This is a genomic window from Spirillospora sp. NPDC052242 (genome assembly GCF_040679555.1).
Lineage (GTDB): Bacteria > Actinomycetota > Actinomycetes > Streptosporangiales > Streptosporangiaceae > Spirillospora.
This window is the reverse complement of sequence record NZ_JBFAUZ010000036.1, coordinates 1-100,843: the sequence shown is the minus strand read 5'-3', so window position 1 is coordinate 100,843 and position 100,843 is coordinate 1. Positions and strand designations below refer to the sequence as shown.

At 74.2% G+C, this 100,843-nt stretch carries 109 protein-coding genes; 51 read left to right on the top strand and 58 right to left on the bottom strand.

The genetic code is table 11. The annotated features are described in order from the left end of the window. Positions 1-145: 145 nt before the first annotated feature. Both AB0L25_RS27450 and purD read right to left on the bottom strand, forming a co-directional pair. Positions 146-1,279 (bottom strand): low temperature requirement protein A, encoded by a 1,134-nt coding sequence (locus AB0L25_RS27450; protein ID WP_500175583.1) that lies wholly within the window; start codon positions 1,277-1,279, stop codon positions 146-148. A gap of 42 nt (positions 1,280-1,321) precedes the next feature. Next, positions 1,322-2,575, bottom strand: a complete 1,254-nt coding sequence (purD, locus tag AB0L25_RS27445; protein WP_500175582.1) for a phosphoribosylamine--glycine ligase — start codon at positions 2,573-2,575, stop codon at positions 1,322-1,324. Positions 2,576-2,902: 327 nt separating this feature from the next. Here purD and corA point away from each other — a divergent pair, with 327 nt between their 5' ends. Further along, positions 2,903-3,988: a magnesium/cobalt transporter CorA gene (gene corA / locus AB0L25_RS27440; protein ID WP_500175581.1), complete on the top strand. Its 1,086-nt coding sequence runs from the start codon at positions 2,903-2,905 to the stop codon at positions 3,986-3,988. A 5-nt stretch (positions 3,989-3,993) separates the two neighbouring features. Here corA and AB0L25_RS27435 read toward each other — a convergent pair whose 3' ends face one another. The 3 genes from AB0L25_RS27435 to AB0L25_RS27425 are packed head-to-tail and all read right to left on the bottom strand — an operon-like array spanning position 3,994 to position 6,563. Beyond that, the gene (locus AB0L25_RS27435; RefSeq protein WP_500175580.1) at positions 3,994-4,383 is read right to left on the bottom strand and encodes a PPOX class F420-dependent oxidoreductase; all 390 of its coding nucleotides are present in this window, start codon (positions 4,381-4,383) and stop codon (positions 3,994-3,996) included. A 33-nt stretch (positions 4,384-4,416) separates the two neighbouring features. Beyond that, the gene (locus tag AB0L25_RS27430; protein WP_500175579.1) at positions 4,417-5,208 is read right to left on the bottom strand and encodes an alpha/beta fold hydrolase; all 792 of its coding nucleotides are present in this window, start codon (positions 5,206-5,208) and stop codon (positions 4,417-4,419) included. Beyond that, positions 5,205-6,563, bottom strand: a complete 1,359-nt coding sequence (locus AB0L25_RS27425; RefSeq protein WP_500175578.1) for an MFS transporter — start codon at positions 6,561-6,563, stop codon at positions 5,205-5,207. Before AB0L25_RS27425 ends, AB0L25_RS27430 begins: the two co-directional genes overlap by 4 nt. Before the next feature lie 89 nt (positions 6,564-6,652). On the opposite strand from AB0L25_RS27425, the gene AB0L25_RS27420 reads away from it, so the two are divergent. The 3 genes from AB0L25_RS27420 to AB0L25_RS27410 all read left to right on the top strand — a co-directional run bounded on the left by AB0L25_RS27420 (position 6,653) and on the right by AB0L25_RS27410 (position 8,604). Next, a complete protein-coding gene (locus tag AB0L25_RS27420) occupies positions 6,653-7,252 on the top strand; it encodes a TetR/AcrR family transcriptional regulator (RefSeq protein WP_500175577.1) in 600 nt (199 codons plus the stop codon). Positions 7,253-7,363: 111 nt separating this feature from the next. Further along, the gene (locus tag AB0L25_RS27415; RefSeq protein WP_500175576.1) at positions 7,364-7,969 is read left to right on the top strand and encodes a GVDTG sorting domain-containing protein; all 606 of its coding nucleotides are present in this window, start codon (positions 7,364-7,366) and stop codon (positions 7,967-7,969) included. 41 nt (positions 7,970-8,010) lie between these two features. Continuing rightward, positions 8,011-8,604 (top strand): class F sortase, encoded by a 594-nt coding sequence (locus AB0L25_RS27410; RefSeq protein WP_500175575.1) that lies wholly within the window; start codon positions 8,011-8,013, stop codon positions 8,602-8,604. Positions 8,605-8,628: 24 nt separating this feature from the next. On the opposite strand, the gene AB0L25_RS27405 is transcribed toward AB0L25_RS27410, so the two are convergent. Further along, positions 8,629-9,210, bottom strand: a complete 582-nt coding sequence (locus AB0L25_RS27405) for a putative glycolipid-binding domain-containing protein (protein ID WP_500175574.1) — start codon at positions 9,208-9,210, stop codon at positions 8,629-8,631. Between the two features lie 127 nt (positions 9,211-9,337). On the opposite strand from AB0L25_RS27405, the gene AB0L25_RS27400 reads away from it, so the two are divergent. The 3 genes from AB0L25_RS27400 to AB0L25_RS27390 all read left to right on the top strand — a co-directional run bounded on the left by AB0L25_RS27400 (position 9,338) and on the right by AB0L25_RS27390 (position 12,506). Further along, entirely contained in the window at positions 9,338-9,913 is a 576-nt protein-coding gene (locus tag AB0L25_RS27400; protein WP_500175573.1) for an RNA polymerase sigma factor, read from the top strand. Beyond that, on the top strand, positions 9,906-11,093 hold the full coding sequence (locus AB0L25_RS27395) for a CU044_5270 family protein (protein WP_500175572.1): 1,188 nt from the start codon (positions 9,906-9,908) through the stop codon (positions 11,091-11,093). Before AB0L25_RS27400 ends, AB0L25_RS27395 begins: the two co-directional genes overlap by 8 nt. Before the next feature lie 198 nt (positions 11,094-11,291). After that, complete coding sequence (locus AB0L25_RS27390) at positions 11,292-12,506, top strand: serine hydrolase domain-containing protein (RefSeq protein WP_500175571.1); 1,215 nt, start codon at positions 11,292-11,294, stop codon at positions 12,504-12,506. A gap of 30 nt (positions 12,507-12,536) precedes the next feature. Here the strand turns inward: AB0L25_RS27390 and AB0L25_RS27385 are convergent, their stop codons facing one another. The 3 genes from AB0L25_RS27385 to AB0L25_RS27375 all read right to left on the bottom strand — a co-directional run bounded on the left by AB0L25_RS27385 (position 12,537) and on the right by AB0L25_RS27375 (position 15,000). Then, positions 12,537-13,394 (bottom strand): glycerophosphodiester phosphodiesterase family protein, encoded by an 858-nt coding sequence (locus tag AB0L25_RS27385; RefSeq protein ID WP_500175570.1) that lies wholly within the window; start codon positions 13,392-13,394, stop codon positions 12,537-12,539. A 45-nt stretch (positions 13,395-13,439) separates the two neighbouring features. Further along, positions 13,440-14,723, bottom strand: coding sequence for an adenylosuccinate synthase (locus tag AB0L25_RS27380; RefSeq protein WP_500175569.1), 1,284 nt, complete (start codon positions 14,721-14,723; stop codon positions 13,440-13,442). 121 nt (positions 14,724-14,844) lie between these two features. Then, positions 14,845-15,000: a hypothetical protein gene (locus AB0L25_RS27375; protein ID WP_500175568.1), complete on the bottom strand. Its 156-nt coding sequence runs from the start codon at positions 14,998-15,000 to the stop codon at positions 14,845-14,847. Between the two features lie 412 nt (positions 15,001-15,412). Between AB0L25_RS27375 and AB0L25_RS27370 the strand changes: the two genes are divergently transcribed. Beyond that, entirely contained in the window at positions 15,413-15,685 is a 273-nt protein-coding gene (locus AB0L25_RS27370) for a hypothetical protein (protein ID WP_500175567.1), read from the top strand. Here AB0L25_RS27370 and AB0L25_RS27365 read toward each other — a convergent pair. The 6 genes from AB0L25_RS27365 to AB0L25_RS27340 all read right to left on the bottom strand — a co-directional run bounded on the left by AB0L25_RS27365 (position 15,672) and on the right by AB0L25_RS27340 (position 18,869). Next, a complete protein-coding gene (locus AB0L25_RS27365; protein ID WP_500175566.1) occupies positions 15,672-16,094 on the bottom strand; it encodes a DUF3151 domain-containing protein in 423 nt (140 codons plus the stop codon). The two genes, AB0L25_RS27370 and AB0L25_RS27365, sit on opposite strands and share 14 nt — an antisense overlap. 25 nt (positions 16,095-16,119) lie before the next feature. After that, positions 16,120-16,644, bottom strand: a complete 525-nt coding sequence (locus AB0L25_RS27360; protein ID WP_500175565.1) for a GNAT family N-acetyltransferase — start codon at positions 16,642-16,644, stop codon at positions 16,120-16,122. Positions 16,645-16,737: 93 nt separating this feature from the next. Continuing rightward, positions 16,738-17,520: an SDR family oxidoreductase gene (locus AB0L25_RS27355; protein WP_500175564.1), complete on the bottom strand. Its 783-nt coding sequence runs from the start codon at positions 17,518-17,520 to the stop codon at positions 16,738-16,740. Between the two features lie 121 nt (positions 17,521-17,641). Continuing rightward, the gene (locus AB0L25_RS27350) at positions 17,642-17,902 is read right to left on the bottom strand and encodes a GlsB/YeaQ/YmgE family stress response membrane protein (protein WP_500175563.1); all 261 of its coding nucleotides are present in this window, start codon (positions 17,900-17,902) and stop codon (positions 17,642-17,644) included. Positions 17,903-18,010: 108 nt separating this feature from the next. After that, positions 18,011-18,346: a YnfA family protein gene (locus AB0L25_RS27345; protein ID WP_500175562.1), complete on the bottom strand. Its 336-nt coding sequence runs from the start codon at positions 18,344-18,346 to the stop codon at positions 18,011-18,013. Positions 18,347-18,404: 58 nt separating this feature from the next. Continuing rightward, positions 18,405-18,869 (bottom strand): GNAT family N-acetyltransferase, encoded by a 465-nt coding sequence (locus AB0L25_RS27340; RefSeq protein ID WP_500175561.1) that lies wholly within the window; start codon positions 18,867-18,869, stop codon positions 18,405-18,407. Between the two features lie 111 nt (positions 18,870-18,980). On the opposite strand from AB0L25_RS27340, the gene AB0L25_RS27335 reads away from it, so the two are divergent. The 7 genes from AB0L25_RS27335 to AB0L25_RS27305 all read left to right on the top strand — a co-directional run bounded on the left by AB0L25_RS27335 (position 18,981) and on the right by AB0L25_RS27305 (position 24,162). Further along, positions 18,981-19,685, top strand: a complete 705-nt coding sequence (locus tag AB0L25_RS27335) for a cellulose binding domain-containing protein (RefSeq protein ID WP_500175560.1) — start codon at positions 18,981-18,983, stop codon at positions 19,683-19,685. Positions 19,686-19,897: 212 nt separating this feature from the next. Beyond that, entirely contained in the window at positions 19,898-20,548 is a 651-nt protein-coding gene (locus AB0L25_RS27330; RefSeq protein WP_500175559.1) for a TetR/AcrR family transcriptional regulator, read from the top strand. A gap of 14 nt (positions 20,549-20,562) precedes the next feature. After that, entirely contained in the window at positions 20,563-22,083 is a 1,521-nt protein-coding gene (locus AB0L25_RS27325) for an FAD-dependent monooxygenase (RefSeq protein WP_500175558.1), read from the top strand. A gap of 214 nt (positions 22,084-22,297) precedes the next feature. Next, positions 22,298-22,675, top strand: coding sequence for a roadblock/LC7 domain-containing protein (locus AB0L25_RS27320; protein WP_500175557.1), 378 nt, complete (start codon positions 22,298-22,300; stop codon positions 22,673-22,675). Continuing rightward, positions 22,672-23,349: a hypothetical protein gene (locus tag AB0L25_RS27315; protein WP_500175556.1), complete on the top strand. Its 678-nt coding sequence runs from the start codon at positions 22,672-22,674 to the stop codon at positions 23,347-23,349. The genes AB0L25_RS27320 and AB0L25_RS27315 overlap by 4 nt, the downstream gene beginning before the upstream one ends. Next, positions 23,346-23,732 (top strand): roadblock/LC7 domain-containing protein, encoded by a 387-nt coding sequence (locus AB0L25_RS27310; RefSeq protein WP_500175555.1) that lies wholly within the window; start codon positions 23,346-23,348, stop codon positions 23,730-23,732. Before AB0L25_RS27315 ends, AB0L25_RS27310 begins: the two co-directional genes overlap by 4 nt. 58 nt (positions 23,733-23,790) lie before the next feature. After that, the gene (locus AB0L25_RS27305) at positions 23,791-24,162 is read left to right on the top strand and encodes a hypothetical protein (protein ID WP_500175554.1); all 372 of its coding nucleotides are present in this window, start codon (positions 23,791-23,793) and stop codon (positions 24,160-24,162) included. A 29-nt stretch (positions 24,163-24,191) separates the two neighbouring features. On the opposite strand, the gene clpB is transcribed toward AB0L25_RS27305, so the two are convergent. The 5 genes from clpB to dnaK all read right to left on the bottom strand — a co-directional run bounded on the left by clpB (position 24,192) and on the right by dnaK (position 31,120). After that, the gene (gene clpB, locus AB0L25_RS27300) at positions 24,192-26,789 is read right to left on the bottom strand and encodes an ATP-dependent chaperone ClpB (protein WP_500175553.1); all 2,598 of its coding nucleotides are present in this window, start codon (positions 26,787-26,789) and stop codon (positions 24,192-24,194) included. 41 nt (positions 26,790-26,830) lie between these two features. After that, positions 26,831-27,277 carry a heat shock protein transcriptional repressor HspR gene (locus AB0L25_RS27295; RefSeq protein WP_500175552.1) on the bottom strand — a complete coding sequence of 149 codons (447 nt, stop codon included), beginning with the start codon at positions 27,275-27,277 and terminating at the stop codon, positions 26,831-26,833. 2 nt (positions 27,278-27,279) lie between these two features. Beyond that, the gene (gene dnaJ, locus AB0L25_RS27290) at positions 27,280-28,458 is read right to left on the bottom strand and encodes a molecular chaperone DnaJ (RefSeq protein ID WP_500175551.1); all 1,179 of its coding nucleotides are present in this window, start codon (positions 28,456-28,458) and stop codon (positions 27,280-27,282) included. 101 nt (positions 28,459-28,559) lie between these two features. Next, positions 28,560-29,270, bottom strand: a complete 711-nt coding sequence (gene grpE, locus AB0L25_RS27285) for a nucleotide exchange factor GrpE (RefSeq protein ID WP_500175584.1) — start codon at positions 29,268-29,270, stop codon at positions 28,560-28,562. Next, positions 29,264-31,120 (bottom strand): molecular chaperone DnaK, encoded by a 1,857-nt coding sequence (gene dnaK / locus AB0L25_RS27280; protein ID WP_500175550.1) that lies wholly within the window; start codon positions 31,118-31,120, stop codon positions 29,264-29,266. The genes grpE and dnaK overlap by 7 nt, the downstream gene beginning before the upstream one ends. Positions 31,121-31,418: 298 nt before the next feature. Between dnaK and AB0L25_RS27275 the strand changes: the two genes are divergently transcribed. Further along, entirely contained in the window at positions 31,419-34,805 is a 3,387-nt protein-coding gene (locus AB0L25_RS27275) for a S8 family serine peptidase (protein ID WP_500175549.1), read from the top strand. A gap of 58 nt (positions 34,806-34,863) precedes the next feature. Here the strand turns inward: AB0L25_RS27275 and AB0L25_RS27270 are convergent, their stop codons facing one another. Then, positions 34,864-35,754: a LysR family transcriptional regulator gene (locus tag AB0L25_RS27270; RefSeq protein WP_500175548.1), complete on the bottom strand. Its 891-nt coding sequence runs from the start codon at positions 35,752-35,754 to the stop codon at positions 34,864-34,866. 91 nt (positions 35,755-35,845) lie between these two features. Between AB0L25_RS27270 and AB0L25_RS27265 the strand changes: the two genes are divergently transcribed. From AB0L25_RS27265 to AB0L25_RS27255, 3 genes are read left to right on the top strand one after another with little or no spacing between them, the layout of a single operon-like run. Continuing rightward, complete coding sequence (locus AB0L25_RS27265; RefSeq protein ID WP_500175547.1) at positions 35,846-37,087, top strand: MFS transporter; 1,242 nt, start codon at positions 35,846-35,848, stop codon at positions 37,085-37,087. A gap of 2 nt (positions 37,088-37,089) precedes the next feature. Then, positions 37,090-37,977, top strand: a complete 888-nt coding sequence (locus AB0L25_RS27260) for an NAD(P)H-binding protein (protein ID WP_500175546.1) — start codon at positions 37,090-37,092, stop codon at positions 37,975-37,977. A gap of 2 nt (positions 37,978-37,979) precedes the next feature. Then, a complete protein-coding gene (locus tag AB0L25_RS27255) occupies positions 37,980-38,903 on the top strand; it encodes an NHL repeat-containing protein (RefSeq protein ID WP_500175545.1) in 924 nt (307 codons plus the stop codon). 55 nt (positions 38,904-38,958) lie between these two features. Here the strand turns inward: AB0L25_RS27255 and AB0L25_RS27250 are convergent, their stop codons facing one another. Continuing rightward, the gene (locus tag AB0L25_RS27250) at positions 38,959-39,582 is read right to left on the bottom strand and encodes a TetR/AcrR family transcriptional regulator (RefSeq protein WP_500175544.1); all 624 of its coding nucleotides are present in this window, start codon (positions 39,580-39,582) and stop codon (positions 38,959-38,961) included. An 82-nt stretch (positions 39,583-39,664) separates the two neighbouring features. Here AB0L25_RS27250 and AB0L25_RS27245 point away from each other — a divergent pair, with 82 nt between their 5' ends. The 5 genes from AB0L25_RS27245 to AB0L25_RS27225 are packed head-to-tail and all read left to right on the top strand — an operon-like array spanning position 39,665 to position 42,469. Further along, on the top strand, positions 39,665-41,014 hold the full coding sequence (locus AB0L25_RS27245) for an MFS transporter (RefSeq protein ID WP_500175543.1): 1,350 nt from the start codon (positions 39,665-39,667) through the stop codon (positions 41,012-41,014). 14 nt (positions 41,015-41,028) lie between these two features. Continuing rightward, the gene (locus AB0L25_RS27240) at positions 41,029-41,484 is read left to right on the top strand and encodes a hypothetical protein (RefSeq protein ID WP_500175542.1); all 456 of its coding nucleotides are present in this window, start codon (positions 41,029-41,031) and stop codon (positions 41,482-41,484) included. Further along, positions 41,484-41,801: a winged helix-turn-helix domain-containing protein gene (locus tag AB0L25_RS27235; RefSeq protein ID WP_500175541.1), complete on the top strand. Its 318-nt coding sequence runs from the start codon at positions 41,484-41,486 to the stop codon at positions 41,799-41,801. Before AB0L25_RS27240 ends, AB0L25_RS27235 begins: the two co-directional genes overlap by 1 nt. Positions 41,802-41,843: 42 nt before the next feature. Further along, on the top strand, positions 41,844-42,083 hold the full coding sequence (locus tag AB0L25_RS27230; protein WP_500175540.1) for a ribbon-helix-helix domain-containing protein: 240 nt from the start codon (positions 41,844-41,846) through the stop codon (positions 42,081-42,083). Next, positions 42,080-42,469 (top strand): hypothetical protein, encoded by a 390-nt coding sequence (locus AB0L25_RS27225; protein ID WP_500175539.1) that lies wholly within the window; start codon positions 42,080-42,082, stop codon positions 42,467-42,469. The genes AB0L25_RS27230 and AB0L25_RS27225 overlap by 4 nt, the downstream gene beginning before the upstream one ends. Before the next feature lie 3 nt (positions 42,470-42,472). Here AB0L25_RS27225 and AB0L25_RS27220 read toward each other — a convergent pair whose 3' ends face one another. The 4 genes from AB0L25_RS27220 to AB0L25_RS27205 form a co-directional block, all read right to left on the bottom strand. Beyond that, positions 42,473-43,057, bottom strand: coding sequence for a TetR/AcrR family transcriptional regulator (locus AB0L25_RS27220; RefSeq protein WP_500175538.1), 585 nt, complete (start codon positions 43,055-43,057; stop codon positions 42,473-42,475). A 34-nt stretch (positions 43,058-43,091) separates the two neighbouring features. Continuing rightward, positions 43,092-45,170: an MMPL family transporter gene (locus tag AB0L25_RS27215; protein WP_500175537.1), complete on the bottom strand. Its 2,079-nt coding sequence runs from the start codon at positions 45,168-45,170 to the stop codon at positions 43,092-43,094. A gap of 55 nt (positions 45,171-45,225) precedes the next feature. Then, positions 45,226-45,732 (bottom strand): DoxX family protein, encoded by a 507-nt coding sequence (locus tag AB0L25_RS27210; protein ID WP_500175536.1) that lies wholly within the window; start codon positions 45,730-45,732, stop codon positions 45,226-45,228. 85 nt (positions 45,733-45,817) lie between these two features. After that, complete coding sequence (locus AB0L25_RS27205; RefSeq protein ID WP_500175535.1) at positions 45,818-46,687, bottom strand: VOC family protein; 870 nt, start codon at positions 46,685-46,687, stop codon at positions 45,818-45,820. Positions 46,688-46,772: 85 nt separating this feature from the next. Here AB0L25_RS27205 and AB0L25_RS27200 point away from each other — a divergent pair, with 85 nt between their 5' ends. After that, entirely contained in the window at positions 46,773-47,717 is a 945-nt protein-coding gene (locus AB0L25_RS27200; RefSeq protein ID WP_500175534.1) for an Lrp/AsnC family transcriptional regulator, read from the top strand. A gap of 127 nt (positions 47,718-47,844) precedes the next feature. On the opposite strand, the gene AB0L25_RS27195 is transcribed toward AB0L25_RS27200, so the two are convergent. The 5 genes from AB0L25_RS27195 to AB0L25_RS27175 all read right to left on the bottom strand — a co-directional run bounded on the left by AB0L25_RS27195 (position 47,845) and on the right by AB0L25_RS27175 (position 51,042). Next, the gene (locus AB0L25_RS27195) at positions 47,845-48,336 is read right to left on the bottom strand and encodes a GNAT family N-acetyltransferase (RefSeq protein ID WP_500175533.1); all 492 of its coding nucleotides are present in this window, start codon (positions 48,334-48,336) and stop codon (positions 47,845-47,847) included. A gap of 163 nt (positions 48,337-48,499) precedes the next feature. Continuing rightward, positions 48,500-48,907 carry a putative quinol monooxygenase gene (locus AB0L25_RS27190; protein ID WP_500175532.1) on the bottom strand — a complete coding sequence of 136 codons (408 nt, stop codon included), beginning with the start codon at positions 48,905-48,907 and terminating at the stop codon, positions 48,500-48,502. Positions 48,908-49,003: 96 nt separating this feature from the next. Continuing rightward, entirely contained in the window at positions 49,004-49,576 is a 573-nt protein-coding gene (locus tag AB0L25_RS27185; RefSeq protein ID WP_500175531.1) for a copper resistance CopC family protein, read from the bottom strand. Further along, positions 49,573-50,295, bottom strand: coding sequence for a YcnI family copper-binding membrane protein (locus AB0L25_RS27180; RefSeq protein WP_500175530.1), 723 nt, complete (start codon positions 50,293-50,295; stop codon positions 49,573-49,575). The genes AB0L25_RS27185 and AB0L25_RS27180 overlap by 4 nt, the downstream gene beginning before the upstream one ends. Positions 50,296-50,379: 84 nt before the next feature. Continuing rightward, positions 50,380-51,042: a hypothetical protein gene (locus AB0L25_RS27175; RefSeq protein WP_500175529.1), complete on the bottom strand. Its 663-nt coding sequence runs from the start codon at positions 51,040-51,042 to the stop codon at positions 50,380-50,382. A 251-nt stretch (positions 51,043-51,293) separates the two neighbouring features. Between AB0L25_RS27175 and AB0L25_RS27170 the strand changes: the two genes are divergently transcribed. The 5 genes from AB0L25_RS27170 (at position 51,294) to AB0L25_RS27150 (ending at position 54,996) form a co-directional block, all read left to right on the top strand. Then, positions 51,294-52,118, top strand: coding sequence for an SMI1/KNR4 family protein (locus AB0L25_RS27170; protein WP_500175528.1), 825 nt, complete (start codon positions 51,294-51,296; stop codon positions 52,116-52,118). Between the two features lie 96 nt (positions 52,119-52,214). After that, on the top strand, positions 52,215-52,409 hold the full coding sequence (locus AB0L25_RS27165) for a hypothetical protein (RefSeq protein ID WP_500175527.1): 195 nt from the start codon (positions 52,215-52,217) through the stop codon (positions 52,407-52,409). A 153-nt stretch (positions 52,410-52,562) separates the two neighbouring features. Further along, on the top strand, positions 52,563-53,168 hold the full coding sequence (locus tag AB0L25_RS27160) for a superoxide dismutase (protein ID WP_500175526.1): 606 nt from the start codon (positions 52,563-52,565) through the stop codon (positions 53,166-53,168). Between the two features lie 249 nt (positions 53,169-53,417). Beyond that, positions 53,418-53,831 carry an acyl-CoA thioesterase gene (locus tag AB0L25_RS27155; protein ID WP_500175525.1) on the top strand — a complete coding sequence of 138 codons (414 nt, stop codon included), beginning with the start codon at positions 53,418-53,420 and terminating at the stop codon, positions 53,829-53,831. A gap of 37 nt (positions 53,832-53,868) precedes the next feature. Next, the gene (locus AB0L25_RS27150; protein ID WP_500175524.1) at positions 53,869-54,996 is read left to right on the top strand and encodes a zinc-binding dehydrogenase; all 1,128 of its coding nucleotides are present in this window, start codon (positions 53,869-53,871) and stop codon (positions 54,994-54,996) included. Here AB0L25_RS27150 and AB0L25_RS27145 read toward each other — a convergent pair. Both AB0L25_RS27145 and AB0L25_RS27140 read right to left on the bottom strand, forming a co-directional pair. Beyond that, a complete protein-coding gene (locus AB0L25_RS27145) occupies positions 54,983-56,401 on the bottom strand; it encodes an amino acid permease (RefSeq protein WP_500175523.1) in 1,419 nt (472 codons plus the stop codon). The two genes, AB0L25_RS27150 and AB0L25_RS27145, sit on opposite strands and share 14 nt — an antisense overlap. 126 nt (positions 56,402-56,527) lie before the next feature. Next, complete coding sequence (locus AB0L25_RS27140) at positions 56,528-56,959, bottom strand: SgcJ/EcaC family oxidoreductase (RefSeq protein WP_500175522.1); 432 nt, start codon at positions 56,957-56,959, stop codon at positions 56,528-56,530. 266 nt (positions 56,960-57,225) lie between these two features. Here AB0L25_RS27140 and AB0L25_RS27135 point away from each other — a divergent pair, with 266 nt between their 5' ends. Both AB0L25_RS27135 and AB0L25_RS27130 read left to right on the top strand, forming a co-directional pair. Continuing rightward, a complete protein-coding gene (locus AB0L25_RS27135; protein ID WP_500175521.1) occupies positions 57,226-58,110 on the top strand; it encodes a hypothetical protein in 885 nt (294 codons plus the stop codon). 93 nt (positions 58,111-58,203) lie between these two features. Beyond that, positions 58,204-58,395 (top strand): hypothetical protein, encoded by a 192-nt coding sequence (locus AB0L25_RS27130; RefSeq protein WP_500175520.1) that lies wholly within the window; start codon positions 58,204-58,206, stop codon positions 58,393-58,395. 17 nt (positions 58,396-58,412) lie between these two features. Here AB0L25_RS27130 and AB0L25_RS27125 read toward each other — a convergent pair whose 3' ends face one another. The 6 genes from AB0L25_RS27125 to AB0L25_RS27100 all read right to left on the bottom strand — a co-directional run bounded on the left by AB0L25_RS27125 (position 58,413) and on the right by AB0L25_RS27100 (position 65,095). Next, on the bottom strand, positions 58,413-59,033 hold the full coding sequence (locus AB0L25_RS27125; protein WP_500175519.1) for a GyrI-like domain-containing protein: 621 nt from the start codon (positions 59,031-59,033) through the stop codon (positions 58,413-58,415). Then, the gene (locus tag AB0L25_RS27120; RefSeq protein ID WP_500175518.1) at positions 59,030-59,593 is read right to left on the bottom strand and encodes a PadR family transcriptional regulator; all 564 of its coding nucleotides are present in this window, start codon (positions 59,591-59,593) and stop codon (positions 59,030-59,032) included. The genes AB0L25_RS27125 and AB0L25_RS27120 overlap by 4 nt, the downstream gene beginning before the upstream one ends. Before the next feature lie 210 nt (positions 59,594-59,803). After that, positions 59,804-63,463, bottom strand: a complete 3,660-nt coding sequence (locus tag AB0L25_RS27115) for an NACHT domain-containing protein (protein ID WP_500175517.1) — start codon at positions 63,461-63,463, stop codon at positions 59,804-59,806. Between the two features lie 122 nt (positions 63,464-63,585). Continuing rightward, complete coding sequence (locus tag AB0L25_RS27110; protein WP_500175516.1) at positions 63,586-64,023, bottom strand: iron chaperone; 438 nt, start codon at positions 64,021-64,023, stop codon at positions 63,586-63,588. A gap of 41 nt (positions 64,024-64,064) precedes the next feature. Then, positions 64,065-64,688, bottom strand: a complete 624-nt coding sequence (locus AB0L25_RS27105; protein WP_500175515.1) for a glyoxalase — start codon at positions 64,686-64,688, stop codon at positions 64,065-64,067. Positions 64,689-64,738: 50 nt separating this feature from the next. Beyond that, the gene (locus tag AB0L25_RS27100; RefSeq protein ID WP_500175513.1) at positions 64,739-65,095 is read right to left on the bottom strand and encodes a VOC family protein; all 357 of its coding nucleotides are present in this window, start codon (positions 65,093-65,095) and stop codon (positions 64,739-64,741) included. 169 nt (positions 65,096-65,264) lie between these two features. On the opposite strand from AB0L25_RS27100, the gene AB0L25_RS27095 reads away from it, so the two are divergent. Both AB0L25_RS27095 and AB0L25_RS27090 read left to right on the top strand, forming a co-directional pair. Further along, entirely contained in the window at positions 65,265-68,054 is a 2,790-nt protein-coding gene (locus AB0L25_RS27095) for an ATP-binding protein (RefSeq protein ID WP_500175512.1), read from the top strand. 151 nt (positions 68,055-68,205) lie between these two features. Then, positions 68,206-69,618 carry an extracellular catalytic domain type 1 short-chain-length polyhydroxyalkanoate depolymerase gene (locus tag AB0L25_RS27090; protein ID WP_500175511.1) on the top strand — a complete coding sequence of 471 codons (1,413 nt, stop codon included), beginning with the start codon at positions 68,206-68,208 and terminating at the stop codon, positions 69,616-69,618. On the opposite strand, the gene AB0L25_RS27085 is transcribed toward AB0L25_RS27090, so the two are convergent. The 3 genes from AB0L25_RS27085 to AB0L25_RS27075 all read right to left on the bottom strand — a co-directional run bounded on the left by AB0L25_RS27085 (position 69,615) and on the right by AB0L25_RS27075 (position 72,970). After that, positions 69,615-69,806, bottom strand: a complete 192-nt coding sequence (locus tag AB0L25_RS27085) for a DUF1059 domain-containing protein (protein ID WP_500175510.1) — start codon at positions 69,804-69,806, stop codon at positions 69,615-69,617. The genes AB0L25_RS27090 and AB0L25_RS27085 overlap by 4 nt on opposite strands. A 348-nt stretch (positions 69,807-70,154) precedes the next feature. Further along, positions 70,155-71,153: an alpha/beta hydrolase gene (locus AB0L25_RS27080; RefSeq protein ID WP_500175509.1), complete on the bottom strand. Its 999-nt coding sequence runs from the start codon at positions 71,151-71,153 to the stop codon at positions 70,155-70,157. Next, positions 71,150-72,970, bottom strand: coding sequence for a class I SAM-dependent methyltransferase (locus tag AB0L25_RS27075; protein ID WP_500175508.1), 1,821 nt, complete (start codon positions 72,968-72,970; stop codon positions 71,150-71,152). The genes AB0L25_RS27080 and AB0L25_RS27075 overlap by 4 nt, the downstream gene beginning before the upstream one ends. Before the next feature lie 126 nt (positions 72,971-73,096). Here AB0L25_RS27075 and AB0L25_RS27070 point away from each other — a divergent pair, with 126 nt between their 5' ends. Continuing rightward, the gene (locus AB0L25_RS27070) at positions 73,097-73,963 is read left to right on the top strand and encodes an alpha/beta hydrolase (RefSeq protein ID WP_500175507.1); all 867 of its coding nucleotides are present in this window, start codon (positions 73,097-73,099) and stop codon (positions 73,961-73,963) included. 138 nt (positions 73,964-74,101) lie between these two features. Here AB0L25_RS27070 and AB0L25_RS27065 read toward each other — a convergent pair whose 3' ends face one another. From AB0L25_RS27065 to AB0L25_RS27055, 3 genes are all read right to left on the bottom strand, one after another. Next, positions 74,102-74,845: a winged helix-turn-helix domain-containing protein gene (locus AB0L25_RS27065; RefSeq protein ID WP_500175506.1), complete on the bottom strand. Its 744-nt coding sequence runs from the start codon at positions 74,843-74,845 to the stop codon at positions 74,102-74,104. A 70-nt stretch (positions 74,846-74,915) separates the two neighbouring features. After that, positions 74,916-75,563: a nitroreductase family protein gene (locus tag AB0L25_RS27060; RefSeq protein WP_500175505.1), complete on the bottom strand. Its 648-nt coding sequence runs from the start codon at positions 75,561-75,563 to the stop codon at positions 74,916-74,918. Between the two features lie 43 nt (positions 75,564-75,606). Beyond that, the gene (locus AB0L25_RS27055) at positions 75,607-76,770 is read right to left on the bottom strand and encodes an MFS transporter (protein ID WP_500175504.1); all 1,164 of its coding nucleotides are present in this window, start codon (positions 76,768-76,770) and stop codon (positions 75,607-75,609) included. Positions 76,771-76,824: 54 nt separating this feature from the next. Here AB0L25_RS27055 and AB0L25_RS27050 point away from each other — a divergent pair, with 54 nt between their 5' ends. Then, positions 76,825-77,550, top strand: a complete 726-nt coding sequence (locus AB0L25_RS27050) for an AraC family transcriptional regulator (RefSeq protein ID WP_500175503.1) — start codon at positions 76,825-76,827, stop codon at positions 77,548-77,550. A 27-nt stretch (positions 77,551-77,577) separates the two neighbouring features. On the opposite strand, the gene AB0L25_RS27045 is transcribed toward AB0L25_RS27050, so the two are convergent. After that, positions 77,578-78,300: a PaaX family transcriptional regulator C-terminal domain-containing protein gene (locus tag AB0L25_RS27045; RefSeq protein ID WP_500175502.1), complete on the bottom strand. Its 723-nt coding sequence runs from the start codon at positions 78,298-78,300 to the stop codon at positions 77,578-77,580. A 78-nt stretch (positions 78,301-78,378) separates the two neighbouring features. Here AB0L25_RS27045 and AB0L25_RS27040 point away from each other — a divergent pair, with 78 nt between their 5' ends. The 4 genes from AB0L25_RS27040 to AB0L25_RS27025 all read left to right on the top strand — a co-directional run bounded on the left by AB0L25_RS27040 (position 78,379) and on the right by AB0L25_RS27025 (position 83,392). Then, complete coding sequence (locus AB0L25_RS27040) at positions 78,379-80,133, top strand: acyl-CoA dehydrogenase family protein (protein WP_500175501.1); 1,755 nt, start codon at positions 78,379-78,381, stop codon at positions 80,131-80,133. Between the two features lie 3 nt (positions 80,134-80,136). Further along, complete coding sequence (locus AB0L25_RS27035; protein ID WP_500175500.1) at positions 80,137-80,904, top strand: crotonase/enoyl-CoA hydratase family protein; 768 nt, start codon at positions 80,137-80,139, stop codon at positions 80,902-80,904. Between the two features lie 107 nt (positions 80,905-81,011). After that, positions 81,012-82,259: a cytochrome P450 gene (locus AB0L25_RS27030; RefSeq protein WP_500175499.1), complete on the top strand. Its 1,248-nt coding sequence runs from the start codon at positions 81,012-81,014 to the stop codon at positions 82,257-82,259. A gap of 29 nt (positions 82,260-82,288) precedes the next feature. Next, on the top strand, positions 82,289-83,392 hold the full coding sequence (locus AB0L25_RS27025) for an NAD(P)-dependent alcohol dehydrogenase (RefSeq protein WP_500175498.1): 1,104 nt from the start codon (positions 82,289-82,291) through the stop codon (positions 83,390-83,392). Positions 83,393-83,419: 27 nt separating this feature from the next. On the opposite strand, the gene AB0L25_RS27020 is transcribed toward AB0L25_RS27025, so the two are convergent. After that, complete coding sequence (locus AB0L25_RS27020; protein WP_500175497.1) at positions 83,420-83,986, bottom strand: TetR/AcrR family transcriptional regulator; 567 nt, start codon at positions 83,984-83,986, stop codon at positions 83,420-83,422. 71 nt (positions 83,987-84,057) lie between these two features. Between AB0L25_RS27020 and AB0L25_RS27015 the strand changes: the two genes are divergently transcribed. Continuing rightward, positions 84,058-84,657 carry a dihydrofolate reductase family protein gene (locus AB0L25_RS27015; protein ID WP_500175496.1) on the top strand — a complete coding sequence of 200 codons (600 nt, stop codon included), beginning with the start codon at positions 84,058-84,060 and terminating at the stop codon, positions 84,655-84,657. Here AB0L25_RS27015 and AB0L25_RS27010 read toward each other — a convergent pair. Beyond that, positions 84,654-85,580, bottom strand: a complete 927-nt coding sequence (locus AB0L25_RS27010; protein WP_500175495.1) for a 2-hydroxyacid dehydrogenase — start codon at positions 85,578-85,580, stop codon at positions 84,654-84,656. The two genes, AB0L25_RS27015 and AB0L25_RS27010, sit on opposite strands and share 4 nt — an antisense overlap. 60 nt (positions 85,581-85,640) lie before the next feature. On the opposite strand from AB0L25_RS27010, the gene AB0L25_RS27005 reads away from it, so the two are divergent. Next, positions 85,641-86,651, top strand: a complete 1,011-nt coding sequence (locus AB0L25_RS27005) for an NAD(P)H-dependent flavin oxidoreductase (RefSeq protein ID WP_500175494.1) — start codon at positions 85,641-85,643, stop codon at positions 86,649-86,651. A 7-nt stretch (positions 86,652-86,658) separates the two neighbouring features. Here the strand turns inward: AB0L25_RS27005 and AB0L25_RS27000 are convergent, their stop codons facing one another. From AB0L25_RS27000 to AB0L25_RS26990, 3 genes are all read right to left on the bottom strand, one after another. Next, on the bottom strand, positions 86,659-87,573 hold the full coding sequence (locus tag AB0L25_RS27000; protein ID WP_500175493.1) for an LLM class flavin-dependent oxidoreductase: 915 nt from the start codon (positions 87,571-87,573) through the stop codon (positions 86,659-86,661). A gap of 138 nt (positions 87,574-87,711) precedes the next feature. Further along, positions 87,712-88,185: a MarR family winged helix-turn-helix transcriptional regulator gene (locus AB0L25_RS26995; RefSeq protein ID WP_500175492.1), complete on the bottom strand. Its 474-nt coding sequence runs from the start codon at positions 88,183-88,185 to the stop codon at positions 87,712-87,714. A 43-nt stretch (positions 88,186-88,228) separates the two neighbouring features. Beyond that, the gene (locus AB0L25_RS26990) at positions 88,229-88,414 is read right to left on the bottom strand and encodes a hypothetical protein (RefSeq protein WP_500175491.1); all 186 of its coding nucleotides are present in this window, start codon (positions 88,412-88,414) and stop codon (positions 88,229-88,231) included. A 52-nt stretch (positions 88,415-88,466) separates the two neighbouring features. On the opposite strand from AB0L25_RS26990, the gene AB0L25_RS26985 reads away from it, so the two are divergent. Together AB0L25_RS26985 and AB0L25_RS26980 are read left to right on the top strand one after the other, a co-directional pair. Further along, positions 88,467-88,853, top strand: coding sequence for a YybH family protein (locus AB0L25_RS26985; RefSeq protein WP_500175490.1), 387 nt, complete (start codon positions 88,467-88,469; stop codon positions 88,851-88,853). A 279-nt stretch (positions 88,854-89,132) separates the two neighbouring features. After that, positions 89,133-89,981 (top strand): DUF1266 domain-containing protein, encoded by an 849-nt coding sequence (locus AB0L25_RS26980; protein ID WP_500175489.1) that lies wholly within the window; start codon positions 89,133-89,135, stop codon positions 89,979-89,981. Between the two features lie 3 nt (positions 89,982-89,984). Here the strand turns inward: AB0L25_RS26980 and AB0L25_RS26975 are convergent, their stop codons facing one another. Next, positions 89,985-90,866 (bottom strand): hypothetical protein, encoded by an 882-nt coding sequence (locus AB0L25_RS26975; RefSeq protein WP_500175488.1) that lies wholly within the window; start codon positions 90,864-90,866, stop codon positions 89,985-89,987. A gap of 230 nt (positions 90,867-91,096) precedes the next feature. Between AB0L25_RS26975 and AB0L25_RS26970 the strand changes: the two genes are divergently transcribed. Beyond that, positions 91,097-92,314, top strand: coding sequence for an MFS transporter (locus AB0L25_RS26970; protein WP_500175487.1), 1,218 nt, complete (start codon positions 91,097-91,099; stop codon positions 92,312-92,314). Next, positions 92,301-92,666, top strand: coding sequence for a MerR family transcriptional regulator (locus AB0L25_RS26965; protein WP_500175486.1), 366 nt, complete (start codon positions 92,301-92,303; stop codon positions 92,664-92,666). The genes AB0L25_RS26970 and AB0L25_RS26965 overlap by 14 nt, the downstream gene beginning before the upstream one ends. A 12-nt stretch (positions 92,667-92,678) precedes the next feature. On the opposite strand, the gene AB0L25_RS26960 is transcribed toward AB0L25_RS26965, so the two are convergent. Continuing rightward, positions 92,679-93,638, bottom strand: coding sequence for a helix-turn-helix transcriptional regulator (locus AB0L25_RS26960; protein ID WP_500175485.1), 960 nt, complete (start codon positions 93,636-93,638; stop codon positions 92,679-92,681). An 82-nt stretch (positions 93,639-93,720) separates the two neighbouring features. Here AB0L25_RS26960 and AB0L25_RS26955 point away from each other — a divergent pair, with 82 nt between their 5' ends. After that, complete coding sequence (locus AB0L25_RS26955) at positions 93,721-94,815, top strand: epoxide hydrolase family protein (RefSeq protein ID WP_500175484.1); 1,095 nt, start codon at positions 93,721-93,723, stop codon at positions 94,813-94,815. 47 nt (positions 94,816-94,862) lie between these two features. Here the strand turns inward: AB0L25_RS26955 and AB0L25_RS26950 are convergent, their stop codons facing one another. Continuing rightward, complete coding sequence (locus tag AB0L25_RS26950) at positions 94,863-95,114, bottom strand: hypothetical protein (RefSeq protein WP_500175483.1); 252 nt, start codon at positions 95,112-95,114, stop codon at positions 94,863-94,865. A 193-nt stretch (positions 95,115-95,307) separates the two neighbouring features. Here AB0L25_RS26950 and AB0L25_RS26945 point away from each other — a divergent pair, with 193 nt between their 5' ends. Next, positions 95,308-96,141, top strand: coding sequence for a hypothetical protein (locus AB0L25_RS26945; RefSeq protein WP_500175482.1), 834 nt, complete (start codon positions 95,308-95,310; stop codon positions 96,139-96,141). On the opposite strand, the gene AB0L25_RS26940 is transcribed toward AB0L25_RS26945, so the two are convergent. Continuing rightward, complete coding sequence (locus AB0L25_RS26940; RefSeq protein WP_500175481.1) at positions 96,138-96,974, bottom strand: phosphoribosylaminoimidazolesuccinocarboxamide synthase; 837 nt, start codon at positions 96,972-96,974, stop codon at positions 96,138-96,140. The two genes, AB0L25_RS26945 and AB0L25_RS26940, sit on opposite strands and share 4 nt — an antisense overlap. A gap of 154 nt (positions 96,975-97,128) precedes the next feature. Further along, a complete protein-coding gene (locus AB0L25_RS26935; protein ID WP_500175480.1) occupies positions 97,129-97,761 on the bottom strand; it encodes an FMN-dependent NADH-azoreductase in 633 nt (210 codons plus the stop codon). A gap of 100 nt (positions 97,762-97,861) precedes the next feature. On the opposite strand from AB0L25_RS26935, the gene AB0L25_RS26930 reads away from it, so the two are divergent. The 3 genes from AB0L25_RS26930 (at position 97,862) to AB0L25_RS26920 (ending at position 100,033) form a co-directional block, all read left to right on the top strand. Continuing rightward, positions 97,862-98,470 carry a TetR/AcrR family transcriptional regulator gene (locus AB0L25_RS26930; RefSeq protein WP_500175479.1) on the top strand — a complete coding sequence of 203 codons (609 nt, stop codon included), beginning with the start codon at positions 97,862-97,864 and terminating at the stop codon, positions 98,468-98,470. A gap of 106 nt (positions 98,471-98,576) precedes the next feature. Further along, entirely contained in the window at positions 98,577-99,143 is a 567-nt protein-coding gene (locus tag AB0L25_RS26925; protein ID WP_500175478.1) for an RNA polymerase sigma factor, read from the top strand. Continuing rightward, entirely contained in the window at positions 99,140-100,033 is an 894-nt protein-coding gene (locus AB0L25_RS26920) for a hypothetical protein (protein ID WP_500175477.1), read from the top strand. Before AB0L25_RS26925 ends, AB0L25_RS26920 begins: the two co-directional genes overlap by 4 nt. A 27-nt stretch (positions 100,034-100,060) precedes the next feature. Here AB0L25_RS26920 and AB0L25_RS26915 read toward each other — a convergent pair whose 3' ends face one another. Together AB0L25_RS26915 and AB0L25_RS26910 are read right to left on the bottom strand one after the other, a co-directional pair. Beyond that, positions 100,061-100,453 (bottom strand): cytidine deaminase family protein, encoded by a 393-nt coding sequence (locus AB0L25_RS26915; RefSeq protein ID WP_500175476.1) that lies wholly within the window; start codon positions 100,451-100,453, stop codon positions 100,061-100,063. Further along, a complete protein-coding gene (locus AB0L25_RS26910) occupies positions 100,450-100,713 on the bottom strand; it encodes a hypothetical protein (protein ID WP_500175475.1) in 264 nt (87 codons plus the stop codon). Before AB0L25_RS26910 ends, AB0L25_RS26915 begins: the two co-directional genes overlap by 4 nt. Between the last annotated feature and the right edge of the window lie 130 nt (positions 100,714-100,843).

Below are 100,843 nucleotides of genomic sequence, written 5' to 3'. Positions count from 1 at the left end.
GGCCCTGGCGGGCCCGCCGCCCGAGGCCGCCGCGGAAACCCCGCTCCCCGCCCGGGGGGCGTCCCTCGCTCTCGTGGGGGCCGTCGCCGCGTGCGCGGGGGCTCCGCGATGGACCCGGCCCCGGGGCCGGGCGTGGGTCGGCGGGTTATGCGGGGGCGGGGGTGGGGGTGGGTGGGGTTCGGCGGCGTTCGAGGATGACCGTCGTGGAGAGGATGAGGATCAGGGCGGTGATCTCGGCGGCGGCGAGCCAGAGGCCGAGGGGGACGGTGGCGAGGGCGGCGACGGCGGCGGTGAGGCGGATGCCGGACGGGCCGATGCGCAGGACGCGGCGGAACAGGACGTCGCCCGCGAGGTAGAGGGCGACGCCGCCCGCGATGGCGAGGGCCGTGCCGGGCTTGAGGTGCTCCCAGGCGTGCTCGACGGCCTTCTTCATCCCGGCGGCCGCCACGAGGACGCCGATGATCAGCGGGATGTGCGCGTAGAAGTAGCCGAACATCGTCATCTGGGCACGGTGGACGTCGTCGGCGGCGGCCAGCGACTCCTCCGCACGCTCGTCGTCGCCGGTGAAGTACGTCCACCAGATGGCGGCGGCGAGGGCGAGGCCGAGGAGCGCGGCGACGACGAGGCCCGCGTCCAGTTCGGCGTGCGCGGCGCCCGTCCCCACGGAGATGATCGACTCGCCGAGGGTGATCATGACGAGCAGGCCGTGCCGTTCGACGATGTGCTCGGGGCGGATGCTGAACAGGCCGCCCGCCGGGACGATGTACGGCTGGACGATCGGCACGATCAGCGCGAGCGTCCACAGCGCGTACACGAGGGGGCCGCCGTCGAGCAGGCCGGCGACGATGATCAGCGCGGCGGCCAGCAGGTTCGCGGGGAGGACGCGCAGGATGTTCGGGTTGCCGCGGGCGTACAGGACGACGTGCGCGAGGACGAGCAGCAGGTAGCCGAGGCCCCAGACCAGTCCGCCGCCGCCGGTGAACGCGGTCGGGGTGCCGATGGCGACCATGAAGAAGCCGCCCATGCCCGCGAGGATCAGCAGCCGGTGGGAAGTGGCCTTCGGCGCGGTCATGTTCGTCAGCCAGGCGTACCCGCCGTACATCCACCAGAGGACGCCGAACATCAGGATGATTTGGAAGAGCCCGAGCGGGGTGAACTCGCCGATCAGGACGTCGGTCAGCCGGATCAGCGTGAAGACGAACACGAGGTCGAAGAAGAGCTCCAGCGTGGTGACGCCGTAGACCTCCTCCTCGTCCGCGGGGGTGGGGGAGGAGGTCATGAGCCTGCCTTCGGGGATTATGTCCGTGTAATCATGTAATCCTTACACGCCCTCGGCGGCCGCGGCGGCGATATCGGTGCGGTGGTGGGAGCCGCGCAGGCCGATCCGGCCGACCGCCTCGTACGCCGCCGCGCGGGCCGCCGCGAGGTCCGCGCCCGTGCCGACGACGCTCAGCACGCGGCCGCCGCTCGCGACGAGCCGTCCGGAGTCGAAGTCGAGGCTCGTGCCCGCGTGCAGGACGTACGCGCCGTCGACGGCGTCCGCCTCGGCGAGACCCGTGATCTCGTCGCCCTTCACCGGCGCCGCCGGGTAGTCCTCGGCCGCGACGACGACCGTGACGGCGGCGCCCGGGTGCCACTCGGGGCGCAGGTCCGGGTCGAGGCCGCCGATCGCGCACGCCTGCAGGAGCGTCGCGATGGGGGTGGCGAGCCGGTCCAGGACGACCTGGGTCTCGGGGTCGCCGAACCGCGCGTTGAACTCGACCACGCGGACGCCCCGCGACGTCAGCGCGAGGCCCGCGTACAGGGTGCCGACGTACGGGGTCTCGCGGCGGCGCAGCTCGTCCAGCGTCGGCTGCACGACCGTGGCCATGACCTCGTCGACCAGGGTTTCCGGCGCCCACGGGAGGGGCGTGTAGGCGCCCATGCCGCCCGTGTTCGGGCCCGCGTCGCCGTCGAGGGCGCGCTTGAAGTCCTGCGCGGGCAGCAGCGGGACGGCGTGCCGGCCGTCGCACAGCGCGAACAGCGACACCTCCGGGCCGTCCAGGAACTCCTCGATCACGACCCGGTCGCACGCCTCCGCGTGGGCCAGCGCCGCGTCGCGGTCCTCGGTCACCACGACGCCCTTGCCCGCCGCGAGCCCGTCGTCCTTCACCACGTACGGCGGGCCGAACGCGTCGAGGGCCTCCTCCGCCTCCGCGCGGGACGAGCAGACGCGCGCGTCCGCCGTCGGCACCCCGGCCGCCGCCATGATCTCCTTGGCGAACGCCTTCGACCCCTCGATGCGGGCCGCCTCCCGGTCCGGGCCGAAGCAGGGGACGCCCGCCGCGCGCAGCGCGTCCCCGACACCCGCGACGAGCGGCGCCTCGGGGCCGATCACCACCAGTTCGGTGCGCAGCCGCGCGGCGAGCTCGGTCACCGCCGCGGGATCGGACGGGTCGAGCTGGTGGTTGTCCGCGATCTCCGCCGTGCCGGGATTGCCCGGGGCGCAATGGAGGGCGGTGACGGCAGGGTCGCGGTGCAGGGCGCGGGCGAGCGCATGCTCGCGGCCACCCGATCCAAGGACGAGTACTCGCACGTCACGCGAGCTTACCGATCCGGCGCCCGCGGGGCGGTTCGTCCGATGAGTCCGCCGTCACACCCGGCGCCGTGAACTTCCGTGAACCTCACGGCGTCCTAACGATCGGCTGGTACGCTGCGATCGGCCTTGACAGACCCGGGTCGCGGTATGTCCGGAAGGAGGTGGTCGGGATGAGTCCTGGTGATACTTGCAGTTCGCCGGAGAACCCTCACAGTCCGAGGACTGTCCGTCCGTCCGCCTCCCTCTGGCGTCCGGCCGCCCCCGCGCGCTCCCTCTAGGGCCGAGCGCGCGATGCGCGCGTGGCCGGCGGGTTAGGAGCACCTCATGGCCATGACGCGAGTCCGTCCCACCCGCGCGCTGTTCAAGACGCGCCGTCCCCAGGACGCGCGGCGGCAGGGCCCGCCCCGGGGCTCCGCCGTCATCGACTGGGCCGCCTACATCGACGGCCACCGCGTCTGCACCGACACCGTCGGGGACGCCGTCCGCCTCATCCGCGACGGGCGCCTCACCCCCGAGGGCGACAGCGCCGGGTTCGTCTGGGTCGGGCTGCACGAGCCGTCCGCGACGGAGCTGTCCGACCTCGCCGAGGTGTTCGGGCTGCACCCGCTCGCCGTCGAGGACGCCATCAACGCGCACCAGCGCCCGAAGCACGAGCGCTACGACGACGTCCACTTCGTCGTGATGAAGACCGTCGGCTACGTCCCGGGCGAGGACGGCTCCGAGGTCGTCGAGACCGGCGAGATCATGATCTTCTGCGGGCCCGACTTCGTGGTGACCGTCCGGCACGGGACGCACGGCGAGCTCGCGCCCGTCCGGACCCGGCTGGAGGGCGACCCGTCCCGGCTGGTGCACGGCCCGGCCGCCGTCCTGCACGCGGTCACCGACCACGTCGTCGACGGGTACGTGAACGTCGCGGACGCCGTCCAGGAGGACATCGACGAGGTCGAGGAGGCCGTCTTCTCCCCCGAGCGGACGGACGAGTCGCGCCGCATCTACCGGCTCAAGCGGGAGGTCATCCAGCTCAAGCGGGCCGTCGGCCCGCTCGCTGGCCCGCTGCGCAGCCTGTCCGGCCGCCGGTTCGTCCCGGCGGAGATCAAGGAGTACCTGCGCGACGTCGAGGACCACCTCACCCGCGTCCGCGAGCAGGTCGAGTCCTACGACGAGCTGCTGAACCCGATCCTGCAGGCGCACATGACGCAGGTGACGGTCGCCGACAACCAGGACATGCGCAAGATCTCCGCCTGGGGCGCGATCTTCATGGTGCCCACCGCCATCGCGGGCATCTACGGCATGAACTTCGACTTCATGCCCGAGACGAGCTGGCGGTACGGCTACTACATGATCCTCGGCGTCATCGGCCTCGCCTGCCTGTCCCTCTACCGGGGCTTCCGCCGCAACGGCTGGCTCTGACCGCGTCACACGGAACGGCTCGCGCGGGGTCCGTCGAGGTTCCACGAGACGATCCGGGTGGGGGTGATCCTGATGATCCCGCGGGACATCCCGGGCCGGGGCGGTTCCTGGTCGGTCAGCGCCACCGCGGTGCCCCGGATCTCGATGCCCCGGGGCGCCCACGGGTCGACCGTCGCCAGGTCGTCCACGACGAACGCGACCGTGCTGCCCGCCTGGATGTTCCGGAACTTCTTCGACGTCTCCAGCGCGCCCCCGCGGATGGAGACGATGCCGGTGTCGGCGTCGACCCGGAAGTTGGTCGGGTTGTTCTGCACCTGCCCGTCGGGCGAGACGGTGGCGAGCCGCCCGATGGGCTGCGCGGCCAGGTAGGCGAGTTCCGCCGGAGTGAAGATCATCTGCCGTATTCTTCCCTGCCGCCGGCCCCCCGGTCACAGCGCGGCCAGGAACTCCCGGACGGCGCCGGCGAAGGCCGCCGGGTCGTCGTCGTGCGCCCAGTGGCCGCAGCCGGGGAGTTCGCGCAGGACGGTCCCGGGGCGGCGCCCGGCCATCTCGCGGGCCATCGCCGTGGGCAGCACGAAGCTCTCCGTGCCGTGGATCAGCAGGGCGGGGCACGACGACCCCAGCCAGTCGGCCCACCAGTCCCCGATCAGGGCCTCCTGCGACGCCACCATGTCGTCGTGGTCGAACAGCAGGCCCCAGCCGTCCGGGCGCTCGACCGCGCTCTCGAGGAAGTACCCGGCGTCCGGGACGCCCCGCGCCTCGATCGCGCGGCGCAGTTCGCCGAGCGTCGCGGCCCGGCGGGGCCAGCCGCGGACGTCCAGGACGGGGTGCGGCACCTCGGGCGGCCGGTTGTACGCGCCGCCCTCCTCGACGACCAGCGCCCGGACGAGCCCGGGGTGCCGCGCGGCCAGCCGGAACGCGACGACCCCGCCCATCGAGTGCCCGAGGACGATCACCGGTCCGAGCCCGAGCCCCCGCAGGAACGCGGCGGCGTCCTCGACGTACTCGTCCGGTTCGAGGGCGCCGCGGTCGCTGTGCCCGTGCCCCCGCTGCTCGAGGGCGATCACCCGGTACCCGGGCGCCAGCCGCGCGGCGAGCGGCGCGAAGCACCGGGCGCGGCCGAAGTGCCCGTGCAGCGCCAGGACCGGCGTGCCCCCGTCCGGACCGCCGTCCAGCCAGGCCAGCCGCAGGCCCCGGACGGACGCGTACTTCTCGATCATCGTGGTCTCCGTTCGTCGCGCAGGAAGAGCGAGGTCAGCGCCGCGGCGCCGAGCGCGGTGCCGGCGGCGACGGCGGCGGCGAGCGCGAAGCCGCCGGTGAGGGCGCCGCCGGCGGGGAGTCCGCCGAGCACGGCGACCCCGAGCGCGCCGCCGAGCTTGAACGCGGTCTCGGTCACGGCCGCGACCGGTCCCGACCGTCCCGGCGGCGCCGCCCGCAGCATCGCGGTGCTCGCGGCGTTGACCGTCGCGGCGTTGCCCGCCGCGAGCACCGCGAGTCCGGCGACGACGAACGCCGGGTCGTCCGTCCGCAGGCCCGCCGCCATCACCGCGGCCCCGGCCGCGAGGACGGCGAGGCCGCCGCCCGCCGTGCACCGCACGCCGTACCGGACGATCGACCGCACCGCCAGGGGCGCCGCGCCCAGCTGCGCCGCGGCGACCGGCAGCAGCGACAGCGCCGCCTCCGCCGGGGAGTGGCCCCGCACCTCCTGCAGGTACCGGGTGAGCAGGAACAGGACGCCCATCAGGGCGAAGAACCCGGTGCCCGCGGCGAGCGCGGCGGGCCAGAACGTGCGGCGTGCCAGCATGCCGGGGTCGATGAGCGGACGGTCCGCGCGTCGCAGGTGCACCGCGAACGCGATCACCGAGGCCGCCGCGGCGGCGGCCCCGCCGACGGTCGCCGGGTCGAGCGGGCCCCGGTGCGGGGCCTGGACGAGCGTGTGGACGACGGCGACGAACGTCCCGCCCGCGAGCACGGCGCCGGGCACGTCCAGCGGCACCGCACGTCCGGGGAACGCGGGGACGACCGCCGCGATCGCCGCCCCGGCGACCAGCAGGACCGCGCCGTTCACCAGGAACACCGAGCGCCAGCCGAAGTGCTCCGTGAGCAGCCCGCCCGCCAGCGGCCCCGCCACCACCCCCGCGCTCGCCGCCGCGCCCCACGCCGCGAGCGCCCTCGGCAGCTCGGGACCCGGGAAGACGCCGCGCAGGACGGCCAGCGCGGACGGCGTGATCATCGCGTTGCCGATCCCCTGCAGCGCGCGGGCGGCGATGAGCTCGCCGGGCGTCCGCGCGGCCGCCGCGAGCAGCGAGGCCGCCGCGAACACGGCGACTCCCGCGAGCAGCATCCGCCGTTCCCCGACGCGCTCGGCGAGCGCCCCGGCGGCGATCAGCGTCGAGGCCAGGGCGAGGACCGTCGCCTCGGTGATCCACTGCAGTTCCGCGCCGTCGGCCCCGAGGTCGGCGGCGATGGACGGCAGCGCGACCGTCACCGCCATCACGCTCGCGCTCATGACCAGCAGCGCGGCGCACAGCGCGCCCAGGACGGGCGGACGGCGGGCATGCCCGGCCGGGTTCATGGGACGACCTCCAGTGCGGAAGCCAGTAAACATAACGATCGTCATGGGAAGTTGGCAAAACGATCGTCATGGGAATAGGGTCGGCGACCGTGGCCCGACCCCGCGACCCGCAGCGCCGTGCCCGGCTCCTCGACGCGATCGTCGACTACCTCGCCGAGCACGGGATCGCCGGGCTCTCGATGCGCCCGCTCGCGAAGGCGCTCGGCCACAGCACGTACGTCCTGACCCACCACTTCGCGACCAAGGACGAGCTGGTCGGCGCGGTGCTGGAGCACCTGGACCGGCGCCAGAAGGACCGGCTCGAAGCGCTCCCCGCCCCACCGGACGGCGCGGGCCTCGGCGCCGTCGTCCGGGCCTCGTGGGCCTGGCACCTCGCCGAGGACCTGCCGATGGTCCGGCTGCTGCACGAGATCGAGGGGCTGTCGGCCGCGGGCCGGCTCACCGGCCCGTACGTCCCGAAGATGCTGGGCGACCGCGCCGGGTACGTCGCGGACGTCCTGCGCGCCCACGGCGTCCCCGACGACGTCGCCCTGCGCAACGCGACCCTGCTCAACGCCGCGTACGCCGGACTCCAGATCGACTACCTCACGACCGGGGACGAGGCCCGCGTCGAGGCCGCCCTGGACGAACTGGCCGCCCTGGCCGATTCGTGGACGGGCGCCGCCCCCGGGGACGTCCGCGCGGAGTGACGCGGCGTTCCGTGAGGCTCTCTCATTCGGGCCTCACGGGTCCCTAATGCACGGCCGCCAACCTGATGGTGAGGCCGCTCGGACGGGTGGTCCCTTCCTCAGGAGGTTGCGATGACGGCAGTGTTCCAGCGGGTGCTGCTGGTGCTGGCTCTGACCCTCGGTGCGGCGACGGCCGTCACCGTGTTCACGACCGCGACCGGCTACGGCGGCCCGGGCTTCGCCGCGGTCGCCCACGCCGACGACCGCGACGACCGGGGTGACGACGACGGCCGCGGCGACGACGACGGCGACGACGGTCGCGGCGACGACGGCCGCGGCGACGACGACCGGGGCGACGACGACGGCCGCGGTGACGATGACGGCGACGACGGTCGCGGGGACGACGACGGTGACGACGGCCGCGGTGACGACGACCGTCGCGGGGACGACCGGGGCGACGACGACGGGAACCGCGGCGCCGGGGCCCCGGCCGGCAACGGCGGCGCGCCGACCGGTGACGACGACGGCGACGACGGCAACCGCGGCGGCGGCGCCGCGCCGGTCGGCGACGACGACGGGCAGCAGCCGCGCGGCGGCGTCGACACCGGGCGCGGCGGCGTCGCGGACGGCTCCGGCGGCCCCTCCGCCCCGCTTCTGGCGGGCTCGCTGATCGGCGCCGCGGCGCTGGCCGGCGGCGGCGGGCTGCTGTGGCTGCGGCGGCGCGGCACGGCGGGCTGACGGTGGCCGTCCGACCGGACGTTCGCGGCGGTCGCGGGGGCGTGCTCCTCGCGGCCGTCGCGGCCGTCCTCCTGCTGAGCGCCTGTGGGGGCGGCGGGTCCGCCCCGGCGGCGCGGACGACCCCGGCGCCCCCCACCGCCCCCGCCCCGTCCACGTCCACGCCCTCCCCGGCGGCGGCGGGGGACGCCTCCGGCGAGGCGGCCGACCCGGTGCGGGTTCGGGTCCCGTCGATCGGGGTGTCGGCGGCGATGGTGCCGCTGGCCATCGACCGCTCCGGCACGCTCGCCGCCCCGAAGGGGTACGACGTCGCGGGCTGGAACGTCGCGGGGCCCGAACCCGGCGAGCGCGGCACCGCGGTCATCGCCGGGCACGTCGACTCGCGCACCGGCCCGGCCGTCTTCTACCGGCTCCGGGACCTGCGGCCCGGCGACGCGGTCGAGGTCGACCGGAAGGACGGCAGCACGGCCCGGTTCGAGGTGACGCGACTCGAACGGCACAGCAAGAGCGGCGTGCCCGACTCGGTCTACGAGCCGGCGCCCGGCCCGGAGGTCCGGCTCATCACCTGCGGCGGCGCGTTCGACCGCGACCGCGGCGGCTACCGGGACAACATCATCGTCTACGCGGCCGCGGCGTGAGCGCGGGCCCGGCCGCCCGCCCGCTCAGGCGTGGCGGGCGGCCAGGCCCGGATACTCCAGCACGAAGCCCGAGGGGTCGTAGACGAGCCGGGCGGTGAAGCCGAACGCCGGGGCCGCGTAGTCGTAGCACCGGTGCCCGCCGGCGTCGGCCGTCCGGGCGTAGGTCTGCTCCAGCCGGTCGACGGCGAGGTCCTCGGCGCGCACGTAGACCGCCGGGGCCTCCGCGGACTCCCCGACGGCCAGGCGCGTCCGGTGCACGGGCAGCGCGTTCGTCACGGCGGACGACTCCAGATCGACGTCGCGGCAGCCGTCCAGCGCGGCCGCGCGCTCGCCGTCGACCAGCCATCGCCCCGGTTCGTCCTGTTCGACGGTCACCGCGGGCGACGCCCCGGGCAGCCGGTTCGAGACGCGGGCGCGGCGCGTGCACCAGCGTTCGTCCACGTCGATCGCGTACTCGACCGCCCACGCCCGTCCCTGCTCCACCGCCGTGGTCGTGCCGCGCAGCCGCCACCCGCCGTCCAGCCGATCGATCCGGACGACCTCGAATCCGGTGCGGGCGTCGAGGTGCCGCCAGGCGGCGGTGGCCGGAGGAGGCGCGAAAGGCATACGGCCCATGCTGGCAGGCCCGGATCGCGCGCGGCAGGTGGGCAACCGGTTCTGGCCGGTCGGGATAGAGGAGGGTGTCAGCACCCCCCAGACGTGGAGGACCCCCCATGAAGGGATACCCCGGCCCATGGCCATGGTGAGCCCCGCGAGGGACGGACGGGACGACGCGCGGATCGTCGCGGCGTCCCTCGACGATCCCGAGGCGTTCGGCGAGCTGTTCCGCCGGTACGGGCCCCGGATCCACGCGTACGTCCGCCGCAGGCTCGGGCCCGTCCTCGCCGACGACCTGCTGTCGGAGACGTTCGCGATCGCGTTCCGGCAGCGGGAGCGGTTCGACGGGCGCGCCGATTTCGGCGCCTGGCTGTGGGGCATCGCGAGCAACCTGATCGCGCGGCACCACCGGCAGGAGACGCGGATGTACCGGGCGTACGCCCGGACCGGCGTCGACCCGGCGGAGGACGGCGTCGCCGAACGGGCGAGCGAGCGCGCGACGGCGGCGGCGCTCGGGCCGTCCATGGCGAAGGCGCTCGCGTCGCTGACCGTGAAGGAACGCGGTCCCCTGCTGCTGCTGGCCTGGGGCCAGATGTCGTACCCGGAGATCGCGGCGGCGCTCGACCTGCCGCTCGGAACGGTCAAGGCCCGCATCCACCGGGCCCGGAAGAAGCTCCGCAAGGCCCTCCCGGAGGAGAAGAACGATGGATGAGATCGACGCCCTGCGCGGGATGAGGACGGCGCTCGCCGAGGAGGAGTCCCCGGAGGCGCTCGCCGCGCGCATCGACTGGCGGAGCGACCGGCGGAGCGCGCCGCCGAAGCGGGAACGGCGCCGGCCGCGCTTCGCGATCCCGCTGGTGGGCGTGGTCGCGGCCGGTGCGGCCGCCGCGGCGGCGGTGGCGCTCGTCCCGGACGGGGGCGGCGGCGAGGTCCGCGCGGAGCCGGGGAACGTGCTGCTGGTGGCCGCCGAGAACGCGGAGAAGGCCCCGACCGGGAAGTACTGGCACACCGAGACGGTCCTCGGGGACGTCTACGCGGTCGGGAAGAGCGCGAAGAACCACTACAAGGTGGACTCGCGGCAGCGGATCGTCTCCTGGGCGGGCCCGGACGGCAAGGGCACGACGACGAACGTGGACGAGCCCGACCGTCCGCTGACGCCCGAGGACGAGCGGAAGTGGCGGGCGGCCGGGTCCCCGGGCCGGGTGTCCGTGCCCGACCCCGAGGGCGGCGGGTCGGACGTGATCCTGTACCTGGAGGGGACGTCCAGCGGGCCGGCGATGCCGCTGGACGGCGACCACTTCGGGCTGTCGGCCGAGGACGTCGAGGCACTGCCCACCGAACCGACGGCGCTGAAGAAGGCCCTGCTGGGCTTGAAGGGCGACTGGCACGCGTACACGTCCGACGAGACGGGGGAGGAGCCGATCGGCGCCCTGGAGGGCGCGGCGCGGACCCGGGCGCTGAGCGAGGTGGCGGGGACGCTGCTGTCGACGGCGCCCGCGCCGCCGAAGGTGCGGGCGGCGGCGTTCCGGATGCTCGCCGACCTGCCGGGCGTGCGGCCCGGCGGCGAGGCGACCGACCGCATGGGCCGCACCGGCACGGTGGTGTCGCTGCCGCTGGAGACGACCATGCCGCTCGGCCTGTACACCGCGCCCAAGCAGCTGGGCACCTACAAGCGGCAGTGGATCATCGATCCGGACGAGGGGGCCCTGCTGGCGATCCGCGACCTGGTGGTCACGCCGCCGAAGGGCACCCGCGAGCTGCCGCCGGACGACGTCCACACCGCGCGCAGCCTGAAGGCGGAGGACATGCCCGACCGGTTCCACGAGCCCGGCGAGCTGGCGGCGTACCAGCTGTTCGCCGTGGCCGAATGGACGGACGAACGCCCGAGCTGACCGGGCGGCGCGTCGGCCGTCGATGGGCGAAGGAACCATGCCCCTCGGCGGCCGTCCGTCTGTCCGCCCGTTCGCCCGTCCGCCGTCCGGAGTCTCGGGGTAGGGCTGCCCATACCTCGAAGAGTCCACCTGGCCATGATGTTCCGCGACTCCCGGTCACTTACCGTTTCCATTAAGTGACCGACTTGGGGAGGACCGGTGAAAGCTGCACACGGGCGATTCGCGCGTACGGCGGTGATGGCGGGAGTGACCGCCGCCGTGGCGCTGGGGGCGCCGCCCGCCGAGGCGGGGACGGCGGGACGCTCCGCCCTCCAGGCCGATCTCGACGCGCTGCGCGGGCACGGGGTGACCGGCGCCTGGGCGGAGGCGACCGAGGGGCGGCGCACGCGGACCGTCCGCTCGGGGGTCGCCGATCTGGCCACCGGGCGTCCGGTCCCCTGGAACGCGCACTACCGGATCGGGAGCACCACCAAGACCTTCGTCGCCGTGGTGGTCCTGCAACTGGCCGCCGAAGGCAGGATCGGGCTGGACGACCCGGTGGAGCGGTGGCTGCCCGGCGTGGTCACCGGCAACGGCAACGACGGGCGCAAGATCACGGTGAGGCAGCTGCTCAGGCACAACAGCGGGCTGCACGACTACATCCTGGACACCCCGATGTACAAGGCCGCCCTCGCCGAGGGCTACCCGGGCTTCGTCCGGGAGCGTTTCCGCAAGCACCGTCCCGAGGAACTGGCGGCGATGGCGATGCGGCACCGCCCGCACTGGGTGCCCGAGGGTCCGGACGAGCGGCGCTGGTCGTACTCCAACACCAACTACATCCTCGCCGGGATGATCGTCGAGCGGGTGACCGGGCGCACCTGGGAGCAGGAGGTGCGCGCCCGGATCACCGGGCCGCTGGGGCTCCGCCGCACCGCGGTGCCCCCCGACCCGCGTACCTTCCCCAGCCCGCACGCAATCGCCTACCAGCGCTTCCTCGGCGACGACCGGCTGTACGACGTGACGTCGAACGCGGACGCCTACGCCGACGGGGGCCTCGTCGCCACCACCGGTGACGTGGGCCGGTTCTTCCGCGCCCTCATGCGCGGGCGCCTCCTGCCGCCGGCGTGGCTGGCCGAGATGAAGGAGACCGTCCCGCAGCGGGAACCGGGCGACGGCGGGGCGGCGGCGGGCCGCTACGGGCTCGGCCTCCAATGGAGCCCGCTGAGCTGCGGCGGCGGCTACTGGACCCACGGCGGCGACTCGCTCGGAGTCTCCAACCGCCTCGGCGTCACACCGGACGGACGGCGCAGCGTCGTCGTCGCGATCTCCACCGAGACCCTCGACGAAGCCACCGAGACCGCGAAGGACGCGACCGCCGAGCGCCTCATCGACCGCGCGCTCTGCGAACCGTCCCCCCGCTCGTCCCCACCGTGACCCGACGGGCGGGGCCGTGCGGCGGCCCGGTCACCCGGGTGCGGGGGCGGCGGCGAGGACGCGGGCGGCGACGTCCGGGTAGTCGGTGACGATCGCGTCGGCGCCGTACTTCGCGAACCGCGCCATGTCCTCGGGGTCGTTCACCGTCCAGACGGCGACGGCGAGGCCCGCGTCGTGGGCGTCGTCCACGAGTCCGGGCGTGGTGATCGCGTGCTCGGGGGACAGGACGGTCGCGCCCGCGGCCGCCGCGGACGCGACGGGGTCGCGGGCGGGGAGCCCCGCGAGCCAGCGGGTGCCGGGGGCGAGCGTCTTGCGTTCGACGAGCGCGACCCGGCCGAACTCGCGGGGCGTCTCGGCGAGGACGCGCCAGTCGAAGGCCAGCAGGCGGCTGCGGGCGGCGAGCCCCGCGGTGCGCAGGACGCCGACGACGGCCGCGACGAACCGGGCCACCTCGGCGTCCGGCCAGGACGGGTCGGTCTTGAGCTCCACGGCCAGCGCGGCGTCCGACGGGGCGACGAGGTCGCAGACCTCGGCGAGCGTCGGGATCGGCGTCCCGGGGACCGCGCGCTGCGTGACGGCGAACGCGTCGGACGTCCGGCGGGTGCCGGCGTCGAGGGTGCGGAGCTGCGCGAGGGTGAGATCGCGGACGGCCTTCCCCACGTAGGGGAAGGCCGGGTCGCCCGGGTGCGCGGGCGCGGTGTCGGCGAGCGTCACCGGCGACAGGACCTGGTCGTGGCCGAGGACGACGACGCCGTCGGCCGACAGGCCCACGTCGAGTTCGACGGCGTCGACGCCCAGGTCCAGCGCGTGCGCGAAGCCGGGAAGGGTGTTCTCCGGCAGGAGGCCGCGGGCGCCGCGGTGGCCGTGCAGCTCGGCGGTGCGGGTCACGGTGCGCAACCGTACCCGCCGAACCGGAATGGCCGGTTACGGGCGTCAGACGAGCGGGCGGAGCTGCAGCGTCTGGTCACGGCCGGGGCCGACGCCGATCGCGGAGATCTGGGCGCCCGACATCTCCTCCAGGGCCCGGACGTACGCCTGCGCGTTCTTCGGGAGGTCCTCGAAGGTCTTGGCACCGGTGATGTCCTCGCGCCAGCCGTCCAGGTACTCGAGGATCGGCTTGGCGTGGTGGAAGTCGGTCTGCGTGGTGGGCAGCTCGTCGACGCGCTCGCCGTCGACGTCGTAGGCGACGCAGACGGGGACGCGGTCGAGCCCGGACAGGACGTCCAGCTTCGTGAGGAAGTAGTCGGTGATGCCGTTGACGCGGGTGGCGTAGCGGGCGATGACGGCGTCGAACCAGCCGCAGCGGCGGTCGCGGCCGGTGGTGACGCCGTACTCGCCGCCGGTCTTGCGGAGGTACTCGCCCTGCTCGTCCAGCAGCTCGGTCGGGAACGGGCCGGAGCCGACGCGCGTCGTGTACGCCTTGAGGATGCCGATCACCCGGTTGATCTTCGTGGGGCCGACGCCGGAGCCCGCGCAGGCGCCGCCCGCGGTCGGGGACGACGACGTCACGAACGGGTACGTGCCGTGGTCGATGTCGAGGAGCGTGCCCTGCGCGCCCTCGAGCAGCACGACCTTGTCGTCGTCCAGGGCCTTGTTCAGGACGAGCGTGGTGTCGGTGACGAACGGGCGGAGCCGCTCCCCGTACGCGACGTACTCCTGGACGATCGGGCCGGTGTCGATGCGGCGCCGGTTGTAGACCTTCGTGAGGACCTGGTTCTTCTCGCGGAGCGCCAGGTCGAGCTTCTGCGTGAGGATGTTCGGGTCGAACAGGTCCTGGACGCGGATGCCCATCCGGTTGATCTTGTCGGCGTAGGCGGGGCCGATGCCGCGCCCGGTGGTGCCGATGCGGGCCTTGCCGAGGTAGCGCTCGGTGACCTTGTCGAGGGCCCGGTGGTGGGGCATGATCAGGTGCGCGTTGCCGGAGATCAGCAGGCGTTCGCAGCTCACGCCGCGGGCGCGCAGGCCGTCGATCTCCTCCAGCAGGACGGCAGGGTCGATCACGACGCCGTTGCCGATCACGGGGACGACGTCGGGGGACAGCACCCCCGAGGGCAGCAGGTGCAGTGCGTAGCTCTTGTCGCCGATGACGACGGTGTGGCCCGCGTTGTTGCCGCCCTGGTAGCGGACGACGTAGTCGACGTCTCCGCCCAGCAGGTCGGTGGCCTTGCCCTTCCCTTCGTCTCCCCACTGAGCCCCGACCAGAACGATCGCCGGCATGCCGATTCACCCTTCCCACGACGAAAGGCCCCTGAATCGCAAGTGCGAAAGGGGCCTCTTGCGGTCAGATCGTACCCGCATGCGGCCGCCGAGAAAACCCCGGGCCCCGCAGCGACCCTGGTCAGCGGCCCTGGACGGTCGCGCGGCGGGGCCAGTGGCGGTCGGCGAACAGCCGCGCGACCAGCTCGCCGCGGCTGGACGCCCCCGTCTTCCCGAAGAGCGCGGCCTCCCGGTCGCGCCCGGACGCGACGGCCCGCGCCTGCGCGGCCGTCCCCACCAGCCAGATCGGCAGCGGCGGCCCGAGCGAGGACGGCGCGGACTCCCCGGCGGACGGACGTCCGGTACCTCACGCCCGACCACCTGCGCACCCTCGACGGGCCGCTCACCCTCGCGCGGCTCGACGCGCTCGTCCGGCGGGAGCTGGCCGCCGCCGGCGACGCCTGGGAGGACGTCAGGGCGCTGATCGCCCGGTCGATGACGCAGTACCCCGCGGCGGACCGGGAGCGGCTGCGGGCGCACGCACGCGCGATCACGATCCAGGCGTCCCCGATGGTGCCCCGCAACGCCGCCGTCCTGCTCGACCTGCTCGGCGGCGGGACGCTGGAGATCCTGCGGGGGCCGGTGAGATCACGGCGGCGGCGGGCCGGTTCCGCGTCGGGCACGCGGGCGGCGTCCGCACCGCCGACGCGGTGGTCAACGCCGTCGACCCGCCCGCGCACGCGGTCCCGGGGGCCGCGGCGCCGCTCGTGTCGTCCCTGCTGGGGCAGGGCGCGGCCCGGCACCCGGACGGCGGCCTCACCGTCGATCCGGGCACCGGGCGGCTCGTCGTCGGCGGCCGCCCCGACCCGCGCGTGCTGGTCGCGGGCGACCTGGCGGGCGACGGCCCGTTCCTGACGACCTCGGTGCCGGGCCTCGCCGCGCCGGCGGCGCGGGCCGCGGCGGCGCTCGTCAGCCCCCGTTGAGGGCGTCGGCGGCCTCGGCGCTGCTGTCGCGCAGGAACTGCTTGCAGCGCTCGGCCTCGGCGTCCTCGCCGATCGCGGCGGCGGCGCGGCCGAGCGCGTGCAGGGCGCGCAGGAACCCGCGGTTCGGCTCGTGCGCCCACGGGATCGGCCCGTGCCCCTTCCAGCCCGCGCGGCGCAGCTGGTCGAGGCCCCGGTGGTAGCCGGTGCGGGCGAACGCGTACGAGTCGATCACGCTGCCCTTGGCGAAGGCGCGGTCGGCCAGTTCGGCCCAGGCGCCCGGGTGGTCCGGGTGGCGCGCGGCGACCTCGAACGGGTCGACGCCGTTCTCCAGGGCAGTGCGGGCCTCGGTGTTGTCCGGAAGTTCGGTCGGAGGCGGGCCGCCGAGCAGGTTCTGGGTCATGCGGGTCATCGTAAATGGCCGCTACCTGTGTGTATCAACCCGGGCGCCCGGGGAGCGGGAGCACGTAGCGGGCGAGCCCGTCCCGGTACGCCGGGACCGCGTCCGGCCACACGCCGTGCAGCGCCAGCAGCGCCTCCCGGTTGTCCGGCAGGACGTCCGCGCCGAACGCGCGGACGCCGCGCCGCCCGGCGAGCTGCGCCAGGAACCGCACGAGGACGGTCGCGACGCCGCGCCGCTGCCACGGGTCGCCCACCAGGACGGCGAGGTCGGCGAGCCCGGGGCGGTCCGCGTCCCGGCAGTACTCGGCGATGCCGATCATCTCGCCGTCCAGCAGGGCGACGAGCGCGTCCCGGTCCCAGTGGTCGAGACCGTCCATGATCGCGACGTAGTGGTCGGGGATGCGGGGGGTGCCGGAGAAGAACCGCGTGTAGAGGCTCGCCTTGGAGAGGCGGGCCGACATCCCGCGGAGCCGCGCGCCGTCGGCCGTCCCGTACGGCCGCACGCGGACGCCGTCCAGGGAACCGGTGCGCGCCGCGTCGCGCACAGCGAGTTGCGTCATGAAACCCATTGGACCGCATGCGGGTTTCATGACGCAACTCTGTGGGGGCGCCGATCCGGTGAACGAACGGCGCCCCCGGAGGGGACGGGCGCCCTACGCCCGCCGGGCGGGGCTCGCGCCGAACTCCTCGGCGAGGAAGTCCTCCCAGGTCCGGGTGCCGAAGTCGGCGCCGTCCAGGGACAGGTTGTCGCCGGCCTTGTACGCGCGCCCGGCCTTGCCCGGCATCCGGATCGGCAGCATCAGCCGCCGCTTGCCGCTCGCCCGCAGGTAGTCGCGCTCGAGCTGCGCCATCTCGTACACCTTCGGGCCCGCGAGGTCCGCGACCATGCCCGCGGGCTCCCCGAGCGCCAGCTCGACGAGGCGCTCGGCGACGTCCCGCGCGTCCACCGGCTGCCACCGCATGTCGCGCGGCGCGGGCATCACCGGCGACTTCGCCATACCCCGCACGGCGTTGAGCGTGAAGTTGTGGAACTGCGCCGCGCGGAGCGTCGTCCACGGAACCCCCGACTCGGCCACGATCCGCTCGGCGGCGTACTTCTGCCGGAAGTACCCCAGCGGCACCGCGTCCGCGCCGGTCACCGAGATGTACACGAGGTGCCGCACCCCGGCGGCCTTCGCGGCCCGCACCAGGTTCCGCGCCGCGTCGTCGTCGCCCTTGCGGCCGCCCGCCAGGTGGACGACGGTCTCGACGCCCGCGACCGCGCGGTCCACGCCCTCGTTCTTGACCAGGTCGCCGGTGACGAACTCGACGCCGTCCCGCCCCTCCCGCGCGCTGCGGCTCAGCACCCGCACCGGCCGTCCGGCGTCGCGCAGCAGCGGCACGACGAGACGGCCCAGGGCGCCCGTGCCTCCGGTGACCAGGATGGGTGACGTCATGGCTCCTCCTCCAGTGTGGATTCGCCCGAACGACGGGAGCCCGCCGGGGAATGTGACATCCCGGCGAAAAACTTCGGGCGGGGCCGCCGGTCCCCCCGGCGGCCCCGCCCGGCGCGGACGCCTAGCGCCTCTCCTTCGCCCGGCCGCTGAGCCCTTCGGCGACGCCGATCAGGAGCACGGACGCGATCACCGCGACGACGAACCCGAGCACGTTGAGCTCCCAGATGCTCCCGGTGCCCAGCATGTTGGCGATGGTGCCCCCGATCACGGACCCCACCAGCCCCAGCAGGAGCGTCGCGATGATCCCCAGCCGCTGTTTCCCGGGCTTGATCAACCGCGCCAGCGCCCCGATGATCAGTCCCGCGACGATGAAGCCGATCATGGACGGTCGTCCCCTTCCTGCCGCTGCGCGTAGAGCGACGTTCGATCGGCGGTCTGCCCCGACGAACAGCGACAAAACCGACAGCGCGGTGCCGGGGCGGGCCGGGGGTCAGCCCCCGCGCGGGGCGTACATGATCACGGCCATGCCGGCGAGGCACACGAGCGCCCCCGCGACGTCGAACCGGTCGGGGCGGTAGCCGTCCGCGACGACGCCCCACACGATCGACCCCGCGACGAAGATCCCCCCGTACGCGGCCAGCACCCGGCCGAAGTGCGCGTCCGGCTGCAGCGTCGCGACGAACCCGTACGCCCCCAGCGCGATCACCCCGGCGCCGATCCAGATCCACCCCCGGTGCTCCCGCACGCCCTGCCACACCAGCCACGCCCCGCCGATCTCCAGCAGCGCGGCGAGGACGAACAGCGCGACGGAACGGGCGATCAACACGGCGAGGGCTCCCCTGGAACGTCGGGCGACCGGAACGCCCCAGCCTACGAACCGGACCTCAGGCCCGCGCGAGGGACTTCGTCATGAAGACGCTGTGCGGATCGGGACGGTAGTTCCCGAATGGCTCGCAGTAGTCGAACCCGAACTTCTCGTAAAGCTTTCTCGCGGGCTCGAAGAACGGAGCCGAACCGGTCTCGAGACTCACCCGGCCGAATCCCATCCGCGCGGCCTCGCCGATGATGTGCGACAGCAGCAACGACGCGACTCCGCTCCGTTTCCGCGCCGCCTCGGTTCGCATCGACTTCAGTTCCGCGTGCTCGTCGTCCAGCCGCGCCAGCGCCCCGCACCCCACGATGACCTGGGCGTCCAGGACCGACCAGAAAGTGACGCCCGGTTTACGGAGAGCGTCGATATCGAGGGCGTGCTTGCTCTCCGGGGGCGTGATCGACCGCATTTCCCGGACGTGCCCCTCCAGGAACTCGGCGATCTCCGGCCCGGTGAGATCGTCCACGACGATGTGCATCTCGTCCCCCAAAGTGATCGGCCGGGCATCACGGTACCCGGGGGGCGCGAGGGGCTCGTGCGCGAAGCGGGTCTTTCTGGTTGGATCGCGAGTCATGCGGGGAAGATCGTGATGGAGCGGCGGGACGGCCCGGGCCGTGCGCCGGGACGGCACCGTTCGCCGGAGAAGCCGCCCCCGGCCGGGCGCGGCCGCCTGCTGACCGCCGCCGTCGTCGCGTTCGTCCTGGTCGGCGGCTCCCTCGTCGGCTGGGCGCTGCTCAACGAGTCCCCGCCCGAGCCCCGCGCCGCCGGATGCGCGCCGAACTGCGCCGTCGCCGCGCCCCCGGAGCCGTCCGGTCCCTCGGAGCGGCCGAGCGACCCGGTCGCCTCGGACGCCGCGCCGTCCCCCACGCCGTCCACGTCCCCCACGCGCACGCCGACCGCACGGGCCTCCGCGACCCCGGACGGGGACGACGACGACCGCTGGCGCTGGCGCTGGCGCGGACGGGACGACCGCGACGACCGGGACGGCGGCCGCTGGGGCTCCCGCCTCCGTGCCGACTACAGCACCCGGGGCGACTGGGAGTCGAACTTCATCGGCGCCGTCACCGTCACCAACCACGGCGGACGTCCCGTGGACGCGGGCGACCTGGTGTTCGGCTACGGCCGCGGGGTGCACATCACGTCCGCGTGGGGCGCGCCGAGCGAGTGGTCCGGCGGGAACGTCGTCGCGCGCCTGGGCGTCCTCCCGCCCGGCGGCAGCGCCACCGTGACCTTCCAGGCCGCCGGCGACGCGTCCTCCCCCGACCACTGCACCCTGGCCGGCGAGCACTGCTGACCCCGGCGCCACCCACGATCTCGACGTCTCCGACGTCGTCGCTACTGGCTGCTGCGCGTCCGCGACCGTCCGGACGCCGGGCCGCGCCGGGCCGCCCGCCTCGCGGCTTTGCTCTGACCTGGCGGTCAGGCGAGTTCCGCTCCTGGAGCCACTGACAAACTTGCCGACTCGGCATATTTACCTGATCGGCAAGTTCGGCTAGGGTGCTCCGCATGGTCACGGACGACGACGGCTCCCCGGCGGCGGGCCTGCGGGAGCGGAAGAAGCGGGAGACGCGGGACGCGCTGAGCGCGGCGGCGATCGGGTTGATCGTCGAGCGCGGGTGGAGCGCGGTGACGATCGAGGACATCGCGGCGGCGGCGAACGTGTCCGTCCGCACGTTCCGCAACTACTTCTCGGGCAAGGCCGAGGCGGTCGCCGCCCGGCACGTCGACCGCATGCGCCGCATCGCGGACGGCCTGCGCGCGCGCCCGGCGGACGAACCCCTGTGGGACGCCGTCGCCGCGGCCGTCCAGGAGCAGTTCGCCCCCCGCGCGGACGTCCCGGACCGCGCGGACGTCCCGGACGGTGCGGACGCGCGGCGGCGGGCGGACGGCGTCAGGCTGATGCTCACCGAACCGGCGCTGGCGGGGGAGCTGGCGAAGGCGCACGCGGCGGCCGAGGCGGAGCTGGCCGCCGCGATCGCCGAGCGCACGGGCACCGATCCCGGCCGCGACCTCTACCCGGGGCTCGCGGCGGCGGTGCTCGGCGCCGCGGTCGGCGCGGCCGTCGCGCACTCCCTGCGCGGCGAGCGGCCGGTCCCCGCGGGCCCGGTCCTGCGGGAGGCCCTCGAACGGCTCGCGGCCGGCCTGCCCACCCCGTGACGGAAGGAACGCACATGGACACGGACGTCGTCATCGTCGGAGCCGGACCCAACGGCCTCATGCTGGCCTGCGAGCTCGGGCTCGCCGGGCTCCGGCCGATCGTCCTCGAACGGGCGCCCGGACCGGACGGCGAGGCCAAGGCGAACGGCCTCGTCGGGCAGGTCGTGCGGATGGTCGACCGGCGCGGCCTCTACGAGCGGCTCGCCGGGAGGGCGCGGCCGGAACCCGCGCCGTTCTACATGTTCGCCGCGCTGCCGTTGAACCTCGGCGTCCTCGACCAGAGCCCCGTGCACACCCTGCCGGTGCCGCAGCCGCGGCTCGTCCGGGTCCTCGCCGAGCGGGCCGCCGAGCTGGGCGCGGACGTCCGGTACGGGCACCGGCTCGCGGGGCTGGAGCAAGACGGCGACGCGGTGTTCGCCGACGTGGAGGCCCCGGACGGGACGTACCGGCTCGCCGCCCGGTACCTGGTGGGGGCGGACGGCGGGCACAGCACCACCCGCAAGCTGTGCGGCATCGGCTTCCCGGGCGTGAGCCACGACCGCATCACCCGCAGGTGGGGCGAGGTGACCGTGCCGGACGGGTGGATCGACGCGGCGACGGGCGGGCTCGACGTCCCCGGATACGGGCTCGTCCGGCCGTTCCTCGGGGAGCGCACCGAGCACGGCGGGTTCTCGTTCGCGCCGCTCCCGGGACGGCCGCCGACGATCGCCACCATGGAGTGGGACCGGCCGGGCGAGGGGCCGATGACGCTGGACGAGCTGCGCGGCAGCGTCCGCCGGGTGCTCGGCGCCGACGTGCCGATCGGCCCGCCGGACGGCCCGGGGCCGCATGCGCTGCGGCGGCTGAGCGGCGGCAGCAACCGGCGGGCGGAGCGGTTCCGGGACGGGCGGGTGTTCCTGCTCGGCGACGCGGCGCACGTGGACCCGGCGGGCGGGCAGGGCCTCAACCTCGGCATGCAGGACGCGCTCAACCTCGGGTGGAAGCTCGCGGCGGACGTCCGCGGCGACGCCCCCGCGGGGCTGCTCGACACCTACGACGCGGAGCGGCGGCCCGCCGCGCGGCGCGTCGACATGTACGCGCGGGCGACCGGGGCGCTGCTGGCGCCGGGCGGCGACGTCACGGGCCTGCGCGAGCTGTTCGGCGAGCTGCTCGCCGATCCGGGCGCGGTCCGGCGGGTGGCCGACCTGATCGCGGGCACGGACGTCCGGTACGACATGGGGCTGCGCGATCCGCACCCGCTCGTCGGGTACTGCGCCCCCGACATGGACCTCGGCGGCACCCGGTTCGCGGAGCTCGCCCGCAGCGGGCGCCCGCTGCTGGTCGACCGCACCGAGGACGGCGCCCCGTCCGCGGCGCTCGCGGGCCTGCGCGACCGGGTCGACGCCGTCCGCGCCGAACCGGACGCGGCCGGGCCCGCGGCGGTGCTCGTCCGTCCCGACTCCTACGTCGCGTGGGCGTCGTCGTCCCCGCGCCCGGACCGGGCGGAACTGGACGAACTCGGCGCGGCCGCCCGCCGCTGGTTCGGCCCCCGCTGAGGGAGGCGCGGCCGCATCCGAAATACGGCCAGGTTTTCGGTCTCTGTCAAAGGGCCCGAATCGGCGGTCAAGGGGCCTGAGCGGTTTCGATACTGGGTGGTATTTATGCCCCGCTTCACGACCTTGATTGCTATTTGAGATTTTGCGCCTGTCATGCGGCGACTTGTGGGTAAGGTGCAGTCTCCTGCAACTCTCATTCGTGGGGGAATGGGCCTTGCGCATCGATGACTGCCTTGCGCGGATGATGGCGATTCCCGGGGCGCAGCGGGTGACTCTGGTGGACTGCGCGAGCGGGCTGGCCGTGGCCTCGGCCGGCCGGGACGACCGCGTCGACCAGCACGAGGACGCCGCCGGGGCCACCGACGTGGTGCGTGCGGTGCTCGGCTCCGCGGCGCTCAGCGCCACCCCGGACGGCGACGACGTCGAGGAGATCATCGTGTGCGGGTCCGCCGGATATCACCTCCTGGCCCTCACCGGTCCCGATCTCGACGGGCACCTGTTCGTCCATTTGGTGGTCGACCGCGAAAAGGGGAATCTGGCCCTGGCGCGTCTCCGGATGCAGGGGCTCGTGCGGGAAATGGCGGTCCGGTGACAGCGCCGAACGGGGCGGGCGAGGTGCTGCGCGCCCTGCACGGACTGGAACGGGACGGGCGCAGCGGCGTCCTGCGCGTCGGCGACGTTGGATCGTTCGAGGTCGCCGACGGCGCGGTCGTCCACGCCGAATGCCGCTACACGGCGGGGGACTGGGCGGAGCCGATCGCACTGTTCGACGCGGCGTGCTTCCTGCTCGGCGTGGAGGGCGCGCCGCGGTTCACCGAGGGGCCGGTTTCGCGGGGCGCGGCCCGCCCGGTGACCGCGGCGACGCTCGCCTGCGAGCTGCGCCGGCGGCGCGACCTGCTGGACGCCGAGTGGCCCTCGGCCGACGTCGACGCGGCACCGGTCGTCCCGGTGCGGCGGGTGCGCCGGCAGCGGGTGTTCCTCACCGGGCTGCAGGCGGAGATCCTGCTCAACGCGGACGGCCGCCGCACCCCCGCCGAACTCGCCCGCGACCTCGGACGGACGGTGTTCGGCTGCCTGCTGTCCGTGCGGGGGCTCGCGGCGGCGTCGCTGGTGCGGGCCGTCCGGCCGGGCGCGCCCGCCGAGCGGCGCGAGCCGTCCCGCGAGCCGTCCCGCGACCTGTTCGACGGCGGGATGCCCCGGGACGGCTGGGCGCCCGCCGACCACCAACTGCTGGAGCGGCTCCGCGCCGCGCTGGTCGAACTGTGACGGGAGCCGGAGTGCTGGAGGCGGAGGTGCAGGCCGAACTGCTCGGCCTGCGGAAAATTCCGGGGCTCACCGGGAGCCTCGTCGCGTCCGTGGACGGCCTGCTGATCGCGCACGACCTGCCGCCGACGATCGAGCCGGCGTCCATGGCGGCGGTCACGGCGTCGCAGCTCGGGCTGGCGAACCGGGTCGTGGACACCGCGCACGGCGGCGGGTTCCGGGAGGTCGTCGTGCGCGGCGCCGGATACGTGGTGACGTACGCGGCCGGGCCGGCCGCGTCGCTCACGGTGCTCGCGGAAGGGGACGTGAATGTCGGCCGGCTCCATCTGGAGGCGCGTCCGGTGGCGCGCGCCGTCGCGGCCCTCCTCGCCGCCACGAAGAGATGACCCGGAACCCGAGCAAGCAGTACGCACACGCAGAGAACCCGAATGGAAGGGGAGGCACATGCCGAATCTGGACACGACCCTCAAAGAGATGATGTCGATCGACGGCGCGCTCGGCGTCGCGGTGGTCGACTACGGCAGCGGGATGGCGCTCGGCCACCTCGGCAGCTCCAACACGTTCGACCTGACGGTCGCCGCGGCGGGCAACACCGAGGTGGTGCGGGCGAAGCTGCGGACGATGGAGCAGCTCGGCATCCAGGAGGAGATCGAGGACATCCTCATCAGCATCTCCACGCAGTACCACATCATCCGGCCGGTGACGGGCCGCAAGGGCAAGGGCCTGTTCATGTACATGGTCCTCGACCGGGGCCGGGCCAACCTGGCGCTGGCCCGGCACCGGCTCAAGGACATCGAGCAGAACCTCGAGATCTGACCCCGGGGGCTGGCCCGGGAGGCGCCGCGCTACTTCGTGAGCGTCAGCCCGCGCGCGGGCTCCACGGTGAGCCGGTCGGCCGCCTCGTCCAGGTCGACCACGACCTCGTCGCCGTCGCGGACGTCCCCGGCCAGCAGCTCGCGGGCCAGCTGGTCGCCGATCGCCGTCTGGACGAGCCGGCGCAGCGGCCGCGCCCCGTACAGCGGGTCGTAGCCGGTCAGCGCGAGCCACTCGCGGGCCGCCTCGGTCACGGTCAGCGTGAGCTGCCGCTCGGCGAGCCGCTCGGCGAGCCTGTCGACCTGCAGGTCCACGATCCGGGTGAGCTCGGCCGTCGAGAGGGCGTCGAACAGGATGACGTCGTCGAGCCGGTTCAGGAACTCGGGCTTGAACGAGTTCCGGACGGCGTTCCAGACGGCCTCGCGCTTCGCGCCGTTCTCGAGCGTCGGGTCGACGAGGAACTGCGACCCGATGTTCGAGGTCAGGATCAGGATCGTGTTGCGGAAGTCGACCGTGCGGCCCTGCCCGTCCGTCAGCCGCCCGTCGTCCAGCACCTGCAGGAGGACGTCGAACACCTCCGGGTGGGCCTTCTCGACCTCGTCCAGCAGGACGGCCGAGTAGGGGCGGCGGCGGACGGCCTCGGTGAGCTGGCCGCCCTCCTCGTACCCGACGTATCCGGGCGGGGCGCCGACGAGCCGGGCGACGCTGTGCTTCTCGCCGTACTCGCTCATGTCGATGCGGGTGATGGCGCGCTCGTCGTCGAACAGGAACTCCGCGAGCGCCTTCGCCAGCTCGGTCTTGCCGACGCCGGTCGGGCCGAGGAACAGGAACGAGCCGGTCGGCCGGTCGGGGTCGCTGATGCCCGCGCGGGCGCGCCGCACGGCGTCCGACACGGTCCGGACGGCCGCGGACTGCCCGATCAGCCGGCGGCCCAGCTCGTCCTCCATGCGGAGCAGCTTGGCGGTCTCGCCCTCCAGGAGGCGCCCGGCGGGGATGCCGGTCCAGGACGCGACGACGTCGGCGACGTCGTCCGGCCCGACCTCCTCCTTGACCATCGCGTTCGTGTCGTCGGCGGCCTCGGACGCCTCCTCGAGCTGCTTCTCCAGCTCGGGGATCTCGCCGTAGGTGAGCCGGGAGGACGTCTCCAGGTCGCCGTCGCGCTGCGCCCGCTCGGCCTCGCCGCGGAGCTGGTCGATGCGCTCCTTGATCTCGCCGACCCGGTTCAGCCCGGCCTTCTCCCGCTCCCAGCGGGCGTTCAGGCCGGACAGCTGCTCCTGCTTGTCGGCGAGGTCCTTGCGGAGCCGGTCGAGCCGCTGCCGGGACGCCTCGTCGGTCTCCTTCGACAGGTTCAGCTCCTCCATCCGCAGCCGGTCGACGGCGCGCTGCAGCTCGTCGATCTCGACCGGCCGGGAGTCGATCTCCATGCGGAGCCGGGACGCGGCCTCGTCCACGAGGTCGATCGCCTTGTCCGGCAGGAACCGGGAGGTGATGTACCGGTCGGACAGTGTCGCCGCCGACACCAGCGCCGAGTCGTTGATCTGCACCTTGTGGTGCGCCTCGTACCGGCCCTTCAGCCCGCGCAGGATCGCGACGGTGTCCTCGACGGACGGCTCCCCGACGAACACCTGCTGGAAGCGGCGTTCGAGGGCCGGGTCCTTCTCGATGCGCTCGCGGTACTCGTCCAGCGTCGTCGCGCCGATCATGCGGAGCTCGCCGCGCGCCAGCATCGGCTTCAGCATGTTGCCGGCGTCCATCGCGCCCTCGGCGGCGCCCGCCCCCACGACGGTGTGCAGCTCGTCGATGAACGTGACGATCCGCCCCTCGCTCTCCTTGATCTCGTTCAGCACGGCCTTCAGCCGCTCCTCGAACTCGCCGCGGTACTTCGCGCCCGCGACCATCGCGCCGAGGTCCAGGGAGACGAGGGTCTTGCCGCGCAGCGACTCGGGGACGTCCCCGGCGACGATCCGCTGCGCGAGGCCCTCGACGACGGCGGTCTTGCCGACGCCCGGCTCGCCGATCAGCACCGGGTTGTTCTTCGTGCGCCGCGACAGGACCTGGACGACCCGGCGGATCTCCGCGTCGCGCCCGATCACCGGGTCGAGGCGCCCGTCCCGGGCGGCGGCGGTCAGGTCGACGCCGTACTTCTCCAGCGACTGGTACGTGGCCTCGGGGTTCTCGCTGGTGACGCGGGCGTGCCCGCGCACCTTCCCGAACGCGTCGAGCAGCGCGTCCGGCGTCGCGCCCGCCTCCTTCAGCAGCCCGGCGGCGGGGCCGCCGTCCGCCGCGAGCCCCACGAGGAGGTGCTCGGTCGAGACGTACTCGTCCTCCAGCTGCCGTGCGCGCGCGCCCGCCGTGGTGATGGCGCGGTGCAGCTGCGCGGACAGCCGCGGCGCCGAGACGGTCGAACCGGCGGCCTTCGGCTGCGCGGCGAGCTGCTCTTCGGCGCGCCGCCGGATCGCCTGCCAGTCGGCCCCGACGGCCTCGAGCAGCGGCACCGCCGTGCCGTCCTGCAGCGAGATCAGCGCCACCAGCAGGTGCTGCGGCTGCACCTCGGGGTTCCCCTCGGCGGCCGCCCGGCGGATCGCGACCGACACGGCCTCCTGGCTCTTCTGCGTCAGCTTGTCATCCATGATCCGCTCCCCCTGCGTCCCTCAGAGCCCTGTTCGGCGGCCTAGTCGCGCTCGGGCCGCTGCTGCCAGACCACGACGCTGGTGCGCCGGATCGGCACCAGGTCGGAACCGGGCGCGCCCGGGTCGCCGTGCCGCCGCTGCTGCGCCAGCCGCGCCGCGACCGCACGGGTCGATTCGAGTTCGTTCGCGAGCTCGTCCAGGGCGGCGTGCGCCTTGGCGAGCTCCTCGCGGAGCCGCGCGTTGTCGCGCTGCAGCTCCAGGATGTGCTTGATGCCCGACAGGTTGATGCCCTCCTCCTGGGAGAGCCGCTGGATCTCGCGGAGCAGCACGATGTCGCGCATCGAGTAGCGGCGGCCCCGGCCCGCCGTCCGGCCCGGGGACACCAGCCCCATCCGGTCGTACGTCCGCAGCGTCTGCGGGTGCAGGCCGGAGAGCTGCGCCGCCACGGAGATCACGTAGACCGGTGTGTCGTCACCGAACGGATCCATGATCACTCCTGTCTGGCCTGCTTGATCAGGTCGGCGCGCAGCTCGTCGCCGCCGCCCGCGTCCCGCAGCTTGGCCAGCGCTTCCCGCGTCTGGTCGTCCAGTTTCGCCGGCACCTGCACGTCGACGGTGACGAGCAGGTCGCCCTTGGTGCCGTCCCGCCGGGTCGCGCCGCGGCCCCGGACGCGGAACGTGCGCCCGTTCGGGGTGCCCTCGGGGAGTTTCAGCGTCACCGGCTGCCCCTGGAACGTCGGCACCCGGATCTCGCCGCCGAGCGCCGCCTCCGGGAACGTCACCGGCACCGACAGCGTCAGGTTGTCGCCGCTGCGGCCGAACACCGCGTGCGGCTTCACCTTGATGTTCACGTACAGGTCGCCGTTCGGGCCGCCGTTCTCGCCCGGCGCGCCCTTGCCCTTCAGCCGGATCTTCTGCCCGTCGGCGACGCCCGCGGGGACGCGCGCCTGGATCGTCCGGGTGCCGGTGGCGCGCCCGCTGCCGTGGCAGGTCGGGCACGGGTCGTCGACGACGAGGCCGCGGCCCCGGCACTCCTTGCACGGCTCCTGGAACCCGAAGTTGCCGAGGTTGCGGGTCTCGTGCCCGGTGCCCTCGCAGCTCGGGCACACCCGCGGGACGGTCCCCGCCTTCGCGCCCGTGCCGCGGCAGCTCCCGCACGCCGCCTCGCTCGTCAGCTTGATCGGGACGGTCACGCCGTTCATCGCGCGGCCGAACGTCAGCGTCACGTCCGTCTCGACGTCGGCGCCGCGCCGGGCCCGCCGCGTGCCGGTGGTGCGGGTGCCGCCGCCGCCACCGCCCCGGTTGAACAGCCCGCCGAACAGGTCGCCGATGCGCTCCCCGGCCCCGCCGGTCTGCGTCCCGGCGCCCCCGGTCTGCCCGAAGATGTCGCCGAAGTCGAACGGGAAGCCGCCGCCCTGCTGCCCGCGGAAACCGCCCGGCATGGACCGCACGGAGTCGTACTCCTTGCGGCGCTTCTCGTCGGAGAGGACGTCGTAGGCCTCGGAGACCTCCTTGAAGCGGTCCTCGGCGTCGGCGTCCCCCCGGTTCGCGTCCGGGTGGTACTTGCGGGCCAGCTTCCGGTAGGACTTCTTGATCTCCTCCTGCGACGCGGTCTTCGAGACACCGAGGACCTTGTAGTAGTCCTTCTCCAGGTAGTCCTTGGTGCTCACGGCGCCCCGCTCTCTGCTATGCCCACTTGCCTACGTCCAGTCTGCCGCCCGGCGTCCGGCCCGTCCCGCCCCGCGCGGGGACGGGACGGGCCGTCCGTGCGTCACTCGTCGGACTTGCCGGAGCCGTCCGCCCCGTCCGACGACTCGTTCGCCGCGCCGGCCGCGTCGGCGGCGCCCTCAACGGCGCCGGCGTCGCCGCCCGCGTTCGGGTCGGGCTCGGCCACCGCGACCCGCGCCGGGCGCAAGATCCGCTCGCCGATCCGGTAGCCGGGCTGCAGGACGTCCATGACGCTCGTCTCGGTGACGTCCGCCGAGTAGGAGTGCATGAGCGCCTCGTGCACCGTCGGGTCGAAGGGCTCGCCCTTCTCCCCGTACTTCTCCAGCCCGAGCTTCCCGGTGACCGCCTCGAGGGCCTCCCCGACGGACTTGAACCCGCCGGTCAGCTCCTCGTGGTCGCGGGCGCGGCCGATGTCGTCCAGCACCGGCAGCAGCTCCGCCAGCACCTGCCCGAGCGCCTGCTCGCGGACCGCGACCCGGTCGCGCTCGACGCGCTTGCGGTAGTTGTCGTACTCGGCCTTCAGCCGCCGCAGGTCGTCCAGCCGCTCGTCCAGCTGCTCCTGCAGCGCCGCGGCCTCCCCGTCGCCGGCCGCCCCGCCGCCGGACGCGTCCGCGGCGGGGGCCGCCGGGGCGGCGGGCTCGTCCTTCTTGCCCGCCTGCTCCCGGACTTTCCCCGTCTCGGGGTCGATGCGCCGCTTGTCGCGGATCACCGGTCCCTCCTTCTCCTCGCCCTCGTCGGGAGAGGGGCTCACGATGCGTCACCCTTCGGCTTGTCGTCGTCGATGATCTCGGCGTCGACGACCTCGTCGTCCTGGCCGTCCTGGGCGTCGGCCGTCGGGCCCGCGTCCTGCGCGCCCGCCTGGGCGCCCTCGGGGTTCTGGGCGTACATCGCGGCGCCCATCTTCTGGCTGACCTGCGCGAGCTTCTCCGTCGAGCCCTTGATGGCGTCGACGTCGGTGCCTTCGAGCGCCTTCTTGACCTCGGCGACGGCCTCCTCGACCTCGGTCTTCAGCTCCGCGGGGACCTTCTCGTCGTTCTCCCGCAGGAACTTCTCGGTCGAGTACGCGAGGGTGTCGGCCTGGTTGCGGACCTCGGCCTCCTCCTTGCGGCGGCGGTCCTCCTCCGCGTACTGCTCGGCGTCGCGGACCATCTGCTCGATGTCGTCCTTGGGCAGCGCGCTGCCGCCCGTGATGACCATCGACTGCTCCTTGCCGGTGCCCTGGTCCTTCGCGCTGACGTTCACGATGCCGTTCGCGTCGATGTCGAAGGTGACCTCGATCTGCGGGACGCCGCGCGGCGCCGGCGGCAGGCCGGTCAGCTGGAAGGTGCCGAGCTTCTTGTTGTACGCGGCGATCTCGCGCTCGCCCTGGTAGACCTGGATCTCCACGGACGGCTGGTTGTCGTCGGCGGTCGTGAACGTCTCCGAGCGCTTGGTCGGGATCGTCGTGTTCCGCTCGATGATCTTGGTGAAGATGCCGCCCTTGGTCTCGATGCCGAGGCTCAGCGGGGTGACGTCCAGCAGCAGGACGTCCTTCACCTCGCCCTTCAGCACGCCCGCCTGGAGGCTGGCGCCGATCGCGACGACCTCGTCGGGGTTGACGCCCTTGTTCGGCTCCTTGCCGGTCAGCTCCTTGACCAGGTCGGACACCGCGGGCATCCGGGTGGAGCCGCCGACCAGGACGACCTGGTCGATGTCGCTCACCGTGATGTTCGCGTCCTTCAGCACCGAGTTGAACGGCGCCTTGGTCCGGTCGAGCAGGTCGGAGGTCATCCGCTGGAACTCGGCCCGGGTGAGCTTCTCGTCCAGGTGGAGCGGGCCCTCCGCCGAGGCGGTGATGTAGGGCAGGTTGATCTGCGTCTCGGACGAGCCGGACAGCTCGATCTTCGCCTTCTCCGCGGCCTCGCGGAGCCGCTGCAGCGCCATCTTGTCCTTGGACAGGTCGACGCCGTTGGCGTTCTTGAACTTCTCGACCAGCCAGTTCACGACCGCCTGGTCCCAGTCGTCGCCGCCGAGGTGGTTGTCGCCGCTGGTGGCCTTGACCTCGACGACCCCGTCGCCGACCTCCAGCAGGGACACGTCGAACGTGCCGCCGCCGAGGTCGAACACCAGGATGGTGGCCTCGTTCTCCTTCTCCAGGTGGTAGGCCAGCGCCGCGGACGTCGGCTCGTTGATGATCCGCAGGACGTTCAGTCCCGCGATCTGGCCGGCCTCCTTGGTGGCCTGGCGCTGGTGGTCGGAGAAGTACGCCGGAACGGTGATGACCGCGTCGGTGACGGACTCGCCCAGGTAGGCCTCGGCGTCCCGCTTGAGCTTCTGCAGCACGAACGCGCTGATCTGCTGCGGGTTGAAGTCCTTGTCGTCGATCTTGGTCTTCCAGTCGGTGCCCATCTCGCGCTTGACCGACCGGATCGTCCGGTCGACGTTGGTCACCGCCTGGCGCTTGGCGACCTCGCCGACCAGGACCTCGCCGTTCTTGGCGAAGGCGACGACGGACGGCGTGGTCCGCGACCCCTCCGCGTTGGCGATGACGGTGGGCTCGCCGCCCTCCAGGATCGCGACGACCGAGTTGGTCGTCCCGAGGTCGATGCCGACCGCACGTGCCATGTTCTCGTCCTCCGTCGTTCGTCCGGTGATTTCGCACCCGGTCGCGAACCGCTGGTCGTCAGCGGCAGGGTGCGGCCGGTTGGGTCTCCAGTTCGCAAGGTTGCCTGGGCGGCTCCACGTTGTCAAATCACTTGAGTCGCCCCGACTCAACTTTGCTGACGCTCTCTACAACAGGACGTATGAGCCGCCTATTCCAGTTCCCTCGCATGTAAGAAATCCGGGACCTACGGGACCTCTGGGGTGAATGCGGATGCCCCCTCCGGCAGAGAGAGGGAGACGGATCCGCCAGAGGAGATCGATGACCCACCAACGCCGGAGCCGGGCACTGCTCGGCTCCCTGCTCGCCGCGGGCGCGCTGACCGCCCTGCCCGCCCCCGCGAACGCCGCACCGCCCGCCGCACCGCCCGCCGCGCCCGCGGCGCCCGCCGGCGGCGGCCCGGCCTCCGGGAAGTCCTGGAAGGTCACGCTGCTGACCGGCGACGTCGTCACGGTCCGGACGGTCACGGGCAAGCCGCCGCTCGTCTCGGTGACGCCCGCGCCCGGCCGCGAGAAGCGGTCGTTCCGCAAGGAGATCCGGCCGGACGGGCACGTCGTCGTCACCCCGACCGACGTCGCGGGGCTCGTCGGCCGCGTCCTCGACCCCGAGCTGTTCGACGTCACCGCCCTGATCGAGCAGGGCTACGACGACGCCCGCAGCGACGACCTGCCGCTGATCGTCCGGCGGATCGGCGGCCCGCGCGCCCTGTCCGCCCTCGGCGGCACGCTCGACACCACGAAGGAGCTGCCGAGCATCGGCGCCGTCGCCGTCCGGCAGTCCAAGAAGGACGCCCGCGGGCTCGGCGACGCGCTCGCCCGCATGAACGGGCCGTCGGCGAAGTCCACCGGCGGCATCCGGCACGTCTGGCTGGACGGCCGGGTCAAGGCGAACTTCGCCCCGACGGCCCCGACGGCCTTCGCGGCCCCCGATGCCCACCGCCTCGACCGGAACCTGCGCCAGATCGGCGCACCGGCCGCCTGGCGAACCGGCCACACGGGCGAGGGCGCGAAGGTCGCGGTCCTGGACTCCGGCGTGGACGCCGGGCACCCCGACCTCGCGGGCCGCATCGCGGAGACGAAGAACTTCTCCGAGGCCCCCGACGCCGCCGACCGCCTCGGCCACGGGACGCACGTCGCCGCGACGGTCGCCGGGACGGGCGCCGCGTCGTCCGGCGAGCGCACGGGCGTCGCGCCCGGCGCGAGCCTGGTGATCGGCAAGGTGCTCGGCGACGACGGCTTCGGCAGCGACTCCGCCGTCATCGCCGGGATGGAGTGGGCCGCCGCCCGCGCCGACGTCGTCAACATGAGCCTCGGCGGCGCCCCCACCGACGGCACCGACCCCGTGTCGCTCGCGCTGAACGACCTCACCGCCGAGCACGGCACCCTGTTCGTCGTCGCGGCCGGCAACGACCCGCAGTTCGAGACGGTCGGCGCACCGGGCAGCGCCGAGAAGGCGCTGACGGTCGGCGCGGTCGACGCCGCCGACGCGCTCGCCGAGTTCTCCAGCCGCGGCCCGGTCGGCGACACCGCCAAACCGGAGATCGTCGCGCCCGGCGTCGACATCGTGGCCGCCCGCGCCGCGGGCACCTCGGAGGGCACCCCGATCGACGCGAACTACACGAAGATGTCCGGCACCTCGATGGCCGCGCCGCACGTCGCGGGCGCCGCGGCGCTGCTCGCCGCGCGGCACCCCGACTGGGACCCCGCCCGGCTCAAGGCCGCCCTCGTCGGCACCACCGACCCCGCCACCGGCGGGGACGTGTACGAGCTCGGCGCCGGACGGCTCGACGTCGGCGAGGCCGCACGCGAGCGCGTCCACACCGCGCAGAGCGTCGTCCACCTCGGCACCGCGAAGTACCCGGACCACGGCGCGCTGTCGACGAAGCTCGGCTGGACGTCGAACACCGGCCGTCCCGCCCACCTCCGGCTGAGCGTCGAGGTGACCGACCGGAAGGGCCGCGCCACGGACGGCGTCGCCACCGTCGCGTCCCGGGTCGCCGTCCCGGCGGGCGGCACCGCGACGGCGCCGCTGACCGTCGACGCGTCCAAGCTCGCCGACCGTCCCGGCCGCTACACCGCCGTGGTCACGGCCGAGGGCGGCGGCACCACGCTCACGACGCCCGTGACCTTCTACGTCGAGCCCCCGACGCACACCCTCAAAGTGCAGGCCACGCCGCTGCCCGGCACCGACCCCGCGAACTTCGGCGTCACCGCCACCGTGGTCGACCTCGACGACCACTCGGTGTTCGCCGAGTACGCCGAGAACGGGTCGGAACTCCGCGTCCCCGAAGGCCGCTACGCCGTCCTCGGCACCGTGGACGACTACGACGACTGGCGCTCGGCCCTCACCGGCGACCCGGAGGTGGTCGTCGACCGCGACACGACCGTGACGCTCGACGGCGCCGCGGCCGTCCAGATCGGCGCGAGCGTCGAGGGCGTGGAGACCGAGACGGCGGTGGCGTCCGCCGACATGGTCCGGGACGCCGGGGACGGGCTCTGGTACTACTCCGTGTACGCGTTCGACCCCGCCGCGGCGCCCGTCTACGTGCAGCCGATGGAGGGCGTGCAGTCGGGGACGTTCAGGGCGTCCACCCAGCACCGGCTGACGGCGCCCGGCGCCGCCTACGACATCGTGCACGACCTGGGCGGCCGCATCCCCGCGGACCCGAAGCGCGTCGTCACCGCCGCCGACCTGGCGAAGGCGGCCCGCGTCGAGCAGCGGTTCGCCGCGTTCAACGGCGAGACCGACCGGGCCATGATCGAGAAGCGCTACGGGATGAGCCCCGAGGGCCTGCTGTCGTTCGAGGCCGGCGGCGCAGCCCGTCCCGGAACGACCCGGACCGACCACGTGATGGCCCCCGACGGCTGGCTCTGGATGAGCTACGGCGGTGTCCGGTTCGGTGAAGAGACGTGGATCGACCAGGGCACGCTCACCGCGCTCGAGCCGGGCGAGCAGGTCACCCGCGAGTGGGGCCGCCAGCCGCTGCGACCCGGCCCGTACTCCGGCACCGGCGTCTCGCCGAGCGCCTGCGCCCGCTACCCCGCGACCCGGACGCGCGGGAACCTGCGCGTCGCGCTCGTCGACCTGCAGACCCGCCCGGACGCCTTCGACTGCGGGATGCACCCGGTCAAGGGGCACATGACGCTGTTCGCGGGGAACGAGAAGCTCGGCGAGACGGACACGCCGTACGGTGAGTTCACCGTCCCGTCGGACGACACGGAGTACAAGCTGACGTACGAGAACGACGCGTCGGCGATCCTCCCGGTGTCGACGCGCACGTCGACGTCCTGGACGTTCCGCTCGGCCGCCCCGCGCGGGCACGAGGAGGCCCGGCTGCCGCTCCTCCTCGTCGACTACGACCTGAACTTCGACCTGATGAACCGCCCGACCGGTGAACCCGCCGTCTTCACGGTGGCGCGCATGGCGGGCGCGGAGAAGGCGAAGGTCACCGGGCTCCGCTTCTGGACGTCCACCGACGACGGCGAGACGTGGGAGCCCGCCGAGGTGACGTCCCTCGGCGGCGGCGAGTTCAGCGCTCCGCTCCCGTCCGCCGCGAAGGGCCGCTCCGTCTCCCTGCGCGTCGCCGCAGAGGACGCGGGCGGCAGCGCGATCGACCAGACGATCATCCGCGCGTACACCGTCCACTGATCGCAACGATCGGAACGGAGTATTCCGCCCCCGTCCCGTGTCCGCGCTGTGCCCGCCGTCACGCGCCCGCCGCGTCCGGGCGCGCGACGCCCAGGTCGGCGAGGAAGGCCGCGGCGGCGGGGGACGGGCGGAAGCGGCTCCAGACGAGGTGCTCCACCCGGGCGGGGGCGTCGCGGAGGCGGACGGCGGGCAGGTCCGGCAGGTCGGACACGAACGCGGCGGGCAGCAGGCCGATGCCGAGCCCCTGCCGGATCAGCGCGGCCATGAACTGGGGGGTCGTGATCTCGAAGGCGACGTCGCGGCGCACCCCGGCCGCCTCGAACGCCTGGTCGGATTGGGCGCGGGCGGCCGAACCGGACGCGAAGTCGACGAACGGTTCGTCCGCCAGCCGGGGCAGGTCCGTCTCCGCCTCGCCGGCGAGCGGATGGTCGGGCGGGACGAGCGCGACGAGCTCCCCGCGCGTCAGCTCGCGTCCCCGGACGCCCTTGGGTCGCACGTCCGGCGGCAGGCCCAGGAACGCGAGGTCGAGGTCGCCGTCCCGGACCCGTTCGGCCAGCAGCTCGCTCGCGCCGGACCGGAGGGTGATCCGGACGCCCGGGTGCCGCAGATGGAACCGGCGCAGCTCGGTCGGGAGGTCGACGGCGGTGACCGTGGGGATCGCGCCGATGGCGAGCGTGCCGCGGATCTCCCCCGCTGCGGCCGCGACCTCGGCGCGCGCCCGGTCGGCGGCGTCCAGCGCCTGCCGGGCGGCGGGCAGGAAGGCCTCCCCGGCGGGAGTGAGCCGGACGCGGCGGCTGGTGCGCTCGAACAGTTTCGCCCCCAGCTCGCGTTCCAGCCGCGCGATCTGGTGGCTCAGCGCTGACTGGACGACCCGACACCGTTCGGCTGCGCGGGTGAAGTTGTTCGTCTCCGCGACGGCGAGCACGTAACGCATCTGCTGGAGGTCCATGGACCAATCGTGGTACGCGATCGTTCTCATGAAAAGCATGTGTTGGACTCATTAATGCTCCGCGCCCGAGGCTGAAGGCATGGAAACTCACGTGAGGGGCGTGCCACCGGGCCTGCTCCTGCTCATGTCGATGGCGACCGGGCTCGCGGTCGCGGGCAACTACTTCGCGCAGCCGCTCCTCGTCCTGATCGGCCGGGAACTGGACGTCGGGACGGCGGCGGCGGCGCTCATCGTGACGGCGGCGCAGGCCGGGTACGCGCTGGGGCTGATCCTGCTGGTGCCGCTCGGCGACCTGATGGACCGGCGGCGCCTCGCCGTGATCCTGTACACGGCGACCGCCGGTTTCCTGCTGGTGTCGGCGGCCGCGCCGAACGGCACGGTGCTGCTCGTCGGCACCGCGCTGACCGCGCTGACGTCGGTGGGCGCGCAGGTCGTGGTGCCGTTCGCGGTGACGCTGGCGGCACCGGCGGAGCGCGGCCGGGTCGTCGGCACGGTGATGACCGGGCTCATGCTGGGGCTGCTGCTGGCGCGGACGGCGTCGGGCGCGCTGTCCGAACTGGGCGGATGGCGGACGGTCTACTGGGTGAGCGCGGTCCTGATGGCGCTGACGGCCGTCCTGCTGCGCGTCTTCCTGCCCCGCCTGGACGGCGAAGGCCGCGGGCGGCTGTCGTACCCGGCGCTGCTGCGCTCGACGGTGGCGATGTTCCGGTACGAGCCGCTGCTGCGGTGGCGGGCGGCGATCGCGGCGCTGAGCCTCGCGTCGTTCAGCGCGCTGTGGACGGCCCTGACGTTCCTGCTGGCGCGGCCGCCGTACGGCTGGTCGGAATCGGCCATCGGGATGTTCGGGCTGGTCGGCGCCGTGGGGGCGGTGACCGCCATGGTGGCCGGACGGCTCGCCGACCGCGGGCTCGTCCAGGTCGTGAGCGGCACCGCGACGATCCTGCTGGCGGCGTCCTGGGCGGTGCTCGCCTTCGGCGCGGACGCGCTGATCCCGCTGCTGGCCGGTGTGGTCGTGCTCGACCTGGCGCATCAGGGCGTGCTCAACAGCAGCCAGAACGTCGTCTACGCGCTGCGGCCCGAGGCCCGCAACCGGATCAACTCGGCCTTCATGACCGCCTTCTTCGTCGGCGGCGCGGCGGGCTCAGCGCTGACGTCGGTGGTCTGGGCGCGGGGCGGCTGGACGGGTGTGTGCGTCCTCGGCGGCGCCCTCTCCGCCGGAACCGTCCTGCTCTGGGGCCTGGAGCGCCGCTCCGTGCGCCGCGCGGCCGGACGGCCCGTGAGCCCCGCCGCCGCCCCCGCCACCGCCGTCACCGTCACCGTCAAGGGAGAATGAGAATGCCGCGCACCGTACTGATCATCGGGGCCACCGGGACCGTGTCGACCGCGCTGATGGACGCGCTGGCCGGGACGGACGTGCGCGTCCGCGCGCTGGTCCGGGACGCGTCCAAGGCCGGCGGCCCGCGCGGGCGGGGCACCGACATCGTCGTCGGCGACCTCGACGACCCCGGGACGCTGCCGCCCGCCTTCGCGGGCGTGCAGGACGTGTGGCTGCTCGTCCCCAACGGCCCGCGCGCCCCGGAGCACAACATGAACGCGCTGTGGGCGGCGCGCCGGGCCGGGGCGGAGCGGATCGTGCGGCTGTCGGTCGTCGGCGCCGCGCACGACGCGCCGAACCGCAGCGGCAGGCTGCACGCGCTGTCCGACCGGGAGACCGAGGCATGCGGCATGTCCTGGACGATCCTGCGGCCGCACTGGTTCATGCAGAACCTGCTGAACGAGGCGGGCGACGTCTCCGCCGACGGCGCGTTCTCGCTGAACATGGCGTCGGCGCGGCTCGGCATGATCGACGCCCGGGACGTCGCCGCGTGCGCCGCGCGCGTGCTCCTCGACCCGCCCGGCCGCCACCACGGCGCGACGTACACCCTCACCGGCCCGCGCTCGGTGACGTTCGAGGAGGTCGCCGGGGAGATGGGCCGCGCACTCGGCAGGCCGGTCGCGTACCTGCCGGTCGCCGACGACGCCAAGCGCAAGGCGCTGCTCGGCCACGGCGTCCCGGCGTGGATCGTCGACATGCTGGAGGAGTACGCGCAGGCGTACGCGTCCGGCTGGGGCGACTTCGCCACCGGCACGGTCGCCGAACTCCTCGGCCGTCCCCCGCGCGATATCGCCGACTTCGTCCGCGACCACGCCGCCGCGTTCGTCCCGCCCGCACGAAAGGCATGACCATGCGACGTCACGTGATGTCCGCGCTGCTCACCGCCGGGCTCATCGTCCCGGCGGCGCCGACCGCCGCGGCCGCCGAGTCCCGCCCGGCGGTGTTCCCGGCCACGATTCGGCTGCCGGACGGTTTCCGGCCCGAGGGCATCGCGACCGGACCGGGCCCGGTCGCCTACATCGGCTCCATGGCCGACGGTGCCATCTACCGCGCCGACCTGCGGACCGGGCGCGGCGCGATCCTCGCGCGCGGGCCCGGCACACCGGCCCTAGGGCTGAAGACCGACGGGCGCGGACGGCTGTTCGTGGCGGGCGGGACGGGCGGGGACGCGCGGGTCCTCGACGTCCGCACCGGTCGGGTGCTGGCCTCGTACCGGCTGGCGACCGGCCCCACGTTCGTCAACGACGTCGTCCTCACCCGGGACGCGGCGTGGTTCACCGACTCCACCGACCCGGTGCTTTACAAACTGCCCCTGCACGGCGGGCGGCTGCCCGCCGGCGCGCTGCGGATCCCGCTCACCGGCGACCTGGTCTACGGTTCGGGCTTCAACGCCAACGGCATCACGCCGACGCCGGACGGACGGGCGCTGCTCGTCGTGCAGTCGAACACCGGCGGGCTGTTCCGCGTCGAGCCGTCCGGCGAGACCCGGCGGGTGGACCTGCACGGCGAGTCGCTGCCGGAGGGCGACGGCCTGCTGCTGCGCGGGCGGACGCTGTACGCGGTGCAGAACCGGCTGAACACCGTGGCCGTGCTGCGGCTGAACGCGGCAGGGACCGAGGGCCGGGTGGTCCGGCGGGTCGGCCACCCCCGGCTGTTCGACGTGCCCTCGACCATGGCCGCGTTCGGGTCCCGGCTGTACCTCCCGAACGCCCGCTTCACCACGACGCCGACCCCGTCGACGTCCTACACCGCCGTCGCCGTTCCGCGTCCGTGACGGCTCGTCGCCCCGCGGGGGGAGGCCGAAGGCGAGGGTGTCGGCATCGGGACGGTCATGTTCGGGTGCCGGCACCTGCGGCGAAGGCGGAGCGCAGCAGCCGTGACATGTGCTCGCCGACCTGGTCCGGCGTCCAGCCGCGGTCGAAGAGGGTCGCGGTGACGCCGTTGGCGATCAGGGCGAGCAGCATGTCGGACGCGGTGTCGACCGTCCAGCCGGGGGCGAGGACGCCCTCGTCGGCGAGCCGCCGGATCAGTGCGCGGTTCGTCGCGTTCCGCCAGTACATCGCCGTCTCCCAGTGGCGCGCGGCGTCCGGGTCGGTGCGGGCCTCGCGCTCGACGGCGAGGGAGACGGGCAGGATGCGCGCCATGAAGTGCGCGTGTGCGTGCGCGAACTCGTCCAGGGCGGTCGCGGCGTCCGGGGCGTCGCCGACGGCGGCGAAGCGGCCCTCGATGTCCTCGGCCTCGTTGACGTAGGCGAACAGTTCGCTCACCAGGTCGGCGCGGGACGCGAAGTGCAGGTAGACGGCGCGCCGGGAGACGCCGGCGCGTTCCGCGACGGCCGCCATCGTCGCCGCCGCGACGCCCTCCTCCTCGACGATCTCGCGCGCGGCCCGCAGCAGCGCCGCGCGGGAGCGGCGGCTGCGCGCGTTCCGCGGTTCCTCGATCGCCCTGGTCACCCCTCCATGCTCCCATTGCGCGAAAGTACACGCTGTGTGTAGTTTCGGGAACTGCACATGGTGTGTACTTATGGGGGTCTTCTTGTTCGCCAGGAGTCACTGGTGGCCGGTCGTGGGCTGCGGCCTGGTCATCTTCATGGCGACGCTCGACACGAGCATCGTCGCCGTCGCGCTGCCCGAGCTCGAACGGGACTTCGGCGTCCCGACCGCCGCGACCGAATGGGTCGTCCTCGGGTACCTGCTCCCGCTGATCGCCCTCACCCTCCCCGCGGGCCGCTGGCTGGACCGGACGGGCCCGCGCTCCGCGCTGCTGTTCGCCGTCGCGGGGTTCGCGCTCGCGAGCGTCGCCGCGGGGCTCGCCCCCGCGCTCGGGTGGCTGGTCGGTGCGCGGCTGGCGCAGGGCGCGTTCGCCGGGCTGCTGTTCGCGGTGATCCCGATGGTGGTGGTGCGGTCGGTGCCGGAGGGCGCGGCCGGACGGGCGAGCGCGCTCGTCATGACGCTGGGGCCGCTCGGCGCCGTCAGCGGCCCGCCGCTCGGCGGGCTCATCGTCGAATTCTGGGGCTGGCAGTGGATCTTCTACATCAACGTCCCCGTGGCCGCGGTGGTCGTGGCGATCGCGCTGGCCACGCTGCCGGCGGACGCGCTGCGGCGGCCCGGCCCCGACGTCGCGGGGGAGGCGGTCCTGCTCGGGGGCGCCGCGGCGGCCCTGCTGGTGTCGCTGTCGTTCACCGCGAGCCACGGCCTCGGGTGGCTCGCGCTCGCGCCGGCCGCCGTCCCGTTCCTGGCGGTGTGGTGGCGGACGGCCGCGAGCCGGCCGGTGCGGGCGCTCGCGCGGACCCCGGCGGCCGGGCCGATCGCCGCCGTCCTGCTGAACGCCCTCGCGATCTCCCTGGTCGAGTTCCTCGCGCCGTTCTACCTGCAGGAGACGCTCGGCCTGTCCGCGCTGGGCACGGCGGGCGCGATCCTCGCCATGCCGGTCGCGATGGTGCTCGGCGGCCCGGCCGGCGGGGTCCTGGCGGACCGCTGGGGCGCGGCGCGCGGCGCCTTCCTCGGGCTGGCGGTCGCGGGCGCCGGCGGGCTGTCGCTGGTGTTCGCGGACGCCGGCTGGCGCCCGGCGGACCTGGCCTGGCGGCTCGCGCTCATCGGGCTCGGCACCGGCCTGTTCGCCGGGCCGAACTTCGCGACGATCATGTCCGGCGCGCCGTCCGGGCTGCAGGGCAGTGCGGGGGCCGCGCAGAGCCTCGCCCGCCAGCTCGGCTTCGCCCTCGGCCCGGCGCTCGCCACCGCGGTGTGGGCGCTGTCGGACTACTCGATCGGCGGCCTGCGCGGCGCGTTCGCGGTGGGCGCCGTCGCGACGCTGGCCGCGCTGCCCGCCCTCGCCCGCGACTTTCCTCTCGGGAAAGTACGTGCTACTTTCCTCTCAGGAAAGTGATCGAGGGAGGGTTCATGAACACCGACGACGCCCGGAGCGCGCTCGCCGACGTCCACCGCATGCAGGAGCGGACGCGCGACGAGTACGTCCGGCACCAGTTCGCCTGGCCCTACACGCTCCTGACGGCGCTCGGCATCTTCGTCGCGCTCGCGTCGAGCGACCTTCCGTCGCCGTGGAGCACCCTGGTGTTCGTCGTGGGGGAGGCCGTCCTGATCGGCGGCGCGGTGCTCCAGCGCCGCCGGTCCCCGGTCAAGCGGAAGGCGAACGGCCCCGAGGGCCTGTTCGTGTTCGGGACGGCCGTCGCGGTGATCATCGCCTACATCGCCTTCAACATCGTCGCGTCCCTCGGGGTCCTGTCGTTCGGCCTGCCCGCCCCCCGGACGTTCGCCGCGGCCGGCGTCGCGCTGCTCGTCCTGGTCCTCGCCGGCCCGTCCCGGCGGGTCTTCCAGTCGGTCGTCCGGCGCGCCTGATGGTCCCCGGCTTCGACGAGTTCCTGCACGTGCCCGCGCGGCTGTCGATCGTCGCGCTGCTCGCGCCGGCCGACTGGGTCGAGTTCGCGTTCGTCCGCGACACCGTCGGCACGAGCGACTCGGCCCTGTCCAAGCAGATCACCGCGCTGGCGGGCGCGGGCTACGTGGACGTCCGGAAGGGGCGCGACGGGGGCGTGCGCCGCACGCACGTGCGGCTCACCCCGCAGGGACGGGAGGCGTTCGCGCGGCACGCGGCGGCGCTGGAGGCCATCGTCGCCGCCGCCCGCCACGCCCCCGCCGGTGAGGAGAGCTCCTGAGCGATACACACTCGAGCGGTCATGAGTGTGTATCCTCTGGGCATGGCGCGTCTCAACATCACGCTCCCTGATGAGCTGGCCGCCACGCTCCAGGGGCTCGCGGAGGAGAAGAAGATCGCTTCGGTGTCCGGATTCCTCGCCGACGGCGCCCGCCTCAAGCTGTCCTACCTGCGGGACGCGGCGACCGTCGACGAGCTGTTCGGGCCGCCGACACCCGACGAGCAGGCCATGATCGACCATCTGGTCGACGAGGGAACGCCGCACGCCCGGCACGCCCAGTGATCACCGGTCAGGTCTTCGACGCGACCGCCCTCCTGGACCTGGCCACCGGCAAGACCATTTACGTGCGGGCCCGGCTGCGGGCCTCGATCGCCCAGCACGCGACGGTCGTCATCCCCGCCGCGGCGCTCGCCCGCGCGTGGCAGCTCGTCCCCGACCGGGGCCGCACGGTCCTGGAGCGCCTCCCCGCGATGCAGGTCGTCCAGGTCGACGACCTCGACGACGTCATCGCCCAGCAGACCGGACGGCTCGTCGCCGCGGTCCCCGACCTGCGGCTCGACGTCGCGCAGGCCGCCTGGTCCGCCCGTTGGCGCCGCTGGCCGATCCTGACCGCCGCGCCCGACGCTTACACCGGCGTCCCCGACGTCCGGGTCGAGCCGATCCCCTGACCGTCAGAGGGCCGAGCCGAGGGGCTCCAGTGTTTCGAGCGCCGCGTCGACGGCGTCCGGCAGGTCCATCGACGGGTCCTCGGTCCAGCGGACCATCAGCTCCAGGAACACCCCGAAGACCGCGCCGGTGAGCGTGCGGACCGCGGGGTCGTCCGGGGCGCGGCCGGTGCGCTCGGCGAGGACGCCGCCGAGCGCCCGCATCGTCGCGAGCACGTTCCCGAACGACGCGCCGCGCAGCGCCGGGACGTCCAGGATCAGGACGGCCCGGTCCCGCGCGGCGGCCAGGTCGGCGGGCGGCAGCGCCTCCAGCGTCGCGCGCATCGCGGCGCGCAGCGCCCGCAGCGGCGGGACGTCCGGCGGCTGGGCGCGCAGCGCCGCGAACAGGACCGGGTCGTAGTCGTCGGCGACGACCAGGTCTTCTTTCGTCGGGAAGTAGCGGAACACGGTGGTGTGCGCGACCTCGGCCTCCCGTGCGATCTGCTCGACCGTGGTCGCCTCGTACCCGTGCTCCCGGAACAGCCGCAGCGCCGTCGCCTGGATCAGCGCCCGCGTCCGGGCCTTCTTCCGTTCCCGCAGCCCCGGCGCCACCGCGCACCTCCCGTCCGTGCCTGCGGGCACGACACTACCGAGCCGCCGAACCGGTCGCCTCCCGCGCGGCGTCCCCGCCGGGCGCGAGCCCGCGGCCCTCGACGTCCACCCGCGGCAGGGCGCGGTCGAGCCACCGGGGCAGCCGCCACGCCGCGCGGCCGAGCAGCGCCAGCAGCGCCGGGACGATCGTCATCCGCACCACGAACGCGTCGAAGAACACCGCGACGGCCAGCGCGAACCCGAACGACTGCAGCATCGGCAGGTCCGACAGGACGAACCCGGCGAACACGCTGATCATGATGAGCGCGGCCGCCGTCACGACCCGGGAGCCGTGCGCGAGCCCCGCGACGACCGCCGGCACCGGGTCCGCGCCCCGCACGTGCTCCTCCCGCATCCGGGTGACGAGGAAGACCTGGTAGTCCATCGCCAGGCCGAACACCATGCCGATCATCATCACCGGCAGCAGGTTCACGATGATCCCCGACGCGTGCACGCCGGCGCCGTCCAGCCAGCCCCACTGGAACACCGCGACGACCGCGCCGAACGTCGCCGCGACGCTCAGCAGGAACCCGAGGGTCGCCTTCAGCGGCACCACCACCGAGCGGAACACGACCATGAGCAGCAGGAACGCCAGGCCCATGACGAGCAGCAGGTAGCGCGCCATCGCGCCCGCCAGCTTGCGGGACGTGTCGACGTCGATCGCCGTCCGCCCGGTGACGGCGACGCCGGGGCCGGTCCGGTCCCGGATCGTCTCGATGAGCTCCTCGGTCGCCGCGCTCGTCGGCCCGCTCTCCGGGACGACCTCGACGAGCGCCGTCCGGCCCGCCGCGTCGACCGCGACCGTCCGGGCGGCGGCGACGTCCAGCCGTCCGACGGCCGCCGCCACCCGGCGGGCCGCCGCGGCGGCGTCCGCGTCCCGCACCACCAGCGTCAGCGGCCCGTTGAACCCGGGCCCGAACGCGTCCGCGACCAGGTCGTACGCGCGCCGCTGCGTCGTGTCCGCCGGGGCCGTGCCGTCGTCGGGCAGCCCGAGCCGCAGGTCGAGCGCCGGGAGCGCCGCGACCGCCAGCGCCGCGACGGCGACCGCCAGCACCGGAACCGGACGCGCGGTGACGAACCGTCCCCACCGTCCGGCGCTCGCCCGCGCGGGACGGCGGCCCAGCGCCCGGCGCCCCGCGAAGCCGATCAGCGCGGGCAGCAGCGTCAGCGCGACGAGCACCGACACCGCCACCGTCAGCGCCGCCGCGAGCCCCAGCTCCGTCAGCACCGGAATGCCCACGACCGCGAGGCCCGCCAGCGCGATGACGACCGTCAGGCCCGCGAACACCACCGCCGTCCCGGCCGTCCCCACCGCGTGCCCGGCCGCGTCCGCGGGCTCCCGGCCGCCGTGGACCTCGTCGCGGTACCGGGAGATGATGAACAGCGCGTAGTCGATCGCGACGGCGAGGCCCAGCATCAGCGCGAGCGCCGGGGTGTCGGAGTTCAGCGTCATGAACCCCGACGCCGTGACGATCGCCGACAGCCCGACGCCGATCCCGACGATCGCCGACAGCAGCGGCAGCCCCGCCGCCGTCAGCGACCCGAGCGTCACCGTCAGCACGACCGCCGCGACCGCGACGCCCGCCAGCTCCCCGGCGCCCTCCTCCGGCGGCGGCACCGCGTCGCCGCTCAGCTCGACCCGCAGGCCCGGCGCCCCGGCCGCGTCCCGCAGCGCCGCCCGGTCGCCGTCCGTCAGCTCGTCCGCCGGGACCCGGTACGCGACCTCCAGCACCGCGACCCGTCCGTCCGGCGAGACGAGCGGTTCCGCGACCCCGGCCACGTCCGGCACGTCCCCGATCCGCCGGACGGCCGCGCGCAGTGCGCGCTCGTCCGGGGATCCGGCGAGGACGACCCGGGCCTGCGCCCCCACGCCCGCGGCCTCCGGGAACCGCTCCATGACCAGGTCGTTCGCCCGCTGCGCCTCGGTGCCCGGCACCGAGAACGCGTCCTGCGTCGGCGCGGACAGCGTGGCCGCGCCCGCCCCGCACGCCGCGAGCAGCCCGATCCACAGGAGCGTCACCGTCCACCGCCGCCGGAAGCACCACCGCCCCAGCCGGGCCAGCATCACCGCCATGACTCCTCCAAAGCGCTAGTCGAGTAGTAATTGTTAGCCGACTAGCGCTTTGTGGTCAACGGGCGGCGGGCTCCCGGACGTCCGGACGGTCCGTGGCGGGACGCGCGGAGACCCACAGGGCGACCGCGACGAACAGGACCTGCTCGGGAATCCGGAACCACAGCGGCGTCGCCGGGTCGTCGCCGAGCGGCACGTCCTCCAGCGCCGCGTACACGTTCGCCGGGAACATCAGGACGAACAGGACCGCGAGCCCCGCCCCGGCGGCGCGGCGGCTCCGCTCCGCGACGAGCGCGACCGCGCCGCCGAGTTCGAGCACGCCCGTCGCGTACACCATGAGCCCGGGGAACGGCACGAACGGCGGCACCATCGCGACCAGGTCCGCGTGGCCCGGCATCATCGACAGGTCGTCCGGGGCGAAGTGCGCGGCGCCGGTGAACAGCAGCATCACGGCCAGGCCGTGCGCCCCGCTCGCCCGCCACGTCGCGAACCGGGCGACGCCGGCCGCGCCCAGCAGCCGGAAGCCCGCCCACGGGCCCAGCAGAAGCATGAGGGTGCCCAACATCGTCTTTCCTTTCTCGAGAGGAACCCTGGTCAGCCGGTAAAGCGCCGTGCCGCGCCCCGGACGCGTCCCGCTCCGGGCTCGGCGGTCACGTGAAGAAGAGGGTCGCGCCGTGGGCGTCGCGGGCCGAGACGAGGAACCCGTCCGGCGCCGTCCGCGTCGCCGTGCCGCCGTCCTCGACGATCCGGCGGGCGGCGGCGACGTCGGCGACCCGGACGGTCATGGCGGCCAGGTACGAGGGCGCCGGGACGGGCTCGCCGGGCAGCACCTCGCCCGCGTCCGAGGCCCGGACGAACTCCAGCCGCGCGGCGCCCGCGTCCAGCGCCGTCACCGGCCCGCGCCGCCGGGGCGCCGCGCCGACGATGCCCGCGTACCGGGCGGTGACGTCGTCGAACACCGGGTCGTCGGCCACGATCAGCACCGCCTCCAGCGCCCGCGCGCCGTTCGGGTGGTCGAGGTAGCGCGGCTGGTGCACGTACTCGCGGGTGAGGTGCTGGGCGATCCCGACGTGCCCCTCCGGCGTCGACCGGGGGTCGAGGTGGACGGCGCGGGCCCGCAGGGTGCGCGTCCCGTCCGGGGTGTCGACGTCGCGTTCGAGGTCGAGGACGCCCGAGGTGCGCAGGCCCGCGCCGGTGAGCCGGCGGTCGGCGGCCGCGGCGTCGCCGGTCTCCAGGTTGAGGAGCCGGAACCCCGTGTACTCGTCGGCCATCGCGCGGGTGCGCCACGGGTCGGGCGCGGCGTCGTCGACGATGCCGAGCAGCTCGATGTAGGCGTCGCCGAACAGGGCGCACCGGTTGGCGGTGCAGCCCGGCACCGGCGGTTCGCCGGGGGCCGTGTTCAGCAGGTGCCGCGAGCGCGGGCTGAGCGTGAAGCCGAACGAGAGGTAGGCGCGTTCGAGGGCGTCCAGGTCGCGGGTGAGGAGGCCGGTGTGGTGCAGGCCGCGGATGTCGTCGGTCATGGAGCCGATCGTGCGGCGCCCGTCCCGGCCGGGCCTCAGGAACCGGGACGAACGCCGTGATCCGACATCGGGTTAGCCTGATCGGGTGGATTCCGTCACGCTGGACGACCTCGACCGGCGGCTGCTCCATGCCCTCCACCTCGACGGGCGCGCCCCGTTCAGCCGGATCGCCGAGGTCCTCGACGTCTCCGACCGGACGGTCGCCCGCCGCCTCGCCCGGCTCCGCGCCGCCGGGGCCGCCCGCGTCACGGCGGCCGTCCACGATCCGGGCCGCGCCGAATGGCTCGTCCGCGTGCGGGTCTCCCCGGACGCCGCCGCGCCCGTCGCCCGCGCGCTCGCGGGCCGGGCCGACACCCGGTGGGTGACGGTGCTGTCGGGCGGCACGGAGGTCGTCTGCATCGTCCGCGCCGCCGCCGCGGACCCGGCGCCGCTGCGCGCGCTGGCACGGTCGCCGCAGGTCGTGGACGTGACGGCGCACCGGCTGCTGCGCCACCTCATGGACCACCGCTGGCGCGGCCGGACGTCCGCGCTGACCGGCGAGGAGGAGGCCGCGCTGCGCCCGCCCGTCCACGGCGACGCCGCCCCGGCCCCGCTGACCGACCTCGACCGGCGGCTGCTGCCCGTCCTCGCGCTGGACGGGCGGGCCGCGTACCCGGTCCTCGCCCGGCGGGCGGGCTGGTCGGAGTCGGCGGTCCGCCGCCGGATGGACGAGCTGCGCCGGTCCCGCACGCTGCGGTTCGACGTCGAGACCGACCCGGCGCTGTTCGGCTTCGCCGTCCAGTGCCTGCTGTGGCTGACGGTCGCGCCGGCCCGGCTCGCCGCCGTCGCGGACAGCCTGGCGGCGGACGCCGAGGCGGCGTTCGTCGGCGCGACCACGGGGCCGCACAACCTGCTCGTCATCGCCGTGTGCCGGGACGACGACGCCCTCTACGCCTACCTCAGCGACCGGATCGGCGCCCTCGACGGCGTCGAGCGCGTCGAGACCGTCCCGGTCACGGCCTACGCCAAGCGGGTCGCGCCCGCGCTTTGACGGGCGGGCGGCGGCTGTCACGTTCCGTCGCGTCATGGGCGTCTTCACCAAGTAGCTCCAGCGGCGCCGCCCCGCGCGGACTGACCGGGGGCGCGGGACCGGCGCCGGGCGCCGGTCCCGCGCGAGGTCAGGCGGTGCCGTCCTGATCGAGGCCGTACCGGTCGGTGCCGCCGTCGCCGCCGAGGCGGCGCAGCCCGGCCTTCTCCAGCACCCGGACGGACGCCGCGTTCGCCGGCTCGACGCCCGCCCGGACCGTCCGGACGTCCGGTTCGGCCAGGGCGAACGCGACGATCGCGCGCGCCGCCTCGGTGGCGTAGCCGCGGCCACGGCGGGACGGGACGATGCCGTACCCGAACTCGACGGAGCCGTCCGACGGCGGCAGGAACAGGCCGATCGAGCCGACGACGAGGCCGGTCTCCCGCTCGACGATCTGCCGGTGCCCGCGCGCGGCGGGACCGGTCGGGTCGGGGGCGAGGAGTCCGGCGACGACGCGGTCGCCGTCGGCGGGGAAGTCCGGCGCCCAGCCGGGCCGGCGGCGGCCGGACGCGGCGGCGGCGACGTCCGCGGACGGCCACGGGCGCAGGATCAGCCGCTCGGTGAACAGGGGGGATGTGGACACGCGACGCTCCATGAAAGGTCGATGGGGCGTCCGGGCCGCACGCTCAGGCGGCCCGGACGAGGGCATGGCGGAGGAACATGGCGCGGGCCATATTCATCGACCTCCCTCGTCGCGTTTCGCGACAAAAGGTAGCAGCCGGGGCGGAGGCCCGGCCGCCGGGCCGTCAGGACCCGCCGGGGACGTACGGGGGCGCGACGCTCCAGCCCCAGCGCGGCATCTCGAGCGCCTCCGCGCCGCCCGCCCATGCGTACATGGTCGGGACGGACGGGCCCGCGCCGCGCACGTCCGTCCGCTCGTAGTGGCGCATCTCCTCGATCCGCTCCACGTACGGCTTGATCTCGGCGAAGAACGCGGGGAAGTGCTCGCCGCCGCGGAACCCCCGCATGTGGGCGTCGGCGGAGGTCCAGCAGATGCGCAGGACGTACGCGCCGGGGTCCTCGACGCAGCGGGACGGTTCGTAGTCGACGCATTCGGGGGCGGCGGAGAGCGGGACGGACGCCCGCGCGTACGCGGCCTCGAACTCGGCGGCGTCCTCGGGGGCGATCCGATACCGGATGTACTCGACGATCACGGGCACCCACCCTGTCGCGGCCGATCGGGTAATCACTGTAATTCTGTAATCATCCGATCGGCCGCGAAACGATCGATATCGCGGGCGGTGCGCCGGTCAGGTCTGCGGGCGGGCGCCCTTCGAGCGGCGCAGCCACGCGACGCCGCCGACGACGAGGGCGACCACGAGCGCCCCGAGACCGATCCACAGCCACGACGCGGACGTGCCCTCCGACTCGGACGACGACGCGGGCGACGACGCCGGTGCCGGTGCGGCCGCCGACGGTTCGGCGGAGGGGGCCTCCTGCGCGGCGGGCGACGACGGGGCCGCGCCCTCGACGGTGAACTCGAACGTGCCCGAGATCGGGTGCCCGTCCGGCGACACCGCGCGCCACCCGACCGTGTAGTCGCCGTTCGGCAGCGGCGCCTTCAGCGCCTGCGTGACGTCGGTGTCGACCGCCCGCGGCTCGCCCGTCTCGTGCCGCACGTCCGACTCGTCCGTCACGACGACCTGCGGCAGCGTCACCGGGTTCGCGAAGGTCAGGACGATCTCGGACGGCGGCGCGACGGTCGAGCCCTCCTCGGGGTTCGAGCCGGTCAGCGCGGTGTGCGCGGTGGCGGGCGCGGCGAACGCGAGCGCCGCCGCGAGCGTGAGGACGGCCGCGAGCGCGGCTCCGAGCGCGCGCCTCATGCCCGGCTCCGCGCCCGCGCCAGGCCGATCCCGCCGACCGCGATGCCGACGACCCCGGCGCCGATGCCGACGCCGCCGAGCAGGCGCGCGGTGCCGTCGCTCGCGTCGTCCGACGTCGTGCCGCCGGAGATCGTCGCGGTGAGCTTCGTGTCCGCGCCGCTCCCGTGTCCGGAACCGGACGCGGCGGGCGTCAGCGCGAGGACGGGCGCCGGGTGCTCGGGCTCGGCGCCGTTCTCGGGCGTCGGCTGGTCCCAGTCGACGACCTCGCCGCCCTCGTAGGTCTGCGCGGCCTCGAACATCATCTGGTCGGTGTTCGTCGGCAGCGGGCCGAACGACACGTCGAACTCCTGGAACTGTCCGGGCTCGATCTTCCCGCCCGTCCAGGTGATGCGGGTGACCGCCTCGGTGATCGTGCCGCTCTCGGTCTTCACCGGCTGCGGCAGCTTCGTCTTCTCCGTCTCCACGTCCCAGCCGGGGACGGGACGGACGGACACCGACCGGAGCGGGTGCTCGGTCGGCAGGTCGATCCGCAGCTTCGTGGTGGCGGCGTCGTCGCGCTCGTTCGGGACGCGGAACGACACCTTCGCCCACGAGCCCTGCTCGGCCGCGTCGGGATTCACGGTGACGTGCGCGGACGCGGCCGTGGCCGGGCCCACGAGCCCGGCGGCGCCCAGGGCGGCGACGGCCGCCGCGCGCCGGGCGTGCGGGATGAGGGACATGTCGGGGACTCCGTTCGAGGAGAAGCGTCGGGACCGGATCGCCGGCCGGCGTCCGGTGGCGTCCGGCGCCCGTCCCGTCCCGCCTCAGCGGGGGGCGAGCGCCCTCGAACGGACGGGCGGTCCCCGCCGGACGACCTGGTGCCGGAGCGCGCGGCCGACGGCCGGGACGGCGCGCGGCGCGGGTGCGGGGACGCGCGGCGCGGGCGCGGCCGGTTCGACGGCGAGCAGCGCGGCGAGCAGCCGGATCGGACGGTCGGCGGCCGCGGCGGCCCGCCGGGCCAGCGCCCACGCGGCGCGCTCGCCGCGCCACAGCCAGCAGGCGGCCAGCAGCGCGGCGGCCGCGTGCGCGAGCGTCATGCCGCAGCCGCCGGACAGGACCGACCAGCCGGAGTCCGCCGTGGCCTGTACGGCATGCCCGGCGTGCCCGGTGTGCCCGGGGGCCGGTGCGCCCGCCGTCCAGGGCGTGGTCGCCGCGACGGTCGCCTTCGTGAACAGCGCGTGCAGCGCGAACTGGCCGCCGAGCAGCCCGCCCGTGATCGTCGGGAGGGAGCGCTCGTGCCCGGCCAGCAGCAGGGTGACGGCGAGGACGGCGCCGAACCCGGTCACGACCGCCCAGCCCGGCACCGCGTCCCGCGCGGCCAGCGCGTGCCCGGCCGTCGCCAGCGTCACGCACACGGTCGCGAAGACGACCGCGCGGGCGGCGCGGAACAGCGGGTGCGGAGGGCGCGGGAGCATGACGGGACCCATCGTCTCACTCCTTCCGGCGATCGTGAACCCACCCCCGCCCACACCGACACGCCCAACATCTTGGGGTTGCGCATCAACGTCAAACTAGATGTAGGGTTCGAGTCCCGTGCTGGTTCGCCCCCGCCGTCCGCGGCGGGGGCTGATCGTGGTCGTGGTGGCCGCGAGCAGGTCCTCGAACCGCAGGCCGCAGTACTGGCAGCCCCCGATGCCGCCCGGTCAGGCGTCGGTGGCGGGTGCTTGGGTGGTTTGCCATGGACCGTGAGGAACTGCTTGCGACCGTCTACCGCCTCATGGAGGCCGACGACGGTGAACTGACGTGCGATCAGCCCGGTCACTCGGCCGGGCACACGTGCCTGTGGGTCTCCGACGACGTCATCGTCGTCGACGACGCGTTCGGCGACCGGTACCCCGGCGTGTACTGGCGGGCCGAGACGCCCATGGCGCTCCCGGACGGGCACGACTGGGACCACGCCTGGGCGCACGGCATGCGGGCGGTCGCACTCGGGGACGACGCGGACGGCCGCATGGTCGTCGCCGTCGCGGAGCGGACGTTCCCGAAGCCGATCGACCCGCCCGAGACGATGTCGTGGGTCGAGCGGCTGGTCGCGATCACGGGCGGGCGGCCGTCGCCCGTCCCCGCACCCGACTGGGCGGCGGTCGAGTCGCGTCTCGGGACGGCGCTGCCGAGCGACTACAAGAAGCTCGTCGAGGCGTTCGGCTGCGACGGGCGGTTCAACGGGTTCTATGACGTCTTCAGCCCGGACGAGCTGATCTGGCACACCGAGTACCACGCCGGCGACGACCTGGCGTACGGAGAGGAGCATCCGCCCTTCCCGGCCCCCGGCGGTGTGATCCCCTGGGCGAACAACGAGCACGAGCAGAACTACTTCTGGATCACCGGGGGGAGCGACCCCGACCGGTGGCCCGTCTACGCCGTCGACAGCCTTGACGAGGGCACCCGGTTCGAGTGCACGGCCACGGAGTTCCTGTACCGCCAGATGACCGACCAGAGGCATCCCTTCCACACCGCCGCCGAAGGCGTCCGCGGCCACTGGTTCCAGCCGGACCCCAGGTAGCGCCCAGAAGGCCCGATGCAGACGCCCAGGGAAGGTTCTGAACTTTCTGGAGCGGGCACTCGTTGAAGCATCGAGGCTAGGCCGAGGAGGAAATCGATGCCTCTCATCGACCGCATCAGGAAGTTCATCCGCAGCCCGCAAGGGCAGAAGGCGCGCGCGCAGGTTCAGCGTGCCGCGCGCGACCCGCGCAACAAGGCCAAGATCCAGCGTCTGCTCGCGAAGTTCCGCGGCGGCGGGCGCGGCACCGGCGGCCACGGTCCGGGCGGGGCCGGTGGTCCTCGAGGGTACTGAGACGCCCGCCGAACGGCGGCGACCGAGCAGGACGAGCGGCAAGTCGAGTGAGCAGAGGCCCGCTCCCGGGTTCCCGGGGCGGGCCTCTGCTCTTGCGATCTCATTGGTGTTGCTTGATGGACGTAACTGCAAGGTCTTTGCAATAGTGGCGGCATGGCCGACTACACGCTTCCCGACCTTCCCTACGACTACGCCGCCCTCGAACCCGCCATCACCGGCGAGATCCTGGAGCTGCACCACTCCAAGCACCACGCCGCCTACGTGAAGGGCGCCAACGACACGCTCGAGAGGCTCGCCGAGGCGCGGGACAAGGAGCAGTTCGGCGGGCTGGTCGGCCTGGAGAAGACGTTCGCGTTCAACCTCTCCGGCCACGTCCTGCACTCGATCTTCTGGGACAACCTGTCGCCCGACGGCGGCGACCGTCCGGACGGCGAGCTGGCCGCCGCGATCGACGAGCACTTCGGGACGTTCGACGCGTTCCGCAAGCAGCTCACGACGGCGACGTCCACCGTGCAGGGCTCCGGCTGGGGCGTGCTCGCGTGGGAGCCGCTCGGAAAGCGGCTGGTCGTCGAGCAGGTGTACGACCACCACGGCAACGTCGGCATGAACACGACGCCGCTGCTGGTCTTCGACGCCTGGGAGCACGCGTACTACCTGCAGTACCGCAACGTCCGCCCGGACTACGTGGAGAAGCTCTGGTCGCTGGTGAACTGGACGGACGTCACCGCGCGGTTCGACGCCGTGCGGGGTTCGTCCTGACCCCGTAGACGGCGGCGCCCGGACGCGGGCCCGCCCGGAGGCGGCGTTCACCCGGCCGGGATCGTGCTCAGAACCTTTCCTCGCGGCCGGGTGAGCGCCGCTTCCCCCTTTCCGCGGCCGGGCCGCGGCCGGGCCGGGCCGGGCCGCGGTTGGGCCGGGGCACAACCCGCACCCGCCGGCGCCTTGCACGGTCACCGTTCCGCGGGCCCGATGCCGCGGCACACCCGCGCCGACCATAGGGTTTGCCCCATGACCGGCGAGTACCTTTTCTGGGAGAACGTCCCCACGCGGTGGAAGGACAACGACGTCTACGGGCACGTTAACAACGTCGTCCACTACTCGCTGATGGACACCGTCATCAACGAGTGGATGATCAGGACCGCCGGGTTCGACCCCGTCGCGTCCCCGTCCATCGCGCTGTGCGTCGAGTCGCACTGCGAGTACAAGGCCGAGGTGTCCTTCCCCGACACGATCAAGGTCGGGCTGCGGATCGGGAAGCTCGGCAACTCCAGCGTCCGCTGGGAGATCGGGATGCTGCGCGCGTCCGACGGCGCCCTGATCGCGCAGGGGCACTTCGTGCACGTGTTCGTCGACCGGACGACCCGCCGCCCCGTCCCGATCGCCGGTGCCGTCCGCACCGAGATGGAGAAGCTCACCGTCTGAGACGGCCCCGAACCCCAACCGTGAACGGAGAACCCGCATGACCGCGACGCGCGCCGCCGTCCTCGTCGAGTCCGGACGTCCCGCCCCCTACGCCGACTCGCGCCCGCTGGAGATCGCCGAGCTGCGGCTCGACCCGCCCGGTCCGGGCGAGCTGCTGGTGCGGGTCCGCGCCGCCGGGCTCTGCCACTCCGACCTGTCGGTGATCAACGGCTCCCGGCTCCGGCCGCTGCCGATGGCGCTCGGGCACGAGGCCGCGGGCGAGGTCGTCGAGGTCGGCGAGGGCACGGAGTTCGCGCCGGGCGACCACGTCGTGCTCGCGTTCGTCCCGGCCTGCGGGCACTGCGAGCGCTGCGTCGCCGGACGTCCCGCGCTGTGCGGGCCCGGCGCGCGCGCGAACGGCGCGGGCACCCTGCTGAGCGGCGCGCACCGGTTCGTCGCGGCCGACGGCACCCGCCCGAACCACCACCTGGGCGTGTCCGCGTTCTCCGAGTACACGGTCGTGTCGTCGCGGTCGGCGGTGAAGGTCGACGCCGACCTGCCGTTCGACATCGCGGCCCTGTTCGGCTGCGCCGTCCTGACCGGCGCGGGCGCCGCCCTCTACAGCGCGGACGTGAAGCCGGGCGACGGCGTCGCCGTCCTCGGGCTCGGCGGCGTCGGGCTCGCCGCGCTGCTCGCCGCGAAGGCCGCGGGCGCCGCGACCGTCGTCGCCGTGGACGTCGTCGAGCACAAGCGCGACCTCGCGTCCCGGCTCGGCGCCACCCACACCGTCGCGGGCGGCCCGGACGCCGTCGAGGCGATCAAGGAGATCACGGGCGGCGGCGCGGAGAAGGTCATCGACACCACCGGCGTCGTGCCCGTCCTGGAGCAGGCGTACGCCGCGACCCGCCCGGGCGGGACGACCGTCACCGTCGGCCTGCCCGACCCGGGCAAGCCCGTCACGCTGCCCGCGCTGAGCCTCGTCGCGGAGGAGCGCACGCTGAAGGGCAGCTACCTCGGCTCGTGCGTCCCGCGCCGGGACGTCCCGCGCTTCATCGGCATGTACCGCACCGGGAACCTGCCGGTGGACGCGCTGCTGTCCGACCGCCTCGCCCTCGACGACGTCAACGCCGGGTTCGACCGGCTGCACACCGGCGAGGCCGTCCGGCAGGTGATCACTTTCGGTTGAGCAGGGAGTGCCGGCGGCTGTAGACGAAGTAGATCACGCACCCCAGCGCGAACCAGGCGCCGAACCGCGCCCACGTCTGCCACTGCAGGAACGTGATCAGCCACACCGAGAACACGACGCCGATCAGCGGCACGACCGGCATGCCCGGCGTCCGGAACTCGCGCGGGAGGTCCGGGCGCCGGTACCGGAGGACGACGACGGCGATGCAGACGACGATGAACGCCAGCAGGATCCCGATGTTCGTCAGCTCCGCCGCCTCGGCGATCGGCAGGAACCCGGCGATCAGCGCCGAACCGATCCCGACGATCCACGTGATGCGGGACGGGACGTGCCGCACCGGGTGCGTCTTCGCGAACCACCGGGGCAGCAGGCCGTCCCGGCTCATCGAGAACCACACGCGGGTCGCGCCCATCATGAACGTGAACAGCACGGTCAGCACGCCGAGGATCGCGCCGACCGCGATGACCGCGCCGAGGATCTCCAGCCCGACCGAGTCGAACGCCGACGAGAACGCGGCGTTCGGGTCGATGTCGCGGTAGTCGACCATCCCGGTCAGCACCAGGCACGCGAGGACGTACAGCACCATCGCGATCGCGAGCGACAGCAGGATCGCCTTCGGCATGTGCTTGCGCGACTCCCGCGACTCCTCCGCCGCCGTGGACATGGCGTCGTACCCGAACACCGCGAAGAACACCGTCGCCGCGCCGGTGAACGCGCCGCCCCACCCGAACGGGAAGAACGGGTCGTAGTGGTCCGACTGGATCTTGAACACGCCGACGACGATGACGAGCAGGACGATCCCGACCTTGAGGTACACGAGCGCCGTCTCGAACCGCGCCGCGTTCTTCATCCCCAGGTTCAGCACCCACGCGATGAGCAGGCACAGGAGCACGGCGAACAGGTTCACCTTGTAGCTGCCGCCCGCGACCCCGTCCGGTTCGGTGCCGGGCGCGCCGCTCATCCACAGCGGCAGCTCGACGTTCATGAACTCGAGCAGGTCGTTGAAGTACCCGGACAGCCCGATCGCCACGACCGCGACGATCGCCGTGTACTCCAGCAGCAGGTCCCACCCGATCGCCCACCCGGCGAACTCGCCCAGCACCGCGTACCCGTACGTGTACGCGGACCCGGCCTTCGGGATGAGCCCGGCGAACTCGGCGTACGAGAACGCCGCCGCCGCGCTCGCGATCCCCGCCACCAGGAACGAGATGAGCACCGCGGGCCCGGCCTTCTCGTTGGCGACCGCGCCCGCGAGGGAGAAGATCCCCGCGCCGATGATGCCGCCGACGCCGATCGCGGTGAGCTGCCACAGCCCGAGCGTCCGGCGCAGCCCGGACGTCTCGGTCTCGTCCTCGATCTCCTCGATGGGCTTCCGGCGGACCATCCCGCGCAACACCGTCGTCATGCGGCACCTCCTCGAACGGAGGAGTCCCTTCCCCGCAAGATCAGTGCAGAACCGGACACCCCATAACGATCGGGCGTAAGCCCTGTAAGGAAGGAACCTCCCTTACAGGGCCACCGGGGGTGCGGCTCAGGACGCGGCGGGCTCGACGGCCGTGTTCTGGCCTGCGACGATCTTCCAGCCGTCCGGCCGCCGCGCGATCACGTAGAGCGTCGCGCCGTGCGCGCCGTCGACCGGGGCGCCCGCGGCGTCGGTCGGCCGCTGCGCCACGTTCACCGCGATCACCTCGGGCGCGAGCTCCAGCATCTTCACGACGTCGTAGCGCGCGAACGAGTCGCGCAGGAAGTCCTTCATCGCGGGACCGCTGAACTCCTCGATCGCCGCCCGCCCGTCCAGCCGGGTGCCCAGCGCGTTCGACCAGGACGTCCGTTCTGCGAACTGCGCGGCGAGCGCCGCGGCGTCCTTGGTGTTGAACGCCCGCTCGAGCGCCTTCACCACGCCCGTCACCGCGGCCCGCGTCTCGTCCGAAATGTCGCCCACCACGAGAACGTCGTTCGTCATGTCCGTGCCCTTCTCTCGTCGGCAGCGGCGGTGATCGCCGCGAGATTCACTCAACAACCTCAACAAAGGTCGAGGTCAAGGCGCGGGGATGACGACCTGAGCTGCGGGAACTCGGCGGCGGCGCGGCGGTCGGCGTACGCGGGGCGCGGGCGCGTACGACCGGAGTCCCGAACGGGTGTCGCACGGTTACATCCGCGGGTACTGCCGGGGCGCACGACCCGACTCCTACCGTCCGGAACACGACGCCCCCCGACGAAGGAGTCCCGATGAAGCACGCGAAGATCCTCGCCACGGTCGCGGCCGCCGTGGTCGGCGCGACCACCCTGCCGGCCCCGGCGCAGGCCGCGCGCACCGCCCCGGTCATCGAGATCGAGGCCCGCGACGGCGGGTTCACCGCACCCGCGACGCACACCAGCGGCCCGACGTCGTTCCGGGTGACGACCACCGCGACCGCCGAACTCGGCAGCATGATCGGCCTCGTCCGGCTGCACCCCGGCACGTCCCCCGCGACGTTCACCGACCACCTGGGCAAGGTCTTCTCGAACGACCCGGAGGTCTCCGTCCCGGCCGGGAACGCGCTGATGGACGAGGCCGACCTGCTCGGCGGCGCGCAGGCGCACCCCGGACGGTCCACGACGTTCACCGCCCGGCTCCACCCCGGCACCTACTACCTGATCGACTATCTCGACTTCGAGGACGGCACCCCGCCCGGCCCCGAGGCGCTGCACGAACTGACCGTCCAGCGGGAACGGCACCGGGGGCACGCGCCCCGCCCCGGCGCGTTCGTCGGCATGTCCCGGACGCCGTCCGGACCCCGGTTCCACGTGGCGCCGCAGCTCAGGGCGGGCGCCCCCATCCTGCTGACGAACCACATGCGGCAGGTCAACGAGGCCGTCTTCGTGCCCGTCCGTCCCGGGACCACCCGCGACGACCTGCAGGAGTTCTGGGACGCGGCGGAGAGCGGCGAGTGGATCCGGCCGCCGTTCGCGGGCGACCCGGTCGGCACCCCGCCGCTGTCGCACGGCAAGGCGGTCGTCCTCCAGGCGCCGCTGGAGCCCGGCGAGTACGCGCTGATCACCTGGGTGACGGACCTGACCGACGGCCGCCCCCTCGGCGCCAAGGGCATGTACGCCCTGGTCACCGTGAAGTGAACGCCCGGACGAGCGTTTCCACCGTCTCCTGATCGTCGGAGGTGACCGGGGCGTACCGAATCGTGGGCCGCCCGCACCCCGAAGGGGTTCGACGTGCTGCACGAGATCGGCGCCCTGCGGGCGGCGATGACCGAGCCCGGCGAGCCCGGCTGGAAGACCTGCCTGCTGCAGGTCACGCGAGCCGGCATGGGCCTCAGCGTCGACTTCGAGTACGACGACGAGGAGCGCTGGAAGGTGGGGCCGGGCGACCTGGAGCGCATGGTGGAGACCCTGCGCCCCGGTTGACCGGACGGGTGCCCGGTTCAGCCCGCCGGACGGACGGGCTGCCGGAGGACGGTCTTCCACTTGGCGGGCTCGGTCCGGCGATGGTCGCCGAGGTAGATCTCGTGGTGGTGCCCGGTCATCCGCAGGCCGTTCGCGGCGAGGTACGCGTCGTGCAGCTCGGCGAGCACGGGCCCCTCGTCGTCGTAGGGGCCGACGTGCAGCACCTGGGCGCTCGTCCCCTCGTGCAGGGTCTCGCGGCGGACGTCCGCGATCGCGGGCAGCCCCTTCTTCTCGAGCGCGGCCGCCTTGGCGTCCTCGACAAGGTCCTCGGTGATCCAGTCGGGCTGGCTGATGAGCATGCGCCAGTTCCAGTCGTCCTTGGCACGGGCGACGAACACCTCCGGGCGGTCGGACCACCACAGCCCTTCGAGCGGCCCGACGACGAAGTCGCGGTCGAGTTCCCGCTTGCTGGTGAACTTGATCGTGTAGGCGACGGCGTAGAGTGCCTGGACGGCCCGCGCGTAGTCGGCGCTCGTGTTGGGGTCGCCGTGCCCGTCGACCGCGATGAACCTCTGCGGGGGCACCTCGACCAGCTCCCAGCCGGTGTTCTTCGGCGCGTAGTACCGCTTGAGCTCTCGTTTGACGTCGTAGCGGGTCATCGCCCGTCTTCCCTTCCGGTGGGGGAGTCGCCGAGTTCGGCCCGGTAGGCCTCCAGCCAGCGCCGTTCGGCGTCGAGCTGGCCCAGCGAGTAGTCGAAGATGGCGCGGACGAACGCGGGCGTTCCGGGCTGGGCGTCGCGGGCCGCGCCGATCGCCGCGATCCGCTCCGCCAGTGCCGCGGCCCGCCGGTCGAGCGCGTCCCGCAGCCGGCCGGGCTCGATGACCGGCTGGTTGGCCAGGCCCACGAGGACGGGCGGGTGCACCGGCCGCAGTTCGGCCAGCGCCGCCTCCGCGGCCCGCGCGCACGCCCGCCGCCCCTCGTCCGTGGGCCCGTACACCCGCCGGGCCTTGCCCCGCGCCGGCCGCGCCGCCTCGACCTCGGTGATCAGCCCGCGGTCGCGGAGCCGGGTGAGCAGGTAGTAGATCGAGCTGAACCCGATCTCGGTCCACTCGCGGACGCCGCGCGCACCGATGACCTCCTCCAGCTCGTACCCGTGCCTCGGCTTCTCCACGAGCAGCCCGAGCAGCGTCAGCTCGGCGGGCGTCAGTTCCTCGGCCATGGCGACTATCCTAGTACTAGAATAGTCGCCGTTGGGACGCCGGAGGCGGTGGGCGTCGCCATCGAGCGGCCGCCCGCGCAGTTGATTGGATCGGCGGCGCGGTGATGTACGGCGGCACGTCGCTCATCGCGTCCGAGTCGGCGGCCCGGATTCATCTACGTCCGGTTGACGCCCGAGAAAAGCAGATGAACGCGCCGCTCCGGATGCGGGTCAGGTCCGGACGAGCAGAAGCAGTTCGCCGTCCGGCTGCGGTTCCTCGCTGCGCGCCTGAAGGGCGATCAGGCCGCGCACGGCCCTGGTGAGCAGGGCGGCGATGTCGTCGTGGCCGGTCTCCCGGAGCATGGTGGCCGCGGCGAGCAGCTCGATGCGGACGCAGCCGAGGTCTTCCTCGTCCAGGGGCAGGACCCGCGACAGCATCGGCTCCACCAGGGATCGGGCGTGCAGGACGAGACGCGTCGCGCCGGACAGCCGCTCGGTGGGCGCCTGGGTGAGGGCGGACGGCGCGGCGAGCAGGTCGCACGCCTCGTGCAGCAGGGCGCCGACCGGCTCGGACGTCCGCGACTCCGGCTCGGCGGCGACGGAGGCGAGGAAGACGCCGAACCTATGGACGGCTTCCCGGTCGTGGGCGGACGGCCACGCGGCCAGCAGGTGCCGGTAGCCGTTCACGAGGCTCTGCCGCCGGGCGATGTCGACCGCCATGACGCCTCCGCAGAACGTGCGGTCGAGCGCGGCCGCGGAAGCGGACACGTGGTCGGCGACCCGCTGGTCGTCGGCGCCGGTGAGCCAGTCGTCCAGCAGGCGGTCCTGCCCGAGGACGTGCTGGAGTTCGCGGCCGAGGTCGACGTCGAGGCCGAGCACGCGGACCCGGTGCCGGTGGCGGTCGTTCACCAGGGCCTGCGCGGAGTCCCGGACGAGTGCGTCGTCGACGTCGTCGGCGCGGGACCGCAGGAGCGCGCGGACCCGGGGCAGCGCGAGGTCGAAGTCGCGGAGGCGGTCGAAGTCGTGCACGTAGTCGAACGCGCCGGCCCGGTTGCGGAGGTGGAGGCGCAGCCTGCCCAGGACCCGGTCGACCAGGTCGGCGAGGGCGGGGCGGGTCCCGCCCGTCCCCGCGGCGAGGTCGTGGACGAGGCGCCGCGTCGCCTCCCGCAGGACGGCGATGTCGTCGGCGAGCACGGACATGTCCGCGGCGCGGGCTATCGTGCCGTAGCGGCGCGCCAGTTCGACGGTGTCGTCGAGCGCCCTCGCGAGGGCGGTGAGCGTCTCGAGGACGGGCAGGCGCGGGGCGAGCCGGTCGAGCGCGCGGACGCGGTCGGCGGCGGCCGTGGCCGCGCGGTCCTCGTGGTCCGGGCGGGTGGCCGCACGGTCGGCGGCCAGGACCCCGCCGAGCGCGGCGTCGAGGTCGGCGTCGAGCACGACGGAGGCGCCCAGGAACGCGGCCGTCCTGCGCGCCCGTTCGATGTTGCGCGCGAAGGCGAGCGTGCGGGACCGCCGCCGCCAGGCGGGCCGCAGGGCCGGGACGGCGGGGGCGGCGTCCACGGCGAAGGCCAGTTCGCGCGCCACGACGAGCGCGAGGAGAAGCCGCAGGGCGGGACGCAGGTTGTCGGTGTCGTCCCCGAACTCGTCGCTCTTGAGCCACTCGAACAGTGCCGCGTACGCGTCGACGCGGGCGGGGTCCGGGGGAGCGAGGGCGAGGCGCAGGTACGGTGACGTCCGCTGGCAGTCGAGCAGCAGGTACTCCCGCACCTGCTCCGCCGTCGGCGCGGACGGCCACGACACACCGGACGGGACGTACAGCCGGACGCCGGTGTCCGACCGTGCCCACACGCAGCGGCCCTCGACGCCCGACACGAGGCCGATCGCCGGGTCGTCGAGTTCGTCGCGCGTGGGCAGCCGGTAGGTCGTCCCGTCGGCGAACAGGCCGTTCAGCCAGGTGACGAACCGGTCGGCGTCCTCGGCCCACGTGCCCGCGACCGGTTCGTCGGACGGACGGTCGTCCAGGTACTCGGGGTGGTGACGGCCCTCGGCCCGTTCCGACTGCAGGAACAGCGCGTACAGCTCGTGCGTGACCGGACGGGCGCAGACGGCGGTGTCGTCCGTCAGCCGGATCGTCTCCCGCAGCGCCCGGGCGGCCTTCACGGCGGTGATCAGCCGCTGCCGTTCGGGGTCGTCGTCGCCGGGGTCGTGGACGAGCATGTCCTCGAGGGACGTGCGGAGCGCGGGGTCGAGGCTGCGGGCCTCCTCCGCGCAGTCGAACGCGAGGGCGAGCGCCCGCGCCGTCCCGGACTCCAGGCAGGCCCCGACGACCGGGGACGCGTCGGCGTTCGCGGCCCACAGCAGCGTTGCCTCGCGCCACCACGGGTCGTCGACGCCGTCGACGAGTTCGGCGGGACGGTCGCCGAGCAGCGCGCGGCCGGCGAGGTACTCCTGCAGCGTGAGGTGCGCGAACGCGTAGCGGCCCTGTTCGCGTTCGACGAGCAGTCCGCTGCGGCCGACCTCGGCGAGGAAGTCCTCCGGGGACAGCCCGGCGGACGCGCGCCGCACGTCGCCGTCGATGGCGGTGCAGGCGTCCGCGACGGTGATGTCGCGGACCTTGCGGCGCATCATCGCGAGGGCGAGCCGCTGGACGATGTGCTCCTTCTGCGGGCCGCGCAGGCCGGTGCGGTCGGGGAGGCCCTTCTTCTCCTGGCGGCGGTGCACCAGGACCTCGCACATCTCGCCGTACAGGGCGGCGCGGCTGCCGGGGAGCGCGTCCCGGTACCGGTGCACGTTGGCGATCATGGTGAGCAGGAGGGGGTTGGCGGCCAGGTCGTAGAGGGCGGGCCGGTCGCGGAGCCGCCGGACGAGGTCGTCGGCCTTCTGCTCGGCCTGCTGCTGGACGCGCCTGCCGGTCGCCCCCTGCGCCCGGCACTCGATCGCGTAGTACCAGTTGTGCAGGAACCGGCCGATCTGCTCGCCGGTGAACCTGCGCACCTGCAGCACGTTCACGGACGGCAGCGGGTTCGACAGGTAGCCGTGCGGGCGGGACGTCAGCAGGACGTGGTTGCCGGGGAAGCGTTCGATCTGCCGCCGCGTCCAGGCGACGACGCGGGCCCGCTGGTCCTCGTCGGCGACCTCGTCGAGGCCGTCCAGCATGACCAGGCAGCGGCCGCGGTCGAGCTGCTGCCGGATCCACGAGGCGGGCACCCGCCCGGCGACCCAGCCCGCGTCGGCGGCGACCTCGGCGAGGTCCGGGGGCTCGTCGGCGAGGATCGCGTCCGCGTGGTCGCGCAGGTACAGCAGCACCGGGATGCGGCCGCGGCGGGACGAGCGCTCCCACGGCCGGGGGCGCCGGCAGAGGTCGAGCGCGGTCTCGCGCATCAGCGTCGTCTTGCCGGAGCCGGGACCGCCGATGATCGCGAACACCTGCCCGCCGCCGTTGTGCAGGAAGGACGACAGGGCGCGGCGCTCCCCCGCCGCGCCGGCGGGGCGCCCGAGGTGGCCGAGGTACGGTTCGTCCGCGGTGTCCTGGAGCGGCTGCGGCGCCAGGCTGACCTCGACGTACACCTGCCGGAGGCCGAGCGCGAACTCGCCCTGGGTGGCGATGCCGACCGTCTCCATGTCCGCGACGCTGGCCCGGAGCTGCCGCAGGTACATCCGGCGGCGGCCCCGCGGGCGGCCGCCCGCCGCGGCGTCGCCGAGCGGCGCGCCGGGGGTGAGCACCTCGGCGTACAGGGCGCCGATGACGGCGACGGCCCACGCCACGTACAGCCAGTTCCAGCTCAGCTTGCCGTCGCTGAGCACCTGGTTGGCGGTGACGGCGCACCCGAGGACGAACGAGGCGAGGGTGACGACGCGCGCGATCGTCCGCGCGGGGCTCACGGGTGTGTCCACGCCGCACATTCAACGACGATCCGGGCCGGTTCGTCGAAGGTTCCGGCGGACGGACGGCGCCGGGCGAGCGGCGCGCGCTCACCCGGCGGTGTTCCCGGCCCGGTTCGTCCGGCGGGGGCGGTTCAGCCCGCCGCCCGCTTCACCAGGCCGGCGATCCGCTCCTCGACCTCGGGCGTCACCTCGGTGAGGGCGAACGCCGTCGCCCACATCGGGCCGTCGTCGAGGTTCGCCGCGTCGTTGAACCCGAGGGTGGCGTAGCGGGCCTTGAACTTCTCGGCGCTCTGGAAGAAGCAGACGACCTTGCCGTCCAGGGCGTAGGACGGCATCCCGTACCAGAGCTTCGGCGCGAGGGCGGGCGCGTGCTCGGCGACGATCGCGTGGACGCGTTCGGCCATCTTCCGGTCCGGCTCCGGCATCTCGGCGATCTTCGCGAGGACGTCCCGGACGGCCTCGGCCGCCTTCTCCTCGCGCGAGGCGCGGCGCGCGGCCTTCTTCTGCTCCTTCGCGTGCTCCTTCATCGCGGCCCGCTCTTCGGCCGTGAACCCCTGGTAGTCGCTCATGATCCGGTCTCCTTCTCGTCGATGTCTCGGGTGGCGGGCGGTCAGGCGCGGCTGGGGACGGGCGCGGGCTCCCACGCGAAGCCGTCCGGGTCGGTGAAGGGCTCGCCGCCGCCGCCCAGCACGAGCCGGTGCGAGCCGGTGCCCTCCTGGGCGACGCCGGTGTCCTTGGCGAGGGCGCGGCGCGGGTAGAGGGCGAGCGTGACGGCCGACGACGGGGTGTCGAACTCGGCGTACTTGCCGCCGAAGCTCTTCCCGACCGCGAGGCCGCGCTCGACGTAGAACCGCTTGCCGGCCTTGACGTCCGCGACGCCGAGGAGCAGCGCGATCTGGTCGAACTCGCGGGAGGCGGGCGCGGAGTCCTTCTTCTTCGACGACGCGACCTTGACGATCGTCCCGTCCGGGGCCCGGACGACGCCGCCGTAGCCCCAGAACGACTTCGCGGCGGGCTTGAGGATCGTGGCGCCGGCGTCGACGGCGGCGCCGATGAGGGCGTCGACGTTGCCCGGCTGGGACGCGACGAGCGACAGCGCGAACCCGCGGAAGCCGGTCGTCGGCTCGGCGGAGGCGCGGACGTTCACGTACGGGGCGAGGCCGAAGGCGGTGTAGAAGGCCTCCGCGGCGGCGGTGTCGGCGACTTCGATGGTGACGGACTCGAACGAGGTCATCGGGCTCTTCTTCCTGGTGAGGTGGGGTGTCGGTCGGTGTGCGGGGGGGCTCAGCGGTCCTGGAGCAGCCCGAGGACGTTGCCGTCCGGGTCGGTGACGGTGGCGACCACGCGCCCGCCGCCGACGTCGTGCGGGGCCTCCCGGACGGCGGCGCCCGCGGCGGTCAGCTCGGCGACCTTCGCCTCGATGTCCGGGACGTGCCAGTAGGCGACCGGGGAGGTCATGCCCTGCGGCCCGCCGCCGGGCACCAGCCCGACCTGCTGGCCGCCGACCTCGAACCCGACGTAGTAGGACGACTCGTTCTGCGGCGCCGCGCCGAGCAGGGCGGTGTAGACCGCCGTGGCCCTCGCCAGGTCGCTCACGGGGTGCAGCACCGTCTTGATTCCCCGGACGGGCGAGTCGCTCATGGTCGCTCCTGCTAGGTCGTGGGCCGCGTCGACCCGTCGTTCAACTGCTCATAGCCTCGCCTCGGGGGCCCCTCCGCCACATCCGTGGCGACCACGGAGCCGCCTACGGAGCCCGGCCACGGACCACGGGCACGGACCCCGTACGGAGCGGCTGCGGCAGAATGGGACGGTGGCCGTGACAGTGGATATCTCGCCCCGCGAAGCCGAGGTGCTGGAGCTGGTCGGCGACCACCTCAGCAACGCCGAGATCGCGGCGCGGCTGTTCATCTCCGTCCGCACCGTCGAGAGCCACGTGTCCGCCCTGCTGCGGAAGCTGGACGTCCCGGACCGCCGGGCGCTCGCCGGGCGGGCCGCCGCGAGCCGTCCCGCCGCCGGTGCGGCGCGCCCCGCGCCCGTCCTGCCCGCCCCGCTGACGTCGTTCGTCGGCCGGGCGGGCGAGCGCGCCGAGCTGGGCGAGGCCGTCCGGGCGCACCGGCAGGTGACCGCGGTCGGCCCCGGCGGCGTCGGCAAGACCCGGCTCGCGCTGGCGGTGGCGGCGGACGCGACCGCCGCGTTCGCGGACGGGGTGTGGTTCGTCGACCTCGTGCCGGTCACCGACCCGGGGATGGTCGCGGACGCCGTCGCGGGCGCGCTCGGGCTCGGCGAGCAGCCCGGCCGCGGCATGACCGAGTCGGTGGTCGCGGCGCTGGCCGACCGGCACGTCCTGCTCGTCCTCGACAACTGCGAGCAGGTGCGGGACGGCGTGGCGCTGTTCCTGGAGCGGCTCCTCGCGGCCTGCCCCCGGGCGACGGTGCTCGCGACGAGCCGCGCCCGGCTGATGGTGCCGTTCGAGCGGGTGTACCCGGTGCCTCCCCTCTCGCTGCCGGACGACGGCGAGTCCGACGCGGTCGCGCTGTTCAAGGAACGCGCGTCCGCGATCGGCTGGCCGCTGGACCCGCCCCTGCACGACCACATCCGCTCGATCTGCGAGCGGCTCGACGGCATGGCGCTGGCGATCGAGCTGGCCGCCGCCCGCTACCCCACGCTCGGGCTGGACGGCCTCACCGCCGCGCTGTCGGACCCGCTGCGGATGCTCACCGGCGGGTCCCGCGCCGACGACCGGCACCGGTCGGTGCGCGCCGCGGTCGACTGGAGCCACACCCTGCTGGAACCCGCCGACCGGGAGCTGCTCCGCCGCGTGTCGGTGTTCGTCGCGCCGTTCACCGCCGCCGCCGCGGCCGAGGCGACCGGCGGCGACGCGGGCGTCGTCGCCGACGGGCTGGCCCGCCTCGCGGAGCAGAGCCTGCTCGTCGTGCGGGCGTCCGCGGGCGGCACCGAGTACCGGGCGCTGGAGACGATCCGCCAGTACGGGACGGAACGGCTCGCCGAGGCGGGCGAGCTGGCCGACGCGCGGGCCCGGCACCTGCGCTGGTGCCTGGCCAGGGCCGCCGGCCTCGCCGATGCCGGAGCGGACTGGCGGCCCCGCTTCGACGCCGTCGCGGACGACCTGCGCGCCGCGCTCGCCTGGGCGGCCGACGACCCGGACCACCGCGCGGAGGCGCACGACCTCGCGCGGCGCCTCGCCGAGCTGGCCTTCACCCGCAACCTGGTCGGCGAGTCCCAGCAGCGCTACGAGCAGGCCGCCGCGCTCGCCGCCGACCCCGCCGTCGCCGCCGCGATGCTGCGGCACGCCGCCGCCGTCGCCGGATGCCGGATGCACGGCGACGACATGTACCGCCTGCACCGGGAGGCCGCGGACGCCGCCCGCCGGTCCGGCGACGCCGCCCGCGCCGCCGCCGACCTGGCGACCGCCGCCGTCACCGCCTACCGGTTCTCGGGCACGTTCGTCCGGCCCCCGTCCCCGGACGAGACGCGCGCGCTGATCGCCGCGGCGCGGGAGCCCGCGGGCGACGACCCCGCCGCCCGCGCGGCCGTAGCGCTCGCCGAGGCCGCGTCCGTCGCCGACGCGTTCGGCGCCGACCAGGACCCGCACGCGGACGTCGTCGCGGACACCCTCGCGCGCGCCGAACGCGCCGCCGACCTCGCGCACCGCACCGGCGACGCGCCCGCCGAGTCCGCCGCGCTCGACGCGCTCGCGGCGGTCCAGAGCTGGGTCGGCGACGCGTTCGCCACCGCCGCCACGGCCCGCCGCCGCGTCGCGCTCCTGACCGCCGCCCCCGCGACGCCCGCCGTCACGCACGAGCTCGTCCAGGCCCTCGGCGAGGCGGCGCAGACCGGCATCGGCGTCGGGGACCTGCCCGGCGCCCGCCGCTGGGCGCGGCGCCTCGCCGACCACCCGTCCCTCGCCGAGGTCGGGCACCGCGCGACGAGCTGGCTGCTGGTCGCCGACGCCCTCGCGGGCGACGTCGAGGGCGTGCGCGCCGGCGCCGTCCGCTTCCTGGACGCGTGGCGGCGCAGCGGCGCCCCCGTCTGGCCCGACCTCGACCCGGCGGTGACCGCGGCCGCGACGGCCCACGGCCTCCGCGGCGACCGCGACGCCCGCGCCGAGTGGGTCGCCGTCCTCGACCGGTTCGGGACGTCGCCGAACCGCGTCCACGGCTACGGCGCGGTCTTCGACGCGCTGCTCCTCCTCCACGAGGGCCGTGCCGCCGAGGCGCTGGAGCGGCTGGCCCCCGAGCCCGCCGAGGTGTGGCGGTGGGTCACCTGGGTGTGGCTCCACTGGTACGTGGCGCTGCGCGCGGAGGCCGCCGTCCTCGCCGGGAGCCCCGACGCCCGCGCCCGCGTGGCCGCCGCCCGCGAGCTCACGACCGGCGACCCGGTCGCGGGCGCGCTCGTCGACCGCGCCGAGGCCCTCCTCGACGGCGACCCGCGGCGCCTCCTCGCCACGGCGGACGCCTTCGACGCCGCCGGCTGCCCCTACCAGTCCGCCCGGACCCTCCTGCTTGCAGGCGGCGCCCACACCGCCCGCGGCACCGCCGCCCTCACCACCCTCGGCATCACCCCCAGCCCCACCGCCTAACCCACACCCCGGACGTCCCCCGGCCGTGTGCGGTGGGTGGGGTGTCGTGAGCGCACATGTCGAGGGGTGGGAAGGTGCGGGGGGCGCACGTGTCGCGGGGCGCGGGGCGGGCGGACGATGGCGGCGTTCGTCCCCTGCACAGGGAGCTGTCATGCGCCTCCTTGCCCTCCTCGTCGCGTTCGTCGCCGTCCTGAGCCTTCTCCTCCCGCCGGGCGCGGCCGCCCACGCCGCGGCGGCGGGGGACTACCGGCAGGTCACCGGGTTCGGGTCCAACCCCGGCAACCTGCAGATGTTCGAGTACGTCCCGGCGGGGCTGCCGTCCGGTGCGCCGGTCGTCGTGGCGCTGCACGGCTGCACGCAGAGCGCCGACGCCTACCACCGGCACTCGGGATGGCCGGAGCTCGCCGACCGGTGGGGGTTCGCGGTCGTCTACCCGCAGACGACGACGGCGAACAACGTCCAGCGGTGCTTCCAGTGGTTCGAGCCGAGCGAGTACGGGCGGGGCCGGGGCGAGGCGGCGTCGATCGCGCAGATGGTGCAGGACGCCCGGGGACGGCTCGGGGCGGGCCGGGCGTTCGTCACCGGGCTGTCGGCCGGGGGCGGGATGGCCGCGAACCTGCTGGCCGCGTACCCGGACGTGTTCGCCGGGGGCTCGATCAACGCCGGGCCGCCCGCGGCGTGCGCGTCGAGCCTGCTGCAGGCGTCGGGGTGCCAGATGAACGACCAGGGCCTCACGCCGCGGCAGTGGGGCGACCGGGTGCGGGCGGCGTTCCCCGGGTACGCGGGGCCGTGGCCCCGGGTGGCGATCTGGCAGGGGACGGCCGACTACACGGTCCGCCCGGTGAACGCGGACGAGCTGCGCGACCAGTGGACGGACGTGTGGGGCGTCCCGCGGTCGCCGACGGGCACGCAGACGCTGCCGGGCGGGACCACGCGGAGCGTCTACGGGGATTCGGTCGTCGAGGTGTACACGATCGCGGGCATGGGGCACGGCCTGGCGGTCGATCCGGGATCGGGCGCCGAGCAGTGCGGCGCGTCCGGCGCGTACTTCCTCGACACGATCTGCTCCAGCCACCGCACGGCGCTCTTCTGGGGCCTCGACGGGGACGGCGGCGAACCGGGCACCCTGCCCGCCCCGGCAGGTCTGCGGGTGACGGGCACGGGCGACGGCACCGCGTCGCTCGCGTGGACCACCGTCGAGGGCGCGGTGGCGTACGTCGTCCGCCGCGACGGCGCGGACGTCGGGACGTCCGCGGCGGGCGCGTTCACGGACACGGGCCTCGCGCCCGGGACGTCCTACGCCTACACGGTCGCGGCGGTCGACGCCGAGGGACGCACCGGCGCGGCCTCGGCGCCCGTCACCGCGACCACCACGGGCGGTTCGGCGCGGTGCTTTACCGCGACGAACTACGCGCACGTCACGGCGGGACGGGCCCAGGTCCGCGGCGGTCACGTGTACGCGAACGGCTCCGGGCAGAACATGGGGCTGTTCAACGTGTTCGTCACCCGCACGCTGAGGGAGACGTCCCCCGGCTACTTCGTCATCGCCGATCCGGGCTGCTAGTGCGCGATCAGCTCCTCGTTCTTGAGGTGGCCGCGGATCTCCTCCCGGAGTTCGGGCGTGTCCTCGTGCCCGTGCACCGAGGCCGCGTGCTCGGCGGCGGCGCGGACGACCTCGTCCTCCTCGCCGCTGATCGTGAGGGTGCAGCCGGACTCGCTCGGCATGTCCCTGCAGTCGGCAACTTTCCGCATCGTCTCCTCCTTCCGCGCCCGGGCCGGAGCGTCACCGGGGGGAACGAGGGACGGGGCGGGCCCGGGAACCGGTCGCACCGCCACCTGCATGCCCTTTCATCGTGACATATCCGCAGGTCACACGGAAGGGTGCAGGGCCTCGACGTCACCGACGAGACGTCCTGCCGCCTCGCCGTCGAGGCGGTGATGGAGGCGCACGGCGCCGTAGGGGCGCTCGTCAACAACGCCGGCTACACGCTCGGCGGCGTGGTCGAGGAGCAGGGACTTCGGCGTCCGGACCGTCCTGCTCGAACCGGGCGCCGTCCGGACCGAGTTCGACCCCGCCGGCGTGACCCCCGGCGCGGGGCGTCACGCCGGGGCCTCCTCCGCGTCGATCGCGTCCATCATCAGCGGCCAGGCCCGCTCCATCTCGGGGATCCACTCCGGCCACGCGTGCCAGCCGTCGCCGTAGATGTGGGACGTGACGGGGATGCCGAGCTCGTCCAGCCGGGCGACGAACGACCGGTTCATGCCGCCGATGAGGATCTCGCTGAGCTGCGTCAGCCGCCACTGCGCGCCCGGCGGGGTGTGGGGGCCGTTCAGGCCGGTCGTCCCGCTGGAGACGTACAGCCCGACGCCGCGCAGCCGCGGCGCGAGGTGGTAGGGGTCGTGGGCGCGCCAGTTCGCGTCGTCCAGGCCGGGCACGCCGAAGATGCGGAACGCGTCGAGTCCGGAGCCGATCAGGTTGATGAAGAGCAGGAACGCCTGCATGCCGCCCATGGTCAGGTGCGTGGAGCCGCTGAACGACGCCGCGTACCGGAACATCCCCTGGTGCCGCGCCGCGTACGCGATCGCGCCCTGGCCGCCGGAGGAGGCGCCCATCACGGCCCGGCGGGTGCCCGCGCCGTACCGCTCCAGCACCCCGACGAGCTCGTCGGTGTGGAAGGTCTCCCAGCGCGGGACGCCGCCCGCACCGCCGTTCCACCAGTCGGTGTAGCTGCCGTTGACGCCGCCGGACGGCATCACGACCATGACGTCCCAGCGTTCGGCGAGCTCCTCGATGCCGGTCTCGCGGGTCCACGAGGTGTAGTCGTCGCGGCCGCCCTGGAGCGCGAAGACGACGGGCCAGGTCTCGCGCGCGGAGCGCCGCCATCCCTCGGGCAGCAGCAGCCGGACCTGGACCGTCTGGTCGACGTTCGCCGAGTGCCAGCTCAGGTCGAGCGTGCGCGGCCCCTGCCACGTCTCGGTGATCGCCGGGGCGGGCGCGGCGGCCGCCGTTCCGGGCGGCGCGGCGAGCGCGAGCAGCAGCAGGAGCACGGCGAGGAGCCGCCCGCAGCGGCGGCCGGAGGGGTGTCGGGTGTGCGTCATCCGGGGTTCTTTCTGGCGAGGACCCGGTAGGCGTTGCTGTTCCTCCGGGCGATCGGGACGGTCAGGGCGTCCAGCAGGACGGCCGCCCCCATGAGCGGGGCGGCGAGGACGAGGGTGCCGAGGACGCGCGCGTACTCGCGGACGCCCGGGACGCGCGGCCACCAGGGGCGGTCGACGTCGAGGCCGAGCAGGTTGACGACGGCGGCGGCGGACGCGACGAAGTCGGGGCCCTGGTCGGCCTCGCGGCGCTCCTCGGCCACCACGTCGAAGCCCCGCCGCTCCAGCGCGTCCCGCAGGTTGGCGAGGGGGATCATGTGCAGGTGCTGCGGCGCCAGCCACGGCACCCAGAAGCCGCGCAGCACCTTCCCGAACCACGACTCGGGGTCGGGCAGCTCGATCAGCAGGTGCCCGCCGGGCGGCAGCACCTTGGTCGCCGCGTCCAGCTCGGCGAGCGGGTCGGCGGTGTGCTCCAGGTAGTGGTGCATGCTGATGACGTCGTAGCGTCCGGCCAGATCGGCGGCGAGGTCGAGGAACTCGCCGTGGTAGGCGCGCCCGATCCAGCCGCGCCGGGCCCCTTCGAGGACCGCCGGGCCGAAGTCGAGGCCGTCCAGGCGGGTGCCGGGGAGCACGGTGCGGGCGGCGCGGGCGAAGTGCCCCTTGCCGGTGCCGACGTCCAGCCACGACCGGGGCTCCGTCGCGCGCCGCACCATCGCGGCGCGGGCGAGGTACCAGGACGTGTTGGAGCTGAGGATGCGCTCGGCCAGCACGTCGCCGAGCCCGTCGTAGACGTCCTTGTAGTAGAAGGCCAGGCCCTCGGGCGTGACGCGCGGGTTCTGGAAGACGTGCCCGCAGCTCTCGCACCGCTCCAACGTGAAACGTCCTGGCTTGCCCTGGAGGATGTCCCGGGCGACGACGTGCCCGCGCAGCTCGCCCGACCCGCACCACGGGCACTCCGGAGACCGCGGCCCGAGGAACCGCCCGACGCCCCGTTCCAGTTCGGCCCGGTACCGGGCCCGCGCCTCCTCCCGCCGTTCCAGCAGCTCCCGCTCCCACGCGGTGCGCGGCGCCGCGAGGGTGCGCACGATCGACAGCGGCACGTACAGGAGGCGCAGCAGGCTGACCCGGTGCAGGTCGCGGGGCCGCACCGGGCCGCCCGCGAAGATCAGCTGGGGGACGGCGCAGTACCACAGCGCGAGCAGCAGGCCCGCGGCGGGCGCGGCGGCCGCGCTCCCCGCCACCAGCAGGTAGCCGGCGGCCATCGCCCCCAGCGTCTGGGGGAGGGCGAGCGTCTGCGGGATCACCAGGGCCAGCGCCCGCATCCGGGCGCGCCGGTACGCGGTCTGGTCCCGTCCCGCGATCCCGGCGACGACGATGTCGGCGCGCTCGACGTACAGCTTGATGCGCGCGGTCGCGGCCCCGAGCGCGTCCGGGTCGAGCACGCGGGCGCCGTCCAGTCCGGCGGCGGCCACGGCGTCCCGGGACGCGAGCACCGCATGGCACGCGCCCCGCCCCATGCAGAACGGATCGTCCCGGTAGGCGTCGAATTCGGTATGGCGGGCGAGGTCGAGCGCGCCGTCGACCGGAATGTCGCGGGGCAGCAGATCCAGGAGCCCCAGCCCGTTCCGCCGGGCGTATTCCTCGGCGGCGCGCGCCACCTCGTCCGGCACCTCGACGTGCGGTGCGGTGAGGAGGACGAACGCCGGGTCCGGCGGGCCGTCGCCCGGCCCGGGAAGCGTGCGCAGCCTGCGGAGCCGGGCGCGCAGCCGCCGCGCGTTGGCGGCCATGCAGGCGGCGACGACCGCCATCGCGATGAGCATGGGGAGGCCCTTTCCGTGCAGCTAGAAATGGCGCCACATAAAGGCGTCTCGACGTAATAATCCGAGGTCGGGAACTCGTGGTCGGAGAAGTATCTAATCCGTTCTCGATAACGGCATGATCCGGCCATGGGAATCAAGGTGATCGACGAGGAGAAGGTCGGCGACCGGCTCCGCAGGCTGACCGTCCGGGCGAGTTCGGTGTCCGCGGCCGAACTCGCGATCCACGTGCTGCTGCCGCACCGCTGGACGGCGAGCCGCACGTGGCCGCTGCTCACGCTCCACCACGGCGGGCTGGACGACTCGTCCTCGTGGGTCCGCCGCACGGACGTCGAACGGCTCAGCCGGGACGACGGCGTCCTGATCGTCATGCCCGACGGCGGCCGCGCGGGCGGGTACGCCGACTGGCGGCGCGGCCCCCAGTGGCAGACCTTCCACGTCCACCACGTCCACGCGCTGATGCGCGAGCGCTACGCCGCCGGCGAGGTGCGCGCCGTCGCGGGGGTGTCCGGCGGCGGGTACGGCGCGCTGCTGAGCGCCGCCGCGCACCCGGGCGCGTTCCGCTTCGCGGCCGCCTTCAGCGGCCCGTGCACCATCCGGACGGCCCTGTCCGCCGCGACGCTGCTCGCCGCGACGGGTGTCGCCGGCCGCGTGAACCCCTTCGCGATGTGGGGCGTCCCGGTCGTCCACGACCGGCACTGGCGCGCCGCGGACCCCCTCCATCTCGCCGCCGGGCTCCGCGGCACGGGCGTCTTCCTGTCGTCCGGGCTCACCGGACGGCCCGGCCCGCTCGACCCCGCGGAGCCGTGGAGCGCCGCCAACCTGGCCGAGCCGCTGGTCCGCGCGACGATCCGCCCGTTCCTGCGCCGCCTCCGGTCCCTCGGCATCCCCGCGGCCGCCCACCTGTACCGGGACGGCACGCACAGCTGGCCGTACTGGCAGCGGGAACTCCACCGCGTCTGGCCCAGACTCACGGCGTCCTTGCGCAACCCATGACGGCACGGCCCGTCTCCCTCGCACCCGGAAGTGTGTGGGAGTCTGTATCAAACAGTGTCGCTACACATAGCCGCACTCCGTAGGACTTCGCCGGGCGCATCACTCACTCAAGTGAGGAAGCCGCAGGCCGGGCGAGGGCTATCCGGCGGCGAGCCGGTCGCGCAGCCGCCCGAGGGCCAAGGCGTGCCAGTCGTCGAGGACCGCCAGCGTGGACCGGGCGAGGTCCGCGTCGGCGGTCTCCCAGGCGGTGAGCACGTTGCCCCAGAACCAGACGTGCTCGGCCGCGTCCCCGTAGAGGGCGTCCAGCACCTCGGGCACCTCCGCCAGGACGTCCCCCATCGAGTTGAGCAGGCCGAGCGTGACGCCTCCGCCGAGCTCTGCGAGGACGGCGCGCAGGACGCCGAGCACGCCCCGGTGGACGTCCGCCGCCCGGACGGTGTCGCTCTGCGCGAGCAGCTCCAGTTGCGCGAAGGCCCGCCGCGCCGGTGCGGGATCGGTGCCCTCGGGACGGGACCGGCCCGCGTCCGGCACGAGCTTGACCAGCGCCGCCTGGTAGAAGAGCTGGAGCGTCTCCAGGATCTCCTGGACGTTCCGCACGGTCAGCTCGGGCAGGCTGCTGGAGAAGCGGAACAGGTACTGCCAGGTCTGTATCCCGCCGTAGAGCCGGATGTCGCGGACGACGACGCCGACGCCGTGGCGGGGCTCGACGAACCCCGCCAGGCGGAGCCGGGCCAGCACCTGCTGGACGCTCGACGGGTTCAGCCCGTACCGGTCGGCGAGCCGCCGGATCGACGGGAGGGTGTCGCCGGCCCGGAGCCGGCCCGTGGCGATCTGCAACGCGAGGTCGTCGGCGACCGCGTCCTGAACGCTGCTGCGCGCCATCCCGCCCCTCCCGTCCGTCCCGGCGTTCGGGGAGCCGCCGGTGTTCAGGGAGCACCGTACTGAATGCCCGCTACCAGGCGTCGTGGTGGAGGACGGTGTCCAGGGGCGCGCGGCGGGCAGGCTTGAAGGTGTCGCCGGTGTAGTACGCGGTGGGGATCAGGGCGCCCTGCCGGATGTTCGGCGGGAGGCCGAGGAGTTCGGCGACCTCGCGCTCGTAGGCGAGGTGCAGGGACGTCCAGGAGGTGCCGAGGCCGCGGGCGCGGGCGGCGAGCGCGTAGTTCCAGACGGCCGGGTGGAGCGACGCCCACAGGCCGGCCTGGTTGGCGGCGGGGAGCTCGCCGGGGACGTGCAGGCACGGGATGAGCAGGACGGGCACGTCGCCCATGTGCTCGGCGAGGTACGCGGCGCTGTCGCCGACGCGGCGCTGGACGTCGGCGCGTTCGGGGTCGTCGGCGTACAGGCTGCCGGCGAACGACTTCGACTCGGCGTAGGCGGCGAAGGCGCGGCGGTAATACTCGCCGATGGCGCGGCGCTTGTCGGCGTCGGTGACGACGATCCAGTGCCAGTTCTGCGCGTTGCTCCCGGTCGGGGCCTGCACGGCGATCTCGAGGCATTCGCGGATCAGGTCCATGGGGACGGGACGCGCGAGGTCGAGGCGCTTGCGGACGGCCCGGGTGGTGGTGAGCAGCTCGTCGGGGCTCAGCGGCAGAGTCGTCATACGCCCATGCTGCCCCATGGGCCCCGCCCGTCGCGGGACGCCCTCACGCTCCGCGCCGGCCCGGCCGCCCGCCGGCGGGCAGCAGGAGGCCGAGGGCCAGGGCGGCGAGCGGGACGAGGCAGAGGACGGTGAAGACGAGCGGGGTTCCGTGCGCGTCGGCGAGGACGCCGAACAGCGGGGTCGCCAGGCCGCCGACGCTGACGCCGAGGCCGAGCGTCATGCCCGCCGCGGTGCCGGGGCGTCCCGGGAGGTAGTCCTGGCCGAGCCGGACGAGGACGGCGAACGGCACGTTGACGGCGCCGCCGGCGAGGGCGGCGAACAGCAGCGGCGCGTACGGGCCGGGCGCGAGGCGCAGGCCCGCGAGCATGGGCACGGCGAGCGCGGCGCCGATCCGGATCGTGCGGGCGAGCCCGACCCGGTCGGCGAGGCGGCCGCCCGCGAGCGTGCCCGCGACGCCGCCGCCGAGGAAGCACGCGAGGGCCGTCCCGGCGAGCGCGGGCGAGGCGTGCAGGTGCCGGATCCAGTACAGGCCGATGAAGGTGGCGACGGCGGAGAACAGCGCCGACCGGACGACCGTGATCGCCGTCAGGGTCGCGAACGGCCCCCACCGGTCGCGTCCCCCGGCCGGGGCGTGCTGCGCGCTCGCGGTCCGCCGCGCGTTCCTGAGCAGGACGAACGCCGCCAGCACGGCGGGCGGGAGGAACGCGACCGTCCCGCCGAGGCCCCACGCGGTCAGGACGGGCACGGCCAGGACGGGGGCGAGGAAGAACCCCATGGTGCCGCCCGCGGCGAACACGCTCATGCCCGTGACGCTGTCCCCGGCGGCGTCCCGCGCGGCCTTCCCGGCGGCGGGGTGGAACATCGCGGTCCCGAGTCCCGACAGCAGGAGGAGGGCGAGGACGAGCGGGTACGGTCCGGCGGGCCCGGCGAGCGCGAAGCCCGCGCCGGCGAGCAGGACGCCGCCCGCGGCGAGGCGGGGCAGCCGGAACCGGTCGACGGCGAGGCCGATCAGCGGCTGCGGCAGGGCGCTGCCGAGGGTCGCGGCGAGGGTGAGGCCGCCCGCGGCGGCGTAGCCGTAGTTCCGTTCGAGGACGAAGTAGGGGACGGCGGCGGGCACGAGCCCCTGGTAGAAGTCGTCGACCGCGTGGGCGGCGGCCCATGTCCCCATGCGCCGCACGACCGTTTCGGTGCCGCTGATCGTTGCCACGGGTCCAGGATCGTGATCGTCCGGTGGTGCGGGCTAGCGATATCCTGCCGAGCCATGTCGCCGACCCGCCAACCCCTGATCCGGCTGGCGCACCGCGAGCGCGTCCCCCGGCACGAGCACCCGCACCACCAGGTCGCCTACCCGAGCCGCGGTGTACTGGAGGTGTCGACGGACGCGGGCACGTGGGTCGTCCCGCCGCACCGGGCCGTGTGGCTGCCCGCCGGGATCGCGCACGCGCACCGGGCGCACGGCCCGACGCAGCTGCGCACGGTGAACTTCGCGGTGGGCGAGCCGGGCGCCGGGTTCGGCGGCCCGGCCGTCCTGGCGGTGTCGCCGCTGCTGCGCGAGGTGATCGTCGCGCTGACCGAGGGCGGCAGGGACGCCCACCGCCGGGAACGCCTCCGGCGGGTGGCCCTCGACGAGATCCGGGCGATCGACGAGCTGCCGCTGCACCTGCCGGTCCCGGCGGACGACCGGCTGCGGGCGATCGCGGCCGCCCTGGACGCCGACCCCGCCGACCCGCGCACGCTCGCCGCGTTCGGCCGCGCCGTCGGGGCGTCCGAACGGACGCTGAGCAGGCTGTTCCGCGAGCAGACGGCGATGACGTTCCCGCAGTGGAGGACGCAGGTGCGGCTGCACCGGGCGCTGATCCTGCTGGCGTCCGGTGCGCCGGTGACGAGCGTGGCGGCGGAGTGCGGTTACGCCGGTCCGAGCGCGTTCATCCACGCGTTCCGCCAGGCGTTCGGCACCACCCCGGGCCGGTTCGACGCCCGCCGCTGAGCCGCCGGGCGGTCCTGGCGGACGGGGTCAGGTGAGGACTTCGTCGCTGAGCAGGCGGGCGAAGTCGGTGCGGAAGCGTTCGTACTGGGCGCGGAGGTCGGGGCCGGGCCAGTCGGCGGGGAGCAGCGCGGCGGGGAGGATCGGGTCGTCCATGAGGTGCCGGACGACGGCGGCGGCGAGGGTGAACCGGTCGACGATGCCGTCGGCGGCGGCGAACGCGGCCTGCAGGTCGCGGGCGGGCGCGGCCCAGCCGTCCAGGTCCCAGAGGGACGCGGCGAGCGCGGCGGGGTCGCCTTCGGGGCGGCCCTCGATGAAGGTGCACTGCCGGACGGCGATGTCGGGGCGGGCGCGCAGCAGGTTCGCGGGTCGCATCCAGACGCCTTCGCGGAGTTCGGCGAGCCGGACGTTCGACATGGCCTGGCGGAGGGCGGTGCGTTCGGCGACGGGGCGGCGTTCGGCGGTGATGACGGCGATCTCCCAGGCGCCGTCCCAGGGGCGGGTGCGGGGGGAGCGGGCCTCGTCCTGGCGGGCCTGCCGGGCGAGGAGGCGTTCGGTGAGGCAGTAGCGGTCGCCGTCGCGGACGAGGTCGCCGGCGGCGACCATGCGCGAGAGCGCGACGCGGATCGCCCCGTCGGCGATGCCGAACAGGGCGCCGACGCGGACGAGGTGGCGGACCGGCAGGCGGGGCGGGTGGACGCCCAGCAGGGTGCTCAGGACCACCGACCGTGCGGTGAGGGCCCGGATCTCCATGGTTGCCAGTGACTTTATCGGCAACCCGCGGCATTACAGGTCTTCCGTCATGTGATGGAGAAGTGTAACGTCCGGGGTATGGGCAGCTACCTGATCGAGCCGTTCGACCGGCTCCCGTTCGGTGACGAGGAGAAGGCCCGCCGGTACGCGACCGAGCGGTACCGGGGCGCGGTGGGCCGCAACTGGTACGAGTGCGATCCGACGCTGCGGTTCCTGATGCGGCGCCACCTCGGGGACGGGTTCGGCTGGGCCGAGCCGCGGCTGCGGGAGCTGGGCGCGCTGATGGGCGGCCGGGTCGCCGAACTCGCGGAGGAGACCGACCGCAACCCGCCGCGGCTGGAGAAGTACGACCGGTGGGGACGGGACGTCAGCGAGGTCGTGATGCCGCCGTCGTTCGAGGCGGCCCGCCGGGAGATCGTCGCGACGTCGTTCACCCGCCCCGAGTTCGTCCGCGAGGCGAAGGCGGCGGGGGCGGATCCGGTGGCGCTGGGCGTCGCGTGGAGCTACCTGCTCGACCAGGCCGACATCGGGATGGCGTGCGCGCTCGGGACGGGCGGCGACATGGTCGTCGGGCTGGCGGAGGCGTTCGCGCCGGACGACGTGAAGGCGCGGGTCCGGGAGCTGTTCGCCGCCGGGGCGTTCTCCGGCGAGGCCGCGCAGATGCTGACGGAGCGGTCGGGCGGCTCGGACCTCGGGGCGCTGGAGTCGACGGCCGTCCGCGACGGGGACGCGTGGCGGCTCGACGGGTTCAAGTGGTTCGCGTCGAACGCGAACGGGTCGGCGTTCGTGGTGCTCGCCAAGCCGGTCGGCGCGGACGACGGGGTGCGGGGGATCGCGCCGTTCCTCGTCCTGCGGGAGCGCCGGGACGGGACGCGCAACGGCGTGCGGATCCGGCGGCTCAAGGACAAGCTGGGCACCCGCTCGGTGGCGTCGGCGGAGATCGAGTTCACCGGCGCGGAGGCGTTCCTGCTGGCCCCGGGGTCGTCCGCGGGGGAGGGCGGCGACGGCCGGGGCCTCGCCCGGATGATGGAGCTGACGAACGGCGCCCGGCTCGGCATCGCGACGATGGGGCTCGGCTGCGCGCGGCGCTCGCTCGTCGAGGCGCTCTGCTACGCGCGGGCGCGGGAGGCGTTCGGCGCGCCGCTGGCGGAGCAGCCGCTGATGCGGCGCAAGCTCGCGGAACTGGTCGTCGAGACGGAGGCCGCGCAGGCGCTCGTGTTCGACGGGTACCTGACGCCGCTGCGGCTCGGTCCGGCGCTGGTGAAGCTGCGGGCGGCGCGGCTGGGCGTGACGGCGGCGAGCGACGCGATCGAGGCGCACGGCGGGAACGGGTACATCGAGCAGTGGCCGGTGGCGCGGATCCTGCGGGACGCGCAGGTCAACCCGATCTGGGAGGGCGGCGACAACATCCTGTGCCTGGACGTGCGGCGCGGGATCGAGCGGGCGGGCGCGCACGAGCCGTTCCTCGCCCGGCTGGAGGAGGCCGCCGGGCGGGCGCCCGCGGGGGACGACGCCACGGCCGCGCTCGTCCGGGACCGCATCGGGCATCTCCGCGAGGCCATAGAAGCGTGGCGCGGGCTCGACAAGAGCGTGGCGGAGGCGCGGCTCTACCCGCTGGCGCAGTACATGGCCGACGTGTACGCGGCGGCGCTGCTTCTGGAGCAGGCCGGATGGGAACGCGAGGACGCGGGTACGGACCGCAAGGCCCTCGTCGCGCGCCTTTACGCGCGGGCCCACCTGGCCGATCCGAGCCCCTTGCGCGGCATCGACGGCCCGGCGGAGGATCTCGACCGGTTCGACGAACTCGTCGGCGGGGCCTTCACGGAGGAGTGACGCATGGGGGTGCGGGTCGAGCGGCGCGGGGCCGTGACGACGGTGATCATGTCGCGGCCGGAGGTGCGCAACGCCGTCGACGCGGCGACCGCGGCCGGACTGGCGGACGCCTTCCGGGCGTTCGACGCGGACCCGGCGGCGAGCGTCGCGGTGCTGTGGGGCGAGGGCGGCACGTTCTGCGCGGGGGCCGACCTCGCGTCGATCGGGACGGAGCGGAGCCCGCGCGTCGACCCGCCGCCCGCGGACGGGCCGCTCGGCTGCACCCGCATGCGGCTGTCGAAACCGGTGATCGCGGCCGTCGCCGGGCACGCGGTCGCGGGCGGGCTGGAGCTCGCGCTCTGGTGCGACCTGCGCGTCGCCGAGGAGGACGCGGTGTTCGGCGTGTTCTGCCGGCGCTGGGGCGTCCCGCTCGTGGACGGCGGCACGGTGCGGCTCCCGCGGCTGATCGGCGCGAGCCGCGCGCTGGACCTGATCCTGACCGGACGTCCGGTGGACGCGCGGGAGGCGCTCGACATCGGGCTCGCGAACCGGCTCGTGCCGTCCGGGACGGGCCGGGACGCGGCGGAGGAGCTGGCGGCGGAGCTGGCGCGGTTCCCGCAGGCGTGCCTGCGCAACGACCGGGCGTCCGTGCTGGACGGCGCGGGGCTCGCCGAGGCGGACGCCCTCGCCGTCGAGTACCGGCACGGGCTCGGCTCGCTGGACGACGCGCTCAACGGCGCGGCGCGGTTCGCGGCCGGGCGCGGGCGGCACGGGGACTTCTCCGACATCTGACTTCCCGGACATCCGGCCGATCTCCGACCCGGAACGTTGACCGAATCCGGTTCGGGTCTTAGGTTCCGTTGTGTGCGGGCGGCCGTCGCTACCGAGGGAGTCGATGCATGACCCTGACCGTGGAGCAGGCGGGCCTCGCGCTCGCCGACCCGAAGGCGTACGCCGACGACCGGCGGCTGCACGACGCGTGCACGCTGCTGCGCCGCGAGTCGCCCGTCCACCGGGTCGAGGCGCCCGGCTACAACCCGTTCTGGGCGATCACCCGGCACGCCGACGTCATGGAGATCGAGCGGGCCCACGACCTCTTCCTCAACGCGCCGCGCCCGCTGCTCGCGACGTCCGAACTCGACGCGATCAACCGGCGGCGCGCCGAGCAGGGCATCGGGCTGCGCACCCTCGTCCACATGGACGACCCCGACCATCGGGTCATCCGGGCGATCGGCGCCGACTGGTTCCGGCCCCGCGCGATGCGGGCGATGGAACCGCGCGTCCGGGAGCTGGCGAAGCGGTACGTCGACCGCATGGTCGACATGGGCGGCGAGTGCGACTTCGCGCAGGAGGTCAGCGTCCATTTCCCGCTGTACGTGATCCTGTCGCTGCTCGGCCTCCCCGAGAGCGACTTCGACCGGATGCTGACGCTCACCCAGGAGCTCTTCGGCGGCGACGACGAGGACCGGCGGCGCGGCCAGAGCAACGAAGAGAAGATGCAGGTCGTCTTCGAGTTCTTCGCGTACTTCCAGGAGCTGACCGAGGCCCGCCGCGCGCACCCCACCGACGACCTCGCGTCCGCCATCGCGAACGCCCGCGTCGACGGCGAGCCGCTCAGCGACTTCGACACCACCTCCTACTACGTCATCATCGCGACCGCCGGGCACGACACCACCAGCGCCACCATCGCGGGCGGCCTGCACGCGCTCGTCGAGAACCCCGGCCAGCTCGACCGGCTCCGCGCCGACCCGTCCCTGATGCCGCTCGCCGTCGACGAGATGATCCGCTGGACGACGCCGGTCAAGGAGTTCATGCGCACGGCCGTCCGGGACTACGAGCTGCGCGGCGTCACGATCCGCGAAGGGGACTCGCTGCTGCTGTCGTACCCGTCCGCGAACCGGGACGAGGAGGTCTTCGACGACCCGTTCCGGTTCGACGTCGGCCGCGACCCGAACAAGCACCTGGCGTTCGGCTTCGGCGTCCACTACTGCCTGGGCGCCGCCCTCGCCCGCATCGAGGTCCGCGCGTTCTTCGAGGAGCTGCTGCCGCGGCTGCGCTCCATCGAGCTCGCGGGCGAGCCGGAGGGGATCGCGACCACGTTCGTCGGCGGCCTCAAACGGCTGCCGATCCGCTACAAGATCGCCTGACCTCCCTCTCCGCCCCCCGAGGAGCACACATGCAGATCGACGCCGCCGTCCTGCGGGCCGCCGACGCCCCCTTCGCGATCGAGCGCCTGGACCTCGCCGACCCCGGCCCCGGCGAGATCCTCGTCCGGATCGCCGGCACCGGCATGTGCCACACCGACCAGATGGGCCGGATCCCGGGCGACCTCGTCGCGAAGCCGGTCGTGCTCGGCCACGAGGGCGCCGGCGTCGTCGAGGCCGTCGGCCCGGGCGTCGCCGGCGTCACCGAGGGCGACCACGTGGTCATGTCGTTCGACTCCTGCGGGACCTGCGCCGACTGCCGCGACGGCCACCCCGGCTTCTGCCCGCAGATGGTCGCGCACAACATGCTCGCCGCCCCGCTCGACGGCGTCGCCCGGCTCACCGACGCGTCCGGTGCGGCCGTCCACAACCGGTGGTTCGGCCAGTCGTCGTTCGCGACGCACGCGCTCGGCACCGCCCGCAACGTCGTGCCCGTCGGCCGCGACCTCCCGCCGGACGCCCTCGCGAAGCTCGGCCCGCTCGGCTGCGGCGTCCAGACGGGCGCGGCGTCCGTCCTGATCGCGCTCGGCGTCGGCGCGGGCGACACGTTCGCGGTGTTCGGCGCGGGCGCGGTCGGGCTCGCCGCCGTGATGGCCGCCCGGCTCGCGGGCGCCGCGACGATCATCGCCGTCGACCTGCACGAGTCGCGGCTGGAGCTGGCGCGGGAACTGGGCGCGACGCACACGCTGAACGGCGCCGACGTCGACCTGCCCGGCCAGATCCGCGGGCTCACCGGCGGCGTCCGGTACGCGCTCGACACCACCGCGGTCCCGGACGTCGTCTCCGCCGCCGTCGCGTCGCTGCGGGCGAACGGCGTCTGCGGCCTCGTCGGCGTCGGCGCGACCGAGTACCGCCTCGACGCGAACCTCCTGCTCATGGGACGCACGGTCAAGGGCATCATCGAGGGCGACGCCGTCCCCCACACGTTCATCCCGAAGATGATCGAGCTGTGGCGGCAGGGCCGCTTCCCGTTCGACCGGCTGATCGCCACGTACCCGCTCGCCGCGATCAACGAGGCCGAGGCGGACGCCCACGCGGGCAAGGTCGTCAAGCCCGTCCTCATCCCGGGCGGCTGACCGACCGTCCGGCGGACGGCCGGCGGCCTAGACGAGCCGTTCCACGGCGCGGGCGACGAGGTCGTCGGCCTCCTGCTCGGAGTACACCTCCGGCAGCGTGAGGCGTTCGACGATCAGCCAGTTCAGCGCCATGTGCAGCAGCCGCACCGACGTCGCGTCACCGGGCAGCCCGGACGCCCGGTGGGCGCCGACGTTGGCGTCGACGTCGGCGCGGACGCTCCGCGTGAGCACCTTGCGCAGTTCGGGCCGCCGCGTCGCCTCGAGCCGCAGCTCCAGCAGCGCCAGGTAGCCCGTCCGGAAGCCCGCGACCCGGCGGACGGTCTCGCGCATCACCGCCGCGAGCTTCTCCCGGTCCTGCACGCCTTCCAGGTGGCGGGCGACGGTCTCCTCGTCCGGCTGGAGGCGCTCGTAGACGCGCGCGCCGACCTGGGTGAACAGGTCGTCGCGGTTGGCGAAGTAGTTGGACGCCGTCCCCGTCGGGACCCCGGCCGCGCCGTCCACCGCCCGGAACGTCAGCCCCCGCGCGCCCTGCTCGGCCAGCACCTCGATCGCGGCGTCGATGAGCGCCGCCCGCCGCTCCTCGTTCCTGCGCACGTTGACACCACTCCATGTGTAGTTCTAATCTCCAGACCACTGCATCCATAGTACTACGGACGGAGTTATTCATGCGCTGGCTCGTCTACTACATCGGCGTGTCCATCGACGGCCGCATCGCGGGCCCCGGCGGGCGAGCGGACTTCTACCCCGTCGGCGAGGGCGAGGCCGCCGCCGCGTACATGACCTGGGTCAACGAGCGTTACCCGGAGACCGTCCCCACGCAGTACCGGACGCACGCCGGCCTCGCGGACGCCCCCAACAAGCGGTTCGACACCGTCCTGATGGGGCTGGACACCTACCGGACCGTGCTCGCCCAGGGGATCGGCAGCCCCTACGCGCACCTGCGGCAGTACGTCGCCTCCACCTCCCTGGACCGCATCGACGACCCCTCCGTCGAGCTGGTGCGCGACGCCGCCGCGCTCGTCCGGGACCTCAAACGCCAGGACGGGCCGGACGTCTGGCTCTGCGGCGGCGGAGGACTCGCCGGCACGCTGCTGCCCCAGATCGACGAACTGATCATCAAGAGCTACCCGGTGATCGCGGGCGCGGGCACCGCCCTCGTCGAAGGCGCCTTCGACCCCACCGTGTTCACCCCGACCGGCCACCGGTCGTTCCCCAACGGAGCCGCCATCACCTGGTACGCGCGGCGGCCCGGGCGGGAGGGTTAGCGGACGCGGTGGAGGAGGGGATCGCCGCGGTCGAGGCGGCGGCAGTTCTCCACCGCGACCTCGAAGTACCGGTCCCACGTCTCGCGCGTCAGCCACGCGACGTGCGGCAGCACGACCGTGGTGTCCAGCTTCAGCAGCGGATTCGCGGGGTCGACCGGCTCGGACTCGAACACGTCGAGGCCCGCGCCGCCGAGCCGTCCCGACGCCAGCTCCCGGACGAGCGCCGCCTCGTCGACCACCGCGCCGCGCGCCGTGTTCACGACCACCGCGCCGTCCGGGAGGAGCGCGAGCCGCCGCTCGTCCAGCAGGTGGTGCGTCTCGTCCGTCAGCGGGACGTGCACCGACAGGACGTCGCTCGCCCGCAGCAGCCCGTCGAGGTCGCGCCACGCGGGATCGTCCGGGCGCGGCCGCCGCGACGTGTACAGGACGCGCGCGCCGATCGCCTCCAGCATCCCCCGCAGCAGCCCCGCGATCTCGCCGCCGCCGAGCAGCCCGACCGTCCGGCCCTTCAGCTCACCGCCGACCAGCGCCCGGTCGGCGGGCCAGCCCGCGCCCGCCCGGGTGCGCGCGTCGAACGTCACGACGCGGCGCAGCACCGACAGCATCAGCAGCAGGCTCGTCTCCGCCACCGCCTGCGCGTTCCGCCCCGGCATGTTCGCGACCGCGATGCCGCGCTCCGCCGCCGCGTCCAGATCGATCGTGTTCACCCCGGTGCCGAGCTTCTGGATCAGCCGCAGCTTCGGCGCCCGGTCCATGTCCGCGCCGGTCAGCGGCCGCAGCACGTGCCAGATCACCTCGGCGTCCGGCAGCAGCTCCGCGAACCGGGCCTCGTCCTCCTCCGGGCAGCTCACCACGTCCAGCCCCGGCTCCGAACGGTCCATGTCGTAGTGCAGCAGAACGCGCATGCCCGGCCTTTCGATCATCGATTCATGGAACGTGAACCCGGCGGGCCCGGCCCTTGTTCCCCGGGTAGGTTCACCATCATGACCTGGCCCGAACTGCCGATCGTCCAGGCGCCCATGGCGGGCGGGCCGTCCACGCCCGAACTCGCCGCCGCCGTCTCCGGCGCGGGCGGCCTCGGCTTCCTCGCCGCCGGCTACCGGACCGCGGCGGCCATGCGCGCCGACATCGCCCGCACCCGCGAGCTGACGTCCCGCCCCTTCGGGACGAACCTGTTCATGCCGTCGCACGACGACGTCGACGCCGCGGCGGTCGAGGCGTACCGGGCGCGGCTCGTCCCCGAGGCCGAACGGCTCGGGGTCGTTCCCGGGAGCCCGGCGCCGTCCGCACGCGACGACGACCACGACGCGAAGATCGCCGCACTGCTCGACGACCCGCCCGCGTTCGTGAGCTTCACCTTCGGCACGCCTTCGGCCGATGTCGCCCGGGCCTTGCAGGGACGCGGCGTCACCGTCGTCGTCACCGTCACCACGGTGGACGAGGCCCTGCAGGCGTTGCACGGGTCGGGTGCGGACGCCCTCTGCCTGCAGGGTTCCGAGGCCGGCGGGCATCGGGCGTCCTTCGCGAACACCCTCGACGACGGCCCGCCGGTCCGCGAGCTGCTCGCCGCCGTGCGGGCCCGCACCGGCCGTCCGCTGATCGCCGCCGGGGGCCTCGCCACGCGGGCGGACGTCGCCGAACTCCGCGGGCTCGGGGCGGACGCCGTGCAGCTCGGCACCGCGTTCGTCCGGTGCCCCGAGAGCGGCGCGAACGCCGTGCACAAGGCCGCGCTCGCCGATCCCCGCTTCACCGCGACCGCCGTCACCCGCGCGTTCAGCGGGCGTCCCGCGCGCGGCCTCGTCAACCGCTTCCTCGCCGAGCACGACGGCCGCGCGCCCGCCGCGTACCCGGACGTCCACCACGTCACCGCGCCGCTGCGGAAGGCCGCCGTCGCCGCGGGCGACCCGGACGTCCCGAACCTGTGGGCGGGCACGTCCTGGCGGCACGCGACGGACGCCCCCGCGGCCGAGGTCGTCCGGTCCCTGGCGGGCTGACGGCCCGTCAGCTCCCCGCCTTCGCGACCGCCTCCCGGACCGCCGGGGCGATCTCCCCGCCCCACCGGCCGAGCGAGACGTCGTCGTGCGCGCCGTGGCCGGGCGGGAACAGCAGGAACCCGGACGCGCCGTGCTCCAGTACCGCCCCGGTCAGCTCCTCGACCCACTGGTCCGCGGACCCGCCGACCCAGCGGCCCTCGCGGTCGCGGGTGGCGGGCAGCGGCCGGTCGGTGATGCGGCCGGGCAGGTTGTAGACCGTGCGGACGTCCTGCGGGTCCCGCCCGGCTTCGGCCGCCGCCGCGTCGATGACCGGCCGCGACGTCCGGTACCGCTCGCTGAGCCAGTCCGCCGCGTGCCCCGGGATCCAGCCGTCCGCGACCCGGCCCGTCGCGGCCAGGGACCGCTTCCCGACCGACCCGGTCCAGACGGGCGGCGCGGGCACGGGCGCCGGCTCGATGCCGTCCACCCGGTAGTGCCGGCCGTGGTGGGTGACCGGTTCGCCGCCGCCCGACAGTGCCTTGACCAGGACGATCGCCTCCTCGAACGCGTCCACCGCCTCGCCGGGCGACAGCCGCGGCACCCCCATGTCGGCGATCCGGTCCCACAGCCCGCCCGCGCCCATGCCGAGCACCACCCGGCCGCCCGACAGCGCCGATAGCGTCGTCACCGTCCGCGCCAGCATGGGCGCGGGCCGGGTCGGCAGGTTGCTCACGTTGGCGAAACCCGCGATGTGCCGGGTCTGCCCGAGGACGAAACCGATCGTCGCGTACGCGTCGAGCCGTCCGCCGATGTACGGGTGGTCCGACAGGGAGAACAGGTCGAGGCCGTCCTGATCGGCCCGCCGCACCATGCGCAGCAACTCGGGCGCCTCGTCGATGCCCGTGTGGGCGCCGAACCCGAAAACGACATCCTCGATGGACATGGGCTTTCCCTCCGTCGCTCCGTCACCACGCGTACGCCCTACATTCCGCGCAGGAAGGACGCACGCGTTGGTTCGTGCCACGAACTGTATTAGTTCGTGGCACGAACTTCAAGAGCCGATCGTCCGGGGGCCTTCGGGTCAGCGGTCGTGGGTGTCCTCGCCCGGTTCGAGGAAGACGGCCGGGACCTCGTTGTCGAGGACGACGCGGCCGAGCAGCTCGGCGAGGGAGTCCCGCTCGGTGTCGTCCAGCCCCCGCGTCAGCTCCTCGATCCGCCGGCACGTCTCGGTGAAGAACGCGTGCGCCAGCCGGTCGCCCTTCGAGGTGAGCGCGACCCGCACCGCCCGCGTGTCCCGTTCGTCCGTCTCGCGGCGCACCAGCCCGTTGCGCTCGGTGCGGTCCACCAGCCCGGTCAGGCTCGACTTGGCCAGCCTCAGCATCGACCCCAGCTCGCCCATGCCGTACGGCTGCTTCATCAGCACGCACAGCAACTGCCCCTGCTGCGCGGTGATGCCGTGTTCCCGGGCCGACTCGCCGTACACGGCGTTCACCAGGAACGTGGACCGCACGAGCGCGGACGCGATCCCGATTCGGCCGTCGTCATTTTTGAGCACGCGGCCAGTGTACCGACGAACCCCCCGGAGTTCGTGTGACGAACTATCGGGCGCCCCAGTCCCAGAGGGCCTGCAGGACCGGGCCGAGCTCCCGCACCACCAGCGTCGTCCACCGCCCCCGCAGCGCCGCCGGCGCGATCTCTACCGGGCACTCCTCCTCCGCCGGCGCCGCGACCGCCGCGCGCGGATCGTCCGGCAACCCCGGCCGGATAACCGTTTGGTGAGCCACGGGCGCGCCTTCTAGGTTCTCGGTCACTAGCCCCCACCGGAAGGATCCCAGGATGCGACCGCTCGCCGAACGCCCCGAGGACGTCCCCGCCGTCTTCGCCGACCGCTTCAACTCCGGCGACCCTGCCGCCCTCGCCGAGGTCTACGAGGACGACGGCATGCTCGTCCTCGGCTCGCCCCTCACCGGCGAGGCCGCCCACGCCGCGAACGCCCACCTCCAGGGCCTCGGCGTGCCGATCACCGTCCGTCCCCGGCACGTCCACGCCAACGGCGACCTCGCGCTCCTGATCGTCGACTGGGCCATCGAGGGCACCGGCCCGGACGGCGAACCCGTCGCCGTCCGCGGCACCGCGACCGACGTCGCCCGGCGCGGAAAGGACGGGTACTGGCGGTACGCGATCGACAACCCCTTCGGCGTCGAAGAGTTCAGAGGGCCCTGAACTTGAGAAGTGACACGTGGACGAACGGCTCCGCCGGATCGCCGCCAAGCCGGCGATCGTCCCCCACCTGACCCACCGCTCGCACTCGTTCGGCGAGGAATCGCACGGCTGCGCCCTCGGGCCGCCACTGACCGAGGCCCAGGTCGCCGCCCGCACGCCGCCTCACTCCCGACGACCGCGCCGCACGCGTCACCGACCCCATTCGGGGATCGGAGCCCTAGAGTGTCGCTTACCTCGGATTTGTCGATACGGCGATTGGCGTACGCAGTGAGCAGCAACGTGACCGACGACCTGCCGAAGATCACGGCGTTTCCCGACGTCGAAGTGGCTCGGAACCACGGCAGCAGATGGTCGAATGCGGAGCTCTCCGACGACCAGTACAGGGCACTTGCCGTGGGCTTCTACTACACCTACTCCTGGGCGGCATATGCCGACACCGTCGCCTTGCTGCCCGAGTACGACGATGAACCGGAGACCCGGCGCGAGCGGTCGATCGAAGGGTTGCACAGGTCGTGGGGAGTCGACAACGCCGCCGACGCCCGCGACACCATCGGCGCGCTGCTCCGCGGCATGCACGCGCCGATTTTCGAGGCCGTCCATCCGCTGGCGATGGAGGCGGCGAAACAAGAATCCAAGCTCGGCATGCCGGACGTCTCCAGCGAGCATCGCGAGTTCCTGCGGACCCTCTCGAAGTTCCGTCGCGAATCGGGGTCCGGCGGTTACGACCGCTACTACGAGACCTGGTGGCAAGCCATCAAACTCGGACTCGTCGACAGCTTGCCGCAGCCGTTGCAGACCGATGTCACCGCCTGGGATCTGTGCCGCGTCGTCTTCGTCGTCCGGGCCGCGCACACGGCCGGCTACCTGAGCGAGGACGAGGCGTGGGACCACCTGTACGAAGGGTTGGCGAAGGCGCAACGGCACTACCGCAATTGGAGGCAGCTCGCCGACGGATGGCTGACCGGCGCCATCTTCTGGGCGGCCCACCAGGATCTCGCGGCGGCGAAAAAAGAGATCGCGGCGCGACGCAAGATCATCTTCTATCAGCACGTGCACCAGTCGAGTCCCTGGCGGCTGTACGCGCTGCACCCTGGGGCGCCGAAGTTCGGCCTGGGGAACTGGTTCTGAACGTCAGTTCGGCATCGCCAGCAGGATGCCCGTCGCCCGGCGTTCGAAATCCGCGTCGTCGACCATGCCGAGCGTGCGCCGTTCCACCAGGAGCTGCCATTCGGCGAACAGATCCGCCGACGACGGCCGCGACCATGCGATCGAGCCGTCGACGGCATCGATCTCGCAGACCAGTCGCAGCGCTTGAGCGCACCGGTCGATGTCGGCCGCATCCTCACCGGGAAATTCCAGATCCGCCATGACTCCGGTGGACACGCGCAACACCGGACCGTTCTCCGGCGTACCAAGGACCTCGACGCCGTCCACGAACGCGACCGGAAAAGCGTGGACGGCTTCCCGGGCCATGAACAGCACCTGCACGGTGCTGATCGCCAGGATCCCGGCAACACCCTTATGCCACGCCAGCGCCAGTTCGAGGTAGTGCTCGTCCAGCCTGGTGTACTCGCGCAGCACCGCAATGCGCTCTGCGCGGACGGGCGAGTGCATCCGGGCGGCCGCCGCGTCGACATCGGGCCGGATCGGGCCGTCCGCCCCGACCAGCGGCTTCGGCGGGCTCAGGTCCGGCCGCCGCGGAGCGATCCTTCGCATCTCCAGTAGTTCGCTCTGGACGGCCTGGATCAGCGCCTCCGCCTGCTCCCGCATCTCGGCGTCCAGGAACACCGGCACCGGATGGTGCTGCGTCCGCGCGCCGTCGACCACGAAATCCGGTGAACGGAAGTACAGCAGCATGACCGGCTCGGCGTTTTTCGAGATCCCGAGCCTGAGCCGAGACAGATCGCGGACCATGAAATGGAGCGTGCCCTCGTCGTTGGCCCGCAGCGACACGACGCTCAGTTGGCTGTTCGCGTAGCGGACGACCATCGTGCGTCCCCACACCTCGATCACGCTCGCTCCTCCCCGCCCGCCCCGGCGTGCCGGTGCCGATCGTCGATCACTCGCGCGCCCGCCCTGGGGAGCGCGAGCGACAAGTAAACATTAGTGTTCACTTGACGCTTCGGGAGGCTCGACTTTCTGAACAGGCCCCAGCCCGATGCGGCGGGCGGGGTGTTCGTCATCTGGATATCCGGGCGGGCGGGTTGACCTTGACGTGGGCGTGAAGGTTTTAGCGTCCGGGCATGGATGCGCAGAGGACGCGGGACGCGGCGGTCGTCGAGGAGTCGCCGCGGTCGTTCCCGCCGTGGTTGTTCGCCCTGTTCCTCCTCGCCTTCTCGTTCGGCACGGACGACCTCGTCATCGCCGGCGTGCTGCCGGACATTGCGCGCGACCTGGACGTGTCGGTGGCGGCGAGCGGGCAGCTCGTGACGGTGTTCGCGTTGACGTTCGCGCTCGGTGCGCCGGTCGCGGCGGCGGTGACGGCGCGGGTGCCGCGGCGGGGGCTGCTGGTGGGGGCGGCGGCGGTGTTCGTGGTCGCGAACCTGGGCGCGGCGGCGGCGCCGGGGTACGGGTCGGCGCTGGTGGCGCGGGTCGTGGCGGGGCTCGCGGCGGCGACCGCGTCGCCGGCGGCGTTCGCGGCCGCGGCGGCCGCCGCGCCGGAGGGGCGGCGGGGGCGGTTCCTCGCCGTGGTGAGCGCCGGGATGACGACGTCGCTCGTCGCGGGCGTCCCGGTCGGGACGTGGATCGGGGACGCGCTGGGGTGGCGGGCGACGATGCTGTACGTCGCCGCGCTCGCGGCGGTCGCGGGGGTCGTGTTGGCGGTGACGCTGCCGGGGCTGCCCGGTGCGGCGCCGGTCCGGGGACGGCTGCGGGCGCTGCGGCGGCCGGGGACGGCGGTCGCGCTGGTCGCGATGGTCCCGGCGGGCGCGGGCGGGATGATGTCGTACGTGTACATCACCGAGATCGCCGGGCGGCTCGGGGACGTGCGGGGCGCGGCGGTGGCGCCGGTGATCACCGCGGCCGGGGTCGCCGGGATCGTGGGGGCGTTCCTCGGCGGGCGGGCCGTGGACGCGCTGGGCGCGCCGAAGGCGCTCGTGGTGTTCATGGCGGGGGTGGCGGCCGCGCCGGTGTCGATGGTCGTGCTCGACGGGATGGGCGGCCCGTATCCGGCGGTGGTCGTGGGGGTCGTGTTCGTGTTCTACGGGCTCGTGACGTGGGGGATCGCGCCCGCGACGCAGGCGTGGCTGCTCGACCGGGGCGGGCCGGACGCGGCGGGGGAGCTGCTGGCGGTGAACAATGCCTGCATGTACCTCGGGTTCTCGCTCGCCGGGGGCGTCGGCGGGCTGGCGCTGGGCGCGGGCGGCGCGGCGGCGGTGCCGGTCGCGGCGGCGGGATGCGCGGGGCTGTCGTTGGTTCTGTTCGCGGTGGCGCTCGTGGGGAGGCGTGATGCGGATCGGTGAGGTCGCACGGTGCGCGGGGGTGTCGACCCGGGCGGTGCGGTACTACGAGGAGCAGGGGCTTGTGCACGCCGAGCGGGACCGCAACGGGTACCGGGTGTACGGGCCGGAGAGCGTCGGGCTGGTGCGGGAGATCGCGCGGCTGCTGCGGCTCGGGCTGAACACCGACGACGTCGCGACGTTCGTCGGGTGCCTGGGGCGGGGCGAGCCGCCGTCGGGGGAGTGCGTCGATCTGCTGCGGGTCTACTCGGAGCGGCTGGGGGCGCTGGACGAGCGGATCCGGGCGCTCACGGAGGTGCGGGACCGGCTGGCGGCGGAGACCGACCGGATCGCCGAACATATGGCGGGCCGCTAGGGCCCCGGTTCGTCAGCCGGTGGCGCGGGTGGCGCGGGCGGCCAGGTCGCGCAGGTGCTCGACGAGTTCGGGCGGGTCGTGCACGGTGAAGTCGCAGCCGAGCATGAGCAGCCGGGCCGCGAGCCACGGCAGGGTGTCGGCGTAGGTGTCGAGGCGGCAGGTCCGCTCGTCGACGGGGGTGACGTCGGCGGGGTCGGCGCCGAGCCCGGCGCGGACCTCCTCGGCGGGGGCGTGCAGGGTGACCGTCGCGGTGTGGACGGGCGCGAGCGCGTACATCCGGTCGGTGACGAACGCGACGGCGTCGCCGCCGGGGACGTCGCGGGGCGCGAACCGCTGCCCGGTGGGGTGCGGCTCCCGGATCCGGTCGGCGCGGAAGATGCGCCAGTCGTCGCGTTCGGTGTCGTGGGCGAGCAGGTACCAGCGGCGGCCCGCGGCGACCAGCCGGTACGGTTCGACCTTCCGGCGGGTCGCGGCGCCGTCGGCCTTGACGTAGGCGAACCGCAGCGCCTCCCGGTTGGCGACGGCGGCCGCGGCGGTCGCGAGGACGTCCGGGTCGACGCGGGGCCCGCCGCCCGGGGGCGGCATCGCGACGGTCGCGGCGTTCAGCACGCCGACCCGCCGCCGCAGCCGCGCGGGGAGCACCTGCTCCAGCTTGGCGAGGGCCCGGACGGACGCGTCGCCGATGCCGTCGACGGCGTGCCCGGCGGCGGTGCGCAGGCTGACGGCGATCGCCACGGACTCCTCGTCGTCGAGCAGCAGCGGCGGCATCGCGGTCCCGGCGACGAGCCGGTACCCGCCGTCCGGGCCGGTGGTGCCCTCGATGGGGTAACCGAGGCCGCGCAGCCGGTCGACGTCGCGGCGGACCGTGCGGGGGCTGACGCCGAGCCGGCCGGCGAGTTCGCCGCCGGGCCACTCGCGGGGCGTCTGGAGCAGCGACAGCAGGGTGAGGAGCCGTCCGGGGGTGTCCGTCATGGTCTCCAGGATCCGTGTGGTTGAGGACAGGAGTTGACCTAAACCCACTCTAGCTTGGGCCCATCAGCACCGAGGAGGACACATGACCGTTCGCCCGTTCCGCATCGACGTCCCGCAGGCCGACCTGGACGACCTGAACGAGCGGCTCGCGCGCACCCGGTGGCCGCGGCGGCTCCCGGGCGAGGGCTGGAGCCGCGGCGTCCCGGTCGCCTACCTGGAGGAGCTGGCCGAGTACTGGCGCACCGGGTTCGACTGGCGCGCCCAGGAGGCCCGGTTCAACGGGTTCCCGCAGTTCATGACCGAGATCGACGGGCACGACGTGCACTTCCTGCACGTCCGGTCGGACGATCCGGACGCCGTCCCGCTGCTGCTGACGCACGGCTGGCCGAACTCGTTCGTCGAGTTCGTCGACCTGATCGGGCACCTCCGGGACTTCCACGTCGTCGTCCCGTCCGTCCCGGGCTACGGGTTCTCGGCGGCGCCCCGGGACACCGGCTTCGGCGTGGCGCGCGTCGGCCGCATGTGGGCGGAGCTGATGCGCCGCCTCGGCCACGACCGGTACGTGGTGGAGGGCGGCGACCTGGGCGCCTACATCGCGCCGGAGGTCGCGAAGGCCGCGCCGGAGCACGTCGCGGGCGTGTACGTCATCGGCGGGCTCGGCTTCCCCACCGAGCGGGACGTCCCGGACATGACGCCCGAGGAGCGCGCGCACTTCGCGGCGATGCAGGAGTGGACGACCGGCGGCGTCGACCACCACGCGATCCAGCGGGCCGCGCCGCAGACGTTCGCGTACGGGTGGAACGACTCCCCGGCGGCGGCACTGGCCTGGATGATGCAGAAGTTCGAGGACTTCAACGTCACGGACGTCCCGGCCGACAAGGCGATCGACCGCGACCTGATCCTCGCGAACGTCGGCCTGTACTGGTTCACGGGGTCGTTCGGGACGGCCGCGTGGCCGTACTACGAGACGTCCGAGTCGGGGTGGCCCGAGGGGCAGGACCTCGTCCCGACCGGCGTCTACAGCGGCGACCCGCCCAGCATCCGCCGGCTCGCCGAGCGCACCAACACGATCGTCCACTGGCCGGAGGGCAACCCGGGCGGCCACCACTTCATCGCGATGGAGCGCCCGGACGCCCTGGCCGCCGACCTGCGCAGGTTCGCCGCGCTCGTCCGCTGACCGGCGCCCGGAGCGGCCCCGTTCCCGGCGGAACGGGGCCGTCCCGGTCACGGCACCAGGACGACCTTGCCGGGCAGGCGTCCGGCGACGGCCGCGTCGTGGACGGCCGCGAGGTCGGCCAGCGGCCGCCGCGCGCCGACGTCGATCGTCGGCTCGCCCGCGTCGACCCGCGCGACCAGCTCGGCGAGCCGCGCGGCGTCGCTGCGCGCGAACACCCGCGCCGTCCGGACGCCGGTCCCGTCGGGCGCGGGGGTGGTGGTGCTGCTCGGCGACATCATGACCCGCGTCCGCGACCACATGCGCGCCCGCCCGCCCCGCTCCGCCGCCTCCCGCAAACGCCGCGGCGACGGACGACCGTAACCGGACAGAACGCGCACGACGGCGCCGTCACGCCGTACGATCACCCGACTGGCGCGCCGGGAAGTCTGGTCGGCACATCGACATCCGTCGGCCGGTGCGCCCCCGCGCCCGGCCCGTCGAGAGGCCGCAGGCATGCGCGAACGCGAACGGCTCAGCCCGACCGGTCTGCCCTGGCCGCGGGAGTGGTCCGGGATCCGCAGGCACGGACGGACGCGCAGCGCGGTCTTCGCCGCGGTCGGGGTCGTGCTGCTCGTCTTCGCGGGCCTGTTCGCGGCGTGGCCGACGGCACCCGAGGACGCCCATATGGCGTGGGCGTTCGTGCCTCTCGGCGTCGGGGTGCTGCTCGTTTCGTTCGTGGTGCGGGTCGGAACTGACCGGTCGGCGGTCTTCGTCGCCGTCCTGGAGGACGGCGACGAGCGGGTCTCCGGTGCGGCCTTCCCCGTCCGGCGCGACGTCCGTCCGGCCACGGCGACGGCCGTCGTGCTCTTCGGGGCGGGCGCGCTCGGGATGTTCCTCTCCCCGGACCCGGCGGTCGGCGCGGATCCTGTCCTGCTGGCGATCGGAACCGTGCTCGTCGTCGCGGGCATCGTCGCGGCCGCCGCCAGAACCGGGTTCCGGGGCGTGGTGCTGGCGCCGGGGCTCGTCGTCGTCCGGACCGCGCTGTTCGGGCGTTCCGAGCGGCTGGCCTGGGAGGACGTCCTGGACGTCATCGTGTACGAGGCGCAGGGCGGTCCGGCCTTCGCCCTGGTGCCCGTCGACCTGGACGTCTTCGGCACCGACCGCCGGGACCGGTTGCGGGCGGCGTTCGGGGAAGGCCGGGTGGAGGTCCACGCGGGGCGGTTCGGCGTCGACCCGGCTCTGCTGCTGCTCGCCCTCCGCCACTACCTCCACCACCCCGGCGACCGGCGCGAACTCGGCACCCGGGAGGCGGTCGAGCGGATCCGGGCGGGGCGGCTCCTCGGCTAGGAGGACGTCCAGGAGCGGCCGGTGAGGCGTTCGTAGACGTCGATGTAGCGGGCGCGGGTGGCGTCGACGACGTCCTGCGGGATCTCGGGGCCGGGCGGGGTGCGGTCCCAGTCGAGGGTGCTGCTCCAGTCGCGGACGAACTGCTTGTCGAGGGAGTGCTGCGCGCGTCCCGGCGCGTAGGCGTCGGCGGGCCAGAAGCGGGACGAGTCGGGCGTGAGGACCTCGTCGCCGAGGACGAGCGTCCCGTCGGTGGCGCGGCCGAACTCGAGCTTGGTGTCGGCGATGATGATGCCGCGCTCCCGCGCCAGTTCGGCGCCGCGCCGGTAGACGTCGAGCGTGACGTCGCGGAGGCGTTCGGCGGTGTCGGCGCCGATCTCCGCGACGACGTCGTCGAACGTGATGAACTCGTCGTGCCCCTCGACGGCCTTCGTCGTCGGGGTGAAGATCGGCTCGGGGAGCTTCGACGCCTCGACGAGGCCGTCGGGCAGCGCGATGCCGGACACCGCGCCGTCCTTCTCGTACTGCTTCAGCCCGAGGCCGGTGAGGTAGCCGCGGGCGATCCACTCGACGGGCAGCATCGACAGGCGGCGGCACCGGATCGCCCGGCCCTCCCACTCGTCCGGGACGTCCGTCGCCGACACGACGTGGTTGGGGATGATGTCGCCGAGCTGCTCGAACCACCACAGCGAGAGCTGCGTGAGGATCTTGCCCTTGTCGGGGACGGTCGTGGGGAGCACGACGTCGTACACGCTGACCCGGTCGGACGCGACGAGGATCAGTTCGTCCCCGTCCGCGTAGACGTCCCTGACCTTGCCGGAGTGGACGAGTTCCATCGGCGCTCCTCAGCTCGCGTTGCGGTGTGCGGGCGCCCGCAGGGCGTCGGCGTCCGCTGAGGAGCGTCCGGTCACCTCCAGGCGCCCGCGAAGTTTACCTGGTCGCGCGCGGGACGAACGGCGCCGCTCGTCCCGCGCGCGGGGCGTCCGGGCGTCAGGCGGCGAGCGTGCGGGCGCCGAAGCCGCGGGCGGCGGCGACGGCCGCGGAGTGGTGCTCGCGGGCGGTGTCGCGCAGGCCCTCCATGCCGGGGGTGGTGGCGGCGAGGGTGAGCTCGCGCTTGATGACGGTGAGGTCGGCCTGCCAGATGTCGGCGAGGACGCGCTCCAGGTACGGGGTGGAGTGGTCCCAGCCTTCGCGCGGGGCGCCGGGGCCGTAGCCGCCGCCGAGCGTGGTGACCAGCGCGGTGGGGGTGCTCTGGAGCAGCGGCTCCGTGGGCGAGCAGCCCGCGATCACGAGGTCCACCCAGGTCTTGAAGTGCTGCGAAACGCCGTAGTTGTACAGCGGGACGGCGAGGATCGCGGCGTCGGCGTTCCGGAGCTCCTCGGCGAGGGTCGCGCCGAGGGCGAGGGCTTCCAGCTGGGCGGGGGTGCGCTCCTCCGCGGGCGTGAATCCGGCGGTGACGGCGAGCGTCCAGGCGTCCGCGGGCAGCGCGCCGGTGCCCAGGTGGCGGCGGGTCACCGTGGTGCCGGGGTGCGCGGCGGTCCACTCGGCCTCGGCGATGTCGGCGAGCTCGGCGGACGCGGACGCGCCGGGGGTGATGCTGGCGTCCAGGCGGAACAGGTTCATGGCACTCCTCGATAGCGGCGGGACGCGGCGGTGCGCCGCGGCCTCCCGAACAACTAAGCGGACTTTACCCCGCTTCTATTCCCGGCGGTAGATTGTCCGCGTGGCCCCGTCCGTCGTCCCCTTCGGGAGGCCGCGCGGCGAGCGCGCCGACGCGGCCCGCAACCGCGAGCTCCTGCTGGCGACGGCCCGCGAGATCATCGCCGAGCACGGCGTGGCGAAGGTGACCATGGACGGCCTCGCCGAGCGCGCCGGCCTAGGCAAGGGCACCGTCTTTCGCCGCTTCGGCTCCCGCGCGGGCATCTTCCGGGCGCTGCTGGACGCGGACGAACGGGCCTTCCAGCAACGCGTCCTGGCCGGGCCGCCGCCGCTCGGCCCCGGCGCCGCCCCGGTCGACCGCCTGGTCGCCTACGGCCGCGCCCGCATCGCCTTCCTCCTCGACCACCTGGACATCGCCCGCGCCGCCCACGACCGGGACCGTCCGGTCGCCGTCGCCGCGGACGCCACCCAGCTCCACATCCGCGTGCTGCTCGACCAGGCCGGGGTGCGGATGCCCGCCATGGAGGGCGTCGCGGTCCAGCTCACCGCCGCGCTCGAAGGCCCGCTGCTGCTGACCCTGTCGGCGACCGAGAACCTCCCGCTCCTGGAACCGGACGCCGGGCGCATGCTCTGCGACGGCTGGGCGGCCCTGATCGAGCGCATCGTCCGCTGACCGACGCGGCGACCGCCCGTCCCGTCCGCTTCCGTGAAAGATCGGCGGAGGTCCGGACATGTACGGGTGATCACCGAACGAGGAGCCGACATGCCGAAGACCACCGATGGGTGAGGACGAGTTCACGGCGGTCTACGCCGCCACCTACCGACCCCTGCTCGGCTACGCGCTGCGCCGCTGCGACTCCCCCGAGGACGCCGCCGACGTCGTCGCCGAGACGTTCGCGATCGCCTGGCGGCGCGCCGCCGAGATGCCCGCGGGCGACCAGGCGCGCCTGTGGCTGTACGGGGTCGCGCACCGCGTCCTCGCCAACCAGCGGCGCGGCGCGCGGCGCAACACGATCAAGACCGCGGCGCTGCGGGCGGAACTGTCGGCCGGGACGCCGCCGCGCCCCGCACCGGAACCGGACGGCCCGGCCGTCGCCGACGTGTTCCGTGCGCTGCCGGACCGCGACCGCGAGCTGCTCGCGCTCGTCGCCTGGGAGGGCCTGTCCAACGCCGAGATCGCCACGGTGCTGGGGTGCTCGCGCAACGCGGCGAGCATCCGCCTGCACCGCGCCCGCCGCCGGTTCGCCCGCGCCCTGCGGGCCGCGGGCGTCGACGACCCGCCGGCCGAAGCGCGGCGCCGCGCCGCCGTCCACCCGGTCCGTTCTTCGAGGAGTGAGCTGACATGACGTCCCGGATCGACGAACTCGTGGCGGGGCTGGCCCCGGTGCACGACGACGATGTCACCAGCGAACCGTCCGGGCGAGGGGGCCGCGAGCTGCTCGCCGCCGTCCTCGCCGAACGGCCCCCGGCGCCCCGGCGGCGCCGCCGCGTCCCCCGGCTCGCGGCCGGTGCCGTCGCCGTCACCGCCCTCGCGGCCGCGCTCGTCGTCGGCCCGGCCGGGTGGGAGTCCGAGCCGCTGCGCAGCTACGCCAACGCGGCGGTGGCGATCGACGTCGAGGGCGAGATGTACGAGGTGCGGGTCAAGGACGCGTACGCCGACCAGCGCGAGTTCAGCGAGGCGTTCGCCCGGTTCGGGCTCGACGTCCGGCTGCGCGTCGTCCCCGTGTCGCCGCGCCGCGAACGCGACTTCGTCCAGGTGCAGACCCTGCGTCCGGCGTCCGACGGCGGGCTCCCGCCCGGTGGCCTGACGGGCTCCCACAGCGCCGAGCTGGAGTGCTCGCCCGGCCAGGACGTCTGCTCGCTGAGGGTCGGGCTCGGCGGCGAGGGGTTCCGCAGGCTGGGCGCCGACATCCGCATCGGCCGCGCGGCCCGCCCCGGCGAGGTGTACGCGGACGCCGCCCCGGCCGCGGGCGACCGGCCCGCGAGCCTCGGCCTCACCGGCCGGACCGTCGGGGAGGCCCTCGCGGAGCTGCGCCGCCGCGGGCTCGGCGCCGCCTTCACGATCGGCGCGTTCAGGCCCGACGGTTCCGGCAGCATGTGGGACCCGCCGGCGCTGTGGCGCCCCGACGCCGACCGCCGCGTCACCGGCGCGTGGACGCGCAGCTCCACCACGGTCGGCCTCCTGGTCGCCCCGGCCGACGGCGACCCCGCGCCCCTGCCCGTCCCGGCCGACTGACCCCGCGCGGACGGCCGGTGGAGGGCGTCAGTCCTGCTGGTCCGCGTGGACGTAGCTCTCGGGCAGCAGGTCGCGGATCGGCACCGCCCGCAGCGCGCCGCGCGCGCCGACGATCACGTCGATCTCCGGGAAGTAGTCGAGCAGCACCTGCCGGCACCGGCCGCACGGCGGCAGCACCCCGCGCCCGCCGTCGCCCACGGCGACGATCGTCCGCAGGTCCCGCACGCCCTGCCCGGCCGCCGCGCCGATCACCACCAGCTCGGCGCACGGCCCGCCGGTGAAGTGGTACACGTTCATCCCCGAGACGATCCGGCCGTCCCGCGCCCGCGCGGCCGCCGCCACCGTGTGGTTGTCGTCCCGCTCGTGGGCCGCCGCCATCTCCTCGGCCGCCCGCACCAGCTCATGATCGACGTCGTTCACCCGTCCCATGGTGCCCGCCCTCCGAGAGCGGTGCGGGCGGCCCACCGGAGCGCGGCGACCCCCGGCGCGTCCCGGTCCTCGGGCCGCCAGGCGAGCGCGATCGTCCACGGCTCCAGGTCCGTGACCTCGACGTACGCGACGCCCGGCCGCGGATACAGCAGGCGGGCCACCTCGGGCAGGTACCAGAGCTGGTGGCTCCACCGCTGGAACGACGGCACGACCCAGATCAAGAACCAGCAGACGGGCCGCTGCGTGGACAACAGCCCCGCGTACGGCACCCGCACCTACCCGTGCAACGCCACGATCTACCAGAGCTGGCACGGCACCTGGTAGCCGAGCGCCGCGCGCTCGTCCGTCCCCGCCGGGCCCCTCCCAGCCCAGGGGCCCGGC

Coding starts and splice junctions, on each gene's coding strand:
- AB0L25_RS27395 (WP_500175572.1), top strand. CDS start 9,906: ATGGATGAGATCGACGCCCTGCGCGGGATGAGGACGGCGCTCGCCGAG.
- AB0L25_RS26985 (WP_500175490.1), top strand. CDS start 88,467: ATGCGACCGCTCGCCGAACGCCCCGAGGACGTCCCCGCCGTCTTCGCC.
- AB0L25_RS27000 (WP_500175493.1), bottom strand. CDS start 87,573: ATGTCCATCGAGGATGTCGTTTTCGGGTTCGGCGCCCACACGGGCATC.
- AB0L25_RS27330 (WP_500175559.1), top strand. CDS start 19,898: ATGGTCACGGACGACGACGGCTCCCCGGCGGCGGGCCTGCGGGAGCGG.
- AB0L25_RS27090 (WP_500175511.1), top strand. CDS start 68,206: ATGCGCCTCCTTGCCCTCCTCGTCGCGTTCGTCGCCGTCCTGAGCCTT.
- AB0L25_RS27425 (WP_500175578.1), bottom strand. CDS start 6,563: ATGAACCCGGCCGGGCATGCCCGCCGTCCGCCCGTCCTGGGCGCGCTG.
- AB0L25_RS27010 (WP_500175495.1), bottom strand. CDS start 85,580: ATGATCGAAAGGCCGGGCATGCGCGTTCTGCTGCACTACGACATGGAC.
- AB0L25_RS26960 (WP_500175485.1), bottom strand. CDS start 93,638: ATGACGGACACCCCCGGACGGCTCCTCACCCTGCTGTCGCTGCTCCAG.
- AB0L25_RS27400 (WP_500175573.1), top strand. CDS start 9,338: ATGGCCATGGTGAGCCCCGCGAGGGACGGACGGGACGACGCGCGGATC.
- AB0L25_RS27120 (WP_500175518.1), bottom strand. CDS start 59,593: ATGGCCGAGGAACTGACGCCCGCCGAGCTGACGCTGCTCGGGCTGCTC.
- AB0L25_RS27015 (WP_500175496.1), top strand. CDS start 84,058: ATGCGCTGGCTCGTCTACTACATCGGCGTGTCCATCGACGGCCGCATC.
- AB0L25_RS27030 (WP_500175499.1), top strand. CDS start 81,012: ATGACCCTGACCGTGGAGCAGGCGGGCCTCGCGCTCGCCGACCCGAAG.
- AB0L25_RS27450 (WP_500175583.1), bottom strand. CDS start 1,279: ATGACCTCCTCCCCCACCCCCGCGGACGAGGAGGAGGTCTACGGCGTC.
- AB0L25_RS27150 (WP_500175524.1), top strand. CDS start 53,869: ATGACCGCGACGCGCGCCGCCGTCCTCGTCGAGTCCGGACGTCCCGCC.
- AB0L25_RS27215 (WP_500175537.1), bottom strand. CDS start 45,170: ATGGCGGTGATGCTGGCCCGGCTGGGGCGGTGGTGCTTCCGGCGGCGG.
- dnaK (WP_500175550.1), bottom strand. CDS start 31,120: ATGGCACGTGCGGTCGGCATCGACCTCGGGACGACCAACTCGGTCGTC.
- AB0L25_RS26940 (WP_500175481.1), bottom strand. CDS start 96,974: ATGGAACTCGTCCACTCCGGCAAGGTCAGGGACGTCTACGCGGACGGG.
- AB0L25_RS27305 (WP_500175554.1), top strand. CDS start 23,791: ATGCCGAATCTGGACACGACCCTCAAAGAGATGATGTCGATCGACGGC.
- AB0L25_RS26950 (WP_500175483.1), bottom strand. CDS start 95,114: ATGTGGTCGCGGACGCGGGTCATGATGTCGCCGAGCAGCACCACCACC.
- AB0L25_RS27135 (WP_500175521.1), top strand. CDS start 57,226: ATGAAGCACGCGAAGATCCTCGCCACGGTCGCGGCCGCCGTGGTCGGC.
- AB0L25_RS27415 (WP_500175576.1), top strand. CDS start 7,364: ATGACGGCAGTGTTCCAGCGGGTGCTGCTGGTGCTGGCTCTGACCCTC.
- AB0L25_RS26970 (WP_500175487.1), top strand. CDS start 91,097: ATGGATGCGCAGAGGACGCGGGACGCGGCGGTCGTCGAGGAGTCGCCG.
- AB0L25_RS27110 (WP_500175516.1), bottom strand. CDS start 64,023: ATGAGCGACTACCAGGGGTTCACGGCCGAAGAGCGGGCCGCGATGAAG.
- AB0L25_RS27210 (WP_500175536.1), bottom strand. CDS start 45,732: ATGTTGGGCACCCTCATGCTTCTGCTGGGCCCGTGGGCGGGCTTCCGG.
- AB0L25_RS27085 (WP_500175510.1), bottom strand. CDS start 69,806: ATGCGGAAAGTTGCCGACTGCAGGGACATGCCGAGCGAGTCCGGCTGC.
- AB0L25_RS27065 (WP_500175506.1), bottom strand. CDS start 74,845: ATGGCGCGCAGCAGCGTTCAGGACGCGGTCGCCGACGACCTCGCGTTG.
- AB0L25_RS27025 (WP_500175498.1), top strand. CDS start 82,289: ATGCAGATCGACGCCGCCGTCCTGCGGGCCGCCGACGCCCCCTTCGCG.
- AB0L25_RS27040 (WP_500175501.1), top strand. CDS start 78,379: ATGGGCAGCTACCTGATCGAGCCGTTCGACCGGCTCCCGTTCGGTGAC.
- AB0L25_RS27380 (WP_500175569.1), bottom strand. CDS start 14,723: ATGCCGGCGATCGTTCTGGTCGGGGCTCAGTGGGGAGACGAAGGGAAG.
- AB0L25_RS27175 (WP_500175529.1), bottom strand. CDS start 51,042: ATGGGTCCCGTCATGCTCCCGCGCCCTCCGCACCCGCTGTTCCGCGCC.
- AB0L25_RS27360 (WP_500175565.1), bottom strand. CDS start 16,644: ATGACGCAACTCGCTGTGCGCGACGCGGCGCGCACCGGTTCCCTGGAC.
- AB0L25_RS27430 (WP_500175579.1), bottom strand. CDS start 5,208: ATGATCGAGAAGTACGCGTCCGTCCGGGGCCTGCGGCTGGCCTGGCTG.
- AB0L25_RS26920 (WP_500175477.1), top strand. CDS start 99,140: ATGACGTCCCGGATCGACGAACTCGTGGCGGGGCTGGCCCCGGTGCAC.
- AB0L25_RS27185 (WP_500175531.1), bottom strand. CDS start 49,576: ATGAGGCGCGCGCTCGGAGCCGCGCTCGCGGCCGTCCTCACGCTCGCG.
- AB0L25_RS27325 (WP_500175558.1), top strand. CDS start 20,563: ATGGACACGGACGTCGTCATCGTCGGAGCCGGACCCAACGGCCTCATG.
- AB0L25_RS27270 (WP_500175548.1), bottom strand. CDS start 35,754: ATGGACCTCCAGCAGATGCGTTACGTGCTCGCCGTCGCGGAGACGAAC.
- AB0L25_RS27070 (WP_500175507.1), top strand. CDS start 73,097: ATGGGAATCAAGGTGATCGACGAGGAGAAGGTCGGCGACCGGCTCCGC.
- AB0L25_RS27160 (WP_500175526.1), top strand. CDS start 52,563: ATGGCCGACTACACGCTTCCCGACCTTCCCTACGACTACGCCGCCCTC.
- AB0L25_RS27105 (WP_500175515.1), bottom strand. CDS start 64,688: ATGACCTCGTTCGAGTCCGTCACCATCGAAGTCGCCGACACCGCCGCC.
- AB0L25_RS27260 (WP_500175546.1), top strand. CDS start 37,090: ATGCCGCGCACCGTACTGATCATCGGGGCCACCGGGACCGTGTCGACC.
- AB0L25_RS26965 (WP_500175486.1), top strand. CDS start 92,301: ATGCGGATCGGTGAGGTCGCACGGTGCGCGGGGGTGTCGACCCGGGCG.
- AB0L25_RS27235 (WP_500175541.1), top strand. CDS start 41,484: ATGGTCCCCGGCTTCGACGAGTTCCTGCACGTGCCCGCGCGGCTGTCG.
- AB0L25_RS27275 (WP_500175549.1), top strand. CDS start 31,419: ATGACCCACCAACGCCGGAGCCGGGCACTGCTCGGCTCCCTGCTCGCC.
- AB0L25_RS27340 (WP_500175561.1), bottom strand. CDS start 18,869: ATGCACATCGTCGTGGACGATCTCACCGGGCCGGAGATCGCCGAGTTC.
- AB0L25_RS27255 (WP_500175545.1), top strand. CDS start 37,980: ATGCGACGTCACGTGATGTCCGCGCTGCTCACCGCCGGGCTCATCGTC.
- AB0L25_RS27145 (WP_500175523.1), bottom strand. CDS start 56,401: ATGACGACGGTGTTGCGCGGGATGGTCCGCCGGAAGCCCATCGAGGAG.
- AB0L25_RS27045 (WP_500175502.1), bottom strand. CDS start 78,300: ATGGAGATCCGGGCCCTCACCGCACGGTCGGTGGTCCTGAGCACCCTG.
- AB0L25_RS27080 (WP_500175509.1), bottom strand. CDS start 71,153: ATGACGCACACCCGACACCCCTCCGGCCGCCGCTGCGGGCGGCTCCTC.
- AB0L25_RS27355 (WP_500175564.1), bottom strand. CDS start 17,520: ATGACGTCACCCATCCTGGTCACCGGAGGCACGGGCGCCCTGGGCCGT.
- AB0L25_RS27050 (WP_500175503.1), top strand. CDS start 76,825: ATGTCGCCGACCCGCCAACCCCTGATCCGGCTGGCGCACCGCGAGCGC.
- AB0L25_RS27435 (WP_500175580.1), bottom strand. CDS start 4,383: ATGATCTTCACTCCGGCGGAACTCGCCTACCTGGCCGCGCAGCCCATC.
- AB0L25_RS26945 (WP_500175482.1), top strand. CDS start 95,308: ATGCGCGAACGCGAACGGCTCAGCCCGACCGGTCTGCCCTGGCCGCGG.
- AB0L25_RS26935 (WP_500175480.1), bottom strand. CDS start 97,761: ATGAACCTGTTCCGCCTGGACGCCAGCATCACCCCCGGCGCGTCCGCG.
- AB0L25_RS27405 (WP_500175574.1), bottom strand. CDS start 9,210: ATGCCTTTCGCGCCTCCTCCGGCCACCGCCGCCTGGCGGCACCTCGAC.
- AB0L25_RS27140 (WP_500175522.1), bottom strand. CDS start 56,959: ATGACGAACGACGTTCTCGTGGTGGGCGACATTTCGGACGAGACGCGG.
- AB0L25_RS27350 (WP_500175563.1), bottom strand. CDS start 17,902: ATGATCGGCTTCATCGTCGCGGGACTGATCATCGGGGCGCTGGCGCGG.
- AB0L25_RS27365 (WP_500175566.1), bottom strand. CDS start 16,094: ATGACCCGCATGACCCAGAACCTGCTCGGCGGCCCGCCTCCGACCGAA.
- AB0L25_RS27205 (WP_500175535.1), bottom strand. CDS start 46,687: ATGACCGACGACATCCGCGGCCTGCACCACACCGGCCTCCTCACCCGC.
- AB0L25_RS27075 (WP_500175508.1), bottom strand. CDS start 72,970: ATGCTCATCGCGATGGCGGTCGTCGCCGCCTGCATGGCCGCCAACGCG.
- clpB (WP_500175553.1), bottom strand. CDS start 26,789: ATGGATGACAAGCTGACGCAGAAGAGCCAGGAGGCCGTGTCGGTCGCG.
- corA (WP_500175581.1), top strand. CDS start 2,903: ATGGCCATGACGCGAGTCCGTCCCACCCGCGCGCTGTTCAAGACGCGC.
- AB0L25_RS27125 (WP_500175519.1), bottom strand. CDS start 59,033: ATGACCCGCTACGACGTCAAACGAGAGCTCAAGCGGTACTACGCGCCG.
- AB0L25_RS27060 (WP_500175505.1), bottom strand. CDS start 75,563: ATGACGACTCTGCCGCTGAGCCCCGACGAGCTGCTCACCACCACCCGG.
- AB0L25_RS27155 (WP_500175525.1), top strand. CDS start 53,418: ATGACCGGCGAGTACCTTTTCTGGGAGAACGTCCCCACGCGGTGGAAG.
- AB0L25_RS26925 (WP_500175478.1), top strand. CDS start 98,577: ATGGGTGAGGACGAGTTCACGGCGGTCTACGCCGCCACCTACCGACCC.
- AB0L25_RS27100 (WP_500175513.1), bottom strand. CDS start 65,095: ATGAGCGACTCGCCCGTCCGGGGAATCAAGACGGTGCTGCACCCCGTG.
- AB0L25_RS27180 (WP_500175530.1), bottom strand. CDS start 50,295: ATGTCCCTCATCCCGCACGCCCGGCGCGCGGCGGCCGTCGCCGCCCTG.
- AB0L25_RS27165 (WP_500175527.1), top strand. CDS start 52,215: ATGCCTCTCATCGACCGCATCAGGAAGTTCATCCGCAGCCCGCAAGGG.
- AB0L25_RS26955 (WP_500175484.1), top strand. CDS start 93,721: ATGACCGTTCGCCCGTTCCGCATCGACGTCCCGCAGGCCGACCTGGAC.
- AB0L25_RS27230 (WP_500175540.1), top strand. CDS start 41,844: ATGGCGCGTCTCAACATCACGCTCCCTGATGAGCTGGCCGCCACGCTC.
- AB0L25_RS27035 (WP_500175500.1), top strand. CDS start 80,137: ATGGGGGTGCGGGTCGAGCGGCGCGGGGCCGTGACGACGGTGATCATG.
- AB0L25_RS27005 (WP_500175494.1), top strand. CDS start 85,641: ATGACCTGGCCCGAACTGCCGATCGTCCAGGCGCCCATGGCGGGCGGG.
- AB0L25_RS27295 (WP_500175552.1), bottom strand. CDS start 27,277: ATGGATCCGTTCGGTGACGACACACCGGTCTACGTGATCTCCGTGGCG.
- AB0L25_RS27170 (WP_500175528.1), top strand. CDS start 51,294: ATGGACCGTGAGGAACTGCTTGCGACCGTCTACCGCCTCATGGAGGCC.
- AB0L25_RS27335 (WP_500175560.1), top strand. CDS start 18,981: ATGGAGCGGCGGGACGGCCCGGGCCGTGCGCCGGGACGGCACCGTTCG.
- AB0L25_RS27240 (WP_500175542.1), top strand. CDS start 41,029: ATGAACACCGACGACGCCCGGAGCGCGCTCGCCGACGTCCACCGCATG.